General features: G+C 71.9%; 82 protein-coding genes and 4 pseudogenes. 53 read left to right on the top strand and 33 right to left on the bottom strand.

The genetic code is table 11. From position 1 onward, the window contains the following. The first annotated feature begins 183 nt into the window (after positions 1–183). Both ACEPPI_RS08250 and ACEPPI_RS08255 read left to right on the top strand, forming a co-directional pair. Positions 184–1,008 (top strand): ABC transporter permease, encoded by an 825-nt coding sequence (locus ACEPPI_RS08250; protein WP_373914633.1) that lies wholly within the window; start codon positions 184–186, stop codon positions 1,006–1,008. A gap of 98 nt (positions 1,009–1,106) precedes the next feature. After that, positions 1,107–2,441, top strand: coding sequence for an LLM class flavin-dependent oxidoreductase (locus ACEPPI_RS08255; RefSeq protein WP_373914560.1), 1,335 nt, complete (start codon positions 1,107–1,109; stop codon positions 2,439–2,441). A gap of 87 nt (positions 2,442–2,528) precedes the next feature. Here ACEPPI_RS08255 and ACEPPI_RS08260 read toward each other — a convergent pair whose 3' ends face one another. The 3 genes from ACEPPI_RS08260 to ACEPPI_RS08270 all read right to left on the bottom strand — a co-directional run bounded on the left by ACEPPI_RS08260 (position 2,529) and on the right by ACEPPI_RS08270 (position 5,013). Beyond that, on the bottom strand, positions 2,529–3,449 hold the full coding sequence (locus ACEPPI_RS08260) for an NADP-dependent oxidoreductase (protein WP_373914561.1): 921 nt from the start codon (positions 3,447–3,449) through the stop codon (positions 2,529–2,531). 94 nt (positions 3,450–3,543) lie between these two features. Beyond that, on the bottom strand, positions 3,544–4,296 hold the full coding sequence (locus ACEPPI_RS08265) for a DUF2470 domain-containing protein (protein ID WP_373914562.1): 753 nt from the start codon (positions 4,294–4,296) through the stop codon (positions 3,544–3,546). Between the two features lie 45 nt (positions 4,297–4,341). Continuing rightward, positions 4,342–5,013 carry a TetR/AcrR family transcriptional regulator gene (locus ACEPPI_RS08270; protein WP_373914563.1) on the bottom strand — a complete coding sequence of 224 codons (672 nt, stop codon included), beginning with the start codon at positions 5,011–5,013 and terminating at the stop codon, positions 4,342–4,344. Between the two features lie 98 nt (positions 5,014–5,111). Between ACEPPI_RS08270 and ACEPPI_RS08275 the strand changes: the two genes are divergently transcribed. The 4 genes from ACEPPI_RS08275 to ACEPPI_RS08290 all read left to right on the top strand — a co-directional run bounded on the left by ACEPPI_RS08275 (position 5,112) and on the right by ACEPPI_RS08290 (position 7,902). Beyond that, a complete protein-coding gene (locus ACEPPI_RS08275) occupies positions 5,112–5,507 on the top strand; it encodes a cell division protein SepF (RefSeq protein ID WP_048477630.1) in 396 nt (131 codons plus the stop codon). A gap of 66 nt (positions 5,508–5,573) precedes the next feature. Then, positions 5,574–6,905, top strand: a complete 1,332-nt coding sequence (locus ACEPPI_RS08280; protein WP_373914564.1) for an ATP-binding protein — start codon at positions 5,574–5,576, stop codon at positions 6,903–6,905. After that, positions 6,902–7,294, top strand: coding sequence for a nucleotide pyrophosphohydrolase (locus ACEPPI_RS08285; RefSeq protein WP_373914565.1), 393 nt, complete (start codon positions 6,902–6,904; stop codon positions 7,292–7,294). The genes ACEPPI_RS08280 and ACEPPI_RS08285 overlap by 4 nt, the downstream gene beginning before the upstream one ends. A gap of 122 nt (positions 7,295–7,416) precedes the next feature. Next, positions 7,417–7,902 (top strand): DUF6099 family protein, encoded by a 486-nt coding sequence (locus tag ACEPPI_RS08290; protein WP_030238259.1) that lies wholly within the window; start codon positions 7,417–7,419, stop codon positions 7,900–7,902. Positions 7,903–7,950: 48 nt separating this feature from the next. Here the strand turns inward: ACEPPI_RS08290 and ACEPPI_RS08295 are convergent, their stop codons facing one another. Then, positions 7,951–8,097, bottom strand: coding sequence for a hypothetical protein (locus ACEPPI_RS08295; protein ID WP_373914566.1), 147 nt, complete (start codon positions 8,095–8,097; stop codon positions 7,951–7,953). A 324-nt stretch (positions 8,098–8,421) separates the two neighbouring features. On the opposite strand from ACEPPI_RS08295, the gene ACEPPI_RS08300 reads away from it, so the two are divergent. From ACEPPI_RS08300 to ACEPPI_RS08310, 3 genes and pseudogenes are all read left to right on the top strand, one after another. Next, entirely contained in the window at positions 8,422–9,129 is a 708-nt protein-coding gene (locus ACEPPI_RS08300; RefSeq protein ID WP_373914567.1) for an LLM class flavin-dependent oxidoreductase, read from the top strand. 13 nt (positions 9,130–9,142) lie between these two features. Beyond that, on the top strand, positions 9,143–10,003 hold the full coding sequence (mmuM, locus tag ACEPPI_RS08305) for a homocysteine S-methyltransferase (RefSeq protein ID WP_373914568.1): 861 nt from the start codon (positions 9,143–9,145) through the stop codon (positions 10,001–10,003). A 71-nt stretch (positions 10,004–10,074) separates the two neighbouring features. After that, positions 10,075–10,248: pseudogene (locus ACEPPI_RS08310) on the top strand (transcriptional regulator); the annotation flags it as partial. 2 nt (positions 10,249–10,250) lie between these two features. Here ACEPPI_RS08310 and ACEPPI_RS08315 read toward each other — a convergent pair. Then, entirely contained in the window at positions 10,251–10,559 is a 309-nt protein-coding gene (locus ACEPPI_RS08315) for a hypothetical protein (protein ID WP_373914569.1), read from the bottom strand. 109 nt (positions 10,560–10,668) lie between these two features. Between ACEPPI_RS08315 and ACEPPI_RS08320 the strand changes: the two are divergent. The 5 genes and pseudogenes from ACEPPI_RS08320 to argF form a co-directional block, all read left to right on the top strand. Then, positions 10,669–10,908 (top strand): annotated as a pseudogene (locus tag ACEPPI_RS08320) (transposase); the annotation flags it as partial. 312 nt (positions 10,909–11,220) lie between these two features. After that, positions 11,221–12,284: pseudogene (locus ACEPPI_RS08325) on the top strand (polynucleotide kinase-phosphatase); the annotation flags it as partial. Positions 12,285–12,505: 221 nt separating this feature from the next. Then, positions 12,506–12,973: a hypothetical protein gene (locus tag ACEPPI_RS08330; protein WP_373914570.1), complete on the top strand. Its 468-nt coding sequence runs from the start codon at positions 12,506–12,508 to the stop codon at positions 12,971–12,973. Positions 12,974–13,028: 55 nt separating this feature from the next. Then, on the top strand, positions 13,029–14,255 hold the full coding sequence (locus tag ACEPPI_RS08335; RefSeq protein WP_373914571.1) for an arginine deiminase: 1,227 nt from the start codon (positions 13,029–13,031) through the stop codon (positions 14,253–14,255). An 80-nt stretch (positions 14,256–14,335) separates the two neighbouring features. Further along, the gene (gene argF, locus ACEPPI_RS08340) at positions 14,336–15,352 is read left to right on the top strand and encodes an ornithine carbamoyltransferase (protein ID WP_373914572.1); all 1,017 of its coding nucleotides are present in this window, start codon (positions 14,336–14,338) and stop codon (positions 15,350–15,352) included. Between the two features lie 24 nt (positions 15,353–15,376). Here argF and ACEPPI_RS08345 read toward each other — a convergent pair whose 3' ends face one another. After that, positions 15,377–15,799 (bottom strand): ATP-binding protein, encoded by a 423-nt coding sequence (locus ACEPPI_RS08345; RefSeq protein WP_373914573.1) that lies wholly within the window; start codon positions 15,797–15,799, stop codon positions 15,377–15,379. Between the two features lie 278 nt (positions 15,800–16,077). Between ACEPPI_RS08345 and ACEPPI_RS08350 the strand changes: the two genes are divergently transcribed. Together ACEPPI_RS08350 and ACEPPI_RS08355 are read left to right on the top strand one after the other, a co-directional pair. Beyond that, a complete protein-coding gene (locus ACEPPI_RS08350) occupies positions 16,078–16,905 on the top strand; it encodes an enoyl-CoA hydratase family protein (protein WP_280914197.1) in 828 nt (275 codons plus the stop codon). 4 nt (positions 16,906–16,909) lie between these two features. Beyond that, on the top strand, positions 16,910–19,255 hold the full coding sequence (locus tag ACEPPI_RS08355; protein WP_373914574.1) for a bifunctional salicylyl-CoA 5-hydroxylase/oxidoreductase: 2,346 nt from the start codon (positions 16,910–16,912) through the stop codon (positions 19,253–19,255). 38 nt (positions 19,256–19,293) lie between these two features. On the opposite strand, the gene ACEPPI_RS08360 is transcribed toward ACEPPI_RS08355, so the two are convergent. The 3 genes from ACEPPI_RS08360 to ACEPPI_RS08370 form a co-directional block, all read right to left on the bottom strand. Next, positions 19,294–20,133: a GNAT family N-acetyltransferase gene (locus tag ACEPPI_RS08360; protein WP_373914575.1), complete on the bottom strand. Its 840-nt coding sequence runs from the start codon at positions 20,131–20,133 to the stop codon at positions 19,294–19,296. Between the two features lie 293 nt (positions 20,134–20,426). Continuing rightward, positions 20,427–21,227, bottom strand: a complete 801-nt coding sequence (locus tag ACEPPI_RS08365) for a PaaX family transcriptional regulator C-terminal domain-containing protein (RefSeq protein WP_373914576.1) — start codon at positions 21,225–21,227, stop codon at positions 20,427–20,429. Positions 21,228–21,231: 4 nt separating this feature from the next. After that, entirely contained in the window at positions 21,232–22,851 is a 1,620-nt protein-coding gene (locus ACEPPI_RS08370; RefSeq protein ID WP_373914577.1) for an AMP-binding protein, read from the bottom strand. Positions 22,852–22,994: 143 nt separating this feature from the next. Between ACEPPI_RS08370 and ACEPPI_RS08375 the strand changes: the two genes are divergently transcribed. Together ACEPPI_RS08375 and ACEPPI_RS08380 are read left to right on the top strand one after the other, a co-directional pair. After that, complete coding sequence (locus ACEPPI_RS08375) at positions 22,995–24,119, top strand: acyl-CoA dehydrogenase family protein (RefSeq protein WP_373914578.1); 1,125 nt, start codon at positions 22,995–22,997, stop codon at positions 24,117–24,119. Beyond that, positions 24,116–24,514 (top strand): RidA family protein, encoded by a 399-nt coding sequence (locus ACEPPI_RS08380; RefSeq protein ID WP_373914579.1) that lies wholly within the window; start codon positions 24,116–24,118, stop codon positions 24,512–24,514. Before ACEPPI_RS08375 ends, ACEPPI_RS08380 begins: the two co-directional genes overlap by 4 nt. Positions 24,515–24,604: 90 nt before the next feature. On the opposite strand, the gene ACEPPI_RS08385 is transcribed toward ACEPPI_RS08380, so the two are convergent. Continuing rightward, positions 24,605–25,984, bottom strand: coding sequence for an aminopeptidase P family protein (locus tag ACEPPI_RS08385; RefSeq protein ID WP_373914580.1), 1,380 nt, complete (start codon positions 25,982–25,984; stop codon positions 24,605–24,607). A gap of 171 nt (positions 25,985–26,155) precedes the next feature. Here ACEPPI_RS08385 and ACEPPI_RS08390 point away from each other — a divergent pair, with 171 nt between their 5' ends. The 15 genes from ACEPPI_RS08390 (at position 26,156) to ACEPPI_RS08460 (ending at position 43,523) form a co-directional block, all read left to right on the top strand. Further along, a complete protein-coding gene (locus tag ACEPPI_RS08390; RefSeq protein ID WP_373914581.1) occupies positions 26,156–28,579 on the top strand; it encodes a collagenase in 2,424 nt (807 codons plus the stop codon). 102 nt (positions 28,580–28,681) lie between these two features. Continuing rightward, positions 28,682–29,857 (top strand): NAD(P)/FAD-dependent oxidoreductase, encoded by a 1,176-nt coding sequence (locus ACEPPI_RS08395; RefSeq protein ID WP_373914582.1) that lies wholly within the window; start codon positions 28,682–28,684, stop codon positions 29,855–29,857. 175 nt (positions 29,858–30,032) lie between these two features. Next, the gene (locus tag ACEPPI_RS08400; RefSeq protein ID WP_373914583.1) at positions 30,033–30,344 is read left to right on the top strand and encodes a (2Fe-2S)-binding protein; all 312 of its coding nucleotides are present in this window, start codon (positions 30,033–30,035) and stop codon (positions 30,342–30,344) included. Beyond that, complete coding sequence (locus ACEPPI_RS08405) at positions 30,325–31,788, top strand: NAD(P)/FAD-dependent oxidoreductase (protein ID WP_373914584.1); 1,464 nt, start codon at positions 30,325–30,327, stop codon at positions 31,786–31,788. The genes ACEPPI_RS08400 and ACEPPI_RS08405 overlap by 20 nt, the downstream gene beginning before the upstream one ends. A 75-nt stretch (positions 31,789–31,863) precedes the next feature. Further along, entirely contained in the window at positions 31,864–32,790 is a 927-nt protein-coding gene (locus ACEPPI_RS08410) for a dihydrodipicolinate synthase family protein (protein ID WP_373914585.1), read from the top strand. Positions 32,791–32,844: 54 nt separating this feature from the next. Continuing rightward, a complete protein-coding gene (locus tag ACEPPI_RS08415; protein ID WP_373914586.1) occupies positions 32,845–33,849 on the top strand; it encodes a proline racemase family protein in 1,005 nt (334 codons plus the stop codon). Next, positions 33,846–34,865 (top strand): proline racemase family protein, encoded by a 1,020-nt coding sequence (locus tag ACEPPI_RS08420; protein ID WP_373914587.1) that lies wholly within the window; start codon positions 33,846–33,848, stop codon positions 34,863–34,865. The genes ACEPPI_RS08415 and ACEPPI_RS08420 overlap by 4 nt, the downstream gene beginning before the upstream one ends. A gap of 50 nt (positions 34,866–34,915) precedes the next feature. Continuing rightward, positions 34,916–35,857, top strand: a complete 942-nt coding sequence (locus ACEPPI_RS08425) for an ornithine cyclodeaminase family protein (protein ID WP_373914634.1) — start codon at positions 34,916–34,918, stop codon at positions 35,855–35,857. Between the two features lie 56 nt (positions 35,858–35,913). Then, on the top strand, positions 35,914–36,627 hold the full coding sequence (locus ACEPPI_RS08430) for a GntR family transcriptional regulator (RefSeq protein WP_373914588.1): 714 nt from the start codon (positions 35,914–35,916) through the stop codon (positions 36,625–36,627). A 224-nt stretch (positions 36,628–36,851) separates the two neighbouring features. After that, positions 36,852–37,595, top strand: a complete 744-nt coding sequence (locus ACEPPI_RS08435; RefSeq protein WP_373914589.1) for a hypothetical protein — start codon at positions 36,852–36,854, stop codon at positions 37,593–37,595. A gap of 188 nt (positions 37,596–37,783) precedes the next feature. After that, complete coding sequence (locus ACEPPI_RS08440; protein ID WP_373914590.1) at positions 37,784–39,529, top strand: ABC transporter substrate-binding protein; 1,746 nt, start codon at positions 37,784–37,786, stop codon at positions 39,527–39,529. Positions 39,530–39,551: 22 nt separating this feature from the next. Then, positions 39,552–40,544: an ABC transporter permease gene (locus ACEPPI_RS08445; protein ID WP_285523804.1), complete on the top strand. Its 993-nt coding sequence runs from the start codon at positions 39,552–39,554 to the stop codon at positions 40,542–40,544. Then, on the top strand, positions 40,541–41,527 hold the full coding sequence (locus ACEPPI_RS08450) for an ABC transporter permease (RefSeq protein WP_373914591.1): 987 nt from the start codon (positions 40,541–40,543) through the stop codon (positions 41,525–41,527). Before ACEPPI_RS08445 ends, ACEPPI_RS08450 begins: the two co-directional genes overlap by 4 nt. Beyond that, positions 41,527–42,531 (top strand): ABC transporter ATP-binding protein, encoded by a 1,005-nt coding sequence (locus ACEPPI_RS08455; RefSeq protein WP_373914592.1) that lies wholly within the window; start codon positions 41,527–41,529, stop codon positions 42,529–42,531. The genes ACEPPI_RS08450 and ACEPPI_RS08455 overlap by 1 nt, the downstream gene beginning before the upstream one ends. Further along, positions 42,528–43,523 carry an ABC transporter ATP-binding protein gene (locus tag ACEPPI_RS08460; RefSeq protein WP_373914593.1) on the top strand — a complete coding sequence of 332 codons (996 nt, stop codon included), beginning with the start codon at positions 42,528–42,530 and terminating at the stop codon, positions 43,521–43,523. The genes ACEPPI_RS08455 and ACEPPI_RS08460 overlap by 4 nt, the downstream gene beginning before the upstream one ends. 65 nt (positions 43,524–43,588) lie before the next feature. On the opposite strand, the gene ACEPPI_RS08465 is transcribed toward ACEPPI_RS08460, so the two are convergent. Then, a complete protein-coding gene (locus ACEPPI_RS08465) occupies positions 43,589–45,511 on the bottom strand; it encodes a prolyl oligopeptidase family serine peptidase (RefSeq protein ID WP_373914635.1) in 1,923 nt (640 codons plus the stop codon). A 241-nt stretch (positions 45,512–45,752) separates the two neighbouring features. Here ACEPPI_RS08465 and ACEPPI_RS08470 point away from each other — a divergent pair, with 241 nt between their 5' ends. Continuing rightward, positions 45,753–47,318, top strand: coding sequence for an MFS transporter (locus tag ACEPPI_RS08470; protein ID WP_373914595.1), 1,566 nt, complete (start codon positions 45,753–45,755; stop codon positions 47,316–47,318). A 32-nt stretch (positions 47,319–47,350) separates the two neighbouring features. After that, positions 47,351–47,941, top strand: a complete 591-nt coding sequence (locus ACEPPI_RS08475) for a hypothetical protein (protein ID WP_373914597.1) — start codon at positions 47,351–47,353, stop codon at positions 47,939–47,941. 7 nt (positions 47,942–47,948) lie between these two features. Here ACEPPI_RS08475 and ACEPPI_RS08480 read toward each other — a convergent pair whose 3' ends face one another. Then, positions 47,949–49,343, bottom strand: coding sequence for a cytochrome P450 (locus ACEPPI_RS08480; protein WP_373914598.1), 1,395 nt, complete (start codon positions 49,341–49,343; stop codon positions 47,949–47,951). A gap of 416 nt (positions 49,344–49,759) precedes the next feature. Between ACEPPI_RS08480 and ACEPPI_RS08485 the strand changes: the two genes are divergently transcribed. Further along, complete coding sequence (locus tag ACEPPI_RS08485) at positions 49,760–51,256, top strand: IMP dehydrogenase (protein ID WP_373914599.1); 1,497 nt, start codon at positions 49,760–49,762, stop codon at positions 51,254–51,256. A 218-nt stretch (positions 51,257–51,474) separates the two neighbouring features. Here ACEPPI_RS08485 and ACEPPI_RS08490 read toward each other — a convergent pair whose 3' ends face one another. The 6 genes from ACEPPI_RS08490 to ACEPPI_RS08515 all read right to left on the bottom strand — a co-directional run bounded on the left by ACEPPI_RS08490 (position 51,475) and on the right by ACEPPI_RS08515 (position 59,645). Next, positions 51,475–53,205: an ADP-ribosylglycohydrolase family protein gene (locus ACEPPI_RS08490; protein ID WP_373914600.1), complete on the bottom strand. Its 1,731-nt coding sequence runs from the start codon at positions 53,203–53,205 to the stop codon at positions 51,475–51,477. Further along, the gene (locus tag ACEPPI_RS08495; RefSeq protein ID WP_373914601.1) at positions 53,202–53,921 is read right to left on the bottom strand and encodes a DarT ssDNA thymidine ADP-ribosyltransferase family protein; all 720 of its coding nucleotides are present in this window, start codon (positions 53,919–53,921) and stop codon (positions 53,202–53,204) included. The genes ACEPPI_RS08490 and ACEPPI_RS08495 overlap by 4 nt, the downstream gene beginning before the upstream one ends. Further along, positions 53,918–55,303, bottom strand: a complete 1,386-nt coding sequence (locus ACEPPI_RS08500; protein ID WP_373914602.1) for a 3'-5' exonuclease — start codon at positions 55,301–55,303, stop codon at positions 53,918–53,920. Before ACEPPI_RS08500 ends, ACEPPI_RS08495 begins: the two co-directional genes overlap by 4 nt. A gap of 127 nt (positions 55,304–55,430) precedes the next feature. After that, on the bottom strand, positions 55,431–56,960 hold the full coding sequence (locus ACEPPI_RS08505; RefSeq protein WP_030234828.1) for a UDP-N-acetylglucosamine 1-carboxyvinyltransferase: 1,530 nt from the start codon (positions 56,958–56,960) through the stop codon (positions 55,431–55,433). Positions 56,961–57,017: 57 nt separating this feature from the next. Beyond that, positions 57,018–57,545: a MarR family transcriptional regulator gene (locus ACEPPI_RS08510; protein WP_373914603.1), complete on the bottom strand. Its 528-nt coding sequence runs from the start codon at positions 57,543–57,545 to the stop codon at positions 57,018–57,020. A gap of 141 nt (positions 57,546–57,686) precedes the next feature. Beyond that, positions 57,687–59,645, bottom strand: a complete 1,959-nt coding sequence (locus ACEPPI_RS08515; RefSeq protein ID WP_373914604.1) for an amidohydrolase — start codon at positions 59,643–59,645, stop codon at positions 57,687–57,689. Positions 59,646–59,737: 92 nt separating this feature from the next. On the opposite strand from ACEPPI_RS08515, the gene ACEPPI_RS08520 reads away from it, so the two are divergent. From ACEPPI_RS08520 to ACEPPI_RS08540, 5 genes are all read left to right on the top strand, one after another. Then, positions 59,738–60,805 carry a LacI family DNA-binding transcriptional regulator gene (locus ACEPPI_RS08520; RefSeq protein ID WP_373914605.1) on the top strand — a complete coding sequence of 356 codons (1,068 nt, stop codon included), beginning with the start codon at positions 59,738–59,740 and terminating at the stop codon, positions 60,803–60,805. A 154-nt stretch (positions 60,806–60,959) separates the two neighbouring features. After that, a complete protein-coding gene (acnA, locus tag ACEPPI_RS08525) occupies positions 60,960–63,674 on the top strand; it encodes an aconitate hydratase AcnA (RefSeq protein WP_373914606.1) in 2,715 nt (904 codons plus the stop codon). A gap of 307 nt (positions 63,675–63,981) precedes the next feature. Continuing rightward, positions 63,982–65,409 carry an N-acetylglucosamine/diacetylchitobiose ABC transporter substrate-binding protein gene (ngcE, locus tag ACEPPI_RS08530; RefSeq protein WP_373914607.1) on the top strand — a complete coding sequence of 476 codons (1,428 nt, stop codon included), beginning with the start codon at positions 63,982–63,984 and terminating at the stop codon, positions 65,407–65,409. Positions 65,410–65,434: 25 nt separating this feature from the next. Beyond that, positions 65,435–66,379, top strand: coding sequence for a carbohydrate ABC transporter permease (locus tag ACEPPI_RS08535; RefSeq protein ID WP_373914608.1), 945 nt, complete (start codon positions 65,435–65,437; stop codon positions 66,377–66,379). 12 nt (positions 66,380–66,391) lie between these two features. Continuing rightward, the gene (locus ACEPPI_RS08540) at positions 66,392–67,321 is read left to right on the top strand and encodes a carbohydrate ABC transporter permease (protein WP_373914609.1); all 930 of its coding nucleotides are present in this window, start codon (positions 66,392–66,394) and stop codon (positions 67,319–67,321) included. A gap of 7 nt (positions 67,322–67,328) precedes the next feature. Here ACEPPI_RS08540 and ACEPPI_RS08545 read toward each other — a convergent pair whose 3' ends face one another. Together ACEPPI_RS08545 and mgtA are read right to left on the bottom strand one after the other, a co-directional pair. Continuing rightward, positions 67,329–68,054, bottom strand: coding sequence for an MgtC/SapB family protein (locus ACEPPI_RS08545; protein WP_373914610.1), 726 nt, complete (start codon positions 68,052–68,054; stop codon positions 67,329–67,331). A 16-nt stretch (positions 68,055–68,070) separates the two neighbouring features. Beyond that, positions 68,071–70,791, bottom strand: coding sequence for a magnesium-translocating P-type ATPase (gene mgtA, locus ACEPPI_RS08550; RefSeq protein WP_373914611.1), 2,721 nt, complete (start codon positions 70,789–70,791; stop codon positions 68,071–68,073). 554 nt (positions 70,792–71,345) lie between these two features. Between mgtA and ACEPPI_RS08555 the strand changes: the two genes are divergently transcribed. The 6 genes from ACEPPI_RS08555 to ACEPPI_RS08580 all read left to right on the top strand — a co-directional run bounded on the left by ACEPPI_RS08555 (position 71,346) and on the right by ACEPPI_RS08580 (position 79,897). Further along, positions 71,346–72,560 carry an ROK family protein gene (locus tag ACEPPI_RS08555; RefSeq protein WP_373914612.1) on the top strand — a complete coding sequence of 405 codons (1,215 nt, stop codon included), beginning with the start codon at positions 71,346–71,348 and terminating at the stop codon, positions 72,558–72,560. A 118-nt stretch (positions 72,561–72,678) separates the two neighbouring features. After that, positions 72,679–73,791 (top strand): sugar ABC transporter substrate-binding protein, encoded by a 1,113-nt coding sequence (locus ACEPPI_RS08560; RefSeq protein ID WP_373914613.1) that lies wholly within the window; start codon positions 72,679–72,681, stop codon positions 73,789–73,791. Between the two features lie 239 nt (positions 73,792–74,030). Then, entirely contained in the window at positions 74,031–74,819 is a 789-nt protein-coding gene (locus ACEPPI_RS08565) for an ATP-binding cassette domain-containing protein (RefSeq protein WP_007267176.1), read from the top strand. Next, entirely contained in the window at positions 74,816–76,126 is a 1,311-nt protein-coding gene (locus ACEPPI_RS08570) for a sugar ABC transporter permease (RefSeq protein ID WP_030234790.1), read from the top strand. Before ACEPPI_RS08565 ends, ACEPPI_RS08570 begins: the two co-directional genes overlap by 4 nt. Positions 76,127–76,380: 254 nt before the next feature. Beyond that, entirely contained in the window at positions 76,381–78,297 is a 1,917-nt protein-coding gene (gene dxs / locus ACEPPI_RS08575; protein WP_373914615.1) for a 1-deoxy-D-xylulose-5-phosphate synthase, read from the top strand. A 97-nt stretch (positions 78,298–78,394) separates the two neighbouring features. Continuing rightward, the gene (locus tag ACEPPI_RS08580; protein ID WP_373914616.1) at positions 78,395–79,897 is read left to right on the top strand and encodes an amino acid permease; all 1,503 of its coding nucleotides are present in this window, start codon (positions 78,395–78,397) and stop codon (positions 79,895–79,897) included. Between the two features lie 18 nt (positions 79,898–79,915). On the opposite strand, the gene ACEPPI_RS08585 is transcribed toward ACEPPI_RS08580, so the two are convergent. Then, complete coding sequence (locus ACEPPI_RS08585; RefSeq protein ID WP_373914617.1) at positions 79,916–81,064, bottom strand: LCP family protein; 1,149 nt, start codon at positions 81,062–81,064, stop codon at positions 79,916–79,918. A gap of 134 nt (positions 81,065–81,198) precedes the next feature. Between ACEPPI_RS08585 and ACEPPI_RS08590 the strand changes: the two genes are divergently transcribed. Continuing rightward, positions 81,199–82,338: a hypothetical protein gene (locus ACEPPI_RS08590; RefSeq protein ID WP_373914618.1), complete on the top strand. Its 1,140-nt coding sequence runs from the start codon at positions 81,199–81,201 to the stop codon at positions 82,336–82,338. 5 nt (positions 82,339–82,343) lie between these two features. On the opposite strand, the gene ACEPPI_RS08595 is transcribed toward ACEPPI_RS08590, so the two are convergent. The 4 genes from ACEPPI_RS08595 to ACEPPI_RS08610 are packed head-to-tail and all read right to left on the bottom strand — an operon-like array spanning position 82,344 to position 86,382. Next, the gene (locus ACEPPI_RS08595) at positions 82,344–83,393 is read right to left on the bottom strand and encodes a hypothetical protein (RefSeq protein WP_373914619.1); all 1,050 of its coding nucleotides are present in this window, start codon (positions 83,391–83,393) and stop codon (positions 82,344–82,346) included. Next, entirely contained in the window at positions 83,390–84,307 is a 918-nt protein-coding gene (locus ACEPPI_RS08600) for an N-acetylneuraminate synthase family protein (RefSeq protein ID WP_373914636.1), read from the bottom strand. Before ACEPPI_RS08600 ends, ACEPPI_RS08595 begins: the two co-directional genes overlap by 4 nt. Positions 84,308–84,313: 6 nt before the next feature. Then, positions 84,314–85,069: a cytidylyltransferase domain-containing protein gene (locus ACEPPI_RS08605; protein ID WP_373914620.1), complete on the bottom strand. Its 756-nt coding sequence runs from the start codon at positions 85,067–85,069 to the stop codon at positions 84,314–84,316. Positions 85,070–85,107: 38 nt separating this feature from the next. Next, positions 85,108–86,382 carry a DUF6716 putative glycosyltransferase gene (locus ACEPPI_RS08610; protein ID WP_373914622.1) on the bottom strand — a complete coding sequence of 425 codons (1,275 nt, stop codon included), beginning with the start codon at positions 86,380–86,382 and terminating at the stop codon, positions 85,108–85,110. A 312-nt stretch (positions 86,383–86,694) separates the two neighbouring features. Here ACEPPI_RS08610 and ACEPPI_RS08615 point away from each other — a divergent pair, with 312 nt between their 5' ends. Next, positions 86,695–87,672 carry a glycosyltransferase family 2 protein gene (locus tag ACEPPI_RS08615; RefSeq protein WP_373914623.1) on the top strand — a complete coding sequence of 326 codons (978 nt, stop codon included), beginning with the start codon at positions 86,695–86,697 and terminating at the stop codon, positions 87,670–87,672. Then, entirely contained in the window at positions 87,669–89,408 is a 1,740-nt protein-coding gene (locus ACEPPI_RS08620; protein ID WP_373914624.1) for a polysialyltransferase family glycosyltransferase, read from the top strand. Before ACEPPI_RS08615 ends, ACEPPI_RS08620 begins: the two co-directional genes overlap by 4 nt. Positions 89,409–89,574: 166 nt before the next feature. Here the strand turns inward: ACEPPI_RS08620 and ACEPPI_RS08625 are convergent, their stop codons facing one another. Together ACEPPI_RS08625 and ACEPPI_RS08630 are read right to left on the bottom strand one after the other, a co-directional pair. Further along, positions 89,575–91,713, bottom strand: a complete 2,139-nt coding sequence (locus ACEPPI_RS08625) for a 3-hydroxyacyl-CoA dehydrogenase NAD-binding domain-containing protein (protein WP_373914625.1) — start codon at positions 91,711–91,713, stop codon at positions 89,575–89,577. Next, entirely contained in the window at positions 91,710–92,936 is a 1,227-nt protein-coding gene (locus ACEPPI_RS08630) for an acetyl-CoA C-acyltransferase (RefSeq protein ID WP_373914626.1), read from the bottom strand. The genes ACEPPI_RS08625 and ACEPPI_RS08630 overlap by 4 nt, the downstream gene beginning before the upstream one ends. Before the next feature lie 469 nt (positions 92,937–93,405). On the opposite strand from ACEPPI_RS08630, the pseudogene ACEPPI_RS08635 reads away from it, so the two are divergent. Next, a pseudogene (locus ACEPPI_RS08635) lies at positions 93,406–94,269 on the top strand (alpha/beta fold hydrolase); the annotation flags it as partial. A 303-nt stretch (positions 94,270–94,572) separates the two neighbouring features. Here ACEPPI_RS08635 and ACEPPI_RS08640 read toward each other — a convergent pair. The 3 genes from ACEPPI_RS08640 to ACEPPI_RS08650 all read right to left on the bottom strand — a co-directional run bounded on the left by ACEPPI_RS08640 (position 94,573) and on the right by ACEPPI_RS08650 (position 97,607). Continuing rightward, positions 94,573–95,853, bottom strand: a complete 1,281-nt coding sequence (locus ACEPPI_RS08640) for an HRDC domain-containing protein (RefSeq protein ID WP_373914627.1) — start codon at positions 95,851–95,853, stop codon at positions 94,573–94,575. A 124-nt stretch (positions 95,854–95,977) separates the two neighbouring features. Next, the gene (locus ACEPPI_RS08645; protein WP_030234764.1) at positions 95,978–96,640 is read right to left on the bottom strand and encodes a response regulator transcription factor; all 663 of its coding nucleotides are present in this window, start codon (positions 96,638–96,640) and stop codon (positions 95,978–95,980) included. A gap of 310 nt (positions 96,641–96,950) precedes the next feature. Continuing rightward, positions 96,951–97,607: a DUF3000 domain-containing protein gene (locus ACEPPI_RS08650; RefSeq protein ID WP_373914628.1), complete on the bottom strand. Its 657-nt coding sequence runs from the start codon at positions 97,605–97,607 to the stop codon at positions 96,951–96,953. A gap of 91 nt (positions 97,608–97,698) precedes the next feature. Here ACEPPI_RS08650 and hemE point away from each other — a divergent pair, with 91 nt between their 5' ends. Then, complete coding sequence (hemE, locus tag ACEPPI_RS08655; protein WP_356209063.1) at positions 97,699–98,763, top strand: uroporphyrinogen decarboxylase; 1,065 nt, start codon at positions 97,699–97,701, stop codon at positions 98,761–98,763. 21 nt (positions 98,764–98,784) lie between these two features. Here the strand turns inward: hemE and ACEPPI_RS08660 are convergent, their stop codons facing one another. Continuing rightward, positions 98,785–98,958: a hypothetical protein gene (locus ACEPPI_RS08660; protein ID WP_373914629.1), complete on the bottom strand. Its 174-nt coding sequence runs from the start codon at positions 98,956–98,958 to the stop codon at positions 98,785–98,787. Positions 98,959–99,121: 163 nt separating this feature from the next. Between ACEPPI_RS08660 and ACEPPI_RS08665 the strand changes: the two genes are divergently transcribed. Continuing rightward, positions 99,122–100,879, top strand: a complete 1,758-nt coding sequence (locus ACEPPI_RS08665) for a replicative DNA helicase (protein ID WP_373914630.1) — start codon at positions 99,122–99,124, stop codon at positions 100,877–100,879. Between the two features lie 21 nt (positions 100,880–100,900). Here the strand turns inward: ACEPPI_RS08665 and ACEPPI_RS08670 are convergent, their stop codons facing one another. Together ACEPPI_RS08670 and ACEPPI_RS08675 are read right to left on the bottom strand one after the other, a co-directional pair. After that, positions 100,901–102,283, bottom strand: a complete 1,383-nt coding sequence (locus ACEPPI_RS08670) for an FAD-dependent oxidoreductase (protein WP_373914631.1) — start codon at positions 102,281–102,283, stop codon at positions 100,901–100,903. Positions 102,284–102,357: 74 nt separating this feature from the next. Further along, positions 102,358–103,219: DUF4349 domain-containing protein (locus tag ACEPPI_RS08675; protein WP_373914632.1), on the bottom strand; the 862-nt coding region annotated here is incomplete at its 5' end.

Consider the following 103,219-nt stretch of genomic DNA (forward strand, 5'->3'; position numbering starts at 1 on the left):
GCCTCGCCTGCGGCACCTGCCGCGGAGGCCACCTCGGCCCCGGCAGGCGCCGCGGAGCCCGCCTCGGGTCCCGCGTCCGTCGTGGAGGCCACCCCGGCAGCCGCGGGCACGCCCACCCCGGCCCCGGCCCCGGTTCCCGAACCGGCACCTGCCCCCGCCGGCGGCACCGCACCGAGCCCCGAGATCCCGCGCTCGCCGGCACCCGCCCGCGCCCCGAGCCGGGCTCCGCGCCGGGCCGGGGCGGTGGTCCGGTGGCTGCGGGCCGGCCTGCTGCGCTCGGCCGCGGTCCTGCTCCTGCTCGCCGTGTGGGAGACGGCGCCCCGGGCCGGACTGGTCGACGCCACCTTCCTGCCGCCGGCCAGCGAGGTGGCCCGCGCCTGGTGGGGCCTGCTCGGCGACGGGCAACTCGGCGAGCACACCCGGGCCAGCCTCACCCGCTCCTTCGGCGGCTTCGCCATCGCGGTGGCGGTCGCCGTCCCGCTGGGCCTGCTGATCGGCTGGTACCGGCCGGTCGCCGCCTTCCTCGGCCCCCTGCTGGAGCTCTTCCGCAACACGGCCGCCCTCGCGCTGCTGCCCGTCTTCGTGCTGCTCCTCGGCATCGGGGAGACCTCGAAGGTGTCGATCGTCGTCTACGCCTGCGTGTGGCCGATCCTGCTGAACACCATCAGCGCCGTCGGCAACGCCGACCCCACCCTGGTCCGGCTGGCCCGCTCGATGGACCTGTCCACGCCCCGGCTCTTCCAGAAGGTGATCCTTCCGTCCGCCGTCCCGGTGATCTTCACCGGCATCCGGCTGGCGGGCGCGGTCTCGATCCTCGTTCTCGTGGCCGCCGAGATGATCGGTGCGAAGGCGGGACTCGGCTACCTGATCAACGCCTCGCAGTTCAACTTCGCGATCCCGCAGATGTACGCGGGGATCGTGACGATCTCCGCGATCGGCGTCGCCTTCAACCAGGTCCTGGTCGCGATCGAACGCCGCCTCAGCCTCTGGCGCGTCCCCGCCGCCTGACCTCCCCGCCCCCGCCACCCGGCCCCGCCTCCCCGGCCCCGCCTCCCCGGCCTCGCCACCCGCGGAGCGCCCTCCGCATCCACCGACAGGGAACAGACATGCCCGCACCCCGCCGCACCCTCCACCTCAACGCCTTCCTGATGAACGCGGGCCACCACGACGCCGCCTGGCGCCACCCGGACGCCAGCCCCGAGCGCGTCACCGACCTGCGCTACTTCCAGGAACTGGCCCGCACCGCCGAACGCGGCCGTCTCGACTCGATCTTCTTCGCCGACGGCCTCGCCCTCTGGGGCAAGGCCCGCCACAACGCCCTGGGCGGCTTCGAACCGCTGACCCTGCTCTCAGCGATCGCCGCCGTGACCGAGCACGTCGGGCTCATCGCGACCGTCTCCACCACCTTCAACGAGCCCTTCCACACCGCCCGGAAGTTCGCCTCCCTCGACCACATCAGCAACGGCCGCGCCGGCTGGAACATCGTCACCTCCGGCACCGTCGACGAGGCCCGCAACTTCAACCGCGACGAACACCTGGAGCACGGCCTCCGCTACGACCGCGCCCGCGAGTTCCTCGACGTCGCCACCAAGCTCTGGGACAGCTGGGAGGACGACGCGATCGTCCTCGACAAGGAGGGCGGCGTCTACGCCGACACCGACAAGCTGCACCCCGCCGCCCACCGCGGCGAGTACTTCGGTGTCGCCGGCCCGCTCAACGTCCCCCGCTCGCCCCAGGGTTACCCGCTCCTCGTCCAGGCGGGCTCCTCCGAGGACGGCAAGGAGTTCGCCGCCCGGTACGCGGAGGCCGTCTTCACGGCCCAGCAGACCCTCGCCGACGGCCAGACGTTCTACAAGGACCTCAAGTCGCGCCTGGCCCGCTACGGCCGCGCCGAGGACGACCTCCTCGTGCTGCCCGGCATCGCCCCCGTCATCGGCTCCACCGAGGCCGAGGCGAAGGCCCTGGAGCGGGAGCTCACCGAACTCCAGGTGCCCGAGTACGGTCTCGCGCAGCTCTCCGGCATGCTCGGTGTCGACCTCACCGGGGCCGACCTCGACGGCCCGCTGCCCGCCCTCCCCGAGGAGCGGGACATCAACGGCAACAAGAGCCGCTTCACGCTCGTCGCCGAACTGGCCCGGCGGGACGGGCTCACCCTGCGCGAGCTGATCGCCCGCCTCGGAGCCGGGCGCGGTCACCGCGTGTACGCCGGCACCCCCGAGCAGATCGCCGGCCAGCTGGAGGAGTGGTTCACCCACGGCGCCGCCGACGGCTTCAACATCATGGCGCCCGTCCTGCCCACCGGTCTCACCGACTTCGTCGACCACGTCGTGCCGGTCCTCCAGCGCCGCGGGCTCTTCCGGACCGAGTACACCGGTGCCACGCTCCGGGAGAACTACGGCCTGCCGCGTCCCGCCAACCGTCACACCCGGCCGACCGGGTGAGCGGACCTCCCGGGTGGCCCGGGAGGTGGCGCGCGGGCGGCCGGAGTGCGGAACTCGGGCCGCCCCGCGGGCGTTGTTCCCCCGTACTCAGACGGTGAGGACGATCTTGCCGCGGGCCTGGCCCGTCGCGCTCAGCTCCCACGCCGCGGCGGCGTCGGAGAGCGGCAGGACGTGTCCCACCTTGACGGTGATCGTGCCCGTGTCGGCGAGCTCCGCGAGCGCGGTGAGGTCGGCCGTGGAGGCGCGCGCCCAGATGTGCTTGGCGCCCTTGGCGTCGGCGTCGTTGTCGGCGACGGAGATCACCGGGCCGCCCGGCCGGACGATCGACTGCAGGAGTTCGACGCCGCCGTCGCCGTAGAAGTCGAGCCCGGCGTCCACGCCCCCGGGCGCCAGCTCCCGGACCCGCTCGGCCACCCCGTCCCCGTACAGCACCGGCTCGGCGCCCAGGGAACGCAGGTAGTCGTGGTTGCGGGCGCTCGCCGTGCCGATGACGCGGGCGCCGAGGTGGACCGCGATCTGTACGCCCAGCGAGCCGACACCGCCGGCGGCCGAGTGGATGACGACGGTCTGACCGGCCGTGACGGCCGCCCGGGTGACGGCCTGGTAGGACGTGAGCCCTGCCAGGGGGAGGCCGGCGGCCTGTTCGAAGGTCAGCCCGCGGGGCTTGGGGGCGAGGGTGCGCACGGGGGCGGCGACCAGCTCGGCGTAGGTGCCCAGCTGCACCCACTCCTTGCGGACGTAGCCGTAGACCTCGTCGCCGACGGCGTAGTCGTAGGTGTCGGGGCCGACGGCCTCGACGGTTCCCGCTACGTCCCAGCCGGGGATGACGGGGTGGCGGACTTCCAGGACGTGGCCGAGGAAGCCGGCGGCGAGCTTCCAGTCGACGGGGTTGACGCCCGCGGCCTTGACGCGGACGAGGACCTCGCCCGGCCCGACCTTGGGCTCCGGTACCTCGACGAGCTCTAACGCGGTCGGGGTTCCGTAGGTGCTGTAGGTGATTGCCTTCATGTACGACCCAACGGTCCTGTTCCGGAGACTGTTCCGGAAGACGGGCGCCCGGTTCCCGGACTCCAGAATGGCTCCAGCGGGACTCCGGCGGCCCTCAGGCCGGCAGGGTGTTGCGGTGCGAACGCCGCCGGGCCGCGCTGAGCAGGGCCTGGATCTGGGCGCCCGACTGTTCGACGTCGTCCAGCGGGGAGGGGAACGGCAGCCGTACGTCGCGGTGCCCGCGGCGCTCCTCCAGGCGCAGGGTGATCCCGTACCGGTCCAGGGCGAGCGGCAGCGCGCGGACCACGGCGGCCGAAGGCGCGGGCCGCACCAGCCGCAGCAGCAGGGTGACGAGCTCGGGGTGGTCGTCGAGGAGGTGCGTGAGCATGCCGGCCTCGTACGGGGCGAGCGGGTCGGGCCGGGCCAGGTCCAGCTCCTCCAGCCCGATGTACGCGGTCCCCTCCGCGGTCTCCAGGACCGCCCGGCCGTACTCGACGCAGGTGCTGCCGCCGGGAGCGGCCCCCTCGTCGGCGTGGCCGTCGCCGGAGTAGGGGGTGAGGAGGCGGCCCAGGACGGTGACGCGGGCGCGCACCCGGTCGCGCACCGGGGTCGGGGCGACGTCGGTGAACTCCAGCCGGATCGCGGGGCGCTCGTCGGGGAGCGGGAGGCCCGACTCCCCGGCGGCGGGCGCGGCCGGGTGCAGGTGCAGCCGCCCGAGGACGTCGGAGCCGTCGAGGTGGCGCACCTCGTGGTGGACGCCGTCGACGACCACGGTCATGGAGTGGGCCGCGGTCAGCACGGACCGGACGCGCTCGGCGTCGCTGGGCCGGGCCGTGGCGGGAGTGGCGGGATCACCGGACAGGCGCATGCGGAGGTCTCCATCATCCGAGCAAGCGAGTTAGGTATGCCTAACCTAACCTATTCGTCGTTCCGGGAGTACCCCGCGGGCCAGCCGGCCGAGGGTCTCGGCGATCCGTTCGGGAGGCAGGCCGAGGGAGTGCCGCTGGAACTGGTAGACCTCCGGCGCGAGCGGGCTGAGCAGTACGTCCACGTCGGCGTCGGGATCGACCGCGCCGGCGTCCACCAGCAGGCTCCGCACGTGCGCCCGCCAGTGCCGGTAGGTGGCGCGGCCGAAACGGTCGGGCCCCGGGCGGATGCCCAGGGCCAGTGGCAGGTGTCGCTCCAGGTGCGCCAGCGCGGCGGCGTAGAAGGCCGCGAGCCGCTCCGCGGGCGGCGCGCCGGGTCCGAGCGGCGGCGGGCCGAAGGCCAGGCGGCCCTGCAGGATGCGCTCGTGTTCGTCGAGGAGGGCGGCGGCGACGGACGGCGGGTCGGGGAACCGGCGGTACAGGGTGGCCCGGCCGACCCCGGCGGCCTTGGCGATCTGGTCCATCGTCACCGTCCGGGGGTCCCGTTCGGTGAACAACTGCTCGGCGGCGCCCAGGATCTGGGCCCGGTTGCGGACCGCGTCCGCCCGCTGCCGGCCCCCGGGGGACGGAATCAGGCCACCGGTACCCGGCGCGGCGCGCCGGACGGGGCCGCCGCCTGTGATGTCGCGTACCGTGCGGACCTCGTCGCCATTGGTCATGGCGGCGACCCTACGTCCTTCGTGTCGGTGTTGGGCTGAACGGGTGAAACGCGAGAGGATGGGGGGATGCACATGAAGCGCACGGCCGAGGCGGCCCGGTGAGCAGGTACGACGTCACTGACGAACAGTGGGAGGGACTCGCGCAGGTGGTACCCCTGCGCAGTCGCAACGAATGGCCCTCCCGGGTGGACCACCGCACGATCCCCACGGCGCCCGGGGCGTCCGCGGCGGAACAGCGGCGCTTCGTGGTGATCCGGGTCCAGATCTTCGCCGACGCCCGGGAGGTGGCGGAGTACCTGATCGCGCAGATCCCGGTGCTGCTCGACCTCACGGGCGCGGACGGTGAAGTGGCCAAGCGGATCCTCGACTTCAGCAGCGGTGTCGTCTTCGGACTCGGCAGCGGGATGCACCGGGTCGACCGGAACGTCTTCCTGCTGGCGCCGGTCGGGACCGAGGTCGAGGGGATCGCGGCGGCGGCCGTCCCCCGATCGTAGGAAGGTCGGGGCGGTGGAACGGTTCGCCGTACCCGGGGGCGGGCCGCAGGACCGTACCGTCCGGCCATGGACGCCACCCTGGACGCGGCACGGCCCGCCGCCCACCTCCCTTCCGAATCCCGTACCTCTGCGGATTCCCGCCCCTCTCCTCCCGGTTCCGCTTCTTCTTCCGCTTCCCCCGCCGTCCCTCCCTCCGCCTCTTTAGGGGCGATCGCGGGGCCGAGGCGGCCCGCGGTCACCGAACTGCGGCTGGCCGCCTTCGGCCGGCACCGGGCGGCGGCCTTCCCGCTCGGCCCCGTGACCCTGTTCGCCGGGGCCAGCGGCAGCGGCAAGTCCCAGGCCCTGGCCGCCTACGCGGCCCTGTCCCGGCTCGCCTCCGGGTCCGCCCTGGACGAGGTGTTCCCCGACCCGGTGGCCCACGTGCCCGAACGGGCCGTCCCCGACCCGGACGGGCGGCGGGGCTTCCGCGTCGGCTGCACCGTCGACGGCCCGGTCGGGCCCGTCCGCCTCGACCTCGCAGTCCAGGCCGAACCCACGCTGCGGGTCGTCGGCGAACGCCTCGCCCAGGACGGCCAGATCCTGCTCACCACCGCCCTGCGCGACCCGCGCCGCCCCTCCGTCCAGGCCGCCTGGTTCACCGGCGGCGCCATCGGCGTGACCCGCGCACCGCTCCCCGACGACCGGCTCGCCACCGCCCTGTTGCCGCTGCGGGTGGCCGGCTCCACCGCCGGGCAGCGCCGGGTGCTCGCCGCCGCCGAGCAGGTCGTGGTCGCCCTGCGCTCGGTGTTCCCCTGCGACCCCCGGCCCGAGCGGATGCGCGCGCCCGTCCCGCAGGGCGACGGCCGATTGCGGAGCGACTGCCGGAACCTGGCCGACGTACTGCGCCGGACCCGCCACGAGTGCGCCACCCGGCACGCCCTGCTGGCGGCGGCGGCCCGCACCGGCTGCGCCGGGCCGGTCGCCGGGCTGGACGTGCGGGGCGCGACCGCAGGCCCCGGCGGCGGTTCGGTCGGCGGTCCGGTCGGCGGTCCGGGTGGTCCGGGTGGCGGTCTGGTGGCGGCCGTGCTGGACCGGGGCCCCGGCCTGCCGGAGACCGTCCTCGGCCGGCTCGGCACGGGCGAACTCCGCTTCCTCGCGCTGGCCCTCGTCCTGCTCACCGGGCCCGGGGTGCTCCAGGTGGAGCCGGTCGCCGACGTGCTGGCCGCCCGGCAGGCGCTCACCGTGCTCGCCGACGACCTCGACCGCGGTCTGGACCGGGGGCAGAGGGCCGAACTGCTGCGCCTGGCCCTGCTGTCCGGCGGGCGCGGCCACGTCCGGCTGGCTGCCGCGGTGGGTGAGGAGACCGCGGGAACCGGGCGTGGGCTCCCCGGCGTCTCGGTGGTAGACCTGATCCCATGAGTGCTGTCCCCGAGAACCCCGAGCCCGAGCCCCCGCACGGCGAACGGCTCTACAGGCTCCAGCGACGGCTGGCCGACTTCGCGGCCGCCCGGGACTGGGGCCCGTACCACACGCCCAAGAACCTCGCCGCGGCCCTGAGCGTCGAGGCGTCCGAACTGGTCGAGATCTTCCAGTGGCTGACACCGGAACAGTCGGCCGCGATCATGGAGAAGCCCGAAAGTGCCCATCGGGTGACCGATGAGGTGGCCGATGTGCTCGCGTACCTGCTGCAATTCTGCGAGGTTCTCGGGGTGGATGTGCTGGATGCGCTCGCCGCGAAGATCGAGAGGAACGAGGTCCGCTTCCCGGAGACCGGCAATTCGACCTCTGATCGTCACTCTTCGGAGTGATGGCGTCATCCACAACCATGTTTGTGTCCACAGATTTCCGAATACCCCTGGCTTTACTGGCTCCTTGCCTTCACTCTGGGTAGTGAAGGATGGCGGGATGTCGTGCGGACGGGGGACGGCATATGGATGCGGTACGGCTCATCGCGGCCGGCCGGCACGCGCTGGCACAGAGCGGAGCTGCGTGGGACATCGTCGGCGAGGCCTGGCAGGCCCAGGCGCTGGCGCAGGGGATAGGGAGCTGGCTGGCGGTCACCGGACCGCCGGAGCTGAGAGCGGAGGCACGGGGACTGGGGGAAGCGGGAGGCAGAGGCTGCGGGGTCATCGACCGGGCGGCGCTGCGCGGTGAGGGCAGCGCGCCCGAACAGCCGCCGCGCGCAGCGCGGCTGACGGAGGTGACCGACGCGCGGCAGGCGCTGCTGGGACTGCAGGCACTGCTCGGCGAGGTGGGGATAGCGCTCGTCGGCGTGGCCTGCGGGACGGACGACGAGGGCCTGTACTGGCAGTGCATAGAGTCGATCGACGCGGCCGACGAGTCGAGCGACCGGGTCCGCGCACTGCTGCGCCGGATGACCGTACGGGAACGGGGGTCGGCCTCCGGAGTGGTCTGAGGCCGGGGGCCGAGGGGTCCCGCCGTGCGCGACGGGACCCGGGCACGGTCAGCGGGAGCGGTCGGAGCTGCGCTCGCTCGGCGTGTGGCCGCCCGGGGAGGCCGGCGTGCCGGAGGGCGCGCGGTCAACGGAGTGCTGGAGGTCGGCGTCGAGCTGGGACAGGTCGGCGTTCAGCGCGGCCATCAGCTCTTCCATCTGCTGCAGCAGGCCCTTCGGCGCGCCACCGTCCTGGGTGGGTGCCGCGGACTCCTGGGGTGCCCGGTCGTGTGCTGCCTGCCCGGTCTGTCCGTTTTCTGGCGGGTCTGCGGCACGGCCTCGTGGGACATGGCGGCCTCCTCAGCCCTGGCCCTTCCGAGTGGAAGGGAGCGGTGGACGCACCGGCGAGTGGCCGCCGGCGCGCGGGCCGGGCGGTCCGGCTCCGTCCGAGCCAACGAGCCCCATCCGTGCTGGTCACTGGCCGGGTGGAGGGCGGAACTTCCGGTTGACGCAGATTCACCCGGCAGGGGCCGGAAGGGCAGGATGGAAGACATGGACCTCCGCATTTTCACCGAGCCGCAGCAGGGCTCCGACTACGACACCGACCGGATGTCCGGCGGCCGGATCGAACTCGGCCTGGGCGCGGGCTGGTTCGAGGAGGAACACAAGGCGTACGGGATCCCCTTCCCCGCGGAGCGGATGGCCCGGCTGGAGGAGCAGCTGGCCGTCATCACCGGCCTGTGGGCCACCGAGCCGGGCACCACCTTCGACTACCGGGGCGACCACTACCGGCTGGAGAACTCCCCGGCCCTGCCCAAGCCCGCCCAGGACAAGGTGCCCGTCCTGATCGGCGGCCACGGCGCCCGGCGCCCCCCGCGCCTCGCCGCCCGGTACGCGGACGAGTTCAACATGCCGTTCGCGTCGATCGCGGACAGTGGTCGGCAGTTCGGCCGGGTCCGGGAGGCCGCCGAGCAGGCGGGCCGTGCGGCCGACGACCTCGTCTACTCCAACGCCCTGGTGGTGTGCGTGGGCAAGGACGACGCCGAGGTGGCCCGCCGGGCCGCCGCCATCGGCCGCGAGGTGGACGAGCTGAAGGCCAACGGCCTCGCCGGCTCCCCAGCCGAGGTCGTCGACAAGATCGGCGCCTACGCCGCCATCGGCTCCTCCCGCGTCTACCTGCAGCTCCTCGACCTCGACGACCTCGATCACCTGGAGCTCATCTCCGCCCGGGTGCTCTCCCAGCTCGGTTAGGAGGCAGCCGGCCATGCCCCGCGCGACCGACCCCCTCGCCGACGCCCTGGACCGCCGGAACGTCCTCCTGGACGGCGGGCTCAGCAACCAGCTCGCCGCCCAGGGCTGCGACCTGTCCGGGGACCTGTGGACCGGCCGGGTGCTCGCCGAGCACCCGGACCAGGTGGAGGCCGCCCACACGGCGTACGTCCGGGCCGGCGCCGAGGTGCTGATCACCGCGAGCTACCAGGTCGGGGACGACCCTGTCCTGCTGCGGCGCGGCGTCCTGGTGGCCGACCGGGCCGCGCGGGCCGCCGGCCACGACGTGTGGGTGGCCGCCTCCGTGGGCCCGTACGGGGCGGTCCTCGCCGACGGCTCCGAGTACCGGGGCCGGTACGGCCTGGGCGTGGCCCGGCTGGCCGCCTTCCACCGCCCCCGGATCGAGGCCCTGGGCGGGGCGGACGTACTGGCCCTGGAAACCGTCCCCGACACCGACGAGGCCGAGGCCCTGCTGCGCGTCCTGGCAGGTACCGGGGCCCGCGCCTGGCTCTCCTACACCGTCGAGGCCGGCCGCACCCGGGCCGGCCAGCCCCTCGACGAGGCCTTCGCCCTCGCGGCCGCCGCCCCCGAGGTCATCGCGGTCGGCGTCAACTGCTGCGATCCCGCCGACGTGCTCCCCGCCCTGGAGACGGCCGCCTCCGTCACCGGCAAACCCCTGGTGGCCTACCCCAACGACGGCTCCGTATGGGACGCCGCCACCCACACCTGGCATCCCCCGTCCGCCCCCGCCCCCTGGGACGTTGCGGCCTGGCGCGCGGCGGGCGCCCGCCTCGTCGGCGGCTGCTGCCGCGTCGGACCGGACACCATCGCGGCCCTGCGCACCCGTCCGTCCTGATCCCGTCCCGGTCCGCACACCGTCTCCCGGCCCCGAAAACCAGGGGCGCCCGACGGCGGTCGTGGATCAGACTTGATGACCGCTTGGTCGTCGCGGAGGACTGGCACGCCGAGCTGTGGTTGGACGACGCCGACAACATCGCCTTGTACTCGAAGGTCTGGCGCACCCTCCGCGAGTCGGCTGTGTACGGGGCCGACGCCCACCACGTCATCAACTCGGCCAGGCGTGCCCTGAACCCACGTTGAAGTCAGCGTCTGCCCGCGTCGATCTTGCGCTTGAGCCGGACGATGTACCAGGCGATTGCGCCGCCGATCGAAGCAACGTCGACGAGGGCGTTGAGGCGACCCGCATTTCCGCCCCCGACGAGATGCCCTGGCTTCCAGGCGACTGGGTTGAAGCGCTCCGCGAGGACGAGCACCGGCCGTCGCACGCGCCGACGTCGACCGGCGGCAAGGTTACCGCGAGCCTCGCGGAGTTGCTGGCTCTCCCTGCCGACGACTCCGGCCGCAACAACGCGTGGTTGACCAAGGTCGCGGGCCACCTCGCCCGACTGCACGAAGACGACCGAGAAACCTTCCGCGCCCGGCTCGAAGAGGTCGATCAGGTGTCAGACCGACCGCACCACCCGACCGCTGCTGGACGTGCGGGTCACGGTTACGGGCCCGATGCCCGAGCGGAAGACCAACAAGGGTTGCACCCTGACGAAGTGGTTCGCCGACTCGGGGCGGTTGGTCCCGTCACCACTGACCGACGAGGTGTGGGCGCAGGTGGAACCCGTCGTCAAGGCATGGGAGCCGCCGAATCACCGCCTCATCGACGGCCGCGCGGTGGTCGATGGCATCCTGTTCAAGGCGCGTACCGGGTGCGGGTGGCACGGCGTCGAGGTCGCCGGTGACATCCTGTGGAAGACCGTGCATTCCCGGTTCAACCGTTGGCTTCGCGCTGGCGTGTGGGACGAGATCATGAAGGTCATCCCCGACGAAGGCACGCTTCCGGCGGGGATGCCCATGCTGCCGCCGTTCAAGATTGAGGGCCGCGTGAATCCGCGCATCCTGCCTGTCCGGCACGAGGATGGGGGTCCGGAAACTCCTATGGTCAAGTCCGGCAACGCCCTGTGCGTCCCCGGGAACCACGAGAACAAGCTCGGCCGTTACCTCAAGGGCTCCAAGGTCCAGCTGACCCACGGCCTCGCGGAGACCGTGGAGCAGCTCGGGCGCGAGGCCTTCGCCCAGTACCGGGCCGACGGCGTCGAGCGCGTGGTGTGCCAGGAGAAGCACATGGGTTCGCGCGCCACCGTCCTGCTCTGCCGCGACGCCGACGCGGCCCGTGAGCGGTTCGGGGTCGACGGCTCGGTCACCGGCTCCCTCTACACCCGAACCGGACGGCCCTTCTTCCAGGACCCCGGGGTGACGGAGGCGTTCCTCGCCCGCCTGCGCGAGGCGGTCGACGGCGCGGGCCTGTGGGAGGAACTCGCCACGGACTGGCTGCTGCTCGACGGCGAGCTGCTGCCCTGGTCCCTGAAGTCCACCGGCCTGCTCCGCAACCAGTACGCCGCCGTCGGCGCGGCCTCCCGCGCCGTGTTCCCGGACGCCCTCGCCGCCCTGGAGGCGGCCGCGGCCCGGGGCGTGGACACCGGCGCCTTGCTGGAGCGCCAGCGCGGCCGGCCACCGACGCGGCTGCCTTCACCGAGGCGTACCGGCGTTACTGCTGGACCACCGACGGGCTGGACGACGTACGGTTCGCGCCGTTCCAGCTGCTCGCGGCGGCCGGCCGTTCGCTGGCCGGCGTACCGCACGACGAGCAGCTGGTGTGGCTGGACCGGCTCGCCGACGCCGACGAACGGGCTGCCGCCGACCGGTCCGGCGCCCCGCTGCTGCGGCGCACCGGCCGGATCCTCGTGGACACCGGGGACGAGGCGTCGGTGCGGGCCGCCACCGACTGGTGGCTGGAGCTGACCGCCGACGGCGGTGAGGGCATGGTCGTCAAGCCGCTCGCGGCGTGCGTCCGCGACGGCAAGGGCCGGCTGGTCCAGCCGGGGGTGAAGGTCCGTGGACGCGAGTACCTGCGGATCGTCTACGGCCCGGAGTACACGCGTCCGGAGCAGCTGGAGCGACTGCGTCCGCGGTTCCTCGGGCACAAGCGCTCGCTCGCCCTGCGCGAGTACGCGCTCGGGCTGGAGGCGCTGGACCGGCTGGCCGCGGGGGAGCCGCTGTGGCGGGTCCACGAGGCGGTGTTCGCCGTGCTCGCCCTCGAATCGGAGCCGGTGGACCCCCGGCTGTGACTCCGCCTGTGACCCCGGCCGTGACCCCGACCGAGAGGCACGCGCCGTAAAGCGGCGGCCCCCGTACGGCCTGGAATTAGGTCGTATGGGGGAACTTTCGCGGAGAAGTCCGGGGAAAACACCGGCCGGATCGTTCATCCAGGGCAGCGGAATGTCCGCGAACCCGGAAGGACGGAACGTCACCTATGAAGATGACCGCGCGCGGAAGCATTGCGGCGCTCATGACCTGTATGGCCGCGGCCGGCGCGGCCACCCCGGCCGTGGCCGACTCGGTTCCCGTGGGAGTCCCGCTGGAGGCGGTGGAGACCACGCTGGGCGTACCCACCCCGCACATCGCCACCGCCGTCCCGGTGCCGGTCGTCGGAGCCCCCGAGGCACCCCGCCACCACAAGGGCGACATGCTCCCGACCCCGCTGCTCCCGGTGGTGCCGATCGGCACCGACCTCGGTGTCACCCGGGTCACCTCGCCGGTGCCCAATCTGCTGGGCGACCCCGCGACCGACGGGGAGGGCTCGCTGGAGTCCCCGGACACCACCCTGCTCACCCGGAGCCCCGGAGCCGTCGTCGGCTCGCCCCTGACGATGCCGGACGCCGGCAACGACGGCATCCCGAACCTGACCGCCCCCAAACTGGGCGTGATCGCACCGGAACTGACCGGCGCCCCGACGGCACTTCTCGGCCTGCGCTGAGTCCGCGCAGCCGACGGCAGGTCAAAAAGCCGCCCGGTCTGGGTACGTGTACGGCATGGGATTCCATGTCGACTCCGAGACCGGGCGGCTCCGCCGCGTCATCCTCCACCGGCCCGACCTGGAGCTGAAGCGGCTCACACCGAGCAACAAGGACGCACTGCTCTTCGACGACGTGCTGTGGGTGCGCCGGGCCCGCCAGGAACACGACGGTTTCGCGGACGTGCTCCGCGACCGGGGCGTCGCCGTCCACCTCTTCGGCGACCTGCTCCGTGAGTCCCTCGACATCCCCGAGGCGAGACACCTCGTACTTGACCGGGTCTTCGACGAGAAGGAGTACGGTCCCCTCGCCACCGATCACCTGCGTTCCGTCTTCGACGGGCTCTCCTCGGGCGACCTCGCCGAGGCGCTGGTCGGCGGCATGACCAAGCGGGAGTTCCTGGAGCGGCACGCGGAGCCGGTGTCGGTGCGCTTCCACGCGCTGGAGACGGACGGTTTCCTCCTGGGCCCGCTGCCCAACCACCTCTTCACGCGGGACACCTCCGCCTGGATCTACGACGGGGTGTCGATCAACGCCATGCGCTGGCCGGCCCGGCAGCGCGAGACCGTGCACTTCGAGGCGATCTACCGGCACCACCCGCTGTTCACCGGCTCGGGGGCCTTCCACTTCTGGTCGCAGGGGCAGGTGGACTACCCCTCGACCATCGAGGGCGGGGACGTCCTGGTCATCGGCAACGGCGCCGTGCTGATCGGGATGAGCGAGCGGACCACCCCGCAGGCGGTGGAGATGCTCGCGCGCGGTCTGTTCGCGGCCGGCTCGGCGACGGCCATCGTGGCGCTCGACATGCCGAAGCGGCGGGCCTTCATGCACCTGGACACGGTGATGACGATGGTCGACGCAGATACGTTCACTCAGTACGCGGGGCTCGGCATGCTGCGCTCGTACACGATCCGGCCGGGCGAGCGGCCCGGGGAACTCCGGGTGAGCGACCATCCGGCCGAGCACATGCACCGGGCGATCGCGGCGGCCCTCGGGCTGGAGCGGATCAGAGTGCTGACGGCCACCCAGGACGTTCACTCGGCGGAGCGCGAACAGTGGGACGACGGCTGCAACGTACTGGCGGTGGAACCGGGGGTGGTCGTCGCGTACGAGCGGAACGTCACCACCAACACGCACCTGCGCAAGGAGGGCATCGAGGTGATCGAGATCCCGGGGAGCGAGCTGGGGCGGGGCCGGGGCGGGCCGCGGTGCATGAGCTGCCCGGTGGAGCGGGACGCCGTGTGACCCGGAAGGACTGTATATCAATGCAGAGGATCGTATAGACTTCCAGCATCCCCTGTCAGCGTCACCCTGGAGTGTCCCCCATGGCCACCGACCTCTTCGGCCGCAGTTTCCTCAAGGAGCTCGACTTCACCGCCGCCGAGTTCCGCGGTCTGGTCGAGCTCGCCGCCGAACTCAAGGCCGCCAAGAAGGCCGGGACCGAGCAGCGCCGACTCCAGGGCAAGAACATCGCGCTGATCTTCGAGAAGACCTCGACGCGCACCCGCTGCGCCTTTGAGGTCGCCGCCGCCGACCAGGGCGCCCACACGGTCTACCTCGACCCCACCGGCTCCCAGATGGGCCACAAGGAGTCCGTCCGGGACACGGCTCGGGTGCTCGGCCGGATGTTCGACGGGATCGAGTACCGGGGCGACAGCCAGGACGCGGTCGAGGAGCTCGCCGCGCACTCGGGCGTCCCGGTCTTCAACGGCCTCACCGACGACTGGCACCCCACCCAGATGCTCGCCGACGTGCTCACGATGACGGAGCACGGCGACAAGCCGCTGGAGCGCATCGCCTTCGCCTACCTCGGCGACGCCCGCTTCAACATGGGCAACTCCTACCTGGTCACCGGTGCGCTGCTGGGCATGGACGTCCGGATCGTCGCGCCGAAGGCGTACTGGCCGGCCGAGGCGGTCGTGGCGCGGGCCCGGGAGCTGGCCGCGGCCAGTGGGGCCAGGATCACCCTCACCGAGGAGGTCGCGGAGGGCGTGGCCCAGGCCGACTTCGTGGCCACGGACGTCTGGGTGTCGATGGGCGAGCCCAAGGAGGTCTGGGACGAGCGGATCGCGGCCCTGGCCCCGTACGCCGTCACCATGGACGTGCTGCGCGCGACCGGGAACCCGGACGTGAAGTTCCTGCACTGCCTGCCCGCCTACCACGACCTGGGCACCAAGGTGGCCCGCGAGGTCCACGAGCGGCACGGGCTGGACTCGCTGGAGGTCACGGACGAGGTGTTCGAATCGGCGCACTCGGTCGTCTTCGACGAGGCCGAGAACCGGCTGCACACCATCAAGGCCGTCCTCGTGGCGTTGCTCGCCGGCCCCGGCACCGGGGCGTAGCGGCCGCCCCTTCCGTCCGCGCCGTCAGACGGTCGCGGCGCGGGCCGGCAGGGTGAACCACACGGCCTTCCCGCGCGCGGTGCGCCGGTGGCCGCAGGAGGAGCTGAGGGTCCGGATCAGCAGCAGGCCGCGGCCGTGCTCCTGCCAGGGGTCGGGAGGGGTGTCGTCGGGGCGGGCGGCGAGATCGCCCGGCGGGCGCGGGTCGCCGTCGTGCACCTCCACCTGGCAGCCGTTCGCGAGCAGCTCCACGACCAGCTCGATCGGGTCTCCGCCGCCGGAGGTGTGCTCCACGGCGTTCGCGACCAGCTCGGCGGTCAGCAGCTCCGCGGTGTCCCGGTCGGCCGAGGGGCCGCTGTCCGTGAGGGCGGTACGGACCAGGGCGCGCGCGAGGGGCACGGCCGCGGTGGAGTGCGGGAGGGCGATCCGCCAGGCGGAGGCGTCGGGCAAGGCGGATCCGTCCGTTCCGGAATCGTCGCGGGAGGCGTGGAGGGGGCGTGGAGGGGCGGTGCGGCGGGAGTCGTTCCGGTGGCGCCCGGGTGAACTCCCGCTTTCAACGATACGAAGTGGAATTCCGGTGCCGTAGGGCACCCCGGCCGAAGCGCAAGGGGCCGAGGTCGGTGGCACCGGGGACCTTCGGCACGCCTTGGCGGCCGGGCCCGGCCTCCGGTCCCTCCCATGTCGCGTTTCCGTGACGATAGTCACGGGTCGGTGATACCGTCGGTTCCGTGAGCCCCTTCACCGGTTCCACCCCATCGACCGAACGGTGGCGCAACCTGCGGGTGACCCGGCAGGACGGTGTCGCCACCGTGACCCTCGACCGCCCCGAGAAGCTGAACGCGCTCACCTTCGGCGCCTACGCCGACCTGCGCGACCTGCTCGCCGAACTGTCCCGCGAACGTTCCGTACGCGCCCTCGTGCTCGCCGGCGAGGGCCGTGGCTTCTGCTCCGGCGGGGACGTGGACGAGATCATCGGTGCCACCCTCGCCATGGACACGGCCCAGCTGCTCGACTTCAACCGGATGACCGGCCAGGTGGTCCGGGCCGTTCGCGAATGCCCCTTCCCGGTGATCGCCGCCGTGCACGGCGTGGCCGCGGGAGCCGGAGCCGTCCTCGCCCTCGCCGCCGACTTCCGGATCGCGGACCCCACCGCCCGGTTCGCCTTCCTCTTCACCCGCGTCGGCCTCTCCGGCGGGGACATGGGCGCCGCCTACCTGCTGCCCCGGGTCGTCGGCCTCGGCCACGCCACCCGGCTGCTGATGCTCGGAGAACCCGTACGCGCTCCCGAGGCGGAGCGGATCGGCCTGCTCAGCGAGCTGGTCGACGAGGGCAAGGCCGACGTCCGGGCCGCCGAACTGGCCGCCCACCTCGCCGCCGGACCCGCCCTCGCGTACGCGCAGACCAAGGCCCTGCTGACGGCGGAACTGGACATGCCGCTGGCCGCTTCGGTCGAACTCGACGCCAACACCCAGGCGCTGCTGATGCACGGCGAGGACTACGCGGAGTTCCACGCGGCCTTCACCGGGAAGCGGCCGCCGCGCTGGAAGGGCAGGTAATGCCATGCGGGTCGCCGTCGTGGGCGGGGGACCGGGGGGACTGTACGCCGCCGCGCTGCTGGCACGGCAGGGGCACCACGTGGAGGTCTGGGAGCGGGGCGCCCCCGAGGACACCTTCGGCTTCGGCGTCGTGCTCTCCGACGAGACCCTCGGCGGCATCGAACGCGCCGACACGGTCGTGCACGCCGCCCTCGGAGCCGAGTTCGTGCGCTGGGACGACGTCGAGGTGGTCCACCGGGACCGGCTGCTCACCTCCGGCGGCCACGGCTTCGCCGCGCTCGGCCGGCGCCGGCTGCTGGAGATCCTGCACGAGCGATGCGCGGGCCTCGGAGTCCGCCTCCGCTTCCGCACCCCGGCCCCGGACGCGGAAGAGCTGGCCCGGACGCACGAGCTGGTCGTCGCGGCGGACGGGGTGCACAGTGCGACCCGGGAGAACGGCGCGGCGCACTTCCGTCCCACCGTCACCGAAGGGCGCTGCCGTTACATCTGGCTGGCCGCCGACTTCGCCTTCGAGGCCTTCCGCTTCGAGATCGCGGAGACCGCGCACGGGGCGATGCAGCTGCACGCCTACCCGTACTCCGCCGACTCCTCGACCGTGATCGTCGAGATGCGGGAGGAGGTGTGGCGCGCCGCGGGCTTCGACCTGTGCGACGAGCAGGAGTCCGCCTCCCGGTGCGCCAAGATCTTCAGCGAGGCCCTCCGCGGCAGGCCGCTGAGGGGCAACCGCTCCGCGTGGACCCGCTTCCGCACCGTCGAGAACGCGCGGTGGTCGCACGGGAACGTGGTCCTGCTCGGGGACGCCGCGCACACGGCCCACTTCTCCATCGGCTCCGGCACCAAGCTCGCCGTCGAGGACGCGCTGGCGCTCGCCGAGGCACTGGCAGCGGTCACCGGGGAGGAAGCGGGCCGCCAGGGCCCGGGCCCGGAGGGGGTTCCCCCGGCCGGCGTGGCACGGGCCCTGGCGGCGTACGAGGCCGCGCGGCGGCCCGCCGTGGCCAGCACCCAGCGGGCGGCGGCCGCCAGCATGCGGTGGTTCGAGGAGATCCAGGGCTACGTCGGCCAGCCCGCCCGGCAGTTCGCCTTCAACCTGCTGACCCGCAGCCGGCGGGTGACGCACGAGAACCTGCGGCTGCGCGACGCCCGCTTCACGCGGGGGGTGGAAGAGGAGTTCGGCTGCCCGGTGGGCGTGGCGGGCGTGGCGGGCGCGGAGGGGGCGGCGGGTGCGGCGGGTGCGGCGGGGGCGGCGGGAACCCCGCCGATGTTCACCCCGTTCACCCTGCGGGGGCTGACCCTGCGCAACCGGGTCGTCGTCGCGCCCATGGACATGTACTCGGCGCGGGACGGGGTGCCGGGGGACTTCCACCTGGTGCACCTCGGCGAGCGGGCCCTGGGCGGGGCCGGGCTCGTCATGACGGAGATGGTGTGCGTCAGCGCCGAAGGCCGGATCACCCCCGGCTGCACCGGCCTGTGGACCTCGGGGCAGGCGGCCGCCTGGAAGCGGATCGTCGACTTCGTCCACACCTCCGCGCCGGGCACCGCCCTCGGCGTCCAGCTCGGGCACTCGGGCCGCAAGGGCTCGACGAAGGTCATGTGGGAGGGCATGGACGAGCCGCTGCCCGAGGGCAACTGGCCGCTCGTCGCCGCCTCCGCACTGCCCTACCGGCCCGGTGTGTCCGCCGTCCCGCGCGCCCTGGACACCGCCGACCTCGCCGCGCTGCGCTCCGACTTCGCGGCGGCCGCCGTGCGCGCCGCGGAATGCGGCTTCGACCTGCTGGAACTGCACTGCGCGCACGGCTACCTGCTGTCCGGGTTCCTTTCGCCGCTCACCAACCACCGCGACGACGCCTACGGCGGCCCCCTGGAGAACCGGCTGCGTTTCCCGTTGGAGGTCTTCGACGCGGTCCGCGCCGTGTGGCCGGCGGCCCGCCCGATGACGGTCCGGATCTCGGCGACCGACTGGGCACCCGGCGGCACCTCGCCGGACGACGCGGAGCGGATCGCAGCCGCCTTCGCCGCCCACGGCGCGGACGCCGTCGACGTGTCCACCGGCCAGGTCGTGGCCGACGAGACCCCGGAGTACGGGCGCTCCTACCAGACCCCCTACGCCGACCGGATCCGCAACGCGCTCGGCGTCCCCGTCATCGCCGTCGGCGCCATCTCCTCCTGGGACGACGTCAACTCCCTGCTGCTGGCCGGGCGCGCCGACCTGTGCGCCGTGGGCCGCCCGCACCTGTACGACCCGCACTGGACCCTGCACGCGGCGGCCGACCAGGGGTACGAGGGACCGGGCGCGCCCTGGCCCGCCCCCTACCGGGCCGGCAGCCGCAAGCCGCCGACCGGGAAGGGGTAGCGGCGGCAGCGGGGAGGGGCGGCAGCGGGGAGGGGCGGTCAGAGCGCCTCCAGGTGGACGCGGTCCTCGACCGGGGTGTAGCCGAGGCGCTGGTAGATGCCGTTGCTGGTGGGGTTGGCGAGGTCGGTGAACAGCAGGACCTCGCGTGCGCCGGCCGCGTGGGCGGCTCCGCTCGCGGCGTGGGTGACACCTGCGGCGTAGCCGCGGCCCCGGACGGTGGGCGGGGTGTAGACGAGGCCGACGCGGGAGGCGCCGCCGATCGGGCGGGAGAAGGCCGCCAGGGACACGGGGCGGCCGTCGTGCTCCCAGAGCAGGACGCCGCCGTACGAGAGCCTTTCGCGCAGGGCCGCCTCCGAGGCGAGGCCGGGTTCGTTCGTCTCCCGCTTGAACTCCTCGGTCCAGGCCAGCAGGAGGGGCAGGTCCGCCTCGGCCGCGAGGCGGGGCCCTCCGGCGGGGAGGGGGACCGGGGCCGCCAGGGTGCCGAGCCGGTACAGCCGGAGCTCCTCCACGATCCGGGTCGGCGTCTCCCAGGCGGCGGCGAGCGCCAAGGCGTCCGGCCGGCGGGCGTTGATCCCGCGGACCTCGGCGAGCAGCGGCTCGGCCGTGAGCCGCGGGCCGAGTGCCTCCACCGCCTCCGGCGGCAGGGATCCGATCAGCAGCGGGAACGGCGGCGTGCACAGCAGGGCGCCCGCGACGGTTCCGTCGGCGCCGGTCCACCAGCCGAAGACGGGGTCGGCGTCGCCGTGGGCGCGGGGCCCGCGCCGTTCCAGGGATTCGGTGACGGTGAGCAGGACGGTGTCGACCACCGGCCGGGCCGCCAACGCGGGGCGTGCGGCGCTCAGATAGGCCGCCAGATCATTGCTGAAGGTCCATGTCATGCCCCATCGTGCCGGGGGCCCTGGGCCGGGCGCACCTGTATTTCCGGGGTGCGCGCGGGGTGCTCGCGGAGCGCGCGGGGGAGCGGTGCGGGCGCTCCCCCGGGTGGGGGAGAGGGCTCCCCCGCGTGGGGGAAGCGGCGGTGCCGGGCCGCTGGGATCTTGGGAATGCGGCAGGAGGCCAGGCCGCCCGACGGCCCCACCCGGGCCCGGCAGGAGGAGGAACCATGAAGACCCGGACCCCGTGCGCGAAGCAGTACCGCCGCCCCGCCACGCAGGCCCGCCGCGGCCGGTGGCTACGTCCGCACGAAGCGGGCGCCCGCGTCCCGCAGCCGGGTGTGGAGCTCGGTGAAGACCGCCGCCGCCCGGTCGCCCGGCCAGTCCGCGGGGAGCAGCTCGCGGGGCAGTCCGGGATCCGCGTAGGGCAGCCGCCGCCAGGAGTCCAGGGCGGCCAGGTAGGTGCGGTACGCGGCCTCCGGCGTGGGCTCGGGGCCCGACTGGAGGGCGCGCAGCGCAGGCTCGTGCAGATCGAGGAACTCCTCGTGCTGTTTGGCCAGCGCCGCCAGGTCCCACCAGCGGGCCACCGCCTCGGCGGTGGGCGCGAAGCCGAGGTGGGAGCCGCGGAAGAGCTCGACGTAGGCCGTCAGGTGCAACCGCTCCAGCGTGTGCCCGGTCTCTCGGGCCAGCTGGGCCGGGGCGATCCACACGCCCGGGGCCACCGCTCCGAAGCCGAGCCGGGCGAGGCGGGAGCGCAGCAGGTGCCGTTTGCTCCGCTCCTGTTCCGGGACGGAGAAGACCGCGACGAGCCACTCCTCCGACACCTGAGGGGGGCCGTAGATCCGCCGGTCGCCGTCCTCCAGCAGAAGCCGGGCCTCCTCGGAGAGGTCGTAGGCGGCCGCGCCGTCGGCGCTCTTCGCGGGCACCAGGAAGCCGCGCCGCTTCAGCCGGGACACCGAGGAGCGGACGGAGGGCGCGTCGACGCCGGCCGCGCCCAGCAGGCGGACCAGCGCGGACACCGGGACGGGCCCCTCGAAGGTCCGCCCGTAGGCGCCGTAGAACGTGACGATCAGAGATCGCGGAGTGTGCTGCTCGACCACGGGTTCACTCTAGATCGCGCAGCCGGAAGCGCTGAAGTTTGCCGGTCGCCGTCCGGGGCAACACGGGCAGGAAGACGAAGGTGCGCGGGCACTTGTGCGGGGCCAGCTCGGAGCGCATGTGGGTGCGCAGGGCGTCCTCGGTCAGCACCGATCCGTCGCGCGGGACGATGTGGGCGACCACGATCTGGCCCCGGCGCTCGTCGGGGAGCCCGACCACCGCCGCCTCCACGACGTCGGGGTGGCGCAGCAGGGCCTCCTCCACCTCCGGGCCCGAGATGTTGTAGCCGGACGAGATGATCATGTCGTCGGCGCGGGCGACGTAGCGGAAATAGCCGTCGGCGTCGCGGACGTAGGTGTCACCGGTCAGGTTCCAGCCGTCGCGGACGTACTCGCGCTGGCGGGGGTCGGCCAGGTAGCGGCAGCCGACGGGCCCGCGTACGGCCAGGAGCCCGGGTTCGCCGTCCGCCACGGGCCGGCCCGCGGGGTCCACCACCCGGGCCTCCCAACCGGGCACCACCCGGCCCGTGGCGCCGGGGCGGGTGTCCTCGTCGGCCGCGGAGATGAAGATGTGCAGCAGTTCGGTGGCCCCGATGCCGTTGATGATCCGCAGTCCGGTGCGCTCGTACCAGGCCTGCCAGGTGGCGGCGGGCAGGTTCTCGCCGGCCGAGACGCAGCGGCGCAGCGTGGACAGGTCGTAGGCGCCCGTGTCGTAGGGGCCCAGGGTGTCCAGCATCGACCGGTAGGCGGTGGGAGCGGTGAACAGGACCGTGACCCGGTGCTCGGCGAGCGCGGGGAGCAGGGCGCGGGGTGCGGCCTGTTCCAGCAGCAGCGCGCACGCCCCCGCGCGCAGGGGGAAGACGACCAGTCCGCCGAGTCCGAAGGTGAACCCGAGCGGGGGACTGCCGGCGAACACGTCGTCGGGGCGGGGCCGCAGCAGATGGCGGGAGAAGGTGTCGGCGATGGCGAGGAGGTCGCGGTGGAAGTGCATGCAGCCCTTGGGGCGGCCGGTGGTGCCGGAGGTGAAGGCGATCAGCGCCACGTCGTCGGCGGAGGTCTCGACGGCGGGATAGGGATCCCGGTGGCTCTCGGCCAGCCGCAGCAGGTCGTCGGGGGCCTCCCCGCCGTAGGCGGCGATCCGCAGGCCGGGCACCTCGGCCTTGACCAGGTCGTCGAGGACATCGGCGTGACAGACGGCGTGGCCGACCCGGGCCATGGAGCACACCGTCGCCAGCTCCTGGGCCCGCTGCTGGGCCAGCACGGTGACGGCCACCCCGCCCGCCTTCATCACGGCCAGCCAGCAGGCGGCGAGCCACGGCCCGGTGGGTCCGCGCAGCAGCACCCGGTTGCCGGGGACCACGCCGAGGTCGCTGGTGAGGGCGTGGGCGAGCGAGTCGACGCGCCGGCGCAGCTCCCCGTACGACCACACCTCGCCCGAGCCCGAGCGGAAGGCGGGGCGGTCGGGGCCGAACCGCTCGACGGTGGCGTCGAGGAGTTCGACGCCGCAGTTCAACCGATCCGGATAGGCCAGTTCGGGCAGCTCGAAGAGGAGCTCCGGCCAGGCGTCGGCGGGCGGCAGGTGTTCGCGCGCGAAGGTGTCGGTATGAGTGGAAGGCTTGAGCTCCAAGGCGGGTTCGCCCCCTTGCGACGTCCGGACGGGGTGGAGCCGGCCGTGCGGTGCCTCTCCCCGTTGGCCCCGGGGAGCTGCCTCCAGAGCGTATCGTGATGGTGACGACAGTCAACAGGACGCGATAGGACTGGGGCATTCGGATGGCCGGATTCGCGCTCGGGGTGGACGAAGAGGAATGGTGCGGGCAGTTGCGTGCCCTGTCGGCTGGGCGGCTGCGGCAGCTCGCCGAGAAGGGTGAGCCCGGCCGGGTGAACCGGCCGCTGCTGGCGGCGCTCGGGGAGCTGGGACTGCTGGACAAGGTGTTCGACTCCGGCGCGCTGGAGCTGTGCCTGCTGCGGGAATCGCTCGCCTACGGCTGCACCGAGGCGGAGACGGCCCTGGCCCTGCAGGGCCTGGGGGCGCACCCGGTGCTGAGGTCGGGCAGCACGGAGCAGCGCGAGCGGTGGCTGCCGGGGGTGCGGGAGGGCCGGCTGGTGGCGGCGTTCGCGCTCAGCGAGCCGGGCGCGGGCTCGGACGCGGCGGCCCTGGCGCTGGAGGCCGTCCCGGACGGGGCGGGATGGCGGCTGCACGGGCAGAAGTGCTGGATCTCCAACGCCCCCGAAGCCGATTTCTACACCGTCTTCGCCCGGACGGGTGAGGCGCCGGGTTCGCGGGGGGTCACCGCGTTCCTGGTCCCGGCGGACCGGCCGGGGCTGGGCGGCGAGGCCCTCGACATGCTGTCGCCGCACCCCATCGGCTCGCTCGCCTTCGACGGGGTGCCGGTCGGCCGCGCCGATGTGCTGGGGGAGCCCGGGCAGGGGTTCCGGGTGGCGATGGAGACCCTGAACCTGTTCCGGCCGAGCGTGGGCGCCTTCGCGGTCGGCATGGCGCGGGCGGCCCTGGACGCGACGCTCGCCCACACGGCCGGCCGCACCGCCTTCGGCGGGGTGCTGGCGGACCTCCAGGCCGTCGCGCACCGGGTCGCGGAGATGGCCACCCGCACCGAGGCCGCCCGGCTGCTGGTGTACGCGGCGGCCGGCGCCTACGACGGGGGCTCCCCGGACGTCCCCCGGCGGGCGGCCATGGCGAAGCTGCTGGCCACGGAGACGGCCCAGTACGTCGTGGACCACGCCGTCCAGCTGCACGGGGCGGTCGCGCTGCGCCGCGGCCACCTGCTGGAGCACCTGTACCGGGAGGTACGGGCGCCCAGGATCTACGAGGGTGCGAGCGAGGTGCAGCGCACCCTCATCGCGAAGGAGCTCTACCGGAAGGCGTCGGCGGGATGAGCCTGGAGCGGATCAACCCGGAGGGGCTGTCCCCGGCGACCGGCTTCTCGCACGCCGTCACCGCCACCGGGGGCCGGCTGGTGTTCCTGGCCGGCCAGACCGCGCTGGACGGCTCCGGCAAGGTCGTTGGGGCGACCCTGCCGGAGCAGTTCGAGCGGGCCCTCGCCAACCTCTTGACGGCCCTCGCGGTGGCCGGCGGCACCCCGGCGGACCTGGCGCGGGTGACGGTGTACGCGGTGGACGTGGCGGCCTACCGCGAACACGCCGCCGAGCTGGGCCGGATCTGGCGCCGGCTCGCGGGGCGCGAGTACCCCGCGATGGCGGTGGTCGGCGTGGTCCGCCTCTGGGACACACAGGCCCAGCTCGAACTGGACGGCTTCGCGGTCCTCCCGTAGCCGCCCCTCCGTTCCTCCCCCGGCCCCGCTCCGCACGAGACCGGGGGAGGGAGGTCCGAGGCCTTGCCCCGGCCCGGGGCGGGTGGGAGGTCAGGAGCCCGCGGAGTCCAGGAGGGTGCCCATCCACTCCTCCACGCCCGCGACCGTCCGCGGCAGGGCCCCCGACATGAGCCGCGCCCCGTCGGCGGTGATGACCAGGTCGTCCTCGATGCGCACGCTCACCCCGCGCAGCTCGGCCGGCAGCGTCTCGTCGTCGGGCTGGAGGTAGAGGCCAGGTTCGACGGTCAGCACCTGGCCCTCCTCCAGGACGCCCTCCAGGTACGTCTCGGCCCGCGCCTTCGCGCAGTCGTGGACGTCCAGTCCCAGCATGTGCCCGCTGCTGCACAGCGTGTACCGCCGGTGCAGGTCGCCCTCGGCGTTCTTGAGGACGCCCCACTCCGCGAGCCCCTCCGCGATGACCTTCATGCCGGCCCGGTGGAAGTCCCCGAACCTCGCCCCCGGTCGCAGCGCCGCGATGCCCGCCTCCTGTGCGGCCAGCACCAGTTCGTAGACCTGCCGCTGGACGGAGGAGAAGCGCCCGGACAGCGGGAGGGTGCGGGTGATGTCGGCCGTGTAGAGGGTGTCGGTCTCCACGCCCGCGTCCAGGAGGAGCAGTTCGTCCCGGTCGAGCCGGCCGTCGTTGTGGATCCAGTGCAGGACGCCCGCGTGGGCGCCCGAGGCCGCGATCGTGCTGTAGCCGGTCCCGTTGCCCTCCGCCCGGGCGCGCAGTCCGAACACCCCCTCGATCCAGCGCTCCCCGCGCGGGTGCGCGAACGCCTGTGGCAGGGCCCGTACGACGTCCTCGAAACCGGCCGTCGTGTGGTCCACGGCCAGCTGCAGCTGGTCGACCTCCCACGCGTCCTTGACCAGTCGCAACTCGGAGAGCGCGGAGGCAAGTTCGCCGTCCGTGGCGGCGTTGCGGGCCGGCGGTTCTCCGAGGGTGTCCAGGTGCGCGCAGCGGATGCCGGTCAGCCGCTCGGCCTCCGCGAGGTCCGGGCGGCGGCCCACCCAGAACTCGCCGTAGCGGCGGTCGCGGAAGAACTCCTCGTTCCCGTCGGCCCGGGGTGAGCGCGGCCTGAGGTACAGCACTGCCTCGTGCCCGTTCGGGCCGGACGGCTCCAGGGCCAGGACGTGCCCGGCCTGGTCCTCGCCCGTCAGTCCGGTCAGCCAGGCGTACGCGCTGTGCGGCCGGAAGCGGAAGTCGGCGTCGTTGGAGCGGACCATCAGCTCGCCGGCCGGGACGAGCAGCCGCTCGCCGGGGAAGCGCGCCGAGAGCCTGGCGCGGCGGGCCGGGGTGACGGCGTGCGAGGGGACGCGGGCGGCGGCGGGAAGCGGGGTGGCCGCCCAGTTCCCGGCCATGAACCGGGACAACTCTGCTGATACGGGCAGGTCGTGACTGCCGGTGTTGAGGCGGGCGGAGGCGTCGCTCATGGAGGCTCCCTCAAGAAGTACCGAACTGATGGGCGCACAGGTCTTGCCAGTGCAATTTCACATTACTATGTTACAGCTCACACCGCGGCACGTTAATCCCCGTCAAACGCCGTGTGAAGCAGGGCAGTTCACGCTCCATTTCCCCCACCTCCCTCCCCACAGGAGCTCTCGGTGTCCCAGCACAAAATTGTGCGTACGTCCCTCCTCTCCGCCGCCGTGGCGGTCACCCTCCTCGCCACCGCCGGCCAGGCCGTGACCCAGGCCGCGGAGCGGGGCACCCCCGTCGCCGCGACCGGCGCCTCCGCACCCGCCGCCTTCACCTCCGGAGTCCCCGGCGCCACCGGCACCACGACGCCGAACCCCTTCGACGAGGTCGACCACCGGGCCGACGCCCAGGAGCTCGTCCCGGTGCCCGCCCCGGCCCCCGGCGGCAAGGGCGTCACCGACGGCAAGGTGCCCGGCGCCGCCCCGGCCGTCCCGGCCCCGGGCTCCTCCGCCTCCACCGAGCGCGCGGAGAAGAGCCGCAAGGCGGCCTCCGCCCAGGCCGCACCCACCGCCCTCAGCGTCGCCGCGGGCGTCCCCTGCACCCTTGACGGGATCACCGGCCTCTCGCCGGAGCAGTTCGCCGACTTCCTCGCCGACCCGGCCGTCACCGCCGACGGCTGTCTGCGCAACCTCATCTGGACCTGGGACGCGCGCCTGGCGCCCGTCATGTCCGACGCCCACGTCCAGGCCGTCTCCCGCCGGATATCCAGCCTGGCCGCCGCCCACGACGGCCGTAACTCCTCCCATCTGGAGGAGATGTTCACCTACCTGCACGCCGTCGTGTACCACGACTACTCGCGCTCCGAGATCGACGTCACCGACGCCCCCACCGTCGACGCGATGCGCCGGGCCATCGCCGACTTCGGTGACGCCGCCCGGACGTTCGACGTGACGGCCACCAACGCCCGCACCCTGCGCGAGGCCCTCTACGCGGGCAGCGCCCCGGGTCTGCGCCAGTACCAGCTCGGCCTGATCAAGCGGGTCCTGGCCACCATGGACCCGTCCCACCCGGCCACCAATCTCGACGCCGGCTGGGCGGGGGCGGCGCTCTCCGCGCTGTCCGTCAACTACCTGGGCGTCTACCCGGGCAACCAGGACGCCGCCTTCCACTCCGCGGTCGCGGGGGACGCCGCCTACCGCGCCACCTTCAAGGCCTTCGCCGGCTACACCCACCTCAAGGGCACGGCCAACGCCTGGGTGGTGCGCGACGCGATCAGCGAGTACGGCCGCTTCGGCCAGGTCGACGGCCTCAAGGACCAGGTGGTCGCCGACCTCGGCGCCATGCTGGAGCCGCTCAAGTCCACCTTCGGCGTCGACCCCTGGGCCAAGGCCGTCTCCTGGCTGAACCTCTACCAGGCGTGCAAGCCGTACGGGGTGTGCAAGGAGGACATCGAGAAGCAGCTCTTCCCGAACACCTACACCTACGACAACGGCGGCATCAAGGTCCGCACGGCCCTCGACCGGGCCACCGTCGACCAGCTCTACTACGCGAGCAAGCAGGTCAAGACGCAGTTCCACCGCGTCATCGGCACCGACCAGCCCCTGGCCGGCGACCCGAACACCACCCTGAACATCGTGCTCTACGCCTCCCGCGCCGACTACGAGAACTACCACCCCCTCCTCACCGGCTACGGCACCAACAACGGCGGCATCTACATCGAGAACGGCGCCACCTTCTACACCTACCAGCGCCGCGTCCCGCAGGACTCCTCCCTCACCCTCGAAGAGCTCTTCCGCCACGAGTACACGCACTACCTCAACGGCCGCTTCGCCGTCCCCGGTTCCTTCGGCCAGGGCCCCTGGTACGAGGGCGACCGCACCACCGCCATGGACGAGGGCACCGCCGAGTTCTTCGACGGCTCCACCCGCGACAACGGCATCGCCGTCCGCAAGTCCCTGGTCCGGGGCGTCATCAACGACACCTCCGGCGGCGGCCCCCGCATGAGCGTCCAGCAGCTGCTCAACGCCACGTACGCCGGCGACGGGTTCCGCTTCTACAACTACGCGGGCACGTTCTTCGAGTTCCTGTGGACCGAGAAGCCCTCCCTGCTGCGCGAGATGTACGGCTACCTGCGCGCCAACGACGTCGCGGGCTACGACGCCTGGCGCAACCGCATGGGATCGGACACCTACCTCCAGCGCGACTACAACCGCTTCCTGGACGCGCAGATCGCCAAGGTGGACCAGCTCTACGTCCCGAACACCACCTTCACCGCCAACGACCAGCTGCGCGACTCCGCGCTCTCCTCGGTCAAGTCCGCCTTCGCGACGGCCACGTACAACACCCCGGACTGCGTGGAGAACGGCGACCCCGGCAAGCGCCGCTTCACCTGTACCGGCCGGATCACCGCGAACCTGTCGAACTGGCGCAGCGACGACCAGAACTTCAAGGACATGTCCGAGACGGTGGACTACTTCATCCTCGACCGGGCGGGCGCGGCCTCCAACAACCTGGCCGACATGAACTGCTCCTTCGGTCCGGTGGAGATCTGGACGAACAAGGTCGCGGGCACCTCCTCGTTCAGCTGTGAGGGCCCCCTGCGCAGCTGACCGCCACCGGGCCGGTCCCGATTCCCGCGGGGGGCGGGACCGGCCCGGGGCACCCCTCCGGCATGCCTAGGCAGCCCCTAAAGAATGTGACATATTACTGTCGTGTCCCAGAACCACTCCCCGGACGTCGTGATCATCGGCGCCGGTGTCGTCGGCGCCGCGTGCGCGTACTACGCGAGCCGCTCCGGACTGTCCGTGGCCGTCGTCGACCGCGGCCCCGTCGGGGGCGGCACGACCGGTGCCGGCGAGGGCAACCTGCTCGTCTCCGACAAGGAGGCCGGCCCCGAGCTCGACCTCGCGCTCCTGTCGGCCCGGCTCTGGCGGGAACTGGCGGCGGTCCTCCCGCGAGAGACCGAGTACGAGGCCAAGGGCGGCCTGGTCGTCGCCCCCGACGAGACCACCCTCAAGGCGCTCCGCACCTTCGCGGACGGCCAGCGCGCCGCCGGGGTGACCGCCACCGAGGTGGGGCCGGACACCCTGCGCGACCTGGAGCCGCACCTGGCCCCGGGGCAGGCGGGAGCCTTCCACTACCCCCAGGACGCCCAGGTCCACCCGGCCCAGGCCGCGGCGCGCCTGCTGGCCGCGTCCGGCGCCGAGCGGTACCTCGGCGAGGAGGTCACCGACGTGCTCCTGCGGGGTGGCCGCGCCGTCGGCGTCCGCACGCCCCGCCGCACCCTCCTGGCCCCGGCGGTGCTCAACGCGGCGGGTACCTGGGGCGGCCACATCGCCTCCCTCGCCGGAACCACCCTGCCGGTCATGCCGCGCCGCGGCTTCGTCCTGGTCACCGAACCCCTGCCCCGGGTGGTCCGTCACAAGGTCTACGCCGCCGACTACATCGCCGACGTCGCCAGCGACTCCGCGGCCCTGCAGTCCTCGGCGGTGGTGGAGGGGACCCCTTCGGGCCCCGTCCTGATCGGCGCGACCCGCGAACGGGTCGGCTTCGACCGGACCCTGTCCACCGAGGCCCTGCGCCGGCTCGCCCGCCAGGCGGCGGCGCTCTTCCCGGTCCTGGCGGACACCCGCGTCCTGCGCACCTACCACGGCTTCCGCCCCTACCTCCCCGACCACCTCCCGGCGATCGGCCCCGACCCCCGCGTACCGGGCCTCTTCCACGCCTGCGGCCACGAGGGCGCCGGCATCGGCCTGGCCCCCGCCACGGGCGCCCTCATCGCGGCCTCCCTGACCGGCACCGATCCCGCCCTGGACCCCACCCCCTTCCGCCCGGACCGCTTCGACGCCCCGAACCCGGAGTCCGAGGCCGGGGGCGGGGACGGGTAGGGGTGCCGTCCGGGACGTAAAACGTGATGTGTTGGCGCGAGGTACTCCTCCGCAACGCAGCCCCGGACAGGGCGCCATAAATCATGCAGTCCCGGACGGCACCCCGACCCGGCACCGACCCCGGCCCACCCGCAGCCCCCGCCCGCCAGGGCAAGACCCCCCAGGAGCACCCCGGATGCGCAGCCCCCGCAAGCTGGTAGGCGGCACCCCGGCGGCCACGTACCCCGTCACCTTCGACGGCCGTGAACTGACCGCCCAGGAAGGCCAGAGCGTCGCCGCCGTCCTGTGGAACGCCGGGATCCTCGCCTGGCGCACCACCCGCGAAGGCAGCGCCCCGCGCGGGGCGTTCTGCGGCATCGGCGCCTGCTACGACTGCCTCGTCACCGTCAACGGCCGCCCGAACCAGCGCGCCTGCCTCGTCCCGGCCCGCCCCGGAGACTCCGTCACCACCCAGGAGGGCACCGGACATGCCGACCTCGCCGTCTGACCGCGCCGCCCACGCCGAAGCCCCCGCCGCTTCCCCGGCGGCCCCCGTCGACCTCGCCGTCATCGGTGCCGGCCCCGCCGGACTCGCCGCCGCCGTCACCGCGGCCCGGCTCGGTCTGCGCGTCACCCTCCTCGACGCGGGGGAGCGCCCCGGCGGCCAGTTCTACCGCCACCCGGCCCCCGGCCTCGGCGCCGTCCGCCCCCAGGCCCTGCACCACGACTGGCGGGCCTTCACCGCGCGCGAAGCCGCCCTGCGCGACCATGTGGCGGCGGGCCGGATCGCCCACCTCCCCTTCCACCACGTCTGGACGGTGGTCCCGGACGGCGCCGACGGCTGGACGCTGCACGCCGTCGCCGGCCCCGAGGAGCGGGCGGCGACCTTCGGCGCCCGCGCCGTCCTGCTCGCCACCGGCGCCTACGAGCGGCAACTGCCGTTCCCCGGCTGGACCCTGCCCGGGGTCGTCGGCGCGGGCGGGGCGCAGGCCATGCTCAAGGGCGGCCTCGTCCTGCCCGGCAGTCGTGTCGTCGTCGCGGGGAGCGGCCCGCTGCTGCTCGCGGTGGCAGGCTCCCTCGCCGCCGCCGGAGCCGCCGTACCCGCCGTCGTCGAGGCCGCCTCGTACACGGCGTACGCCCCGCAGGCCCGCGCCCTGCTGCGCAACCCCGCCAAGCTCGCCGAAGGCGCCGTGTACGGGGGCGCCCTCGCGCGCCACGGCATCCGCCTGCTGACCCGGCACGCGGTGACCGAGGCGCACGGCCGCGGCCGGGTGGAGGCCGTCACGGTCGCCCGCCTCGACCGGGACTGGCGCCCGCTGCCCGGCACCGCCCGCCGGATCCCCTGTGACGCGCTGGCCGTGGGCCACGGGCTCGTGCCCCAGCTGGAACTGGCCACCGCCCTCGGCTGCGACACCCTGCGGGCCCCCGACGGCACGGTCGCCCTGGACCTGGACGCGGCGCAGCGCACCTCGGTGCCCGGCATCTGGTCGGCCGGCGAGACCGGCGGCATCGGCGGTGCCCAACTCGCCCTGACCGAGGGGGAGATCGCCGCACACGCGATCGCGGGGGTGCCCGTCGCGTCCTCCCTCACCCGGACCCGGGCCAGGCTGCGGGCCTTCGCCGGGGCGATGGCCGCCGCCCACCGCCCCGGCGCGGGATGGACGGACTGGCTGCCCGACGCGGCCACCGTCTGCCGCTGCGAGGAGGTCCCGGCGGGCCGGATCCGCGAGGCCGTCGCCGAGCTCGGCGCGCGGGACGCCCGTACCGTCAAACTGCTCACCCGGGCCGGGATGGGCTGGTGCCAGGGCCGGATGTGCGGTCCGGCCGTCGCCGCGCTGGCCGGGGAGGACCCCGCGCCCGACCGGCGTCCGCTGTCCTGCCCCGTTCCGCTGCGCCACCTGGCCGCGCTGCCCGCGCCGTCCGAGACCGAACTTCCCCCCTCCGCCCGCTGATCGGGCCCTCCCGGCCCTTGTGGCCGCCTCACACCCACTAGTAAAATGTCACACACCACACTAGGGAGTCTGCTCATGAACCACGCGCCCACCCCCGCGCCCCGTCCCGACACCCGCACCCGCCCCTGGCACGGCATCATGGTCGCCACCGCCCTCCCGCTGCGCGAGGACCTGAGTGTCGACTACGACGCCTACGCCGAGCACGTGGCCTGGCTGATCGCCGAGGGCTGCGACGGCGTCGTGCCCAACGGCTCCCTCGGTGAGTACCAGACCCTCACCGACGAGGAGCGGGCCCGCGTCGTGCGCACCGCAGTCGAGGCCGCCGGCGACGGCGCCCGCGTCATGCCGGGCGTCGCCGCGTACGGCAGCGCCGAGGCCCGCCGCTGGGCGGAGCAGGCCGCCGAAGCCGGCGCGGGATCCGTCCTGCTCCTGCCACCCAACGCCTTCCGCGCCGACGAGGCCACCGTCCGCGCCCACTACGCGGATGTCGCCGGGGCCGGGCTGCCCGTGGTCGCGTACAACAACCCCATCGACACCAAGGTGGACCTGACCCCGGCACTGCTCGCCCGCCTGCACGGCGACGGCAGCATCGTCGCCGTCAAGGAGTTCAGCGGGGACGTCCGCCGCGGCTACGAGATCGCCGAGCTCGCCCCGGGCCTCGACCTGCTCATCGGCGCCGACGACGTCCTGCTCGAACTCGCCCTCGCGGGCGCCGTCGGCTGGATCGCCGGGTACCCCAACGCCCTGCCGCGCTCCTGCGCCACCCTCTACCGGGCCGCCGTCGCCGGAGACCTCGCCACGGCCCTGCCGCTCTACAAGTCCTTGCACTCGCTGCTGCGCTGGGACTCCAAGACCGAGTTCGTCCAGGCCATCAAGCTCTCCATGGACCTGGCCGGCCGTCCCGGCGGTGCCACCCGTCCGCCCCGCTTCCCGCTCTCGGGCGAGATCGAGGCCTCGGTGCGCGCCGCGACCGAGAAGGCCCTCGCCGAAGGCCTCAACTAAGCGTCAACCAGGCTCGGACCGGGCCCCGAACCGGGCTTCGACCAGGAGGAACCCATGCGCACGCGCCACATCTACCACGCGGTGGACTCGCACACCGAGGGCATGCCCACCCGGGTGATCACTGGGGGAGTCGGGGTGATCCCGGGCTCCACCATGGCCGAGAAGCGGCTCCACTTCATGGAGCACACGGACCACGTCCGCACCCTGCTCATGTACGAGCCGCGCGGCCACGCGGCGATGAGCGGCGCCATCCTCCAGCCGCCCACCCGGCCCGACGCCGATTTCGGCGTGCTCTACATCGAGGTGTCGGGCCTGCTGCCGATGTGCGGGCACGGCACGATCGGGGTGGCCACCGTCCTGGTCGAGACCGGCATGGTCCCGGTCGTCGAGCCGGTCACCACGGTCCGGCTCGACACCCCGGCCGGTCTGGTCAGCGTGGACGTACGGGTCGAGGACGGCGCGGCCACCGCCGTCACCCTCACCAACGTCCCGGCCTTCAGCGTCGGCCTGGACCTGAAGGCCGAGGTCCCCGGTTACGGCACGGTCACCTACGACCTCGCCTACGGCGGCAACTTCTACGCCTTCGTCGAACTGGACGACCTCGGGCTCCCCTTCGACCGCTCCCGCAAGGACGACCTGATCGCCGCGGGCCTGGCGATCATGGACGCCGTCAACGCGGGCGCGGACCGTCCCGTCCACCCCGAGGACCCGGCGATCGCCGGAGTCAAGCACGTGTACCTCGCCGCCCCCGGCTCCGACGCCCGCCGCTCCCGGCACGCCATGGCCATCCACCCGGGCTGGTTCGACCGCTCGCCCTGCGGTACGGGGACCAGCGCGCGCATGGCCCAGTTGCACGCCCGCGGCCTGCTCGAACTCGACACCGACTTCGTCAACGAGTCCTTCATCGGCACCGAGTTCACCGGCCGCCTCATCGGTCAGACCACCGTCGGCGGCCTCCCGGCGGTGGTCCCCACCGTCACCGGCCGGGCCTGGATCACCGGCACCGCCCAGTACTTCCTCGACCCGACCGACCCCTTCCCCGGAGGGTTCCTGCTGTGATCAGCGTCCGCACCACCGACTACCACACGGCGGGGGAGCCCTTCCGGATCGTCGACCTCACGGCGGGCGACATCGCGCCCGCCCCCGGGGACACCGTCGCCGAGCGCTGCGCCACCGTCATCGGCCCCGGGGGTTCCGGGACCGCGCCGAGGCGGAGCGAGCTGGACGACGTACGGCGCCTGCTGGTGCAGGAGCCGCGCGGGCACGCCGGGATGTACGGCGGGTTCGTGGTCCCCCCGGACGACGACGGGGCGCACTTCGGGGTGCTGTTCTGGCACAAGGACGGCTACTCCACCGCGTGCGGCCACGGCACCATGGCGCTCGGCGTCTGGGCGGTGGAGACCGGACGGGTCCCGGCTCCGCACGACGGGGACGTCCAGGTGCGCATCGACGTCCCGTCGGGTCGGGTCGGGGCCACCGTCCACCGCGACGGGGGCCGCACCACCGGGGTCACCTTCCGCAACGTCGCGGCCCGGGTGGGCGCCCGCAAGGTCCCGGTGGCCACCACGCTGGGGATCGCGGAGGTGGACATCGCGCACGCCGGGGCCTGTTACGCCTCCGTCGCCGCCCGGGACCTCGGCCTGGACGTCTCGCGCGCCGCGCTGCCCGACCTGGTCCGCGCCGGGCAGGAGGTCCGGGCAGCTCTGGCCACCCACCCCGCCACCTGGCACCCGGACGGGCCCCTGCTGTCCGGGGTGTACGGGGTGGTCCTGTACGAGGAACTGCCCGACACCCCCTTCGGGCCGTACCAGCGCAACGTCACCGTCTTCGCGGACGGACAGATCGACCGCTCCCCGTGCGGTTCCGGCACCTCCGCCCGGCTCGCCCTGCTCGCGGAGGACGGGCGGCTCGGGCCGGGGGAGGACCTGCTGCACGAGTCGGTGGTGGGCACGGTGTTCACCGGCCGGATGCTGGAGGGCGGGGTCACGGAGGTGACCGGTACGGCCTACCGCACCGGCGAGCACACCTTCACCGTCGATCCGCACGACGCCCTCGGTACGGGGTTCCCCCTGTGACGGTCCACCCGGCGCCCGCCCACCCGGCGCCCGCCCACCCGGCGCCCGCGCTGCCGCAGTACGACGCCGGGCGGATCGCGGGCCTGCTCACCCCCGCCGGAGCGGCCGACGCCCTCGCCGATGCCCTGCGCGCCGGGCTCGATCCGGAGGGCTGCCCGCAGCGCGGCTCCCTGCCCGCGCCGGGCGGCGAACTCCTTTTGATGCCCGCCGCGTCGGAGCGCTACGCGGGGGTGAAGATCGCCGGGGTGGCGCCGGGCAACCCGGAGCGGGGCCTGCCCCGGATCACCGGGAGCTACCTGCTCCTGGACGGGGTGACCCTGTGCCCGGTGGCCCTGTTCGACGGCGCGGCCCTGACGGCCCTGCGCACCCCGGCGGTGTCCGCGCTGGCGCTGCGCCACCTGGCCCCGGCCGGGCCGGCGGGGCGTCTGGTCCTCTTCGGCTCGGGGCCCCAGGCGTACGGGCACCTCGACGCGGTGCTCGCGGAACGGGCGCCCGCGGAGGCGGTGGTCGTCGCCCGCGACGCCGCGCGGGCGGGGGCGCTCGTCGCGTACGCCCGTGAGCGGGGTGTCGCGGCGCGCACCGGCACCGCGGGGGACGTGGCCGGTGCGGATCTGGTGGTCTGCTGCACCACGGCCCGCGAGCCGCTCTTCGACGGGCACCTGGTGGCCCCGGGGACGCTGGTGGTGGCCGTGGGCTCGCACGAACCGGGCGCCCGCGAGACGGACACGGCCCTCGTGCGGCGTGCGGCCGTGTACGTGGAGTCGCGCGCGGCGGCCCTGCGCGAGGCGGGGGACCTGCTGGTCCCGGAGGCGGAGGGGGCGATCGGACCCGGTCATATCAGCGGAACGCTCGCCGACCTGGTCACCGGGCGGATTCCGTCGGGAGGGCGGACGGGTTGTCCACAGCTCTTCAAGAGCGTGGGCATGGCCTGGGAGGATCTTGCCGTGGCGGTCGCATTGTTCGAGGCCGCCGGGACGAGTAGCGCAACGTGACATTGTACGCTGTTCCTCTTCTCGTCGTGGTGTCGGGGGTCTCGGAGGAAAAGCACATGGGTGACCTGAAGCAGCACAGTCTCATCAAGGCCCAGGAACGGCTCCGCGACCAGGTCGGCCACGCCCTCCGAGCGGCCCTGATCGCCGGGGAACTGCGCCCCGGAAGTGTGTACTCGGCCCCCGGCCTCGCGGCCGAACTCGGCGTCTCGGCCACGCCCGTGCGCGAGGCCATGCTCGACCTGGCCCGGGAGGGCCTGGTCGAGCCGGTCCGCAACAAGGGGTTCCGGATCACCGAGGTCAGCGAGCGCGACCTCGACCAGTACACGGAACTGCGGACGATGATCGAGGTCCCGACCGTCGGCCGGATCACGAAGATCGCCACGGCCGAACAGCTGGAGGCCCTGCGCCCCATCGCCGAGGAGATCGTCACCAGCGCCCGCGAGCACAACCTCATCGGGTACCTGGAGGCCGACCGTCGCTTCCACCTCTCCCTGCTGGCCCTGGCGGGCAACGACCGCCTCGTCGAGACCGTCGGCGACCTGCGCAAGCGCTCCCGCCTCTACGGCCTGACGGGCCTGGACGAGGCCGGCAAGCTGGTCTCCTCCGCCGAGGAGCACGTCGAACTGCTGGACCTGATGATCAGCGGGGACGCGGAGGCGGCGCAGGCCTGCATGGTCCGCCACCTCGGACACGTCCGCTCCCTGTGGGCCCAGGGGCGCGACGAGCCGGTCGGCCGTATCCCGGGAGGCCTCGGCTCGGGCGTCCAGTGACCCGGTGAGCCCCCGGCGCGGCCCGTTCCCCGAGACCCGTGGAGCCCGGGGCGGAGCCTGGCCGCGGCCGGTCCGCCGCGGGGGGCGGCGCGGAGGCGGGGCCTGAGCCGGGCGGGTGGACCTCGTGAGGCCTGCGGGTGACCGCTGCGGACCGAGGTTGATTCCGTCCCGAACCCGTCTATCCACACAGGGTCCTGTACACCGAGTGATGGGTTGTACCGCCCGTGTTGAAGACCGCATTGCGGATCGCCTCCGCCACCGCCCTGGCCGCCGTCTCGCTGTCGTTCGGCTCACCCGCCGGCGCCGCGGCAGATCCCTACCCCGGCACCCCGCAGCAGATCCGTGACACCGGCCCCTGCGGCCCCACCGGCGGCTACCGCGCGTCGGAGTGGCTGCAGACCACGACGGACCCCGGGATCCGGCCGCAGGTGGACCTCGCCGCGGTGAGCGAGGCCTGGTACTGGCGGCACGACGGGAACACGCTGTGGCGGGGTGACACGCGGCCGAACCCCCAGGCCATCTTCAACAGCGGCTTCACCCCGCGGGGCTCGGACCTCACCCCGCTGTCGCAGTGGATCATCGGAGGAGCCGGGCAGCAGAACGCCGCGCACGTGAGCACCAGTTGTGAACGGTGGGTGGCGCAGGAATTCGCCACGGGGGGCGGGAACGACGGCTGGGTCTACGCGATCCAGGCTCCCGGCGGGATCGACGTCAACGCCACCGCCCGGCAGACGGGCCTCCAGTCGCCGTTCCTGTGGAACAAGGAGATCGACTTCCCCGGCGGCATCGAAGGCAGGTTCATCGAGGGGGCCTGCCAGTACCACTTCGTCGGCCTCGACCCCCAGACGAACGACAGGATCTACCGGAACCTCGGCTGCGTGACGAACAGCAACTTCCGTCCGGTCACGGGCAAGCACAAGGACAAGCACGAGGACAAGCGCATGGAACCGGCCGGTTCGCCGCACTGAGCCGATCCGCGCCCTCGGGCGGTCCCCGCAGCCCCGCTGTGGGGACCGCCCGGCAACTTCAACTCGCCTGTGAGCGGCCGGATTTGGACACGGCTGGATAACGGGGGCGCCAACCCCTTGTCAGTACAATTTCACATTACTATGTTACCGGTCACATCCTAAAGCGCGGCCCTTCACTGGAGTGACCCATGACCAAGCGCACCCAACTCGCCCTCGCCACCGCCGTGGTGGCCGCTCTCGCACTCGGTGCCTCGGGTTGCTCCGACCCCAAGAAGGGCGCGAACTCCGGCCCCTCCGCGGCCAACCCGGCCGCCGCCAACGACGGCAAGACCCTCGGCGGCACCCCCGTGAAGGGCGGCACCCTCACCGTCCTGTCCAACCAGGACTTCGCCCACCTCGACCCCGCCCGCAACTGGGTGATGCCGGCCATGGACTTCGGCACCCGCCTGCTCTACCGCACGCTCGTCACCTTCAAGGCCGAGCCCGGCAAGGGTGGCAGCGAGCTCGTCCCCGACCTCGCCACCGACCTCGGCACCCCCTCCAACGGCGGCAAGACCTGGACCTTCACCCTCAAGGAGGGCGTGAAGTACGAGGACGGCAGCCCCGTCAAGGCCCAGGACATCAAGTACAACGTCGAGCGCTCCTTCGCCCCCGACCTCACCGGCGGCCCCGACTACGCCGCCCAGTACCTGGCCGGCACCGAGGGCTACAAGGGCCCCCTGGACGGCAAGCACCTCGACTCCGTCAAGACCCCCGACGACCGCACGATCGTCTTCGAACTCAAGCGCCCCGTCGCCGAGTTCTCCCAGACCGCCACCCTCCCCACCTTCGCACCGGTCCCGCAGTCCCAGGAGAAGGGCACCCAGTACGACGCCCGCCCGTTCTCCTCAGGCCCGTACAAGATCGAGACGTACGACCGGGACAAGAAGCTGGTCCTCGTCCGCAACGAGCACTGGGACCAGAAGACCGACTCCGTCCGCAAGGCCTACCCGGACCGGTTCGTCGTCGTCATGGGCCTCAAGGGCGGGCAGGTCGACGACCGCATCATCGCCGGCGAGGGCGCCGACGCCTCCGCCATCGAGTACTTCAACATGCGCCCCGAGAGCGCCCCGAAGGTCCTGCCCAAGCCCGAGATCAAGGCCCGCCTCCTCGCCGAGTCCCAGGGCTGTACGGTCATGCTCCACCTGAACAACTCCCGCGCCCCCTTCAACGACCCCAAGGTCCGCGAGGCCATGCAGTACGCGGTCGACAAGGAGGCCGTCATCACCGCCGGCGGCGGCCCCGCCCTCAACGAGGTGGCCACCGCCTACCTGCCCCCGGCCCTCTCCGGCGGCAAGCAGGCCGACACCCTGAAGATCCCCGCCTCCGGCGACCCCGCCAAGGCCAAGGAACTGCTCAAGGCCGCCGGCAAGGAGCACCTGAAGGTCTCCCTCGCCGTCTCCACCGGCGACAAGGGCAAGGCGGAGGCCTTCCAGCAGGGCCTGGCACGGGCCGGAATCGAGGTCGTCATCGACACCGTCGACCCCGGCGCCTACTACGACGTCATCGGCGACCTCTCCACCACCCCCGACATGACGTACACCGGTTGGTGCCCCGACTACCCCTCCGGCTCCACCTGGCTCCCCTTCGTCTTCGACGGACGCACCATCAAGGACAAGGGCAACCAGGGCAACTACTCCCAGTTCCGCGACGAGGCCACCATGAAGCGGATCGACGAGATCAACGCCATGGCGGACGCCAAGCAGGCCAACCAGGCCTGGATCGACCTCGACGCCGAGATCATGAAGAAGTCCCCCTCCGTCCCGATCCTCCTGGAGCGCAAGCCGCTGCTCGTCGGCCCCAACATCGCCGGCGCCTACGGCCACCCCGTGTGGACCGGCACCGTCGACTACGGGACCGTGGGCCTCAAGGACCCGTCGAAGAGCCAGGGCTGAGAAGCCGGGGCCTGACACCACCATGACCACCACCGCATCCGGCGCCGCCCCCGAGGCGGGCCCCGAGGCGGCCCCCGAGGCCGCCCCGGCCGGGACACCGGCCAAGGACGTCGCCCCGGGCAGCAGCCCCTGGCAGCTCGCCCGCCGGGAACTGCGCCGCCGCCCCGCCGTCCGCGTCAGCCTCGGCGTCGTCCTCCTCTTCGTCCTGATGGCCCTGGCCGCCCCCTGGCTGAGCGCCCTCGGCGGCTGGTCCCCGGACGAGTTCGACAAGGCCGCCATCGACCCCTACCTCGGCGGACAGCCCCTCGGCTCCCTCGGCGGAATCAGCCCCGAGCACTGGCTCGGCGTCGAACCCGTCACCGGACGCGACCTGTTCGCCCGCGTCGTCCACGGCGCCCAGGTCTCCCTCCTGATCGCCTTCGCCGCCACCGCCATCGTCGTCCTCGCGGGCACCGCCGCCGGGATCGCCGCAGGCTACTTCGGCGGCCGCACCGACGCCGTCCTGTCCCGGCTCATGGACCTCACCATGTCCTTCCCCTCGCTGATCTTCATGATCGCGATGCTGTCGGTGGCCAAGGACGTCAACCGGATCGTCCTGATGACCAGCGTCATCGGCCTCTTCGGCTGGCCCGGCGTCGCCCGCGTCGTCCGCGGCCAGACCCTCTCCCTCAGACACCGCGAGTACGTCGACGCCGCACGCGTCGGCGGCGCGAGCTCCTGGCGGATCCTGACCCGCGACATCCTCCCCGGGGTCTCCGGCCCGGTCATCGCCTACACCACCCTGCTCATCCCCGGAATGATCAGCACCGAGGCCGCCCTCAGCTACCTCGGCGTGGGCGTGCGCCCGCCCACCCCCTCCTGGGGCCAGATGATCGCCGAGTCCGTGTCCTTCTACGAGACCGACCCCATGTACTTCGTCATCCCGAGCGTCTTCCTCTTCCTCGCCGTCCTCGCCTTCACCCTCCTCGGCGACGCCCTGCGCGACATCCTCGACCCGAGGGGCGGCCGCACGTGATCCTCTACCTCGTCCGCCGCCTGCTCGCCCTCGCCGGCGTGCTCCTCGCCATCGCCGCCGTCACCTTCCTCATCTTCTACGTCCTGCCCACCGACCCGGCCGCCGCGGCCTGCGGCAAGACGTGCAGCGCCGAACGGCTGGCCGACGTGCGGCAGTACCTCGGCCTCGACAAGCCCGTGTGGGAGCAGTTCGCCGACTTCCTCACCGGCATCTTCACCGGACGCACCCTCGGCACCGGACAGTTCGCCGTCCACTGCGACTTCCCCTGCCTCGGCTACTCCTACGAGAACTCCCTGCCCGTCTGGAACCTCCTGATGGACCGGCTGCCCGTCTCCGCCTCCCTCGCCGTCGGCGCCGCCGTCCTGTGGCTGCTGCTCGGCCTCGGCGCCGGGGTCACCGCCGCCCTGCGCAAGGACACCGCCACCGACAAGGTCCTGATGGTCGGCGCCGTCGCCGCCGCCTCCCTGCCCGTCTACTTCACCTCCGTCATGCTGATCTACGGAGTGATCCGCGTCGCCGACCTGCTCCCGTACCCCAGCTACCAGGCCCTCACCGACGACCCGCTCGCCTGGGCCTCGAACCTGCTGCTGCCCTGGACCGCCCTCGCCCTGCTCTACGCCGCCATGTACGCCCGGCAGAGCCGCGGTTCGATGATCGAGGCGATGGCCGAGCCGTACATCCGCACCGCCCGCGCCAAGGGCATGCCCGAACGCACCGTCGTGGTCAAACACGGACTGCGCTCCGGGATGACCCCGATCCTCACCATCTTCGGCATCGACCTCGGCGGGCTCCTCGCCGGCGCCGTGATCACCGAGTCCATCTTCGGGCTTCCCGGCATCGGCAGGTTGTTCTACGGGGCGCTCGTCAGCTCCGACCAGCCCGTGGTCCTCGGGGTCACCCTGCTCGCCGCCTTCTTCATCGTCGTCGCGAACCTCGTCGTCGACCTCCTGTACGCCGTCGTCGACCCGAGGGTGAGGTACTGATGACCGCCGCACCGCCCCTGCTCGAAGTACGTGACCTGCGCGTCACGTTCACCACCCCGCGCGGCACCGTCCGGGCCGTCGACTCCCTCGGCTTCACCGTCGAGGCCGGGCGCACCCTGGGCATCGTCGGCGAATCCGGCTCCGGCAAGTCCGTCACCTCGCTCGCCGTCATGGGCCTGCACCGGGCCGGCGCCGAGGTCACCGGATCCGTCAGCCTCGCCGGACGGGAACTCACCGGACTCTCCGAGAAGGAGCTGTCCGCCGTGCGCGGCCGCCGGATGGCCATGATCTTCCAGGACCCGCTGTCCAGCCTGCACCCCTACTACACCGTCGGCGAGCAGATCGCCGAGCACTTCCGGGTCCACTTCCGGGCCGGGCGGGCCGCCGCCCGCAAACGCGCGGTGGACATGCTCGGCGAGGTCGGCATCCCCGAACCGGCCCGCCGCGCGGGGGAGTACCCGCACCAGTTCTCCGGCGGCATGCGCCAGCGCGCCATGATCGCCATGGCGCTGGCCTGCGAACCCGACCTGCTGATCGCCGACGAGCCCACCACCGCCCTCGACGTCACCGTGCAGGCGCAGATCCTGGAGCTGATCGCCCGCCTCCAGCAGGAGCGCGGCCTCGGCGTCGTGATGATCACCCACGACCTCGGAGTGGTCGCCCGCGTCGCCCACGAGGTGCTCGTCATGTACGGCGGCCGCGCCGCCGAACAGGCCGGCGCCGACGAACTGTTCGCCGGGCCCGCCCACCCGTACACCCGGGGCCTGCTCGACTCCCTGCCCCGACTCGACACCCCCGACGACGCCCCCCTGCCCTCCATCCCCGGCTCCCCGCCGTCCCTGCTGGCCCCCGCCCCGGGCTGCGCCTTCGCCCCCCGGTGCACCCGGGCCGCCGCCCGCTGCACCGGGGAACGACCGCTGTTCGTCCCCTACGGGGACGGCCCGCGGCACACCGTGGCCTGCCACTTCGCGGGAGTGCGCACCCCCGAGGAGGCGGCCCGATGACCGGCACCGACACCGAGACCCCCGAGCGTCCGCTGCTCCGAGTCCGGGACCTGACCATGACCTTCCCCGGCCGGCGCGCCCTGACCGGCCGCCGCGGCGCGCCGGTGCGGGCCGTCGACGGGATCTCCTTCGACCTGGCCGCGGGCCGGACCCTCGGCCTGGTCGGGGAATCGGGCTGCGGCAAGTCCACCACCGGCCGGATGCTGGTGCGGCTGCTGGAACCCACCTCCGGCAGCGTCACCTTCGACGGCAAGGACATCAGCCGGCTCTCCCAGGGCGCCCTGCGGCCCCTGCGCAGGAACATCCAGATGGTCTTCCAGGACCCGCACTCCTCCCTCAACCCCCGCCAGACCGTGGCCCGGATCATCTCCGACCCGCTGCTGGTGCAGGGCTGGAGCGCGGCGGACGCCCGCCGCCGGGCCGCCGAGCTGATGGAGCTGACCGGACTGATCCCGGAGCACATCGACCGCTACCCGCACGAGTTCTCCGGCGGCCAGGCCCAGCGCATCGGCATCGCCCGCTCCCTGGCCACCAACCCCCGGCTCATCGTCGCGGACGAGCCGGTCTCCGCCCTCGACGTCTCCGTCCAGGCGCAGATCGTCAACCTGATGGAGCGGTTGCGCGTGGAACTGGGCCTCGCCTACGTGTTCATCGCGCACGACCTCTCGGTCGTCAAACGGGTCAGCGACCGGGTTGCCGTCATGTACCTCGGCCGGATCGTCGAGATCGGGGACAAGAAGTCCCTCTACGAGGACCCGCAGCACCCCTACACCAGGGCGCTGCTGTCGGCCGTCCCGCTGCCCGACCCGGCGGCGGAACGGCGGCGCGAGCGGATCGTCCTGCTCGGCGACCCGCCGAGCCCGGCGGCCCCGCCCCCGGGCTGCACCTTCCACCCCAGGTGCTCCAAGGCCCAGGACATCTGCCGCACGGAGCGCCCGCTCCTGCGGATCGCCGCCTCCCGAGAGGTGGCCTGCCACTTCCCCGGTGACTGACGGGGATCCAGGGGAAGAAGGAGGGCCCCGCGGACGAAGCCGTCCGCGGGGCCCTTCGCGTGCCGCTAGGAGACGGCCAGTTCGCGGCGGAAGAAGGCCAGTTCCTGTGCCATCACCTTCTCGCGGGTCCCGCCCGGGGTCATGTGGGTGACGCCCGGCAGGGCCAGCAGGTGGTGCGGGCGGCCCGCGTCGGTCAGGGCGCGGGACAGGCGCAGGGTGTGGGAGGGGTGGACGTTGTCGTCGGCCAGGCCCGTGACCAGCAGCAGGGGCCGGGTCAGCTTCGGCGCGTCGGGGAGCAGGCAGTCCCGTTCGTACACCTCGGGGTGTTCCTGCGGAAGCCCCAGGTACCGCTCGGTGTACGCCGTGTCGTAGTGCCGGAAGTCGGTCGGAGCGGCCCCCGCGGCCGCCGCGTGGAAGACGTCGGGGCGGCGCAGTACGGCCATCGCCGCCAGGTAGCCGCCGTAGGACCAGCCGCGTACGCCGACCCGGCCGAGGTCCAGGTCGCCGTGGCGGGCGCCCAGCGCCCGCAGGGCCGCGACCTGGTCCTCCAGGGTGACCTCGGAGAAGCCCCGGTACATCGCGTGGGTGAAGGCGGGGGAGACGTAGGGGGTGCCCCGGTTGTCGACGGTGACCACCGCGAAGCCCTGGTCGGCCCACCACTGCCGGGCCTGCCAGCGGCGCGGCTCGGCGGACACGTCCTGGAAGCCGGGGCCGCCGTAGCTGTCCATCAGCACGGGCAGCCGCCGCCCCGGGACGTGGTCGCGCGGCAGTACGAGGGCGGTGGGCACGCCGTGTTCGGTGACCCGCTCCAGGACGGGGACCACCCGGTACGGCAGCGGCGCCGACAGGTCGCGGGGGACGAACGTACGGCCGTCGGCGGTGCGCACGGTGCGCCGGAAGCCGTCGGCGTCGGCCGAGGTCAGCAGCAGCGTCCCGCAGGAGGCCTGTACGGAGTGCACCCCGGGCCCGTCGGCGAGCGGGGTCAGTGCGCCGGTGTCCGGGTCCAGCAGCAGCACCTGCTGCTCGGCGGGGTCGCGCAGTCCGGCCTCGATCAGCAGCAGGCCCTCGTGGATCCCGGCCACGCGGCGGACCTGGATCCCGTCACCGGTGAGCGGCTTCCCGTCGAGGGCCAGGCCGCGCGCGGCCCCGCCGGGGGTGTCGGCGGCGGTGAGCATCCGCCCGTCGGGCAGCCGGGCGGGGGTGCCGGGCACCAGCGGGTCCACCCACTGGGGGTGCGTGGTGGCCGACAGTTCCCGCGTGCGGCCGGTGGCCGGATCGGCGCTGAGCAGCAGGACGCTGCGCTGGAGCCGGTCCTGGACGGTCAGCAGGATCTCCGTCGGCGACTCCCAGCCGGCGTCCGAGACGTAGGGGTGGGCCGTGGCGTCCCAGTCGAGGCGCACGCGGCTGCCGTCCGGGCCCAGCACCCACAGCTGTACGTCGGCGTTGGGGCCGCCCGCCTCGGGGTAGGCGAAGTCCTCGGCGGGCAGCTCCGGGTGGGCGGGGTCGGCGAACCAGCGCCGCTGCAGGGCGCTCTCGTCGACCCGGGCGGCGAGCAGGGTGGTCCCGTCCGGGGACCACCAGTGGCCGCGGGCGCGGTCGAGCTCCTCGGCCGCGGCGAACTCGGCGACGCCCCAGCGGGCCCCGTCGTCGGGGCTGATCCGGCCGCCCGGGGTGACGTGGAGGGCGTCGTCGGCGACGTACGCGGTCCGCGAGCCGTCGGCGTCGGGGCGCGGGTCGAGGGCGGGGCCGGCGGAGGGTATCTCCGCGGGGCCGCCGGTGCCGTCCCAGGTGACCCGGTAGAGCCGCCCGTACAGGGGGAAGGCGGCGCTGCGCCCGTCGCCGGAGAGGGCGTACGAGCCGATCCCGGCGGCGACGAGCCGGGTGCGCTCACGCAGGCGCCGTTCGGTGACGGGGAGTTCTCCGGGCTCGGGGGAGAGCGCGCGGGGGTCGGCGAGCAGGGTTTCGGTGCCGGTGGCGGTGTCGAGCACCCAGAGGGATTCGAGGGCGTCGGCGGGTCCGGTCGAGCGCAGGAACCACAGGAGGCGGCCGTCGTCGCCGAACGCGAGGGCGCGGGGCGCTCCGTGGGTGAAGCGGGCCGTGTCGGCGGAGAGCCTGAGGAAGTCGTCCATGATCTCAGTCTGACATGTGCAATATCACATAGCATAGAGAGAGGCGGAGGACTGGGCCGTTCGAGTGGTGACCCCCGGGGTGCGGGCATAGCGTCGACTAGTGGACCCGAACGCTCTGCCGACCAACAAGGGGACCGACGGCACGGTCCGAGGGGGCGGAAAAGGGCTGGCCCTGTTCGTGATCGCCTCCTGCCAGCTCATGGTCGTTCTCGACATCACCATCGTGAACATCGCGCTACCACACATCCAGACCGCGCTCGACTTCTCGACGGAGAGCCTGTCCTGGGTGGTCAACGCGTACACCCTCACGTTCGGCGGACTGCTCCTGCTCGGCGGACGGACCGGCGACATCCTCGGCCGGAAGCGCGTCTTCATCTTCGGTGTCCTGCTCTTCGGCCTGGCCTCCCTGCTCGGCGGCCTCGCCCAGAACGAGGGCCAGCTGATGGCCTCCCGGGCCCTCCAGGGCGTCGGCGGCGCCATCGCCTCACCCACCGCGCTCGCCCTGATCACCACCACCTTCCGCGAAGGCCCGGCCCGCAACCGGGCCTTCGGCGTCTTCTCCGCCGTCTCGGCGGGCGGCGGCGCGATCGGCCTCCTCGCGGGCGGGGTCCTCGTCGAATGGCTCAACTGGCGCTGGGTGTTCTTCGTGAACGTCCCCATCGCCGTGCTGATCGCCGTGCTCGCGACGCGGGTCCTGCACGAATCCGAACGCCACCCCGGACACTTCGACCTCGCCGGCGCACTGCTGTCGACCACCGGCATGGTCGCCCTCGTCTACGGGTTCATCCGCGCGTCCCAGGAGGGCTGGAGCGACCCCTATACGATCGGCTCCTTCGTCGCCGCCGTGATCCTGCTCTCCCTGTTCGTCCTCAACGAGCGCCGCTCGCCCCAGCCGATCACCCCGCTGCACATGTTCGCCGACCGCAACCGGTCCGGCACCTACGGGATCATGCTCTTCCTCGCCTGTGCGATCTTCGGCATGTTCTTCTTCCTCACGCTCTTCGTGCAGAACGTCCTCGGCTTCAGCCCGTTGCAGGCGGGGCTCGCCTTCCTCCCGGTCAGCGTGATGATCGCGATGGCCGCCGGCGTCACCTCGCAGCTGCTCCCCAGGTTCGGGCCCAAACCCTTCATGGTCACCGGAGCCCTGTGCTGCGCGGCCGGGCTGGCCTGGCTGACCCGGATCGACGTCGACTCGACGTACCCGGGCAGCATCCTCGGCCCGATGCTGGTCTTCGCCACCGGCATGGGCCTGCAGTTCGTCTCGCTGACCCTGATGGCCCTGTCCAACGTGCCCGACCGGGAATCGGGTGCCGCGTCCGGCCTGCTCAACACGATGCAGCAGATAGGCGGCTCGCTCGGCCTCTCCATCCTGGTGACCGTGTTCGGCACGGCCAGCCGCAACGAGGCCAAGCAGCAGGTCCCGGACTTCCTGCGCTCCTCCACCCCCGCGCAGAAGCTCCTCTTCGCGCACACCCACCAGCTCCCCAAGCCCTGGGCCGACCAGGTGCTCACCTCCGGTGTGAGCACGGCCTTCGTGGCGGCCGCGGCCTTCACCCTGGTCGGCGCGGCCATCGCCCTGTTCGTGATCCAGGTCCGGCCCGCGGACCTCGCGCGGCTCCAGGGGAACCACACCCCGGCGGCCGTCCAGGGGGAAGCGGGTGGGTAGGGTCGTCGATCATCGACTTCGGGGGGAATCCGATGCCCAGGTCCACCACCACGACCACCACCACCGCCCGCCGGGCGACCACCGCCGCACTGGCGCTGTCCCTGGCCGTCCTCACCGCGGCCTGCGGCAACGACGGCGCGCCGAAGGCCTCCTCGGCCCCGTCACCGGCGTCCACCGTGTCCGCGGCGTCCGACCCGTCACCGGCGTCCACCGCCTCCGGCCCGTCCGCCGCGGGCGAGGCGCCCTCGCCCCGCGTTCCGGGCGGCACCCCGCCCATGTCGCCCCCGGCCGGCGGTGGTGCGCCCGCCACCCCCGGGCCGGAGAAGGTCCGGGACGCCTTCGCCGGGCTCCAGGCCACCCTGGGCGAATCCTGCACCCCGGGGAACTGCGCCTACTTCCTCGGCCGGGTCCATGACGAACTCCACCGGATGGACCGCGCGATGAAGGCCGATCCGAAGGGCCCCGGCCACTTCCCCGAGCCTATCGCCGCCGTGGCGAAGCTCGACCGGGAGCTCGGCGGCGACCACACCTTCGAGAACCTGAAGAAGCACCAGAGCACCCTCATCGGCACCCGCGACGAGATCGACACCTGGATGCAGGACCACCCCGACGACTACCGCTGATCCCGGCTCAGGGCCGGACGCGGCGGATCCGGCAGCGGGCCGGGCCCGTCGTGCGCAGGGTGATCCCGGCGCTCACCGGCACCTCGGTGTCCACCGCCTCGAACTCGTAGGCGCGCAGGACCATCGCCAGCGCGATCACCGACTCCAGCATCGAGAAGTGCTGCCCGATGCAGGCGCGCGGGCCGCCGCCGAAGGGGAACCAGGCGTAGCGGGGACGGGCCGCTTCCGCCTCCGGGGTGAAGCGGCCGGGATCGAAACGGTCCGGGTCGCTCCAGTACCGGGGGTGGCGGTGCGTCACCCAGGGCGCCAGGATCACGGTGGCGCCCGCAGGGACCGCGTGGCCGTCGATCACGGTGGCGGCCACGGCCTCGCGGCCGATGACGGGGGCGGCCGGGTAGAGCCGCATCGCCTCCTTGAGCACCTGGGTGAGGTACGGGAGCCGGTCCAGGTCGGCGGCCTGCGGCGTACGGTCGCCCAGCACGCGGGAGACCTCCTCGCGGGCCCGCGCCTGCTCCTCGGGGTGGCGGCCGAGCAGGTGCAGGGCGAAGGCCAGCGAGGTGGCGGTCGTCTCGTGGCCGGCCAGCAGGAAGACCAGTACCTGGTCGCGCAGTTCGGCCGCGTCGAAGCCGGCGTCGTCCGCGCTCTGCGCGGCGGCGAGCAGGGTCAGCAGGTCCTCGGCTCCCGCCCCCCGCCCCTCCGGTGCGTTCCGGCGCGCCGCCACGATCCCGTCGCAGACGGCGTACAGCTCCCGCATCGCCGCCGCCGCCCGCCGGTTGCCCGGGGTCGGCCAGCCGCGCGGCACGTTGGCGGGGGAGTAGCCGCGGCGCAGCACGTACTCCGTGATGACGGGGAAGCACCGGTCCACGACGTCCACCGTGGCGTCCACGTCGGTGCCGAAGAGGATCCGGGCCACGGCGCGCAGGGCCAGGTGCGTCATCTCCTCGCCGACGTCGACGACCCCGTCCCCGCCGTCCTCCCAGCCGGCGAGGGTGCTCGCGGTCTCGGTGGCGACGGCGTCGGCGTAGCCGTCCACCCGCTTGCGGGTGAACAGCGGCTGCACGAGCCGGCGCTGGCGCAGGTAGTCCTCGTCCTGGCTGGTCAGCAGGCCGTTGCCGAAGGACTCCCGGATCTCCTGGTAGAAGGGGTTGTCCTTGCGGAAGTTGGCGGACTCGGTGGCCAGCACCCGCTGGGCGCCCTCCGCGGAGAAGACGCAGTACAGCTCGGCGCGCAGTCCGGGCGGACCGGCCGAGATCCGCACGACGTCCCCGTGGTGCCGGCGAGCGCGCAGATAGGTGCCCAGGGAGTCCGACTTCAGGTCGAGGAGCGACCCGAGCAAGGGGACGCCCTCCAGGGCGGGGACCTCCGTACCCGCGTCCGCTCCGTGCCCTGTTCCCAGTGCCATGACCGCCCCCTCGAAACCGTACCGGCGGCCGATTCTGCCGCCCCCACCCCCGCCCCGACGAGGCCTTCCCCCGGCCACCCGGCCGAAAATCGCCGCCGGGCCCGCCGGCCGCGTGACCCACCCCCGTCGACGGGGCCACGGAGCGCGCCCGAGCGGGCCGAGGGCCCGAACGAGCCACCCACGAAAGGCGATCGGCGGTGAAGGGGGCCGGCCGGGATTCGTGCGGCGACGGGGTGATCGGTAGGGTGTCGGATCACTACCGCACCCGGTTCGAACCACGGGCGGGTCAGGACTCTGCCACCACCCGTGGCACCTCCACGGCCGCCATGCCGGCACCTCCTGCCCGGGTCCTGTGAAACCGGGGCGGTCTTCACGGCCGGGCAGTCGGGCCCCGGTCGACGGGCCAGGAGGAACGAGTGGCACAGATCATCGCCGAGGTCTCAAGGACGTTCAACGAGTTCCTGCTCTTGCCGAACAGGACCCGCACCGACTGCTCGTCGGCGACGGTCGACCTGCGCACGCCCCTGGTGCGGCACGTCGTGGGCGAGCGGTCGGCGATCGAACTCGGTTCCCCGTTCACGTCCGCGATCATGCAGGCGGTCAGCACACCGGAACTCGCGATCGCGCTCGCGCGCAACGGCGGTCTGAGCTTCCTGCACCACAACCAGTCGATACAGGACCAGGCCGCGGCCGTCCGCCAGGTGAAGAACTTCAAGGCCGGGTTCGTCACCAGCGACACCAACGTCCGCCCCGACGACAGCCTGAGCCACCTGGTCGCCGTCATGGAACGCACCGGTCACAGCACCGCCGCGGTCACCCACGACGGCAGTGCCACCGGGCGTCTGCTCGGCCTGGTCACCTCCCGCGACTTCCACCCCCGGCGCCATGACCTCGACGGTCCGGTGGGCGGCCGGATGACCGCCATCGCCGATCTGCCCCATGCCGGGGCCGACACCACGCTCTCCGAGGCCAACGCCCGGCTGTGGGACCAGCGGCTGGACTGCCTCCCCGTGGTGGACGCCGAAGGCCACCTGCAGTACCTGGTGTTCCGGTCCGACTACGCGGACAACAAGCGCTTCCCGACCCAGGCCGTGGACAGCGCCAAGCGCCTGCGCGTGGGTGCGGGCGTCAACACCCACGACTACCGGGAGCGCGTCCCCGCCCTGCTGGAGGCGGGTGCGGACGCCCTGTGCTTCGACTCCTCCGACGGCTACAGCGACTGGCAGGCGCAAGCCCTGACCTGGGTGAAGAAGAACTACCCGGAGATCCCGGTCGGCGGCGGCAACGTGGTCGACGGGGAAGCGTTCACCTTCCTCGCCGAGGCCGGAGCGGACTTCGTCAAGGTCGGCGTCGGCGGCGGCTCCATCTGCATCACCCGCGACCAGAAGGGCATCGGCCGCGGCCAGGCCAGCGCGGTGCTGGACGTCGCGGCGGCCAGGGACGCCTTCCGCGAGCGCACCGGAGAGTACGTGCCGATCTGCTCCGACGGCGGTCTGGTGCACGACTACCACGTGGCCCTGGCGCTGGCGATGGGAGCCGACTTCGTCATGATGGGGCGCTACTTCGCCCGCTTCGACCAGGCCGCCGGCGCGAAGCTCCCCACCCGGGACGGCTTCGTGAAGGAGTACTGGGGCGAGGGATCGAACCGGGCCCGCAACTGGCAGCGCTACGGCCAGGGCGGCCAGGGCCTGATCTTCGAGGAGGGCGTCGACGGCTACGTCCCCTACGCCGGCGACCTGAACGAAGGACTGGCCCTGACCATCGCCAAGCTCAAGACCACGATGGTGTCCTGCGGCTCCACCACCCTCGCGGAGCTCCAGTCCACGGCCCGGCTGACCCTGGTCTCCGACCAGAGCTTCCAGGAGAGCCACGCCAACGTCACCCTGCGGGACACCCCGGCGACCGTGGCGTAGGCATAGGCCGTACGGGCGCGGCTCGCGCACCGGTCTCCTCCCGAACGGAACGAGGCCCCGTCGCTCTCCGCGAAGAGCGACGGGGCCTCGTCCAGGATGGCGAACCGTGTCCCGTTCGGTCCCGGTATGGACTGCCGGTGGACGTAGTTACGCAAAGTCAATGCCGGATCGGCGCGTCCGAGGCAGTCCGCGAGGGTGTGAACGTCCACGCGGTCCTGCTATGCGGCGGGACGCCCATCCACCGGCCAAACCAGGACCTCGTGGCCGTCCGGGTCTATCACCCGCAGAGAGCCCGGGATGTCGCGGGGGCCCCGCGGGGTGATCGGCACGTTGTACTTCTCCACCATGGCCGTGATGCGCACCGGGTCCGAGGTCTGCACGGTGAACTGCAACGGCCCTGCCGTCGGAGTGTCCAGGGGGCCTGACATCTCCAACAGGGCCAGCCAGGGCGTCACATAGAGCACAGGCCCCCTGTCGTGCACAGGAAGCCCGAGCACCTCGCCGTAGAACTTTCGGGTCTTTGCGAGGTCGCGTACGTGGATGGCCATACGGGTCACCGTCGCGATGGGTGCGGCGGGCGGCTCCTGCCGTACGAGGGCCGGAGACCCCTCCCGTTTCACCGCACGATCCACGTACAGAGACTGGCCGTCGTCCAGGGTCAGTGCGAAGCGCGTGACGTCCTGACTCTTGCTGTTCAGGCGATAGTGCCGCACCTGCGTCACAGCGCGGCCGTCAACGAACCGCTCCGTGTTTCCGTCCTCCGCGAGGGCGCTGAGCCACTGGGCCTGTTGCACCTTCGGGAGATCCGTCCCGGTCGCATCCGCGGCAGGGAGCGGTTCGATCAATGCGGCGGCTGTGCGCGAGAGGCAGGCGCCGTCCTGCACCGCGCGCGTGAGCGGCGCGATCCAGTCTGTGCCGTGCAAGGCGCCGAGCAGCGCGGCGGTCATCGAGGCGAGCGTGTCGGTATCGGCACGGTCCAGGAAGGCAGCCCTGAGCAGCCCCATGGTCGGACGTACGGAGCAACGCGCCGCCAGGTAGCAGGCGGCGGCCGCTGAGACGGTTCCCGCACCGTTGCGCTGCTTGTCGAAGCAGCCGAGTGCCGCGAGGGTCTGCGCGTCGTCGGCAAGGGCAGCCCGTTCCAAAGACGATCGCGCCGTTGCGAGCAGCTCGTCCATCTCTCGAACGGTGTCGGCCCATGCTGTGTCGAACGAACCGCCGGTGGCGTCCGTGAAGGCTGCCGACCAGCCCTCGGGGAGGGCCTCGCGCGCGAGGGCGGGGTCGCGCCACTGTGGCATGTCAGCGACGGCGAGCACGACGTCCCCGTACTCGCCGGCGTTCTGCTGACGGAGCGTGTGTCGGATGGCCAGGGCGTAGACCGTCGCGCCGAGCAGCGCGCGCGGATGCCCGTGGGTCAGTACTCCGTCGGCCACCACACGCGACATCAGCCGCTCGGGGGAGGGGTCGGTTAGCGTGTGGACGGCGTGGGGCGCGATTCTCATGGCCACACCGTTGGCGCCGGCGTTGAAGTAGGCGCCGGTCTTCGTGCGTTGACCTTCCCAGGGGCGGGTACCGGCCTGCCAGCTGCGGCACGCGCTGAGCACGGCCCGACCGCCACCGCGCTGGTAGAGCGGCCATGCCGGGAGCTCGACTTCGGTGAGCCAGGTCAGCCAGTCGTCTCCGCGCAGGCAGGCGCGAGCCGTGGCGAGCAGCAGCTGGGTGTCGTCGCTGTACTCGCCCGCTGCGACCGGGTCCCGGTAGCGGGTGTACTGGCTGCCGGCCCAGCGCAGCCATGGACGGAAGGCGACAGCCGGGGCTGTGGTGCGCGAGGCCTGGCCTCCGACGATGCCGCTGCGTTGCTCCTGCGGCCAGCCCAAGGCATCACCGACGGCTGCTCCGAACAGCACGCCGCGGGTACGCTTCAACAGCTCTGCCGGCTTCTGTCCGCTCACCGGGTCATCCCATCACTCTGCGGTGGCACCCAGACGGCCTCGGCGAGGGGAGGCCCGTTGCGCACGCGGTCGCTCAGTCGGTTCCTATCAAACAGCACCGGCTCCACGAGCCAGGTCAAAGGCGGCACTTCTGCCTTGACTACGCGGAGCCGCGCCAGCTCGTTGGTCACCGCCTCGCGGCTGGGCATGGCGACGGCCAGTACATGTTTGAGTTCAATGGGGCCCGGTATCAGCACCTCCGCCTGCAAGTTGGTGGCGGCGCCCTGGAGATGGCGGGCTCCGCGTGGCCAGTTGTCACTCGTCTCGGCGAAGAGCTCCAGCAACGCCTCGGGGCCAGGGCGCAGCCGCGCGCCGTTCTGCTTCGCCGCGTTGCACGGTGCGAAGAGCGTGCCCTCGCGCAGGGCCAGCTCCACGTCCAGGAACAGGCAGATCCAGTCCGGGTAGTTCTGGTGGTCAGGCTTCTGCCGAGCCTGTGCCAGGTAGTAGCCGTTGGGGAACTGGAAGGTGCAGCAGACCTTGTCGGGCTGTTGGTCGAACCGCTCGCGATCGGTTGGGGTGAACTGCTCGGGTGCCGCTTCCGCGAGGTCCTTGCTGCTGCGGATCGCCCTGTCGCGCAGGATATGCGGGAAGCTGCGGGCAGGGGTGAAGTGAGCGAGCCGGGTGGCTTTGCTCCGTCGCAGCGCTTCGGTCAGGGCAGGGCTGCTGGTACGAGTCACGGCTGTACCTCCGCGTACAGGCCGTCACGTTCCGGCAGCAGGTGCGTCTTCGTGCCGCTGTAGGTGATGATCAAGTCCGACTTGGCGCGAGTGATGCCGACGTAAAGGAGCTTCGATTCCCGCTCGTCCCCGTCGTCCACGCCCAGGGCCTTGACCACCTCGGGAAGGGGCATGGTGTCCTCGGAGCAGAAGGGCATCAGGACAGTGTCGAATTCGAGACCCTTCGCCGAGTGGTATGTGGTGCAGTACACCCCCGGCGCGTAGTCCCAGCGGAACTTCTGGTCCTTGTTGATCCGCCGGACCGTCAGGCCCGCACAGGCCTCGTCCACATCGGCCCAGGTGCGGCCGAGTACGGCGACCGTACCCACCTGGCCCAGCTGCTGGGCGGTCGACCGGACCACTGATGCCTCCTGTGCACGGTCGATGCACGCGACAAGTGTGGGTAGCGAGCCCTTGGAGAGGGGCGCGACCGGTGGCACAAGCTCGTCGGTGCGGCCGAAGAAGGGCAACTCGCTCAGGGCGATGGCGAACTGGGCGATGGCGGTCGAATTGCGATAGTTGTCCTTGAACATTTCGACACGGGCCACCCTCAGACCGCAGGCCCGCCACGACATGCCCTGACCGTAGATCTGTTGGGCGTAGTCGCCGAAGAAGGTCACGGAGCCCTCGGGGTCGACGACCTCCGCGAGCGACCGGATCTCCTCCGGGGAGAGGTCCTGGCCTTCGTCGATGATCACGTGCCGGTACATCCGCGGCCTGTCGTCGGCGGCCTGGTGGTCGCGCACGGCGGCGGCCATGTCGTGCCAGTCGTACGTGTGGCCCGCTGCCGCCCGCCGCAGCCGGTACTCCTCCGCTATCTCCCAGACGGCCTTGCGCAGCGAGACCCCGAGGGGCGTCCGTCGGCCCAGTCGGTCAATGCCCTCGTACTCCTCCCACGTGCGCAGGCCCATGCCGGAGATCCAGGCGATCTCGTCCTCGAACCATCCGGGATCCCTCTCGAAGAACTTGTGGGGCTTGTAGTTCGAGGCCACTGCCCTGAGCGCGGCCTGGATCAGCCGCCCGCGAACGGGGGACGGGGCGATCGCGTTGCCTTTCATCGCGCCGTGGTGTTGCAGGAAGCCGCGGGCGAATCGGCCGTAGGTGCGGATGTCGAGCCGGTCGGTTTCGCCGGCGAAGTGTTTGAGGTATGAGACGAGAGCGTTGTTGTAGGTCACGAGCAGAGTCCTGCCGGATCCCGCCACTCCTGTCTCCGACAAGTACAGCGCCCGCAGCATGGCCATCACGGTCTTGCCGGTTCCCGCCGTACCGAGAACCACGTGATGGCCGGCCGCGGGCAGGTACGCCACGTCCGACTGCCGTCCCACCGGCTCCGGAAGCCCCATCCCCACCCCTTCAGTTCTGAGACACCGTCAGTGTCTCTGTGAAGGATGCCTGTTCTGCCTGGATGATCCAGTTGATTTTGCGCCAAGGACCCCGCCCGGGTCGGGCGGGGTCCGGATTCCGCGTCTTCTAGATGTCGCGGAAGATCTCGATCTGGGCGCCCACCGAGTTGAGGCGCTCGGCGAGTTCCTCGTAGCCGCGGTTGATGACGTAGACGTTGCGCAGCACCGAGGTGCCCTCGGCCGCCATCATGGCGAGGAGGACGACCACCGCCGGGCGCAGGGCCGGCGGGCACATCATCTCGGCCGCGCGCCAGCGGGTGGGGCCCTCGACCAGGACGCGGTGCGGGTCCAGGAGCTGGAGGCGGCCGCCGAGGCGGTTGAGGTCGGTCAGGTAGATGGCCCGGTTGTCGTACACCCAGTCGTGGATCAGGGTCTGGCCCTGGGCGACCGCGGCGATGGCGGCGAAGAACGGGACGTTGTCGATGTTCAGCCCGGGGAAGGGCATCGGGTGGATCTTGTCGATCGGCGCTTCGAGCTTCGAGGGGCGGACCGTGAGGTCGACCAGGCGGGTGCGGCCGTTGTCGGCCACGTACTCCGCCGAGCGGTCGTGGTCGAGGCCCATCTCCTCCAGCACCGCGAGCTCGATCTCCATGAACTCGATCGGCACCCGGCGGATCGTCAGCTCCGACTCGGTGACGACGGCGGCGGCGAGCAGGCTCATCGCCTCGACCGGGTCCTCGGAGGGGGAGTAGTCCACGTCCACGTCGATGACGGGGACGCCGTGGACGGTGAGCGTGGTGGTGCCGATGCCCTCGACCTTGACGCCCAGCGCCTCCAGGAAGAAGCAGAGGTCCTGGACCATGTAGTTGGAGGAGGCGTTGCGGATGACCGAGACGCCGTCGTGGCGGGCCGCGGCCAGCAGGGCGTTCTCGGTGACCGTGTCCCCGCGCTCGGTCAGCACGATCGGGCGGTCGGGGGAGACCCCGGCCTCGACCTGCGCGTGGTAGATGCCCTCGGTCGCGGTGATGTCCAGGCCGAAGCGGCGCAGGGCGATCATGTGCGGCTCGATGGTGCGGGTGCCGAGGTCGCAGCCGCCGGCGTACGGCAGGCGGAAGTGGTCCATCCGGTGCAGCAGCGGGCCCAGGAACATGATGATGCTGCGGGTGCGGCGCGCCGCGTCCGCGTCCATGGCGTCCATGTCGAGACGGGCCGGCGGGACGATCTCCAGGTCCACGCCCTCGTTGATCCAGCGGGTACGGACACCGATGGAGTTCAGGACTTCGAGGAGGCGGTAGACCTCCTCGATGCGCGCCACCCGGCGCAGCACCGTACGGCCCTTGTTGAGGAGCGAGGCGCACAGCAGGGCGACGCACGCGTTCTTGCTCGTCTTGACGTCGATGGCCCCGGACAGGCGGCGGCCGCCCACGACGCGCAGGTGCATCGGTCCGGCGTAGCCCAGAGAGACGATCTCGCTGTCGAGGGCTTCCCCGATGCGGGCGATCATCTCAAGGCTGATGTTCTGGTTGCCGCGTTCGATGCGGTTCACGGCGCTCTGGCTGGTGCCGAGTGCGTCGGCGAGCTGACTCTGTGTCCAGCCACGGTGCTGCCGGGCGTCACGGATGAGCTTGCCGATGCGTACGAGGTAGTCGTCTGCCATGGGTGCACCGTATCTCAGATATGAGATGGAGATCGCGCCGGGTGTGGCGAACGGGTGTTACCGGTCGTCAGCTCCCATGGTGGGGCCGGAGCGTGCGTGGTGCGCGACGAGCAGGCCGAGCAGCCGGGTGAGCTCCTTCCGCTCCGGTGCGGACAAAGGGGACAGAAGTTCTTCCTGGGCCGCGGTGAGCAGTTGCTCCAGCTTGCGCAGGCGGCGCCGGCCGGCGGGCGTGAGGGTGATGACGGAGACCAGGTCGCTGCGGTGGATCCCGGTGCGGCCGCTCGGGGTCGCCCGGCTCGCGGGCCCGAACTCGTCCAGGGCGATCGGGGCCGCATAGTGCCATTTATGGGCATCCGACCCGCTCGGTACCTCGGTTACGAAGCGCTGGGCGTGCGCCGAGGCCTGCCAGAAGAGCCGGCTGGGCAGCTCGCGCAGCCGCGCCGGGAGGGTGGCTCGGCGCCCCCGACGGCGTCCCCTTCGTCTTCCTGCACGGCAACCCGACCTCCTCCCGCCTGTGGCGGCGCGTACTGCCCCGACCGGCCCGAGGAGATCGCCGCCGCCGTCACGGCCTGGGCCGCGCGCCACGGCCTCGCGGGCTGAGCCGCGGACAGGGCGCGCCGGCGGGCAGGACCGGGTCGGGGCCGAGACCGGGGCGCGGCCGGACCGGGGCGGGGGTGCGGCGCGGCCGGATCCGGCCGGGTCGCCCCGGCCCCTGCTCGCCCCGTCTCAGTGCCCGCAGGAGTGGTGCCGGCCCCTGCCGCCCCCGTGGACCGTCGCGTACGCGTCCGGCCGCGACGCCGCCGCCGCGGTGCGGGCCGCGCGCGCCGAAGCCGCCCGCCCCGCCTGCGAGTCGGCGTCGTGCACCACACGGCCTCCGACCAGGGTCATCCGTACGCCCGTCCCGCTGATGTCGGCCACCGGACAGCGCGTCACGTCCCGGTCCAGTACCACCAGGTCCGCGGCCTTGCCCTCCTCGACGGTGCCGGTCAGCTCCTCCTGGCGCAGCTGCCACGCCGTTCCCGACGTGTGCATGCGCAGCGCCGAGTCCCGGCTCAACCCCTCCAGGTCCCGGTACAGCTCGCCCGCCCCCGAGGCGCCCCGCCGGTCGATCGCCGTCCGCAGCTGGTTCCACACCTGGAGGGCGTCCACGGGCCAGTCGGAGCCGCCGGTGAGCCGCGCGCCCGCCTTCTCCAGGCTGCGTGCCGGGTACATCCACCGGTGCCGCTCGGGCCCGATGTAGGGGAGCAGTGCCTCCTGCGTCCAGATGTCCCTCGTCGCCCACTGGAGCTGCATGCACGCCGCGACGCCCAGTTGCGCGAAGCGCCGCAGGTCCGCCGGGTTCACGATCTGCAGGTGGGCCACCGCGTTGCGGGCGTCCCGGTGCCCCGTCACCTGACGGGCGTACGCGTATCCGTCCAAAGCGGCGCGTACCGCCCGGTCTCCGAGTCCGTGGGCGTGCATCTGCCAGCCCGCCCGGTTGAAGGCGGCGCTGAGCCGGCCGTAGTCCGCCGCCGAGGTGTAGAGCTCGCCCCGGTTCGTGGTCGGGCCGCCCTGCCCGTCGAGGTAGGGATCCAGCAGGGCGGCCGTCTGCGCCGGGTACTCGATGACCCCGTCCAGGAAGACCTTGATCATCCCGAACCGGAGCCCCGGCACCCCCTCGAACTCCCGCCGCAGGCCGCGCGCGTACGCCAGTGAGCCCGCCGGGTCCTTGGCCTGCTCCGCCGAGAGCCGGATCGCGGGCACGATCCGCTGCGGCAGTGCGCCCGCCGCCGAGAGCGCCCGGTAGAGCTCCAGCTCGTGCCGTCCCACCAGGGCGTCCATCATCGTCGTGACCCCGGACGCGGCCGCCAGCTCCAGCACCTTCGCACAGGCCGCGGTCAGTTCTGCCCGGGTGTGTTCCGGTATCAGCCGCTTCACCAGTATCTGTGCGTCGTCCTTGAGCACGCCGGTGGGCTTCCCGTCGGCGCCCTTGACCACCTTGCCGCCGACCGGGTCGGGCGTGGCCGCCGTGATCCCGGCGATGTCCAGGGCCCGCTGATTGGCCCACAGGTTGTGCCCGTCGCCGCCGACGAGGGCGATCGGGCGGCGGGTCGGGAGGGCGTCCAGCACCGTGTGGTGCGGATCGGTGCCCGCGGGCAGCAGCCCGACCGGGTTCCAGTCCTCCACCACCAGCCAGCCGTCTGGCTCGGCCGCGGGGCCGCCGGTGTCGGCGAGGAAGCCGGTCAGGATCTCCAGGAGCTGCTCCCTGGTGGTCTCCGCGCCGTCCAGCGAGGGGGACAGCGAGCGTTCCCCCGCCGCGAGCGGGTGGACGTGGCCGTCGTGGATGCCGCTCATCACGGTGTTGCCGCGGGCATCGACCACCTCGGTGTCCCGGCCCACGTACCGCCGCAGCGCGGCGTCGGTCCCGGTGGCCAGGATCTTCCCGTCCCGTCCGACCGCGACGGCCTGTACGGGCCCCCTGCGGGCGGTCCCGGTGAACACCGAGGCGTTGCGGACCACCAGGGCGGCCGAGCCCCGTCCGCCGGAAGGAGCCGCGGCCGCGGCCGCGGCGGGCCCCGCGCCCAGCAGACCCGCCGCGCCGGCGGCCCCGGCGGCGGCGAGGAGTCCCCGACGGGACAGGGGGGACGGCGCGGACAAGGGGGAGCGCGGGGACTGCGGAGAGCGGGGCGCGGGAGAAGACAGCATGCACACTCCAAACGTTGGTGTGGCCAGGACGCTGTTTGATTAAGGGCTTAACCAGAACCCGTCCCGGGCGACGAAATCCGTACGATGGCCGCGTGCCCATCCCCTTCCCGGGCCCCGCGTCCTCCCCGATGCCCGCACCCGCGCCCGTTCCCGGTCCGACCCTCGCCGACATCGCCCGCGCCGCCGAGGTCTCCACCGCGACCGTCTCGCACGCGCTCAACGGCACCGGCCGCCTCGGCGAGTCCACCCGCCGCCGGGTGCGCGAGGTGGCGGGGGCCCTCGGGTACGGAGCCCGGCGCGGCCCGCACAGCCGCAGCATCGGCATCGCGGTGACCACGTACGCGGGGTACGCCTGGGACTTCGCGCGGATCGCCTACTTCTCCCGGCTGCTCATCGCCGCCACCTCGGCCGCGCACGCCCACGGATACGCCCTGACCACACTCCCCGCCGACCGGGGCGCCGAGCCGCTGTGGCACACCCTGGCGGTCGACGGGCTGCTGCTGCTCGACAGCCCGGCCGACGATCCGGTGCTGCGCGCACTGCGGGCGCGCGGCCTGCCGGTGGTCTTCGACGGGCCCCCCGCCGATCCCCGCCCGGACGACGTGTGGGTGGACAACGACCACACCGCCACCACCCGCGAGGTGCTGGACCACCTCGCGGCCTCCGGCGCCCGGCGGATCGCGCTGCACGCGGGTTACGGCCGGGAGTTCTACACCGGGGCCGTCACCTCGGCCTATGAACACTGGTGCGCCGAGCGGGGGCGGGCCCCGCTCGTCGTCGCCTTCGACCCCAATGACGCGGCCGGGCACGCCTTCGACTCCGTGTTCGCGGGGCCGGACCGGCCCGATGCCGTCTACTGCGTGTACGACCCGGGGGGCCGGCAGGTGCTGGCCGCCGCCGCGCGCCACGGCATCCGGATTCCCGGTGGAGGCCCGGCGGAGGACGGGCTGCTGCTGGTGTGCGCCAGTGAGGATCCGGGGTACGCCGAGAACGAACCCTCCGTGACCACCGTCACCTTCGATCCGGAGCGGATCGCCGAATCGGCGGTTTCGTCCCTGGTCAAGTTGATCGAATCCGGACAGGCGGAATCGCCTGGCCGACTGACGGTCCCGGCGGGGCTGAGGGTGCGTGCCTCGTCCCGGGCCCCTCTCATGTACTAGAGTTATCTCGACATCGAGATATCTGCCCAAGACGTACCGCAGCCGTCCCGCCGGTAAGGGTTACCTAACTTAGCCTTACCTTAGCGGATTGGCCAGAGTGCCTCGCGGCAGGATTGCGGTAATACGCGCGAAATCATGCATGAAGGAGACTGTCGTGTCGGCGAACAGCTTCGACGCCCGCAGCACGCTGCAGGTGGGCGACGAGTCGTACGAGATCTTCCGGCTGGACAAGGTCGAAGGCGCCGCCCGCCTTCCCTACAGCCTGAAGGTCCTTCTGGAGAACCTGCTCCGCACCGAGGACGGCGCGAACATCACCGCCGACCACATCCGGTCGCTCGGGAACTGGGACTCGCAGGCCCAGCCCAGCGAGGAGATCCAGTTCACGCCGGCCCGCGTGATCATGCAGGACTTCACCGGCGTCCCCTGCGTCGTGGACCTCGCGACCATGCGCGAGGCCGTGAAGGAGCTCGGCGGCGACCCGGCGAAGATCAACCCGCTCTCGCCCGCCGAGATGGTCATCGACCACTCGGTCATCGCCGACAAGTTCGGCACGAAGGACGCCTTCGCGCAGAACGTCGAGCTGGAATACGGCCGCAACAAGGAGCGCTACCAGTTCCTGCGCTGGGGCCAGACCGCCTTCGACGACTTCAAGGTCGTCCCGCCGGGCACCGGCATCGTCCACCAGGTCAACATCGAGCACCTGGCCCGCACGGTCATGGTGCGTAACGGCCAGGCGTACCCCGACACCCTCGTCGGCACCGACTCGCACACCACGATGGTCAACGGCCTGGGCGTGCTGGGCTGGGGCGTCGGCGGCATCGAGGCCGAGGCCGCGATGCTCGGCCAGCCGGTCTCCATGCTGATCCCGCGCGTCGTGGGCTTCAAGCTGACCGGCGAGCTGCCGACCGGCACCACCGCCACCGACCTCGTGCTGACCATCACCGAGATGCTCCGCAAGCACGGCGTCGTCGGCAAGTTCGTCGAGTTCTACGGTGAGGGCGTCGCCGCCACCTCGCTCGCGAACCGCGCCACCATCGGCAACATGTCGCCGGAGTTCGGCTCCACCGCCGCGATCTTCCCGATCGACGGCGAGACCCTGAAGTACCTGCGCCTGACCGGCCGCGACGCCCAGCAGGTCGCGCTCGTCGAGGCGTACGCCAAGGAGCAGGGCCTGTGGCTGGACCCGGCCGCCGAGCCGGACTTCTCCGAGAAGCTGGAGCTCGACCTCTCCACGGTCGTCCCCTCCATCGCCGGCCCGAAGCGCCCGCAGGACCGCATCGTCCTCGCCAACGCCGCCGAGCAGTTCGCCGTCGACGTGCGCAACTACGTCTCCGACGACGAGGAGGCCGGCAAGGAGTCCTTCCCGGCGTCCGACGCCCCGGCCGCCGTCAACGGCGTGCCGACCCGTCCGACCCAGGTCACCCTGGCCGACGGCACCTCCTTCGAGATCGACCACGGCGCCGTCACCGTCGCCGCGATCACCTCCTGCACCAACACCTCGAACCCCTACGTCATGGTCGCCGCGGCGCTCGTGGCCAAGAAGGCGGTCGAGAAGGGCCTGACCCGCAAGCCGTGGGTCAAGACCACCCTGGCCCCGGGTTCGAAGGTCGTCACCGACTACTTCGACAAGGCCGGCCTGACCCCGTACCTCGACAAGATGGGCTTCAACCTCGTCGGGTACGGCTGCACCACCTGCATCGGCAACTCCGGTCCGCTGGACGAGGAGATCTCGAAGGCGATCAACGAGCACGACCTCGCGGTCACCTCGGTCCTCTCGGGCAACCGCAACTTCGAGGGCCGCATCAACCCCGACGTCAAGATGAACTACCTGGCCTCCCCGCCGCTGGTCGTCGCGTACGCCATCGCGGGCTCCATGAAGGTGGACATCACCAAGGAAGCCATCGGCATCGACACCGAGGGCAAGCCGGTCTTCCTCGCGGACATCTGGCCGTCCGAGGCCGAGGTCAACGACGTCGTGGCGAACGCCATCGGCGAGGACATGTTCAGCAAGTCCTACCAGGACGTCTTCGCGGGCGACGCCCAGTGGCAGGCGCTGTCGATCCCGACCGGCAACACCTTCGAGTGGGACCCGCAGTCCACCTACGTCCGCAAGCCCCCTTACTTCGAGGGCATGACGATGGAGACCACCCCGGTCTCCGACATCGCCGGCGCCCGCGTGCTGGCGAAGCTGGGCGACTCCGTCACCACCGACCACATCTCCCCGGCCGGCGCGATCAAGGCCGACACCCCGGCCGGCAAGTACCTCACGGAGCACGGCGTCGAGCGTCGCGACTTCAACTCGTACGGTTCCCGCCGCGGCAACCACGAGGTCATGATCCGCGGTACCTTCGCCAACATCCGCCTGCGCAACCAGATCGCGCCGGGCACCGAGGGCGGCTTCACCCGCGACTTCACCGTCGAGGGCGCGCCGGTCTCCTTCATCTACGACGCCTCCCAGAACTACCAGGCCGCCGGCATCCCGCTGGTCATCCTGGCGGGCAAGGAGTACGGCTCGGGCTCGTCCCGCGACTGGGCCGCCAAGGGCACCGCGCTGCTCGGCGTCAAGGCCGTCATCGCCGAGTCCTACGAGCGCATCCACCGCTCCAACCTGATCGGCATGGGCGTCCTGCCCCTGCAGTTCCCCGAGGGCGCCACCGCGGCCTCCCTGGGCCTCACCGGCGAGGAGACCTTCTCCTTCACCGGTGTGGAGGAGCTGAACGCCGGCACCACCCCGCGCACGGTCAAGGTCACCACCGACACCGGTGTGGACTTCGACGCGGTCGTCCGCATCGACACGCCGGGTGAGGCCGACTACTACCGCAACGGCGGCATCATGCAGTACGTCCTGCGGAACCTCATCCGCGGCTGAACCCGCGGCCGCTGATTCCGGCGGCACCGAAGGGCCGTATCCCCGACGAGGGGGTACGGCCCTTTCGCTTATTTGGCCGGAAGCCAGGTTTCGGGGAGGTCTCAACTCGGAAAAGCTGACGGACAACCGTGTGCATGATCTTGCTCACATGAACGGAAGTGGACTATACCTGTGCGCGTCCGGCCCACCGCGGCACGAGCGGCTCCGGACCGGGGGACGGGCGGGGACCTGCGGTGCGTCCGCATGCACGGCAACGGCCGTGTTTTCCGGCCTCCTTCACACTTCTGACGAAGGCGAGGACATGAGCATGGGATCCACTGGTGAGGGCCTCGGCCGCCGCGATCTGATCAAGCGCTCCGCGGCACTCGGACTGATCACGGTACCGACGATGAGCTTCCTGTCCGCCTGCGCCTCCGGCGGTGAGGACGGCTCCACGAAGGGTCCGGACAAGGCGGCGGTGACCAAGGAGAACCCCTTCGGCGTCGCCAAGGGCGGCAAGCTCGACGTCGTCGTCTTCAAGGGCGGCTTCGGCGACGACTACGCGAAGGCCTGGGAGGCCGCCTTCGACAAGAAGTGGGGCACCACCAGCAGCCACCTGGGCACCCAGGAGATCACCGGAAAGCTGCAGACGCGCTTCAACGGCGGCACCCCGCCCGACGTCGTCGACGACTCCGGTGCCCAGAAGATCAAGCTGGACGTCCTCGCCAAGGCCGGCCAGCTCGCCGACCTCGCCCCGGTGCTCGACGCCCCCTCGCTCGACGACCCCTCCAAGAAGGTCCGGGACACGCTGATCGCGGGCACCGTCGAGCAGGGCATGCAGGGCGGCAAGTTCGTCGCGCTCAACTACGTGTACACGGTGTACGGCCTCTGGTACTCCGGCAAGCTCTTCAAGGAGAAGGGCTGGACGGCGCCCAAGACCTGGGACGAGTTCCTCGACGTCTGCAAGAAGGCCAAGGACGCCGGCCTCGGCGGCCTCGCCCACCAGGGCAAGTACCCGTACTACATCAACGTCGTCATCATGGACCTGATCGCCAAGAAGGGCGGTCTGGAGGCCATGAAGGCCATCGACAACCTGGAGCCGAACGCCTTCGAGGGCAGCGCCGCCGCCCTCGCCGCGGTCGAGGCCGTGTACGAGGTGGTCGAGAAGGAACTGCTGATGCCGGGCACCAACGGCCTCACCCACACCGAGTCGCAGACCGCCTGGAACCAGTACAAGGCGGCCTTCATCCCCTCGGGCTCCTGGCTGGAGAACGAGCAGCTCAAGCAGACGCCCCCCGACTTCGACATGCAGTTCCTTCCGGTGCCGCCGCTGGCCGACAGCAAGCTGCCCTTCGAGGCCATCCGGGCGGGTGCGGGCGAGCCCTTCATCGTCCCGGAGAAGGCCGCCAACAAGGCCGGCGGCCTGGAGTTCGTCCGTTCGATGCTCTCCCGCGAGTGGTCCACCCTCTTCGCCCAGCAGGCCAACTCGCTCACCGTGGTCAAGGACGGCGTGGACCCGGGCGTCAAACTGCGGCCGGGCACCCAGTCGGCGGTGACGGCGCTCAAGGCGGCCGGGGACAACACCTTCAATTTCCTGTACCCCGACTGGTACAGCGCGATGGACACCGAGATCCAGGACGCCTCCAACGAGCTGATGGCCAAGCGGATTCAGCCAAAGGAGTGGATCAAGCGGGCCCAGGCCGCGGTGGACAAGGCCGCCAAGGACCCGAGCGCCAAGAACAACCACCGCAGCTGACATCGCGTCCCAGGGACGGACACCCATGAGCCAAGTAGCCACGAGCAGACGGCGGGTCGGCTTCATCGCCGGTTTCCTCGTCCTGCCCCTCGCGCTGTACCTGACCTTCGTCATCTGGCCGTACGTCCAGACGTTCGGCTACTCCTTCACCAACTGGTCCGGCCAGTCGCCGACGTTCGGCTTCGTCGGTCTGGACAACTACACGGCCCTGATGAAGGACGAGGTCTTCCTCGGTGCCCTGTGGCACAACCTGCTGCTCCTGGTGTTCGTCCCGGTGCTGACCATCCTGCTCGCCCTCTTCTTCGCCTTCATGGTGAACGTGGGAGGGCGCAGCGGGGCGGGCGGTGTCCGGGGCGTCCGGGGCTCCGCCTTCTACAAGATCGTCTACTTCTTCCCGCAGGTCCTTTCCCTCGCCATCCTCGCGGTCCTCTTCGGCGCCGTGTACCGCAGCGACGAGGGCGGCCTGCTCAACGGCTTCCTCATCGGACTCGGCCTGGTCGACCCGGCGCACCCGGTCGAATGGCTCAACGAGCCGAACCTGGTGCTCTGGTGCCTGCTGCTCGTGGTCGTCTGGCACGGCGTCGGCTTCTACCTGGTGCTCTTCTCCGCGGCCATGCAGTCCGTGCCCAAGGACATCTACGAGGCCGCCCTGCTCGACGGCGCCGGCCGGGCCCAGACCTTCGTCAAGGTCACGCTGCCCCTGCTCTGGGACTCCGTACAGACCTCGGCGGTCTACCTGGGCATCGCCGCGATGGACATGTTCGTCCTGGTGTCGACCATGACCTCCGGCTCGTTCGGCGGCGGGCCGGACCACCACAGCGAGGTCATGGCGACCGTGCTGATGCGCAACTTCCTCTACTTCGGCAAGAGCGGATACGCCTGCGCCATGGGCGTGGTCATGCTGGTCCTCACCATGATCCTTTCCCTTGTCACGCTGCGCGCCACCCGCCGCGAGCGCATCGAGTTCTGAGCGGGAGACACGATGACCACAGTGATCAAGGCGCCCGGCGAGGCCGCGGCGGAGCGTTCCGGCGGCAGCGGCCGCCGGACCGGGGAGGGCGGGAACCGCCGCTCCGACGGCACGGCGCTCAACGTCTTCTCCCACGGCTTCCTGGCCGTCTGGGCGATACTGATCGTCCTGCCGCTGTTCTGGCTGATGCTCGGCTCCTTCAAGACCGACGCCCAGATCGGTGGATCGGCCCTCAGCCGGCCCTCCAACTGGCACTTCGACGCCTTCGTCCGAGCCTGGGACAAGGGCATCGGCGACTACTTCGCCCACACGATGATCGTGATGGTGTTCTCGGTCCCGCTGACGATGCTGCTCGGGTCGATGGCCGCCTACGTGCTGGCCCGGTACCCCTTCCGGGGGAACCGCCTCATCTACTACTTCTTCGTCAGCGGGGCCATGTTCCCCGTCTTCCTTGCGCTCGTACCGCTGTTCTTCATGGTCAAGCGGCTCGACATGCTCAACAGCTACCAGGGACTGATCCTGGTGTACGTCGCCTACTCGATGCCCTTCACGGTCTTCTTCATGCACTCCTTCTTCCGCACCCTGCCGACGGCCGTGCACGAGGCGGCGGTGATCGACGGGGCCTCCGACACCCGGATCTTCTTCCAGGTGATGCTGCCGATGGCCAAGCCGGGCCTGATCAGCGTCGGGATATTCAATGTCCTGGGGCAGTGGAACCAGTACATCCTGCCCTCCGTGCTGATGCAGCCCCAGAGCGGCTCGGACCCAGAGCGCTACCTGCTCACCCAGGGTCTGATCCAGCTCCAGCAGCAGATGGGGTACCAGACGGACCTGCCGGTGCTGTTCGCCGGTGTGACCATCGCGATCATCCCGATGGTGGTGGTCTACCTGTCCTTCCAGCGCCAGATCCAGGCCGGTCTGACCTCCGCCACGCTCAAGTAGGCCCCCGTCAGAGTGCGGGATCGGGTACCACCGACCAGCTGACCGCCGAGACCGAGGGGTCCAGCGAGAGGTTGCTGACCGCTTCCTCCAGCGCCCGGCACCCCTCGCCCTCGGCGGTCAGCAGCGCCGACACCGTCACCCGCCCCGCCACCGGGCCGTCCTGGCTGCGGATCTCCCGCAGCAGGTAGCCGGGCCGGCCGAGCGCGTCGACCAGCCGGTGACGGATGTGGGCCTCCTCCGCCTCCAGGCAGACCGCCTCGAAGTGGTAGTCGACGGCGACCTCGGCCCCGCCGCGCGGCTCCCGGTCGAGCCGCCGGCCCAGCGGGCGCAGCAGGAGGTTCGCCCCCACCACGCCCGCCGTGCCGAAGGCGGCCAGCACGAACAGGCCCACCCCGGCCAGGCAGCCCACGGCCGCCGAGCACCACAGGGTGGCGGCCGTGTTCAGGCCCCGGACGCTCAGCCCGTCCCGCATGATCACCCCGGCGCCCAGGAAGCCGATCCCGGAGACGATCTGGGCGGCGACCCGCGAGCCGTCGTAGTTCACCTCGGAGACCGTGCTGAGGAACCCGTACTGCGAGAGCAGCACGAACAGTGCGGCCCCGCCCGCCACCAGGGCGTTGGTGCGCAGGCCCGCCAAGCGGGCCCGCCACTGCCGTTCCAGGCCGATGACCGCCCCGAATCCGAGGGCGGCCGCCAGGTGGCCGGCCATCTCCCACTCCGTGAGCAGGGTCATCGGCCCGTCCCCCTTCCTACAGCCAGGTCTTGAAGGTGCGGATGTACCAGGTCTTCACCAGCTGGGTGAGCGTGCAGTACGCGAGGAGCACGACGATCAGCCAGGGGAAGTAGCTCGCGGGCAGGGCCACGAAGCCCAGCGAGGGGGCCAGCGGGGAGAAGGGCAGCCAGAGCCCGGTCAGCACCGCGAGGACGGTCATCACCATCACCGGCCAGGAGGCGCGCGACTGGATGAAGGGGATCTTGCGGGTGCGGATCATGTGGACGACCAGGGTCTGCGAGAGCAGGCCCTCGATGAACCAGCCGGACTGGAAGAGCGACTGGGCGGCCTCGTTGTCGGCGGAGAAGACGTTCCACATGATCACGAACATGGCGATGTCGAAGATCGAGCTGATCGGCCCGATGGTCACCATGAAACGGAAGATGCCCTTGGCGTCCCAGTTCCGCGGCTTGCGCAGGTACTCCTCGTCCATCCGGTCCCACGGGGTGGCCAGCTGGGCGATGTCGTAGACCAGGTTCTGCACCAGCAGCATGATCGCGAGCATCGGCTGGAAGGGGATGAAGGCGCTGGCCACCAGCACCGAGAAGACGTTGCCGAAGTTCGACGAGGCCGTCATCTTGATGTACTTGATGGTGTTGCCGAAGGTGGTCCGGCCCTGGACGACACCCTGTTCCAGGACGGTCAGGTCCTTCTCCAGCAGGATGATGTCCGCCGACTCCTTGGCGATGTCGACGGCGGTGTCGACCGAGATGCCGACATCGGCGTCGCGCAGCGCCGCCGCGTCGTTGATCCCGTCCCCGAGGAAGCCGACGGTGTGCCCCTCGGCCTGCAGCGCCCGCACGATACGGGCCTTCTGGACGGGGTTGACCTTGGCGAAGACCGTCGTACGGGCGGCCAGCGCGCGCAGCGCCTCCTCGTCGAGGCCGTCCAGCTCGGCGCCCGCGACCACGTGGCCCACCTCGATGCCGACGTCGGCACAGACCCGGGCCGCCACCAGCTCGTTGTCGCCGGTGACCACCTTCACCGCGATGCCCTTGTCGGCCAGGCCGCGCAGGGCCGCGGCCGCGGAGGCCTTCGGCGGGTCGAGGAAGGCGAGGAAGCCGATCAGGGTCAGACCGTCCTCGTCGGCGACGGAGTAGGTGTCGCGCGGGGCGGCGACCGTACGGGTGGCGACGGCCAGGACCCTCAGGCCCCGCCTGTTGTTGTCCTCGGCGATCCGGGTGACGTGCCACCGCAGCTGCTCGGTCAGTTCGACCCTCTCGCCGCGGTCCCTCATGTGCGTGCACAGGTCGAGGACCTCCTCGACCGCACCCTTGGTGATCATCACGTGCTCGGGGCGGCCGCCCGCGCCGAGCACGCTGTTGCGGTTCAGGACCACGGACATCCGGCGCCGGGCGAAGTCGAAGGGGATCTCGTCGACCATCGAGAACCGTGCGTCGACGACAACCTCCTCGGCCTCGTCCACGCGGTTGATGACCGCCCGGTCCATCAGGTTCCTCAGGCCGGTCTGGAAGTGGGCGTTGAGGTAGCCGTACTCCAGGACCTCGTCGTCCTCGTTGCCGTGGACGTCCAGGTAGCGGTCCAGGACGATCCGGTCCTCGGTGAGGGTGCCGGTCTTGTCGGTGCACAGGACGTCCATCGCGCCCAGGTTCTGGATCGCGTTGAGACGTTTGACGACCACCTTGTGCTTGGACATGGCCACCGCGCCGCGCGCCAGGTTGGCGGAGACCACCATCGGCAGCATCTCGGGGGTCAGGCCCACCGCGACGGCGATACCGAAGAGGAAAGCCTCGTTCCAGTCGCCCTTGGTGAAGCCGTTGATCATGAAGACGACGGGGACCATCACCAGCATGAAGCGGATCAGCAGGAAGCTGACCCGGCGCACGCCGTTGTCGAAGTTGGTCTGCGGGCGCTCGCCGACCAGCGAGCCGGCCATCGAGCCGAAGTAGGTGTCCGCGCCGGTGGCGACGACCACCCCGGTCGCGGTGCCGGAGGTGACGGAGGTGCCCATCAGGCAGAGGTTGTCCGCCTCGACCGGGTCGGTGGTGGCGTGCTGGCCGAGGTCCTCGGCGCGGGTGTCGGCCTTGGCCACCGGCAGCGACTCGCCGGAGAGCGCCGCCTGGGAGACCATCAGGTCCTTCGAGGTGAGGATCCGCAGGTCGGCCGGGATCAGGTCGCCGGCGGCCAGCTTGACCAGGTCGCCCGGAACCACCTGGTTCATGGGCACCTCGAAGGTGGTGGGGCCCGAGCCGGTGCCGGCCCGGCGCTGCACCGCGCAGGTGGTGGTGACGAGCTTCTTCAGCGCCTCGGCGGCCCGGCCCGAGCGGTACTCCTGCCAGAAGCGCAGCAGCCCGCTGAGTCCCACCATCACGGAGAGGATGATGACGCCGGGGTCCGCGGGATCCTGCCAGAACATGACGGCGGCCAGGAAGACCAGTACGCCGATGAAGGGATTCCAGAACGCCTTCGCGAGCTGGGCGGACCAGTGCGGGGCGCGCTCGTGGGCGACGGTGTTGGCGCCGTGCCGCTCCAGGCGCAGCGCCGCCTCGCCGTGGGTGAGGCCGTTGTACGAGGTGTCCGCGTCCTGGAGGACCCGGACCACGGGGCGGGAGCTGACGCCGGCGAGCCGCTCGCCGACGAGGCGGGTCGCGGCTTCGAGCTCGGCGGCCTTGCGCTCGCGGCGGGAGCGGCCCGGCGGGGCGAGCTTCGTGGGGGAGCGAGGGGTGAGCATGGTCATGACGAATACCTCCCTCCACGGTGTCCGGGCGGCGCGGAGCCGGTCGGTCACGTGGAGTGATCGTGGTGCGGCGCACGGGGGCACGGAAGGCCGCGGATGCGCCGGGGGCATGGATGACGCAGCCCGTCACGAGGTGCAGGGCATGCGGAAGGAGTGAAAGGATGCACGCAGACGGAGGAGTACCGCCGTGCGCGTTCAGGTGGAGGTCAGCTGATCAACGGGTCAGCGGACGCGGGCGCTGCAAAGACTTCGATCGGGACTCATCCCGAACACCTCCTTGCGTAGCGCCGTCATCACAGGGCGCCAGGTCCGGCCGGAAAGGCCGCAGAGGACCGGCGCCTCAGCGACCGTAGCACGATCCAGGAGGCCCCTGTTCCTCCTTTTGGTCACCGGTGTCCGATTCGTGCTGCGTCAGCCTCTTGACGTCTGGATACCCAAAGGCTCGACTTAAGGTTCACAAGTTGGAGAGACGCCGGGGTCTCGGAGCGCGCAGCCGCGACGACCGGCCGGGGGGCGACGGCTGGCCGTCGCTTAAGGGCAGGAGTGGATGAGTCGTGCAGACTCCCGGATCGCAGTCCTCGCTGCATCGCGCGAACCTCGAACGCGTCGTGCGGGCCGTGCGCCTCGCGGGTTCGCTGACCCAGGCGGAGATCGCCCGCACCACCGGACTGTCGGCGGCCACGGTCTCCAACATCGTCCGTGAGCTCAAAGAGGCCGGGACCGTCGAGGTCACGGACACCTCGGCCGGTGGCCGCCGGGCCCGCAGCGTCTCGCTCAGCGGGGACGCGGGCATCGTGATCGGTGTGGACTTCGGTCACACCCACCTGCGGGTGGCCGTCGGCAACCTCGCGCACCAGGTCCTGGCCGAGGAGGCCGAGCCGCTGGACGTGGACGCCTCCTGGGTGGACGGGTTCGACCGGGCGGAGGCGCTGGTCGGCCGCCTGATCGAGGGCGTCGGGGTGGGCCGGGACAAGGTCATCGGCGTCGGGCTCGGCGTCCCCGGCCCCATCGACGTGGAGTCCGGCACCCTGGGGTCGACCGCGATCCTGCCGGGCTGGGCCGGGATCAACCCGCGCCGGGAACTCTCGCAGCGCCTCGGCGTGCCCGTCTACGTGGACAACGACGCGAACCTCGGGGCGCTCGGCGAACTCGTGTGGGGGAGCGGCCGGGGGGTCAAGGACCTGGCGTACATCAAGGTGGCCAGCGGTGTGGGCGCGGGCCTGGTGATCAACGGGCAGATCTACCGGGGACCGGGCGGCACTGCCGGGGAGATCGGGCACATCACCCTGGACGAGTCCGGTCCCGTCTGCCGCTGCGGCAACCGCGGCTGCCTGGAGACCTTCGCCGCCGCCCGCTACGTGCTGCCCCTGCTCCAGGGCAGCCACGGCCCGGAGTTGACGATGGAGCGGGTGGTCGAGCTGGCCCGCGAGGGGGACCCGGGCTGCCGCCGGGTCATCAGCGACGTCGGCCGGCACGTGGGCAGCGGGGTGGCCAGCCTCTGCAACCTCCTGAACCCGAGCAGGGTGGTGCTGGGGGGCTCGCTGGCCGAGGCGGGCGAGCTGGTGCTGGCCCCGATCCGCGAGTCCGTGGGCAGGTACGCGATCCCCAGCGCGGCCCGGCAGTTGTCGGTGCTGACGGGGTCGCTGGGCGGCCGTGCGGAAGTACTCGGCGCGCTGGCCCTCGTACTCAGCGAGATGGGCGATTCGACGCTTTTGGCAGAAAATGGGGTCGGAGTGCGCGCCCCCGCGGTCATGTCTTCAGTTAGATAACGGATGGCACCGTTGTCATCTCGTTAAGGATTCACTCCTTGACGGCAAACTCGCGGCCGGGGTTGACTCACACCCACCTCGGCCGCGGTGTTGCGGCCTCGTCAGGGAGGTTCAACCAATGAACACGCGTATGCGTAGAGCCGCCGTCGCCGTCGCCGCCGGTGCCATGGCCGTCTCGCTGGCCGCCTGTGGCAGTGCCAAGGAAGCGGGCGGGGAGAAGAAGGCCTCGGGCGCCGCCGTCGGCGATGCGATCAAGGTCGGTCTGCTCCTGCCGGAGAACCAGACCGCGCGCTACGAGAAGTTCGACAAGCCGCTGATCGAGAAGAAGGTCGCGGACCTGACCGGCGGCAAGGCCGAGGTCGTCTACGCCAACGCCAAGCAGGACGCGACCACGCAGAACTCGCAGGTCGACACGATGATCACCAACAAGGTGAACGTCCTGATCGTCGACGCGGTCGACGCCAAGGCCATCGCGGGCGCGGTCAAGAAGGCCAAGGACGCCGGCATCCCGGTCGTCGCCTACGACCGCCTGGCCGAGGGCCCGATCGACGCCTACACCTCCTTCGACAACGAAGAGGTCGGCAAGGTCCAGGGCAAGGCGCTCCTGGAGGCCCTGGGCGACAAGGCCAAGGACGGCCAGATCGTCATGATGAACGGCTCCGTCACCGACCCGAACGCCGCGCTGTTCAAGAAGGGCGCGCACTCCGTCCTCGACGGCAAGGTGAACATCGGCAAGGAGTACGACACCAAGGAGTGGAAGCCGGAGAACGCCAACACCAACATGGCGGGAGCGCTCTCCGCTCTCGGCAAGGACAAGGTGGTCGGCGTCTACTCCGCCAACGACGGCATGGCCGGCGGCATCATCACCGCCCTCAAGGCCGCCGGGCTCTCCCCCCTGCCCCCGGTCACCGGCCAGGACGCCGAACTCGCCGGTGTGCAGCGCATCGTGGCGGGCGAGCAGTTCATGAGCGTCTACAAGCCGTACGCCCCGGAGGCCTCGGCCGCCGCGGAGATGGCCGTCGCCCTCGCCAAGGGCGAGAAGATCGACGGGATCATCAACAACAACATCGACAGCCCGACCACCAAGGCCGTGCCGTCCGTGCTGATCCCGGTGGTCTCGCTCACCAAGACCAACATCAAGGACACCGTCGTCAAGGACGGTGTCTACACGGTCGAAGAGATCTGCACCGACAAGTACGCGGCCGCCTGCGCCACCCTCGGCCTGAAGTAGGACCGTCCGCCGGGGCCCCCGAGGGGCCCTGAGGAGGCCCTCCGAGGCCCCGCGCGCGAACGCTCCTGTGAAGAAACGTCTCCTCCCGCGAGACGCCCCGAGCCTGCCCGGCGCCCCGCGCCTTCATCCCGCCACCCGCGGGGTGCCGGGCAGAAACGATTCACCTTCTTGCCGTGTCCCCCATCCGCCCCGCTCCTGCTCTTTTGCACGACATCCCCGCCGGTCAGGCGGCGAAGGAGATGGTTCATGTGTCCGCTGCGCCCGTGCTGGCGTTGCGAGGGGTTTCGAAGCGGTTCGGCGCCGTACAGGCCCTGACCGACGTAGAACTCGAAATCCACTCCGGTGAGGTGGTCGCCCTCGTCGGCGACAACGGCGCCGGCAAGTCCACGCTGGTCAAGACGATCGCCGGCGTGCACCCCATCGATGACGGCGTCATCGAGTGGGAGGGCCGTCCGGTCTCCATCGGCAAGCCCCACGACGCCCAGAACCTGGGCATCGCGACGGTCTACCAGGACCTCGCACTGTGCGACAACATCGACGTCGTCGGCAACCTCTTCCTCGGCCGTGAGCTCAAGCGCTTCGGCGTCCTCGACGAGGTGGAGATGGAGCGCCGCGCCCGCGAACTCCTGACCACCCTGTCCATCCGGATCCCCAGTGTCCGGATCCCCATCGCCTCGCTCTCGGGCGGCCAGCGCCAGACCGTGGCGATCGCCCGTTCGATGCTCGGCGAGCCCAAGCTCGTCATCCTCGACGAGCCCACCGCCGCCCTCGGCGTCGAGCAGACCGCACAGGTCCTCGACCTGGTGGAGCGGCTGCGCGAGCGCGGCCACGCCGTCATCCTCATCAGCCACAACATGGCCGATGTGAAGGCCGTCGCCGACAAGGTGGCGGTGCTGCGACTGGGCCGCAACAACGGTGTCTTCAACGTTGCCGACACCTCGCAGGAAGAGATCATCTCCGCCATCACCGGGGCCACGGACAACGCCGTGACCCGCCGGGCGGCCCGTACCGGGGAGGCCCGCAAGTGAGCACCCACCAGCCTGCCGCCGATCCCCTCGACAAGGGGACGCAGCAGCACGTCGACCCGGTCAACCCGGCAGCGGCGGCGGACGCCATCCCCGCCGTGGACCCCCGCCTGCTCGTGCGCGAACAGGGCCTGAGCGGCTACCTCAACGAGTTCGGGCGCAAGCTGAAGGCCGGCGACCTGGGGTCCCTCCCGGTCGTCCTCGGCCTGATCGTCATCTGGAGCATCTTCCAGAGCCTGAACTCGAACTTCCTCTCCCCGGAGAACCTCACCAACATCGCGATCACGATGGTCGCCACCGGCATGATGGCCGTCGGCATCATCTTCGTGCTGCTGCTCGGCGAGATCGACCTCTCCGTCGGCTCCGTCAGCGGTGTCTCGGGTGCGATCGTCGCCGTCCTCGCCGTCACCCACGGCGTGAACGAATGGCTCGCGATCCTCGCCGCCGTCGCCGGCGGCGCCCTCATCGGCGCCATCCACGGTTTCTTCTTCGCCAAGATCGGCGCCCCGGCCTTCGCGGTCACCCTGTCCGGCCTGCTGTTCTGGTCGGGCGCGATGCTGCAGATCCTCGGCAGCAACGGCACCATCAACCTCGACCCCGACGGCGTGGTCGGGCAGCTGACCACGTACTACTTCTCGGACGTGGCGGCCGGTTACGGTCTCGCGGCGCTCGCCGTGGCGGGGTACTTCCTCGCCACCTTCTTCGACAACCGCCGCAGGGAGGCCGCCGGGGTCCCCTCGCGGCCGCTGACCGAGATCCTGCTGCGCACCGGCGTGCTCGCGCTCTTCACCTTCGGGCCCGCCGTCGTGTTCAACCAGTACAAGGGCCTGCCGCTCGCGGTGGTGCTCTTCGTGGTGGCGCTGGTCGGCACGGACTTCCTGCTGCGCCGCACCACCTTCGGCCGCAACGTCTTCGCCCTCGGCGGCAGCGTCGAGGCCTCTCGCCGCGCGGGCATCAACGTGGCCGGGATCCGCATCGCGGTGTTCTCCATCGCCGGCACCTTCGCCGCAGTCGGCGGGCTCTTCTGGGCCTCCAAGATCGCGGCGGCCAACCAGAGCGCCGGCGCCGGTGACCTGCTGATGAACGTCATCGCGGCGGCCGTCATCGGCGGCACCAGCCTCTTCGGCGGCCGCGGCCGGACCTGGAACGCCCTCCTCGGCGTCATGGTCATCACCTCCATCCAGTACGGTCTGGCCCTGGAGGGGATCGCGACGCCCATCCAGTACATGATCACCGGCGCCGTACTGCTGGCGACGGTCGTCATCGACTCGGTGACGCGCAAGACCCAGAAGACCGCAGGACGCGCCTGACCGCGGGCCCTCCGGGGCCATGCGGGACGGTAAGACCCGTCACAGTGCCCGGTGCCACTTCGTGTGGCACCGGGCACCTGTGCGTAGATCGATACGCACGACTGTGCGGATATACGCCCGTTTGGGAGGTGTGATTCCCAGATGAGGTGTACAGGTATGACAAAGGCGTGACCCTTGCGGTACCGCCCGATGACCGCCCTCGCGGGCGGAACATTAGACTCGACAGCCCGGCAAGCAACTGCAAGGAGGCACGGGTGCTGCTGACCCGCATCAAGGGACCGCGCGATCTGGACGGGCTCGGCCAGGAGGAGCTCAACCAGCTCGCGGCCGAGATCAGGTCCTTCCTCGTCGACGCCGTCTCCAAGACCGGCGGGCACCTCGGCCCCAACCTCGGCGTGGTCGAACTGACGATCGCCCTGCACCGGGTCTTCGAATCGCCCAAGGACAAGGTCCTCTTCGACACCGGCCACCAGGCCTACGTCCACAAGCTGCTCACGGGCCGCCAGGACTTCTCCGACCTGCGCAGCAAGGGCGGCCTGTCCGGCTACCCCTCCCGCGCCGAGTCCGAGCACGACGTGATCGAGAACTCGCACGCCTCCACGGTGCTGGGCTGGGCCGACGGCTTCGCCAAGGCCAACGAGGTGCTCGGCCGCGAGGACCACCACGTCGCCGCCGTCATCGGCGACGGCGCGCTGACGGGCGGCATGGCCTGGGAGGCGCTGAACAACATCGCCGCCGCCAAGGACCGCCCGCTGGTCATCGTCGTCAACGACAACGAGCGTTCGTACGGCCCCACCATCGGCGGCCTCGCGAACCACCTCGCGACCCTGCGCACCACGGACGGCTACGAGCGCTTCCTGGCCCGCGGCAAGGACCTCCTGGAGCGCACCCCGGTCGTCGGGAAGCCGCTGTACGAGACCCTGCACGGTGCCAAGAAGGGCCTCAAGGACTTCATCGCCCCGCAGGGCATGTTCGAGGACCTCGGCCTGAAGTACATCGGCCCGATCGACGGCCACGACATCGAGGCCCTGGAGTCCGCCCTGACGCGCGCCAAGCGCTTCAGCGGCCCGGTCATCGTGCACTGCCTCACCCAGAAGGGACGGGGCTACACCCCGGCCCTGGAGCACGAGGCGGATCGTTTCCACGCCGTCGGCGTGATCCACCCGGACACCGGCCTGCCGGTGAAGACGGCCGCGGCCAGCTGGACCTCCGTCTTCGCCGACGAGATGGTCAAGCTCGGCCACGAGCGCGAGGACATCGTCGGCATCACCGCCGCCATGCTCCACCCGGTCGGACTCCACAAGTTCGCCGAGGCCTTCCCGAACCGCATCTACGACGTGGGCATCGCCGAACAGCACGGCGCCACGTCCGCGGCAGGCCTGGCCAGCGGCGGCGTCCACCCGGTCTTCGCCGTCTACGCGACCTTCCTCAACCGCGCCTTCGACCAGGTCCTGATGGACGTCGCCCTGCACAAGTGCGGGGTCACCTTCGTCCTGGACCGGGCCGGCGTCACCGGTGACGACGGCGCCTCCCACAACGGCATGTGGGACATGTCCATCCTCCAGGTGGTCCCGGGCCTGCGGCTGGCCGCCCCGCGCGACGCCGAGCAGCTGCGCGCGCAGCTGCGCGAGGCCGTCGAGGTCAAGGACGCCCCCACCGTCGTGCGCTACTCCAAGGGCGTCGTCGGACCGGCCGTCCCGGCCGTCGGCCGGATCGGCGGCATGGACGTGCTGCGCGCCCCCGGCGCCGAGGTCACCCGGCCGGACGTACTCCTCGTCTCGGTCGGCGCGCTCGCCCCGATGTGCCTGGAGATCGCCGACCTGCTCGACAAGCAGGGCATCTCGACGACCGTGGTCGACCCCCGCTGGGTGAAGCCGGTGGACGAGGCCATGGCCCCGCTCGCCGAGCACCACCGGGTGGTCGTCACCGTCGAGGACAACGGCCGTACCGGCGGCGTCGGCGCCGCCGTCGCGCAGGCCCTGCGCGACGCGGGCGTGGACGTGCCGCTGCGCGACTTCGGCATCCCGCAGCGCTTCCTCGACCACGCGCTGCGCAAGGAGATCATGGCCGAGATCGGCCTGACCGCCCCGGACATCGCCCGCCAGGTCACCGGACTCGTGGCGAAGCTGGACGGGCGCTTCGAGAGCGAGACGGCCGCCACCGTCGACTAGATCGCCGCGCGGTTGCACGTCACGGGCCGGGAGATCACCCTTGAAGGGGTGGGCCTCCCGGCCCGTTCGTGCGTCGTCACCTTTCGGAGGTGCGTCGGTGAGCAAGGATCTGAACAGCGTCTTCCGCACCAAGACGGTGGAGCAGTCCATCCGCGACACGGAGGAGCCGGAACACGCGCTCCGCAAGTCGCTCTCCGCCTGGGACCTGACGGTCTTCGGTGTGGGCGTCATCATCGGCACCGGCATCTTCGTGCTCACGGGCATCGCAGCCCGCAACAATGCCGGACCCGCCACTGCCCTCGCCTTCGTCGCGGCGGGTATCGTCTGCGCTCTCGCAGCGCTCTGCTACGCCGAGTTCGCGTCCACCGTGCCGGTGGCCGGTTCGGCGTACACCTTCTCCTACGCCTCGATCGGTGAGCTGCCCGCCTGGATCATCGGCTGGGACCTGGTGCTGGAGTTCGCGCTCGGCACCGCCGTCGTGGCGGTCGGCTGGTCCGGGTACGTGCGCCACCTCATGCACACCAACCTCGGCTGGGACCTGCCCGCGGCACTCTCCGGGCCCGACGCCGGAGGAAGCTTCGACCTGCTGGCCTTCCTGCTGGTCCTGGCGCTGACCGCGATCCTGGTCGTCGGGACGAAGCTCTCGGCGCGGATCACCGCGGTCGTGGTCGCCATCAAGGTCTTCGTGGTCCTGCTGGTCATCGTCGCGGGCCTGTTCTTCATCAAGGCCGACAACTACTCGCCGTTCATCCCTCCGGCCCAACCGCAGGAAGCGGGCAACGGCCTGCACACGCCACTGGTCCAGCTGCTCTTCGGCTACGCGCCCACCAACTTCGGTGTCATGGGCATCTTCACCGCGGCCTCCCTCATCTTCTTCGCCTTCATCGGCTTCGACGTCGTGGCCACCGCCGCCGAAGAGACCAAGAACCCCCAGCGGGACATGCCCCGCGGCATCCTCGGCTCGCTGCTGGTCTGCACCGTGCTCTACGTCGCGGTGACGCTGGTGGTCACCGGTATGCAGAAGTACTCGGAGATGTCGGCGACGGCGCCACTGGCCGAAGCCTTCAAGTCGGTGAACCAGCCCTTCTTCTCCGGTGCCATCAGTCTCGGGGCGGCGGTCGGTCTGATCACCGTGTGCATGATCCTGCTGCTCGGCCAGACCCGCGTGTTCTTCGCGATGAGCCGTGACGGACTGCTGCCGCGCGTCTTCTCCGTCACCCACCCCAAGTACCGCACCCCCTACCGGGCGACCCTCCTGCTCGGCGGGATCATCGCCGTCGTCGCGGGCTTCACCAGCCTGGAGAAGCTCGCGGAACTGGTGAACATCGGCACCCTGTTCGCCTTCGTGCTCGTCGCCCTCGGCGTGATCATCCTGCGCAAGACCCGCCCCGACCTGCACCGGGCCTTCCGTACCCCCTGGGTGCCGCTGATCCCGATCCTGTCGATCGCGGCCTCGCTCTGGCTGATGCTCAACCTGCCGGCCGAGACCTGGATCCGCTTCGTCGTCTGGATGGCGATCGGCGTCGTCGTCTACTTCCTCTACGGCCGCAGCCACAGCCGGCTCGGCCGCGGTGAGGACGTACGGGTCGAGCACCGCTGAAGGAGGCCCGGCCCGGGCCTAGCCCGCGGACGGCGAGGGCGAGACCTTCGGTTCCTTCGGGGTCTTGCCCGAGCCGCCCTTGGCGGGCGAGTCCTTCGCCGAGGCGGGGATCTTCTGGTCGGTCCGCAGGGCCTCCCACAACTGGGAGGCCTGCTCCTGTGCGATGACGACCCGGTTCCGGTCCACCTTGTCGTAGTCCACCGGCAGCATGACGGTCTCCATGGTGGACGGGTCCACGCCCTTCATGCTCCGCGCGAAGTCGGACAGCGCGGTGAGCGAGGCCAGATCGGAGTCGGTGGTCAGCGACTTGGTGCCGGCGTCGGCGAGCTTGTAGAGCCGGGCCGGGTTGCCGAGGGCGTCCTGCTTCTTGATCTCGGACAGCATCGCGAGCATGAACTGCTGCTGGAGCCCTATGCGTCCGAGGTCGCTGCCGTCGCCGTACCCGTAGCGGGTGCGGACGAACTTCAGCGAGTCCGTTCCGTTGAGGCGGTGCGTGCCCGCGTCCAGCTTCAGACCGCCCTTCGCGCCGCTCATCGGCTGGTCGAGGGTGACGGTGACCCCGCCGAGCGCGTCCACCAGGCCCTTGAACCCGGCGAAGTCCACCTCGACGAAGTGGTCGACGCGGATCCCGGACAGCTGCTCCACCGTCTTGACCACGCAGGCCGGACCGGCCACCGAGTAGACGGAGTTGAACATGACCCGGTTCGCCGCAGGAACGTTTCTTCCGTCCTTGTCCTTGCACTCGGGCCGGGAGATGAGGGTGTCGCGCGGGATGCTCACCGCGGTGGCCCTGGCGCGGCCCTCGGGTACGTGCACCAGCATCGCGGTGTCCGAACGGGCCCCGCTGACGTCGCCGTGGTCGAGCTCCCCGTTGGCCCCGGCACGCGAATCGGAGCCGAGGACCAGGATGTTCTGCGCGTTCTCGACGACCTTCGCCGGCCGGTTGTCGGTGCCGATCGCCTTGTCCAGGTCGACGCTTTCGATGTTCCCGTTGAGGTGGCTGTAGAGCCACCATCCCGATCCCGCCCCGCCGAGGACCAGGACGGCCGCCGTCCAGGCCAGGCCGCGCCGGATCCGGCTGCCGCGCGACCGGGCCGGGTGCGGGGCGGGCCCGCCGGACGCGTCGTCCTCGGTCGGGGTCGTCGTGGCGGTGGTGTCTGAGGTCATGCCCGGGACCGGCCTTCCGAACGGGATGCGGGGGAATCTCGCGGGCAACAACATAAACGCAGGATCACGCCAGAAGACCCCCGGGGTATCCTGATTCCGTTCGAATGGTGAAGGGGAAGGGTTGCTGGCGGTCCATGGCGACGCGATCCAGGCGCAATTCGCCCACATCCACCCGCCGCCCCGCCGGACCACCCGCACCGGCCACCGCGCGTGACTGGAACACCGTCGCACTGGGCCCCGTACGCGGCCGCTGGCTCCTCGCAGGCAAGGACGGACGGCTCACCGCCTACGCGCGCACCGAGGACGGACTGCTGCGCTGGACCGAGCGCGCCCCCGGCGGCCCCGGCTGGAGCGGCCCCGAGCTCTTGCCCGCCGAGGAGCTGACCGACCTCGCCGTGGGCCAGGGCCCCGACGGCTACGCCCACTTCGTGGGCCGGCGCAGGCGCCGCGCCGGGGAGGGCGACCCGGGCGACACCGTCACCTACCACCACGCGGTGCAGTACCAGAGCGGCCGTCCGATGGGCCCCTGGGAATCGCTGGGCACCCTCTACAGCAAGCCCGACATGTCCCACCGCGGCGGCCCGCCGGTCCTCGCCGTGGACGCCCAGGGCGCACCGCACGTGTTCGTGCGCAACGCCGGGCGCGGGGTCCACGTACGGCGCCAGGACAAGAAGGGCGGCTGGGGCGCGTGGGACGACCTGCGCGGCAGCAAGACCTTCGAGGGGGCCTGCGCCGCCTCGACCGCCGACGGCCGCGTCCGGTTCGCCGCCCCGGGTGAGAAGGGCATCTCGCTGTGGGCCCAGAGCGCGCCCGGCGGCCCGCTGGTCAAGGGGGAGGACGTCCCCTGCCTGGCCCAGGACGGCTCGCTCTGCGTCCTGGAGACCTCCCCCGGCCGGGTCACCCACTTCTGGCACGCGGCCGACGGCAGCGGGGTGTCCGGCTACCGCGAGGGCGCCGGGGTGCTGGCCCTCGGCGGCGGACCGGCCTACGGGACCGTCGCCGCCGCCCGCGCCGTGGTCGACGGCTACGACTGCACGGTGCTGGCCCACCGCACCGTCGGAGGCCGCACCGCCCTCGCCGCGTACCCCACGGAGCACGAGGCCGCCGGACTGTGGTGGACCGAGATCGGCGAGGAGTGCCTGGAGTCCCCGGCCCTCGCCGTCGACGCGTACGGCCTGGTCGTCATCGCCTCGATCAGCGCCCGCGGCGAACTGCTGGTCAACCGTCAGAAGGACGGCTCGTCACTCTCCCTGGGCCGCTGGCAGCGGTTCTGACGCCGTTACGAGGGCGTCCTCGCCCGGTCGCGCGGCTGCGGCGGGATCCGGGCCAGGCCGTGCCGCTCCACCGCCAGGGCGGAGATCCGCCGCAGGAAGTCCACCGAGCGCTCCGCCGTGTCCGGGGTGATCCAGGAGTCGTCCATGTCGCACAGCTCCACCCGTACCGGCGAACTCCCCAGCACGATGGGGAGGGTGTACGCGACGGTGGACGCGAAGGTCAGCACGGACTGCCCGATGGGCTCGGTCAGCGCGGTCAGTTCCAGCGGCAGTTCGGGGTGGACGATCTCCAGGCCCGTGGCCGCGGCGATCCGCTCCAGCTTCCGCGGGCTCTCCCGGCGGTGCGCCAGATAGCGGCGGGCCGCGCGGGAGCGGGCGATCCAGCCGACGGCGTCGACGTACAGGTCCTGGTCGACGACCCCGGTCTCCACGAGGGAGCTGCCCGCCAGGTCGGCCCCGTCGCGAACCCGCACGGGGCCGAAGGTCTCCCGGCTCCAGGCGTAGTCGTTCGGGCGCACCTCGGTGCCCGGGGGAGGGGACACGGGCATGCAGGTGAAGAAGACGGCGCGCTCCAGCCCGTCGCGGGCCAGCCAGCGGTTGACGGGGCCGCCCTTGGCGGCGGAGGGCTTGATGTCGCCCTGGTGCCACCGGGTCAGCTGCTGCCCGTACGTCAGCAGGTGGACCAGTTCGGTGGTGGCGGTGCCGTCGTCCACGACGACGACCTCGCGGGCCTTGGAGCGGGGCAGCAGGAGCTGGATGGTGCGGGAGAACAGGTCCCCGATGACCAGCCGCTCGGCTGCCGCCACCGCCCGCCCCAGGCGCATCAGTTCGCCCGCCCGTTCCAGGTAGCCCGCGCGGACCTCGTAGCGCCGCCACACCACCTTGGCCTGGGAGGCGAACCGGCACAGCCGGCGGACCTGCGCGCGCGAGCGCGGGTCCGTCGGCTGGAGGACGGCGACGGTGAGGGACGCTGCCTCGCCCGGGTGGACGTGGGCCCACTCCAGGACGTTCAGTAGTTGAGCCGGGCTCTCCACCAGGGCGAGGGTGTCGCTCATGCCGAGGTCGTCACGCCCTCGGCGGACAGGGGGCTCTGGACGCGGCGGAGCTTCTTCATGGGGCCGAGCTCGGACGCGTAGACCTTCTTGACGCCGTCGCCGAGTGCGGTCTCGATGGTGCGGATGTCGCGCACGAGGCGGGCGAGGCCGCCGGGTTCTACGGAGGCGGCCTGGTCGGAGCCCCACATGGCGCGGTCGAGGGTGATGTGCCGCTCGACGGCGCAGGCGCCCATGGCGACGGCGGCCACCGTGGTCTGCAGGCCGGTCTCGTGGCCGGAGTAGCCGACGGGCACGTCCGGGTAGGCCGCCTCCAGGCTGTTGATGACCCGCAGGTTCAGCTCCTCGGCCCTGGCCGGGTAGGTGGAGGTGGCGTGCAGCAGGACGATGTTCTCGCTGCCGAGCACCTCGACCGCGTGCCGGATCTGCCGCGGGGTGGACATGCCGGTGGACAGGATGACCGTCTTGCCGGTGGCGCGCAGGGCGAGCAGCAGCTCGTCGTCCGTCAGCGAGGCGGAGGCGACCTTGTGGGCGGGGACGTCGAACTTCTCCAGGAAGGTGACGGCCTCGGTGTCCCAGGGGGAGGCGAACCAGGCGATGCCGCGGGCACGGCAGTGCTCGTCCACGGCGAGGTACTCGTCCTCGCCGAACTCCACGCGGTGGCGGTAGTCGATGTACGTCATCCGGCCCCAGGGGGTGTCGCGCTCGATGTCCCACTGGTCGCGCGGGGTGCATATCTCGGGCGTGCGCTTCTGGAACTTCACCGCGTCACAGCCCGCGTCGGCGGCCGCGTCGATGAGCGCCAGGGCGTTGGCGAGCTCACCGTTGTGGTTGATCCCGATCTCGCCGATCACATAGGTGGGCCGGCCCGTGCCGACCTCCTTGTTCCCGATCCGGCGGATCCGGTTGCTGTGCACCACTGTTCAGAGTTCCTTTCCGAGGTACTGCGAGGGGTCCGGCGACGACGGGGCCGCCGGGGTCTGCTGCGGGTCGAGGAGGGGCGCGAGCGCGCGGGCCCGGTCGAGGTCGCCGGGCTCGTCGATCTCCACGGCCCGTTCGGGGGCGGTGGGGACGAGCTGGGTCCGGCCGAAGAAGCGGTGGCCGTGGCGGCGGAAGCCGTCGGCGCGCATCGCGTAGACCGCCCCCGACTCCAGGTACTCGGGCGTACGGTCCTGGCGGCGCTGGCGGACGGCGCTGTCGTGGTTGACGCCGTGCGCGCGGTGGCCGGGTCCGGCGCCGGGCGCGGCGGTCCACAGGAAGCCGTGGAAGGGCACCGCGGTGAACGCGGAGTCGGCGCCGTCGCGCACCACCGCGAGGACCGTCTCGTCCACCTCCTCCGCGGTGACGAAGGGGCTGGTGCACTGGACGAAGACCAGGACGTCCACGGGCTCCCCGTGCCCGTCCTCCAGCCGGTCCAGCGCGTGCAGCAGCGCCGACTCGCTGGAGGCCTCGTCGGAGCCCAGCTCGGCGGGGCGCTCGACCACCTCCGCGCCGGCCGCCCGTGCCGCGGCGGCGATCGCCGCGTCGTCGGTGGACACCGCGACCCGGGTCACGTGGACCGCGCCGAGGCAGGCGCGCACGGCGCGGGCGACGAGGGGGACCCCGCCGACCTCGGCGACGTTCTTCCCGGGGATGCCCTTGGAGCCGCCCCGGGCGGGTATGACGGCGGTGACGTTCACGGGGTTGCCTCCGGGGGCCGGTTCGGTGTGCGGGGCGCTCACACGCCGCCCCACTGCTGGATCTTCGGTGCCACGCGCTGGACGCCGAACTGGTAGGCGACCTTCAGGACGCGGCGCGAGGTGCGCCGCATCGGCCCGCCGGAGCGCGCCGCGGCGCCCGCTCCGGGGGAGCCGTCCGGGTTCAGGCCCCGGCGGCGCAGCAGCGCGCCGACGTAATCGGGGGCGCTGTCGGCCGTGTAGTAGGGGGATATCGGGGGCAGCGGACGGTCCAGCAATTCCGTGATCCGCGTCCGCAGTTCCCCGAACGGGTCCACGGCGCGGATTCCCTGGTCGGCGGTCCAGGACTCGTACGCGAGGGGGGCGGCGCCCTCGTCTATCGCGGACCAGTCGGTGACGCAGCCGGAACCGGCGAAGTAGTGGTTCCCGTGTATTTCCCGCACTCCCAGATCGCTCAGGATCGCGGTGGGCATTCCACGGTGCATCGATTCGAGAGCGGCCGTGGAGCTGACCGTCACCAACAGGTCGGTACGGTCCAGGGTTTCCGACATGTTGCCGTAGACGAAATGCAGGTTGCGGGGCAGCGGTTCTTCCAGCTGCTCCGCCAGGACCTGGTAGTGGTGCGCTTCGACGTGGGTGGTGGCCTCGCCGGGCTTGCTGCGGAGTTTCACCAGCACGTCGCGTCCGGGGCGCAACCGCGCGTGGGATATCGCCCGGCGCAGCATGTAGAGGCGGCCATTGCGGTCGGCGGGTACCGAGGGCTGCACGGCGAAGCACACCGTATAAGGGTGGAGGGCGTGCGTCCGGTTCGGGTCGTAGGGTCTTTGGTCGAGGAAGGGGAGGGCGGTCTGGACGATGCAGGAGCCCGGAATTCCGAGGGGTTCGTAGACCTCGCCGAACCGGCGCCGGTCGAAAGGGCTGTTGGCGAGGACGATATCGGCACCGGCGCGCAGCAGCAGACCGTCGGCCATTTTCTCGTAGACGACGCCGACGTATCCGGTCATGAGGACCGGCCGGCGGGCGGCGCCGCGGAACCGGGCGGCCAGCGCGTGCAGGGCGGCGTGGGTGGAGCCGCCGACCGTGCCCAGGATGACGAGGTCCGCCGCGTCCAGTTCGGGGGCCGCCGCGAACTCGGGGAGCGTGGACTCGGTGATGGTGGCGGGGGTGATGCCGACCTCGGCCAGCTGCCGCGCCGTCGGAGTGCTCCTGCCGCGCAGCATGTGCGCGTGCACCTCACTGCCGGGAGCCAGGCCCACCGCCAGCCCCGCACCCCATTTCCAGCGGGTGTCGGAGTCTGCGAGCACGTGGATGCGCACTGGTGATTCCCGGGTCGGTGGGTGGTGTCCAACTGCCGTCGACGCGACCGCGGCTGGGCGCTTGCCGACGGGTTTGCTCCGCGCGGCCCGTTAGACCTTACCTGCTGATCCGATCCTTAGGTGTCACGAAAAGGCCTCGACGGGCAGGGGAGTTGTACGTCACACCGGGGTGATTGTATGGGGGCTTCGAGTGGTTCTGTCATGATGGCGGCGCGTTACTTGATCGTAGGCTGGAGGGGGCGTACGGCAGGCCGGTCCCCGGTCGCCTCCCGGGGGTGTGTGAAAGAAATGGAAATGAGGTGAGTACTTTCGATGGTGACCCTTTCGGTAATCGTTGCCATGTGTGACGTGCGGGACTACTGTCGGACGGCACTCAAGTCCTTGGTGCTGAATGCCAGGGAGGATTTCGAGTTCATCGTCGTGGACGACGGGTCCGTTGACGGGACATCAGAGATCCTCCGGGAAATGGTGCCTCGGATCCCCGGCGCCGTACTGATCCGCAATCAGTACAACCTGGGAATCTCGGCCACCCGGAACATCGGCCTCTCTGCGGCGCGCGGGCGTTTCTTCACCTTCCTCGACGGGGACGACTGGTACGCCCCCGGATATCTCGCGCAACTCGTCGGCTGGATGGGCGAGTCAGGGGTCGATTTCCTGCGCACCGGCCATGTCCGGGTCTACGGCAGGAAACGCAAGATAGTCATGGCGCCGCTCGCCCCGAGGGCCCTTCCGTTGAATCCCGCGGATTACATCGGCCCCGTGGACGCCTCGACCTTCATGGACTACCCGCAGTCCTGGGCCGGCATCTACGACCGCGAGCGCCTCCGGGAGGTCGACGCGCTGTTCTTCGACGAGAGCCTGCGCACCGCCGAGGACCGCCCGTGGTTCTACAAGCTGCACCTGCGGACCCGCTCCTTCGGAGTCGTCGACCTCCACGGCATCTTCTACCGCCGTGATGTGTCCACTTCACTCACCAAGGTGCCGGACGAACGGCAGCTCGACTTCCTTCCCGCCTTCCGGCTGATTTTCGACGAGCTCGACCGGCACCCCCGCGGATATGAACTGTCGTTCAAGGCGATGCGAACTCTCTGCGCGCTCATCGTGATTCACATGGACCGCGCAGAGTCGTACGAGGAACTCATCCGGGGCCTGCTGCTGGAACGCAGCGCGCAGATCCTCCGGGACCTCCCCCAGGACGTCCTGGAGGGGACGCTGTCAGGAATGGACTCCGCACGCGTGAACAAGCTCAGGGCAGTGATGGCCCGGCACCAGGGCGCCGCCGCCCGATGACCCGGATATTCGCCGCCTCCACCCTCTACGGCGCCATGACGGTGGCCGCCGCCATCGAAGCGGGTCAGCTCGGCCAGGACGACCGCGAGCGCATCCTGCTGGTGTGCAACAACGTCGACATCCCCGAGGTCGCCACCCCGCTGCACAAGATGCCCGGCGCCGCCGCCGTGCTCGCGCGCTTCCACCGGGTCGTCTACTGGAACGACCTCATCTACCCCTTCCACCCCGCGCTGTGGTCCCCGCGGGACGAGGACGCCCCCCTGTGGCGCACGGTCATGGCGGAGAAGATCGGCATCCGGCCGGGCCCCCTGGAACTCGTCGTCGAGTCCATCCAGGTCAAACCCGCCCAGACCCTCTGCAAGATCTTCTCGGACGCCACCCTCGCCGTCTACGCCGACGGGGTCATGAGCTACGGCCCGACCCGCAACGACCTGCCCCGCTCCCTGCACGGCCGGATCGCGGAGGTCCTCTACCTGGACCTCGTGCCCACCCTGCTGCCCATGCTCCTCACCGAGTACGGGATCCCCTCGCAGCCCGTGCACACCGGCGCCGTCCTCAAGCTGATCGCCGAGGTCACCCGAGAGTGCGCGCCGATCCTCGACCGGGTGATCCCGCCCCCGCTGGCGCGGCTCGGCCCAGAGACCGCGCTCCTGCTCGGCCAGTACCTCTCCCCGCTCGGCATCCTCACCGAGGAGGAAGAGGAGGAGCTGCACCTGCGCATGTTCCGGCACGCCCTCGCCCTCGGCCACGGCGCCATCGTCTTCAAACCGCACCCCAGCGCCCCCTCCAGCCTCGCCGACACCCTCGGCGAGGCGGCCCGCGAGTCGGGCGTGCCCTTCCTCGTCCTGGACGTCCCGGTACTGGCCGAGACGGTCTTCGAGTACCTGCGCCCCCGTCAGGTCATCGGCTGCTTCTCCACAGGCCTGTTCACCGCCCGCGCCCTGTACGGGATCCCCGTCGCCCAGATCGGCGCCCTGGAGGTGATCCGGCGGATGCGCCCCTACGCCAACAGCAACCGCATCCCCGCCACCCTCACCCACGCCCTGCTCCCCGACCTGGACGCACCCACCGGCGCCGCGGCCGACCGGGTGCTGGACGTCGAGCACATCCGCGCCGAGGTCACCCCGTACGTCCAGGCCGTCGGCTACTGCATGCAGCCCAAGCGGTACGCCTTCCTGCGCCCGGTCGCCGAGGCGTACGTCGCCGCCGCCGTCGACCAGTGGGAGGGCCGCCCCGAGCTCTCCATGCACTTCAACGAGCGCACCCGGACCCGGCTGGACCTGCCCGGCCCGCGCACCTGGAAGTGGCGCCGGGGCAAGGGCTGGACCCTGCGCGCCACCGGCGAGCCCACCGAGCCCGACGACGTGCCCTTCACCGACATCACCCTCGGCGGGTTCGCCTCCCTCGTGGAGGCCAAGGACGACCGGGGCGTCCTGGAGGTGGGCGCGCGGCTGCTCGCCGAGCACGAGAACCTCGACCTGCTCATCGGCATGGCCCAGGCCCACATCCGCCGCAAGGAGACCGACCAGGCCAAGCGGCGGATCGAGCGGGCCGTCGAGATCTCCGAGGACAGCGGGCGCGCGCTGGTCTGGCTGAGGATCGCGGAGACCGCCGCGAAGCTCGGCAAGCCCGGCGACGACCTGCGCCGCCGGGCGGGACAGCGGGCGCTGAGCATCAACCCCGCGTCGCCCGCGGCCCAGCGGCTGGTCAAGAACGGCCGCCTCGGCCGCCGCTGACGGCGGCGGGGCCGCTCCCGGGACACCTCCCGGGACACCGGGAACGGCCCCGGGCACGCGAACGGCCCCGGGCACGCGAACGGCCCCGGGCACGCGAACGGCCCCGGGCACGCGAACGGCCCGTCCGCACCGGGTGCGGACGGGCCGTTGCGCGGAGCGCCGTGGGTTACGCCGGGACGCTGGCGACACCCGGGGCGAGGAACTTCTTGCCGTTCACCCGCTCCGAGACGCCCTCACGGTCCAGGTACGGCGTGATGCCGCCCAGGTGGAAGGGCCAGCCGGCACCCGTGATGAGGCAGAGGTCGATGTCCTGGGCCTCGGCCACGACACCCTCCTCCAGCATCAGGCCGATCTCCTGCGCCACCGCGTCCAGGACGCGGTCGCGGACCTGCTCCTCGGTCAGGACGGAGTCGCCCTGGACCAGGAGCGCGGCGACCTCGGGGTCGAGCTCCGGCTTGAAGCCGTTCTCCGCGTTGTAGACGTAGAAGCCGCGCTTGCCGGCCTTGACCACGGCCGCCAGGTTCGGGGAGACGGTGAAGCGCTCCGGGAAGGCGCGGTTCAGGGTCTCGGAGACGTGCAGGCCGATCGCCGGGCCCACGAGCTCCAGCAGCACCAGCGGGGACATCGGCAGGCCGAGCGGCTCGATGGCCTTCTCCGCCGTGACGACCGGGGTGCCCTCGTCGATGACGTTCTGGATCTCGCCCATGAAGCGGGTCAGGATGCGGTTCACGACGAACGCCGGGGCGTCCTTCGTCAGGACCGCGGTCTTCTTCAGCTTCTTGGCGACACCGAAGGCCGTGGCCAGGGACGCGTCGTCGGTCTGCTCACCGCGGACGATCTCCAGCAGCGGGAGGATCGCGACGGGGTTGAAGAAGTGGAAGCCGACCACGCGCTCCGGGTGCTGGAGCTTCGAGGCCATCTCCGACACCGACAGCGAGGAGGTGTTGGTGGCGAGGATCGCGTGCGCCGGGGCGACCGCCTCGACCTCCGCGAACACCTTCTGCTTGACGGACATCTCCTCGAACACGGCCTCGATGATGAAGTCCGCGTCCGCGAAGCCCTCGGCCTTGTCGAGCACACCGGTCACCAGGGCGGTCAGGCGGTTGGCCTTGTCCTGGTTGATGCGGCCCTTGCCGAGCAGCTTCTGGATCTCGGCGTGGACGTAGCCCACGCCCTTGTCCACGCGCTCCTGGTCGATGTCGGTGAGGACCACCGGCACCTCCAGGCGGCGCAGGAAGAGCAGCGCCAGCTGCGAGGCCATCAGGCCCGCGCCGACGACGCCGACCTTGGTGACCGGACGGGCCAGGGACTTGTCCGGGGCACCGGCCGGGCGCTTGGCGCGCTTCTGGACCAGGTTGAAGGCGTAGATGCCCGAGCGCAGCTCGCCGCCCATGATGAGGTCGGCCAGGGCCGTGTCCTCGGCGTCGAAGCCGGCCTGGAGGTCGCCGGACTTGGCCGCGGCGATGATGTCCAGCGCGCGGTAGGCGGCCGGAGCGGCGCCGTGCACCTTGGAGTCCGCGATGGCGCGGCCCTTGACGACGGCCGCGTCCCAGCCCTCGCCGCGGTCGATCTCGTCGCGGACGACCTCGGTGGTGCCGTTCAGGACGTTCGCGGTCCACAGGAGCGACTGCTCCAGGAAGTCCGCACCCTCGAACAGCGCGTCGGCGATGCCGAGCTCGAAGACCTGCTTGCCCTTGAGCTGACGGTTCTGGTTCAGCGAGTTCTCGATGATGACCGAGACCGCGCGCTCCGCGCCGATCAGGTTCGGGAGGAGGGCGCAGCCGCCCCAGCCCGGGACCAGGCCGAGGAAGACCTCGGGCAGCGAGAAGGCCGGGATGGCCTTGGAGACGGTGCGGTAGGTGCAGTGCAGACCGACCTCGACACCGCCGCCCATCGCCGCGCCGTTGTAGTACGCGAAGGTGGGGACGGCCAGCGCCGCGAGGCGCTTGAAGACGTCGTGGCCGCCCTTGCCGATGGCGAGCGCCTCGTCGTGCGTCTTCAGCAGCTCGACGCCCTTGAGGTCGGCGCCGACCGCGAAGATGAACGGCTTGCCGGTGATGCCCGCGCCGACGATGGTGCCGGCGGTGGCCTCCTGCTCGACCTGGTCGATCGCCGCGTTCAGGTTGGCGAGGGACTGCGGGCCGAAGGTGGTCGGCTTGGTGTGGTCGAAGCCGTTGTCCAGCGTGACGAGCGCGAAGCGCCCGGCGCCGAACGGCAGGTCCAGGTGGCGCACGTGCGCCTGGGTGACGACCTCGTCCGGGAACAGCTCGGCCGCGCCCTTCAGGAGCTCAGCGGTGGTGCTCACTTGGAGTCTCCCTCGGCGTTGAAGTTCGGGTTCTCCCAGATGACCGTGGCGCCCATGCCGAAGCCGACGCACATGGTGGTCAGGCCGTAGCGGACGTGCGGCTGCTCCTCGAACTGGCGGGCCAGCTGCGTCATCAGACGGACGCCGGAGGAGGCCAGCGGGTGGCCGAACGCGATCGCGCCGCCGTACTGGTTGACGCGGGAGTCGTCGTCGGCGATGCCGTAGTGCTCCAGGAAGGCGAGGACCTGGACGGCGAACGCCTCGTTGACCTCGAACAGGCCTATGTCGTCGATCGTCAGACCGGCCTGCGCCAGGGCCTTCTCGGTGGCCGGGATCGGTCCGTAGCCCATGACCTCCGGCTCGACGCCCGCGAAGGAGTACGAGACCAGGCGCATCTTGACCGGGAGGTTGTTCTCCCGGGCGAAGTCCTCGGACGCGATGATCGCGGCGGTGGCACCGTCGTTGAGACCGGCGGCGTTGCCCGCGGTGACCCGGCCGTGCGTACGGAACGGGGTCTTCAGGCCGGCCAGGTTCTCCAGGGTGGTGCCCGGGCGCATCGGCTCGTCGGTGGTGACCAGGCCCCAGCCCGTCTCACCGGCCGCCTCGTTGGTGTTGCGCACCGAGATCGGGACCAGGTCCTGCTGGATCTTGCCGTCGGCGTACGCCTTGGCGGCCTTCTCCTGCGAGCGCACGGCGTACTCGTCGGCGCGGAGTTTGGTGATCGTCGGGTACCGGTCGTGCAGGTTCTCGGCGGTCATGCCCATGAACAGGGCGGACTCGTCGACCAGCTTCTCGGAGACGAAGCGCGGGTTCGGGTCGACGCCCTCGCCCATGGGGTGGCGGCCCATGTGCTCGACACCGCCGGCGAGGGCGACGTCGTAGGCACCGAAGGCCACACCGCCCGCGACGGCGGTCACGGCGGTCAGCGCGCCGGCGCACATGCGGTCGATGGAGTAGCCGGGGACCGACTGCGGGAGGCCCGCGAGGATGCCGGCCGTGCGGCCCAGCGTCAGGCCCTGGTCGCCGATCTGCGTGGTCGCGGCGATGGCGACCTCGTCGATCTTCTTGGGGTCCAGGTCCGGGTTGCGGCGCAGCAGCTCCCGGATCGCCTTCACGACGAGGTCGTCGGCGCGGGTCCCGTTGTAGATGCCCTTCGGGCCCGCCTTGCCGAACGGGGTGCGGACGCCGTCGACGAAGACGACGTCCCTGACGGTACGAGGCACGTTGGCTCTCCTCCAGGTGCGGGTGTGCACTGCTGCGCGGGGGCGGCCCGGCCGATGTGGCTGAGCGCCCGCTCACCCGGCCCATGCTACTTGCGGGTAACCCATGTGCACACCCCCTCCCCGAACAGCGGCGAAGGTCACACCGGCCCGCGCGCCCCGAGCCCCCTCGCGCCCCCGTCGTGCGCCCGGCCGATCGGAGCGTCCCGGGCTACCCGAAGGGGTCGGACTCGCGGTCCGACGGCCGCGTCTGCGGCCCCGGTCGCACGTCCTTGCGGATTCTGGCCCGGTCCCGGGCGCCCGCCCCGGACCCCGACCGACGGAACGGACCACCGCGATGGCGGCACCTGTCCTCACGGACTACTACGTGGAACACAAGTCGACGATCCCGGCGAACGCCGGCGACCTCGTCAAGCTCTTCGTGCGAAGGCGCAACGGCAATCACGGCGGCGGTCCGTCCAGGCCCGTCCTGATGCTGCACGGAAGGAGCGTCCCGGCCCTGGCCGGTTTCGACCTGCAGTACAAGAAGTACAGCTGGGCCGAGGAGCTGGCGAAGAAGGACTTCGACGTCTTCGTGATGGAGCTCCAGGGCTCCGGGCTGTCGACCCGCCCGAAGATGGACGACCACAAGAACGTCAGCCCCGCGCCCGCGCAGCGGGCACTCCTCTCGCCCCACCCGAACGCGAGCCCCTACACGGGTCCGGTGAGCTACGCCGCCCAGCTCAACAACTCCCAGAGCGACTGGGACGAGGTCGACACGGTGGTCGACTTCATCCTCAAGGAGACCGGCGTCTCCAAGGTCGACCTCATCGGCTGGTCGGCTGCCGCCCAGCAGCTCGGGCCGTACACCATCCAGCACCCCGGCAAGGTCCGCAGCCTCTTCCTGCTGGCGCCGATCTTCCCGCCGAACGGCAGGGCGAGCGCGACCGGGACCGAGTTCGGCGCGCCGCTGCCGCTGCCGGTGTCCAAGCCGGACGGGGCCTTCGGCTACCCGATGACCGTCGGTACGAAGGCGGGCGTCGAAGCGTCCTGGCAGAACGACCTGAAGTGCCCCGACCAGCGCGAGTCCGCGATGCTGGACGAGGTGTGGAAGGCGATCATGGCCGTCGACCCGGTCGGTGCCACCTGGGGAGGGCCCGCAGGGCCCCCGGAAGGGCTCAACCGCATCCGGAACTCGTACTGGTGGGGCTGGAACAAGACCACCGTGCCGCTGCACGACGTCCTCGGCGGAACGGTGCCGGTGTGTCTCGTGTACGGGGAGCACGACTCGATCGTGAACACCGATCCGAGCCTGGGCCTGCTGTACTTCTCGGTCCCCGAGCTCTACAAGGCCATCAAGAAGCCGAAGAAGCTGATGCTCCGGATCGCCTGCGCGGGGCACCAGGCCCCCTGGGAGCGCGTGGCGACCGACCTGCACACCATGTCCGAGCACTGGCTCAAGCAGGGCAAGGTCGAGGGGGTGGAGACCGGGAGCTACTACCGGGACGTGGACGGGGGGGGGGCCCCCCCCCGCGGTGGGGCGCGCCGCGCCCCGGGGGGGCGGGGGGGGGGGTTGGGGGGGTGTTGTTGCGGGGGGGGGGTGGGGGGGCCCCACACCCCGGGGTGGGGGCGCCCCCGTCCACGTCGTCGGTCCGGCCGGTCAGGCGGTCGCGGCGAGGGCGGTGACCAGGGCCGCGGTGACCTGTTCGATCTGCCAGGGGCGGGCGCCGTAGCCGGCGAGGGCCTCTGCGACCGTGCCCGGCTCCAGCCGCTGCGGGGGCTCCCAGCACAGCCGGCGCACGGTGTCCGGAGTGATCAGGTTCTCCTGGGGCAGGTTCAGCCCCTCCGCCAGCGCCGAGACGGCGCTGCGGGCGGCGGACAGGCGCGCGGCGGCGGCCGGGTCCTTGTCCGCCCAGGAGCGCGGCGGGGGCGGGCCCGCCGGGGTCGCCCCGGGCTGCGGCAGCTCGTTCTCGGGCAGGGCCCTGGCACGGTCCACCGCGGCCATCCACTGGTCCAGCTGGCGCCGGCCCATGCGCTGTCCGTAGCCGGGCAGGGCCGACAGGGCGTGGACGCTCGCGGGGAGGGCCAGGGCCGCCTCCACGATCGCCGCGTCGCCGAGCACCTTGCCGGGGGACACGTCCCGGCGCTGCGCGATCCGGTCGCGGGACTCCCACAGCTCCCGGACGACGGCCATCTGCCGGCGCCGGCGCACCTTGTGCATGCCGGAGGTGCGCCGCCAGGGGTCCTTGCGCGGCGGGGCGGGCGGCGCGGAGGCGATCGCGTCGAACTCCTGCCGGGCCCACTCCAGTTTGCCCTGCCGGTCGAGCTCCTTCTCCAGCGCGTCCCGCAGGTCCACCAGCAGTTCCACGTCGAGCGCGGCGTAGCGCAGCCACGGCTCGGGCAGGGGGCGGGTGGACCAGTCGACGGCGGAGTGGCCCTTCTCCAGTACGTAGCCCAGCACGCTCTCGACCATCGCCCCGAGGCCGACCCGGGGGAACCCGGCCAGCCGGCCGGCCAGCTCGGTGTCGAAGAGGGAGGTGGGGGCCATGCCTATTTCGCGCAGGCAGGGGAGGTCCTGGGTGGCGGCGTGCAGGATCCACTCGGTGCCGGACAGTGCCTCCCCCAGGGAGGAGAGGTCCGGGCATCCGACCGGGTCGATCAGCGCGGATCCGGCGCCCTCGCGGCGCAGTTGCACCAGGTAGGCGCGCTGCCCGTAGCGGTATCCGGAGGCGCGTTCGGCGTCGACGGCCACCGGTCCGGTGCCTGCGGCGAAGGCCGCGACGACCCGGGCCAGCCCGTCCGCGTCGGCCACGACCGGGGGGATCCCCTCGCGGGGTTCTAGCAACGGAACGGGCAGCCCATCGGACGAAACCTCTTCGTCCGGGGGGCCGCCCCCGGTGGTGGTGCGCAGGCCTGCTGCGGTCTCTTGGGCGTCGGTCACCGGTCAAGGGTATCCGTGGATGTGACGCGCCCGTCGCCGGAACGTTCCGTCGACGGGCGCGAGGAGGAGGGGCCGGGCGGCTCCAGGGGTTCCCGGAGCGGTGTCCGGGGGCTTCGGGGCAGGATCAGTGGATGATTCCGGTCCGCAGGGCGACGGCGACCATGCCGGCCCGGTCGCCCGTGCCCAGCTTGCGGGCGATGCGGGCGAGGTGGGACTTGACGGTCAGGGCGGACAGGCCCATCGAGACGCCGATGGCCTTGTTGGACTGGCCCTCCGCGACGAGGCGCAGGACCTCGACCTCGCGGCCGGAGAGCTCTCGGTAGCCGCCCGGGTGGCTCGGGGCACCCGGGGGGCGGCGGTGCATACGGGCGGCGGCGGCACCGATGGGGGCGGCGCCGGGCCGGGTGGGGAGCCCGATGTTGGTCCGCGTACCGGTGACGACGTAGCCCTTCACCCCGCCCGCGAGGGCGTTGCGGACGGCGCCGATGTCGTCGGCGGCGGACAGGGCCAGGCCGTTCGGCCAGCCGGCGGCGCGGGTCTCGGAGAGCAGGGTGAGACCGGAACCGTCGGGCAGGTGCACGTCGGCCACGCAGATGTCGCGCGGGCTGCCGACGCGGGGGCGGGCCTCCGCGATGGACGACGCCTCGATCACGTCACGGACTCCGAGGGCCCACAGATGGCGGGTCACGGTGGAACGGACGCGCGGGTCGGCCACGACGACCATGGCCGTCGGCTTGGTCGGGCGGTAGGCGACCAGGCTTGCGGGCTGCTCAAGAAGAACGGACACCTAGGCCTCCTGGGGGAGTGGCGGGACGGCCGGCTCGGGGAAGGAAGCCGGTGCGAACCGTGCGGATGGTCACTGACTCCTTCGGCACGTCACCCGCCCGGCTTTAGGGAATGATCACGATTTGGTGAGTAACAATTCGGGCAATTCGGACGCACGATCGATCAAGGGATGATCAGAAGGCCGCAATCCGCGCACCGTTTCGACAGTCCGTTGCGCACGCGATCGGTCGTTCCCGGCACCGGAGCGCCGCCGGAACCCCGGCGGGGCGCGGTCGTACGGCCCCGGCCGACACCGCGAGGGGACCGCTTTCCTACGGGTGGTGCGGACCGCGCCGCTGTGGCAGGGACACCACGCCCGTGGCGGTGTCCGTCGGCCCGGCCGGGGGCAGTCCCGCGATCTGGCACAGCAGCTCGCACCAGGCCGCCAGGTGCGCCGGGGTGTCCGGCACCCCGCCCACCCCCTCACGGGGGGTCCACGAGGCCCTGATCTCGATCTGGGTCGCCGGACGCCGCTCTCTGAGCCCGCCGAAATAGTGCGAGCTCGCCATCGTCACGGTGCCGCTCGCCTCCCCGTACGCCAGCCCGCGGGCCTCCAGCGCCCCCGTCAGCCAGGACCAGCAGACCTCCGGGAGGAGGGGGTCCGCGGCCATCTCCGGCTCCAGCTCCGCCCGTACCAGCGTCACCAGCCGGAAGGTGCCCTGCCAGGCGTCGTGCCCGGCGGGATCGTGGAGCAGGATCAGCCGGCCGTCGGCCAGGTCGTCCTCGCCCTCCACGACCGCCGCCTCCAGCGCGTACGCGTAGGGGGCCAGTCTCTGCGGCGGCTTCGTGGGGTCGATCTCGATCCCGGACCGCAGCCGTGCCTTCTTCAAGCCGTCGACCGCCCGGCGGAAAGGGAGCGGGACCGAGCTCTCCTTCGCACTGTCCGTACCGTCAGCGCCATCTGAAAATCGTCCCTGAGCCGCAGCCATGCCGGGAAGACTAGGCGGAACGAGCGCCCCGACGGCGCAGGGACACCCGCGCCGGGCCGGGCACTTCTTCATACGTGCGAAGATTTGCCGCGTGAGCGCCACTACCCGCCCCACGGGCCAGCCGAGTCAGACGTACGATTCCGCCTTCCTGAAGGCGTGCCGGCGGGAGCCGGTCCCCCACACCCCCGTGTGGTTCATGCGGCAGGCGGGCCGCTCACTCCCCGAGTACCGCAAGGTGCGCGAGGGCACGGCCATGCTGGAGTCCTGCATGCGCCCCGACCTGGTCACCGAGATCACCCTGCAGCCCGTGCGGCGCCACGGCGTCGACGCGGCGATCTTCTTCTCCGACATCGTGGTGCCGCTGAAGGCCATCGGCGTCGACCTGGACATCAAGCCGGGCATCGGCCCCGTCGTCGCCAACCCGATCCGCCGCCGCGAGGACCTCGCACAGCTGCGCGACCTCACCCCGGAGGACGTCCCGTACGTCACCGAGGCGATCGGCATGCTCACGGGTGAACTCGGCGGCACGCCGTTGATCGGGTTCGCGGGCGCGCCTTTCACCCTCGCGAGCTACCTCGTCGAGGGCGGTCCGTCCAAGAACCACGAGCACACCAAGGCCCTCATGTACGGGGACCCGCAGCTCTGGGCCGACCTCCTGGACCGCCTCGCCGAGATCACCTCGGCCTTCCTCAAGGTCCAGATCGAGGCCGGCGCCTCCGCGGTCCAGCTCTTCGACTCCTGGGTCGGCGCCCTCGCCCCGGCGGACTACCGCCGCTCGGTGATGCCGGCCTCGGCGAAGGTCCTCGAATCCGTCGCCTCGTACGGGGTCCCGCGCATCCACTTCGGCGTGGGCACGGGCGAGCTCCTCGGCCTCATGGGCGAGGCCGGCGCGGACGTCATGGGCGTCGACTACCGGGTCTCGCTGGACGAGGCCGTCCGCCGCGTCGGCCCCGGCAAGGCGCTCCAGGGCAACCTGGACCCCGCCGTCCTCTTCTCCACCACCGAGGCCGTCGAGGCCAAGACCGACGAGGTCCTGGCCGCCGCGGCGGGCCTGGAGGGCCACGTCTTCAACCTTGGCCACGGCGTCCTCCCGACGACGGACCCCGACGCGCTGACCCGCCTGGTGGAGTACGTCCACACCAAGACCCGGCGCTAGTGCCCGTGGCCGCGCACCCGGTCACCGGGTGCGCAGCCACCACAGCGCCCCCGCCACCGCGGCACTGCCGAGCGCGGTGGCGGCTCCCCGGGTGAAGCCGAGGAGGGCGGTCCGTCGAAGAACGGCCATCCTGCGGCGCGGCCCGGAGGCGCGCGTGGCGGGCGCGGGTACGCCGGTTCCCTCTGCCGATGTCATGGGTCTCCTTCCCGTGGCGGTCACACCAGCGTGCGGGAGGCGCTCGGTGGTGTGATCACTTCTGGGCGGAACCCGACGCATTGCGCTCCCCGTACCTGGCTGACCTGCTAGGACAGTCCAGCAAGAGGGGATCCGGGACACTTCGCGACACTGTGGGGGACAGATGACGGCTGCCCGGGGCAAGCGCGGAATCGCCATGCCCGAAGAGTCGTCGGTGCCACCCGGACCGCATCGCGACCTGCTGGTCTCCCTGCACGAGGTGTACGCCGCCGCCGGCCGCCCCGGGCTGCGGACGATCGCCCGCGGAGTCACCGCCGACGACCGGCTGCCGAGCACGCTGACCCACCACGCGATCGGCAGGATCCTGGGAGGCTCCGCCGTTCCGTCGCCACGCCAGGCCCATGCTCTGGTCGCCTGGCTCGCCGAGGAGGCCGCCGCCGGCGCGGGCGACGACGACACCGTCGAGGTGACGGTGCAGCGGCTCGTCGACCTGTGCCGTGCCGTCGGCCCCGCCGCTCAGGCTCCCTCCGCCGCCACGGCCGCCGGTGCCCGGTCCGTTCCCCGTGCCCGCCTGGACGGCTCTGCCGCCGAAACGGCCCCCGATCCGGGCGCGGTCGAGGCCGAGCGCCTCCTGCTCGGTGCCATGCTCGCATCGAACGACGCGGTGGCCGACGTCGTCGAGGTCCTGATGGCCGACGACTTCTCGGTGCCGGCCCTTCGGACCCTGTACGCGTCGATCCTCGACCTCTACGGAAGCGGCATCGAGATCACCGTCGGCCGGACGGCGGCCGCACTGGCGACGGAGCCGGGCGGTCCGGACGCGGCCATGGCCGAGGCCCTCGTCGCAGAGCTGCGCGCACTCGCCTCCCCGCCCGCCATGGAGCACTTCGACGACGCGGTGGAAGCCGTGTACCGCAGGGCGCAGCTGCGTCGGCTGGTGACCGCCGGACGGACCATGGCCGACCTGGGGACGGCCGCTCTCGCCGGTGATCCCGCCCGGGCCGGGGCAGGCCTGGATGCTGCCGAAGCCGCGTTCCACGGCGTGTTCCGCGACCTCGAACGAAGCCCGCTGGACCTGGCTGCCGGTCCGTGGGAACGCGCCCTCGACCGGGTGGAACAGGCCGGGTCCGGAGACGAGGCGTGTGTGCTGACCGGCTTCGCCCATCTGGATACCCTCCTGGGCGGCCTGCGCCCCGGCCACGTCGTGGTGGTCGCCGGCGCTCCGGCCATGGGGAAGTCGACCCTCGCCCTCGACTTCATCCGCAGCGCCGCCGTTGCCCAGGGCGTGGCCACCCTTTACGTCTCCCCCGACACGGACGAGGAGGAGACGCTGCTGCGCGTGCTCTCGGCCGAAGGGCGCGTGGCCCTCCACCGCATCCGCTCGGGAAGCATGACCGACGACGACTGGACCCGCCTGGCCCGGCGCATGCCGGACGTCGTGGGCGCGCCGTTGACCGTGCACGACCGGGCCGGCACGACCGTCGCGGGGATCCGGAGGCTGTGCCGGAGACTCCAGCGGGGCGGCGGCCTCGGACTGGTCGTGGTGGATCCCGTGCAATGGGTCCGGTCGGACACCCTTCCGGGCCGCAGAGGGCCGGACGGTCTGGGCGCGATCGTGCGGGATCTGGCCGTGCTGGCCAAGGAGATCCGGGTTCCCGTGGTGCTGACGGCCCAGTCGGCCGTCGGCCCCGGGAGGCGGTCGGACCGCTTTCCCGTTCTCGGCGACCTTGAGAGCGGACTGGTGGAGAACGCCGACGCCGTCATCCTGCTGCACCGTGAGGACGCGTACGACAAGGAGTCGCCGCGGGCCGGGGAGGCGGACCTCATCGTGGCGAAGCACCGCTACGGGCCGACCGGCACGATCACCGTCGCCTTCCAGGGGCACTACGCCCGCTTCGTGGACCTGGCGCCGTACCCCTGACCGGGCCCCCGGCGGGCCGCGTCAGACCCCCGCCGCCCGTACCGCGGAGACCGCCTTGCGGGCGGCCACCAGTACCGGGTCCCAGACCGGGGAGAAGGGCGGGGCGTAGCCCAGGTCCAGGGAGACGACCTGGTCCACCGTCATCCCCGCCGTGAGCGCGACCGCCGCCACGTCCACGCGCTTCGCGGCCCCCGCTCCGCCCACGATCTGGACGCCGAGGAGGCGGCCCGTGCGGCGCTCCGCCAGCATCTTGACCGTCATCGGCTCCGCCCCCGGGTAGTAGCCGGCCGTGTTCGTCGAGCTGATGGCGGCCGTCACGAAGCGCAGGCCCGCCTCCAGGGCGTCCCGTTCGCGCAGCCCCGTACGGGCGATCTCCAGGTCGCACACCTTGCTGACGGCCGTGCCGACCACCCCCGGGAAGGTCGCGTAGCCGCCGCCCACGTTCGAGCCGATCACCTGGCCGTGCTTGTTGGCGTGCGTGCCCAGCGGGATGTGCCGGGTGCGGCCCGCCACCAGGTCCAGCACCTCCACGCAGTCGCCGCCCGCCCAGACCTCCTCGTGGCCGCGCACCCGCATCGACAGGTCGGTGAGCAGGCCGCCCGAGGTGCCCACGGGGAGGCCCGCCGCGCGGGCGAGGGCGGTGCGGGGCTCCACGCCGAGGCCGAGGACCACCACGTCCGCCGGGTACTCGTCGCCGGCCGCCGTGGCCACCGCGACGGCCCGGCCCTCCTCGTCCGTGAGGATCTTCGTCACCTCGGCGCGGGAGACCGTGACGATCCCCATGCGGTTCATCGCGCCGTGCACGAGCCCGCCCATGTCCGGGTCCAGCGTGGCCATCGGCTGCTCGCCCCGGTGCAGGACGGTGACCCCGTAGCCCCGGCGCACCAGGGCCTCCGCCATCTCCACGCCGATGTACCCCGCGCCGACCACCACCGCCCGGCGGCCCGGCGAGCGTTCCAGGGTGTCCATCAGGCGCCGGCCGTCGTCCAGGGTCTGCACCCCGTGCACCCCGTGGGCGCCGATGCCCGGCAGGCGGGGACGCACCGGGCGGGCGCCGGTCGCCAGGACCAGCTTGTCGTAGGCCGTCCAGGACTCCGCACCGCTCTCCAGGTCCCGGGCGCGCACCCGCCGGCCGGCCAGGTCCAGCTCCACGACCTCCGTCCGGGTGCGCAGGTCGATGTCCCGGGCCCGGTGCTCCTCGGGCGTACGGGCGATCAGGTCGTCCCGGTCGGCCACCTGCCCGCCGATCCAGTACGGGATCCCGCACGCCGAGTACGAGGTGAAGTGCCCGCGCTCGAAGGCGGTGATCTCCAGCTCCGCCGGGCCCTTCAGCCGCCGGGCCTGCGACGCGGCGGACATCCCCGCCGCGTCACCGCCGACCACCACCAGTCGTTCCTTCGCCATCGTCCGCCCCGTCCCGTTCCGTTTCGTCCCGCGGTCGTCGTCAACCGGGGTCCACGCTACGGGCGCGGGCGCGCTCAGCCCTCAGGATCGGCCACAGCCCCGTCGGAGGCCGGTCCGCCGGTCCCGTCGGACGCCGGCCGGCGGGGCACCTGAGCCGGGACGCGGCCCTGCTTCGCCGGGGCGGGGCGCAGCCGGCGGTACAGGCGGAACCCGAACAGGGCCGCGGCGGCCGTCACCGCGAACGGCAGGACCACGGCGACGGCCAGCGCCAGGTACCGCACCACCGTGGTGAACACCGACCAGCCGCCGCTCAGGGCGTCCCCGAAGGAGGGATCCCCCTTCTCCGCCGTCTTGGGTTCCGCCGCGGCCGGCTCCGAGACCGACACCGTGATCGTCCCGAGGGAGGTCTGGTCCTTCAGGGCGGTCTGCTGCGCGATCAGCGACTCCAGGTCCGACTGGCGCCGGCTCAGCTCGCCCTCCAGCATGACCACGTCAGAGAGCGCCGAGGCCTTGTCCATCATCTCCCGCACCCGGGCGACGCTGGCCCGCTGCGACGCCACCCGGCTGTCGACGTCGGCGACCTTCTGGGTCACGTCCTGCGCCTCGACCTTGCGGCCCAGCAGCTTCCCGCTCCCCTCCAAGGCGCCGATCACCGCGTCGAAGCGCTCGCCCGGAACCCGCAGGGTCAGCGTCGAGGTGAGCCGGCCGTCCGCGGCGCGCTGGGTGGACTCGTTGCCCACGTACCCGCCCGCGCCATCGGCCGCCGTACGGGCCGTGGTGAGGACCTTCTGCGGTTCGGCCGTCTCGATCGACAGGGTCCCCGTACGGATCACGTTCGGGCGGACCGCCGCCGACGGCTGGCCGGCGCCCTTGGCATCGGTCGCCGCCGGACCCGCCGCCGGGGCCTGCCCGGCCGCCGCCCCGGCCCCCGGCCCC

It is taken from the genome of Streptomyces sp. AB3(2024) (genome assembly GCF_041862025.1).
Classification (GTDB): domain Bacteria; phylum Actinomycetota; class Actinomycetes; order Streptomycetales; family Streptomycetaceae; genus Streptomyces.

What these genes read in the sequence shown, in the direction of transcription:
- ACEPPI_RS08285 (WP_373914565.1), top strand. Translation starts at nt 6,902, where the DNA reads ATGAGTGCTGTCCCCGAGAACCCCGAGCCCGAGCCCCCGCACGGCGAA.
- ACEPPI_RS08455 (WP_373914592.1), top strand. Translation starts at nt 41,527, where the DNA reads ATGACCGCCGCACCGCCCCTGCTCGAAGTACGTGACCTGCGCGTCACG.
- ACEPPI_RS08335 (WP_373914571.1), top strand. Translation starts at nt 13,029, where the DNA reads ATGGGATTCCATGTCGACTCCGAGACCGGGCGGCTCCGCCGCGTCATC.
- ACEPPI_RS08405 (WP_373914584.1), top strand. Translation starts at nt 30,325, where the DNA reads ATGCCGACCTCGCCGTCTGACCGCGCCGCCCACGCCGAAGCCCCCGCC.
- ACEPPI_RS08535 (WP_373914608.1), top strand. Translation starts at nt 65,435, where the DNA reads ATGAGCCAAGTAGCCACGAGCAGACGGCGGGTCGGCTTCATCGCCGGT.
- ACEPPI_RS08670 (WP_373914631.1), bottom strand. Translation starts at nt 102,283, where the DNA reads ATGGCGAAGGAACGACTGGTGGTGGTCGGCGGTGACGCGGCGGGGATG.
- ACEPPI_RS08290 (WP_030238259.1), top strand. Translation starts at nt 7,417, where the DNA reads ATGGATGCGGTACGGCTCATCGCGGCCGGCCGGCACGCGCTGGCACAG.
- ACEPPI_RS08270 (WP_373914563.1), bottom strand. Translation starts at nt 5,013, where the DNA reads ATGACCAATGGCGACGAGGTCCGCACGGTACGCGACATCACAGGCGGC.
- ACEPPI_RS08445 (WP_285523804.1), top strand. Translation starts at nt 39,552, where the DNA reads ATGACCACCACCGCATCCGGCGCCGCCCCCGAGGCGGGCCCCGAGGCG.
- ACEPPI_RS08660 (WP_373914629.1), bottom strand. Translation starts at nt 98,958, where the DNA reads ATGACATCGGCAGAGGGAACCGGCGTACCCGCGCCCGCCACGCGCGCC.
- ACEPPI_RS08460 (WP_373914593.1), top strand. Translation starts at nt 42,528, where the DNA reads ATGACCGGCACCGACACCGAGACCCCCGAGCGTCCGCTGCTCCGAGTC.
- ACEPPI_RS08585 (WP_373914617.1), bottom strand. Translation starts at nt 81,064, where the DNA reads ATGACCTCAGACACCACCGCCACGACGACCCCGACCGAGGACGACGCG.
- ACEPPI_RS08300 (WP_373914567.1), top strand. Translation starts at nt 8,422, where the DNA reads ATGGAAGACATGGACCTCCGCATTTTCACCGAGCCGCAGCAGGGCTCC.
- ACEPPI_RS08295 (WP_373914566.1), bottom strand. Translation starts at nt 8,097, where the DNA reads ATGGAAGAGCTGATGGCCGCGCTGAACGCCGACCTGTCCCAGCTCGAC.
- ACEPPI_RS08615 (WP_373914623.1), top strand. Translation starts at nt 86,695, where the DNA reads ATGGTGACCCTTTCGGTAATCGTTGCCATGTGTGACGTGCGGGACTAC.
- mmuM (WP_373914568.1), top strand. Translation starts at nt 9,143, where the DNA reads ATGCCCCGCGCGACCGACCCCCTCGCCGACGCCCTGGACCGCCGGAAC.
- ACEPPI_RS08265 (WP_373914562.1), bottom strand. Translation starts at nt 4,296, where the DNA reads ATGCGCCTGTCCGGTGATCCCGCCACTCCCGCCACGGCCCGGCCCAGC.
- ACEPPI_RS08355 (WP_373914574.1), top strand. Translation starts at nt 16,910, where the DNA reads ATGCGGGTCGCCGTCGTGGGCGGGGGACCGGGGGGACTGTACGCCGCC.
- ACEPPI_RS08360 (WP_373914575.1), bottom strand. Translation starts at nt 20,133, where the DNA reads ATGACATGGACCTTCAGCAATGATCTGGCGGCCTATCTGAGCGCCGCA.
- ACEPPI_RS08375 (WP_373914578.1), top strand. Translation starts at nt 22,995, where the DNA reads ATGGCCGGATTCGCGCTCGGGGTGGACGAAGAGGAATGGTGCGGGCAG.
- argF (WP_373914572.1), top strand. Translation starts at nt 14,336, where the DNA reads ATGGCCACCGACCTCTTCGGCCGCAGTTTCCTCAAGGAGCTCGACTTC.
- ACEPPI_RS08515 (WP_373914604.1), bottom strand. Translation starts at nt 59,645, where the DNA reads ATGCTGTCTTCTCCCGCGCCCCGCTCTCCGCAGTCCCCGCGCTCCCCC.
- ACEPPI_RS08590 (WP_373914618.1), top strand. Translation starts at nt 81,199, where the DNA reads ATGGCGACGCGATCCAGGCGCAATTCGCCCACATCCACCCGCCGCCCC.
- ACEPPI_RS08440 (WP_373914590.1), top strand. Translation starts at nt 37,784, where the DNA reads ATGACCAAGCGCACCCAACTCGCCCTCGCCACCGCCGTGGTGGCCGCT.
- ACEPPI_RS08595 (WP_373914619.1), bottom strand. Translation starts at nt 83,393, where the DNA reads ATGAGCGACACCCTCGCCCTGGTGGAGAGCCCGGCTCAACTACTGAAC.
- ACEPPI_RS08540 (WP_373914609.1), top strand. Translation starts at nt 66,392, where the DNA reads ATGACCACAGTGATCAAGGCGCCCGGCGAGGCCGCGGCGGAGCGTTCC.
- ACEPPI_RS08415 (WP_373914586.1), top strand. Translation starts at nt 32,845, where the DNA reads ATGCGCACGCGCCACATCTACCACGCGGTGGACTCGCACACCGAGGGC.
- mgtA (WP_373914611.1), bottom strand. Translation starts at nt 70,791, where the DNA reads ATGACCATGCTCACCCCTCGCTCCCCCACGAAGCTCGCCCCGCCGGGC.
- ACEPPI_RS08280 (WP_373914564.1), top strand. Translation starts at nt 5,574, where the DNA reads ATGGACGCCACCCTGGACGCGGCACGGCCCGCCGCCCACCTCCCTTCC.
- ACEPPI_RS08620 (WP_373914624.1), top strand. Translation starts at nt 87,669, where the DNA reads ATGACCCGGATATTCGCCGCCTCCACCCTCTACGGCGCCATGACGGTG.
- ACEPPI_RS08500 (WP_373914602.1), bottom strand. Translation starts at nt 55,303, where the DNA reads ATGGGGCTTCCGGAGCCGGTGGGACGGCAGTCGGACGTGGCGTACCTG.
- ACEPPI_RS08260 (WP_373914561.1), bottom strand. Translation starts at nt 3,449, where the DNA reads ATGAAGGCAATCACCTACAGCACCTACGGAACCCCGACCGCGTTAGAG.
- ACEPPI_RS08665 (WP_373914630.1), top strand. Translation starts at nt 99,122, where the DNA reads ATGACGGCTGCCCGGGGCAAGCGCGGAATCGCCATGCCCGAAGAGTCG.
- ACEPPI_RS08560 (WP_373914613.1), top strand. Translation starts at nt 72,679, where the DNA reads ATGAACACGCGTATGCGTAGAGCCGCCGTCGCCGTCGCCGCCGGTGCC.
- ACEPPI_RS08380 (WP_373914579.1), top strand. Translation starts at nt 24,116, where the DNA reads ATGAGCCTGGAGCGGATCAACCCGGAGGGGCTGTCCCCGGCGACCGGC.
- ACEPPI_RS08400 (WP_373914583.1), top strand. Translation starts at nt 30,033, where the DNA reads ATGCGCAGCCCCCGCAAGCTGGTAGGCGGCACCCCGGCGGCCACGTAC.
- ACEPPI_RS08475 (WP_373914597.1), top strand. Translation starts at nt 47,351, where the DNA reads ATGCCCAGGTCCACCACCACGACCACCACCACCGCCCGCCGGGCGACC.
- ACEPPI_RS08545 (WP_373914610.1), bottom strand. Translation starts at nt 68,054, where the DNA reads ATGACCCTGCTCACGGAGTGGGAGATGGCCGGCCACCTGGCGGCCGCC.
- ACEPPI_RS08385 (WP_373914580.1), bottom strand. Translation starts at nt 25,984, where the DNA reads ATGAGCGACGCCTCCGCCCGCCTCAACACCGGCAGTCACGACCTGCCC.
- ACEPPI_RS08505 (WP_030234828.1), bottom strand. Translation starts at nt 56,960, where the DNA reads ATGGCAGACGACTACCTCGTACGCATCGGCAAGCTCATCCGTGACGCC.
- ACEPPI_RS08480 (WP_373914598.1), bottom strand. Translation starts at nt 49,343, where the DNA reads ATGGCACTGGGAACAGGGCACGGAGCGGACGCGGGTACGGAGGTCCCC.
- ACEPPI_RS08430 (WP_373914588.1), top strand. Translation starts at nt 35,914, where the DNA reads ATGGGTGACCTGAAGCAGCACAGTCTCATCAAGGCCCAGGAACGGCTC.
- ACEPPI_RS08650 (WP_373914628.1), bottom strand. Translation starts at nt 97,607, where the DNA reads ATGGCTGCGGCTCAGGGACGATTTTCAGATGGCGCTGACGGTACGGAC.
- ACEPPI_RS08330 (WP_373914570.1), top strand. Translation starts at nt 12,506, where the DNA reads ATGACCTGTATGGCCGCGGCCGGCGCGGCCACCCCGGCCGTGGCCGAC.
- ACEPPI_RS08410 (WP_373914585.1), top strand. Translation starts at nt 31,864, where the DNA reads ATGAACCACGCGCCCACCCCCGCGCCCCGTCCCGACACCCGCACCCGC.
- ngcE (WP_373914607.1), top strand. Translation starts at nt 63,982, where the DNA reads ATGGGATCCACTGGTGAGGGCCTCGGCCGCCGCGATCTGATCAAGCGC.
- ACEPPI_RS08565 (WP_007267176.1), top strand. Translation starts at nt 74,031, where the DNA reads ATGGTTCATGTGTCCGCTGCGCCCGTGCTGGCGTTGCGAGGGGTTTCG.
- ACEPPI_RS08255 (WP_373914560.1), top strand. Translation starts at nt 1,107, where the DNA reads ATGCCCGCACCCCGCCGCACCCTCCACCTCAACGCCTTCCTGATGAAC.